Origin of the sequence: Ramlibacter pinisoli (assembly GCF_009758015.1) — a bacterium.
GTDB lineage: Bacteria > Pseudomonadota > Gammaproteobacteria > Burkholderiales > Burkholderiaceae_C > Ramlibacter > Ramlibacter pinisoli.
In genome coordinates this window covers 788,052-900,031 of sequence record NZ_WSEL01000009.1, presented here as the reverse complement: position 1 = coordinate 900,031, position 111,980 = coordinate 788,052, and the positions used below count along the sequence as shown (strand labels likewise).

Sequence of the window (111,980 nt, the reverse complement as noted above, 5' to 3'; positions counted from 1 at the left end):
TCGTTCAACGCGATTGTAGTGATGGTGGTTGACCCCCCTGGTGTCGCCCCCATGAACCCGGTGTAAAGCGGCCCCTGGCGGCCGGCGGAGTTGGTGGATGCTGTTCCTGCTGCTGGGCCTGATCCTGTCGGGCCTCAAGTACCTCGAGATGACCCAGGTCGCCACCTGGCCCTGGTACGTGGTGCTGGCCCCGTTCGGCCTGGCCGTGCTCTGGTGGTCCTGGGCCGACTGGTCCGGCTACACCAAGCGCAAGGCGGTCGAAAAGGAAGAGGCCCGCAAGAAGGCGCGCATCGAGAAGAGCCGCGACAACCTCGGCCTCACCCCCGCCAGCCGCAGGAAGCGCTGACGGCCCCGCCGGGCCGGATTCCCGGCCGGCTCAGCCCATCTGCAACTGCTTGCGTCGCAAGGGCGTGAGCGCCGGCCCCTCGATCACCGTGCCGTCGGGCCGGAACCGGCTGCCGTGGCAAGGGCAGTCCCAGCTTGTCTCCACGCTGTTCCAGCGCACCTTGCAACCCAGGTGCGTGCACACGGGCGAGACGGCGAACAGCTCGCCGTCGGGCGCGCGGTAGGCGGCGAAGCTCTCGCCCTCGGCGACGACGATGGCGCTGTCGCCGACCGCCAGGCTGGCCAGCTTCTCGTGCTGGCCGCGCGTCAGCCAGCCTTGCGCCAGGGCCTTGGCGGTCGTGGCAGTTTCCTCGGCCAGCGCGCCGGCGCCCTTGACGGGCGTGAAGCGGCCGGGCGCGCAACGCTCGGCGAAAGCGTCCTGTCGGCCCGCCAGTTCCGCCGCGATGGCCTGTGCCGCCACCGTGCCCCAGGTGAGGCCATCGGTGGAAAAGCCGGTGGCGACGAAGCAGCCGGTGTGGTCGCGCCCGATGGAGGGCAGGCCGTCGTGGCTGCGGTAGTTCTGCGCCGACCAGCGGAACACCGCCCGGCCGGGCTCAAGGTGGCTGGTGGCGATGTGCTCGACGGCCATCAGCGCGGCCTTGGCATTGTGGGTGCCGGTCTTCTGCTCCGGTCCCACCGCGATGAGGTAGCGCTGGCCCTCGTGGCTGAGCATGCGGATCGACAGGCCCTCGTCGCCCTGCCACCAGTAGATGCCCGCGCCCGGATCGGCCGCGCCGGCCTCGAACGCAACGGCGTACTCGCGGTGCACCGGCATCTCGGCCTGCACCAGGTGGAAGCCCTTGGGCGAGTGGGTCGCCAGCACGATCTCGCCGGCGCGCACGCTGCCCGACGCGGTGCTCGCCGTGCGGCTGGCCCTGTCGAGGTCGATCACGCGCGAATGCTCGTGCACGGACACGCCGGCCTGCGCCGCGCGCTGGGCGAGCGCGGCCACGTAGGCCTGCGGCTGCAACTGGGCCTGGTCGTCCAGCACCAGGGCCGGGCCGACCGGTGGCGGCAGGCCGGCCGGCAGCGTGTCCTCCATCCGCACGAGGCAGCCGGCTGCGGCGAGCGCCCGCCGCTCCTGCTCGACCCGGTCCTGCCCGGATGCCTCGCGCACGTACAGCACCAGCGGACAGCGCGTGAAGAGGACCTGCGGCAGCTGGCGCGACTGGACCTCGATGAAGTCGATGGCCGCCTTGCGCCGCGCGACCACCTCGCGTGCCACGGCCGCGTCCCAGCGCGACGCGATGTCGGCCAGGCCCTGGCTGGTGGTGACGTAGAGGTTGCCGGTGGAGTGACCGGTGGCGCCGCTGCCGATCTCGTCCGCCTCCAGCAGCACGACCTTGCGGCCTTGCCCGGCCAGCAGCAGCGCCGTGGTCACGCCGGTGATGCCCCCGCCGACCACCAGCACGTCGCACTGCACGTCGCCCTGCAGCAAGGCAAAGCCGGGGCCGCGGGCCGTGCCGCGCCAGACGGAAGTGGTGTCCATGGTCGCTCCTGGATGGAGCAACCGATCCTAGGTTTCGGGCGGAAGCCGGGCTTGTAGGAAAAAAGCGTCGGCTCGGGTGGGCCTGCTCTCTGCGGACGGGTGTCCGCGTCCGTTTCTAGTACAGGTCCAGCACCGCGCCCTTGCTGGCGCTGCTCGCGTTGAACGCGAACTTGGCCTGCACGCCGCGGGTGTAGCGCGGCGCCGGGGCTGTCCAGCCGGCCTTGCGCCTGGCGATCTCGGCCTCGGGCACGTTCAGCTCCAGCAGGAGCTTGTGCGCATCGATGGTGATGGAGTCGCCCTCGTTCACGAAGGCGATGGTGCCGCCGGCCGCCGCTTCCGGCGCCACGTGGCCGACCACCATGCCCCAGGTGCCGCCGGAGAAGCGGCCGTCGGTGATCAGGCCCACGCTCTCGCCCAGGCCGGCGCCGATCAGCGCGCCGGTGGGAGCCAGCATCTCGGGCATGCCGGGACCGCCCTTGGGGCCCAGGTAGCGCAGCACCATCACGTCGCCGGCCTTGATCTTGCCGTCCAGGATGGCCTGCAGCGCCGACTGCTCGTCGTCGAACACGCGCGCCGGCCCGGTGATCACCGGGTTCTTCAGGCCGGTGATCTTGGCCACCGCGCCCTCGGGCGACAGGTTGCCCTTCAGGATGGCCAGGTGGCCTTCCTGGTACATCGGCTTGTCGATGGGGCGGATCACGTCCTGGTCGGCGCGCGGCGCATCCGGCACGTCGGCCAGCGTCTCGGCGATGGTCTTGCCGGTGATGGTCAGGCAGTCGCCGTGCAGCAGGCCGGCCTTGAGCAGCACCTTCATCACCTGCGGGATGCCGCCGGCCTGGTGCAGGTCGACCGCGAGGTACTTGCCCGAGGGCTTGAGGTCGCAGATCACCGGCGTGCGCTTGCGGATGCGCTCGAAGTCGTCGATGGTCCACTCCACCCCGGCGGCGTGCGCGATGGCCAGGAAGTGCAGCACCGCGTTGGTGGAGCCGCCCGTGGCCATGATCACGGCCACGGCGTTCTCCAGCGCCTTTTTGGTCACGATGTCGCGCGGCTTGATGTCCTTCCTGATCGCCTCGATCAGGACCTTGGCCGATTCGCGCGCCGAGTTCTGCTTCTCGTCGTGCGGGTTGGCCATGGTGGACGAGTAGGGCAGCGACAGCCCCAGCGCCTCGAAGGCCGAGCTCATGGTGTTGGCGGTGTACATGCCGCCGCACGAGCCGGTGCCGGGAATGGCGCGCTGCTCGATCTCCTTGAGGTCCTGGTCGCTGATCTTGCCGGCGGCGTTCTGGCCCACCGCCTCGAACACGCTGACGATGTTCAGGTCCTGACCCTTCCACTTGCCCGGCAGGATGGTGCCGCCGTAGACGTAGATGGCCGGCACGTTGGCGCGCAGCATGCCCATCATGCCGCCGGGCATGTTCTTGTCGCAGCCGCCGACCACCACCACGCCGTCCATCCACTGGCCCTGCACGCAGGTCTCGATGCAGTCGGCGATGACCTCGCGGCTGACCAGGCTGTACTTCATGCCCTCGGTGCCCATGGCCATGCCGTCGCTGATGGTGGGCGTGCCGAAGATCTGCGGGTTGCCGCCGGCGTCCAGGATGCCCTGCACGGCCGCGTCGGCCAGCTTCTGCAGGCCGCTGTTGCACGGCGTGATGGTGCTGTGGCCGTTGGCCACGCCCACCATGGGCTTGCCGAAGTCGGTCTCCTTGTAGCCCATGCCGTAGTACATGGAGCGGTTGGGCGCGCGGGACTTGCCCTGCGTGATGTTGTCGCTGCGCAGGTGCAGCTGGATCTTCTGTTCGGCCATGGCGTCTTCCTCGGGTGGGTTCGCGTCGAAGGCGGGGAGGATACGCCGGTCCCGTGATTCCATCCAATCCTCTTTCCCGTCCCGATTAATATGCGCTGCATATGAGCCAGCCCCTCGTCGAGCTGCGCCTGTGGCGCCAGTTCGTGGCCGTCGCCGAGACCCTGCATTTCGGCCGAGCCGCGATGCGCCTGCACATGACGCAGCCGCCGCTCACCCAGGCGATCGCCCAGCTCGAGCGTCTGCTGGGCGTGCGCCTGTTCGAGCGCACCAAGCGCAGCGTCCAGCTGACCGAGGCCGGTGCGGCGCTGCTGCCGCAGGCGCGTGACCTGCTGGCGCGGGCCCAGGCCCTGCCGGTGCAGGCGCGCGCGGTGGCCGACGGCGAGGCCGGGCGGCTGCGCCTGGGCTTCGTGTCGACCGCCGGCTTCAGCCTGCTGCCCGGCTGGGTGCGCGGCTTTCGCGCCGAGCACCCGCGCGTGCAGCTGGAGCTGGTCGAGGCCACCGGCGACGTGCAACTGCCCGCGCTCGAGCGCGGCGACCTCGATGCCGGCTTCCTGCTGCACTCGCCCGGTTTCGCACCGGCCAGCCTGGAATACCTGCGGGTGCAGGTCGAGCCGCTGGTGCTGGCCATCCCCGAGCAGCACCCGCTCGCCACGGCGCGCGCCCTGGCGCTGCCCCGTGTGCTGGCCGAGCCGCTGGTGATGTTCCCGCGCCGCATCCTGCCCTCGCTGCACGACGCCGTGTTCGGCCTGTACCACGCGGCCGGGCGCGAGCCGCAGGTCACGCAGGAGGCGATCCAGATGCAGACCATCGTCAACCTGGTGTCGGCCGGCCTGGGCCTGGCCTGGGTGCCGCGCAGCGTGCGCGAGTTCCAGCGCCAGGGCGTGGTCTACCGCAGCGTGGGCGGCGCGCGCTCGCCGGTGCCGCTGGCCGAGACCAGCCTGGCGTGGCGCGCCCAGCCGCCGGCCGCACTGGAGCGGTTCCTGGCCTTCGCGAAGCGGCAGGCGCGGACGGCGGGCTGACCGCGCGTCAGTGCACGGCGGCCTTGCGGCCCCGCGGGGGCGGGGCCACCTGCGCCGCTGCCGGCGCCGCGTCGCGCGTCTGCAGCACCTGGCGGGAGACGACCCAGCCGTTGCGGTGGTGCTGGCGCAGGAGTTCCCGCAGCACGGCGCCGGCGCGCTGGCGCAGTGCGTCCAGCATCGCGGCGTGCTCCTGCACCGCGCGTTCCCAGCGCGCGTGCTGCTGGTTGCCGGCATAGCGGTAGCGCTGGACCCGCGCGCACTCGCTGGCGTAGATGCGCGAGAGCACCGGGTTGCCCGCGGCGTCCACCAGGCGCTGGTGGATGGTCTGGTTCAGCTGGAAGTAGGCCATGAGGTCGCCGTCGCGCCAGGCCTGCTCCATGCGTGCATGCAACTCCTCGATCGCGGCGAGCCCGGCGTCGGTGATGCGCTCGCAGGCCGGCTCGGCCGCCAGGGTCTCCAGTCCGATGATGACCTCGATGGCGGCGGCCACTTCGTCGACCGACAGCGACGTGACGACGGCGCCGCGGTTCGGCTCGATGCGCACCAGGCCCTCGGCCTCCAGGACCTTGAACGCCTCGCGCAGGGGCGTGCGCGACATGCCGTCCAGCTGGTGCGATACCAGCCGCTCGGTGATGCGCTGGCCGGGCGCCAGCGCGCCCGAGACGATCAATTCGCGCAACCGGCGGGCCGCCACCATGGTGCGCGTGCCGCGGTCTTCCGGAAGGGAGGTCATGGTCCGTGATTGTGTACTGCATGCAATGTTCGCCGACAACTGCCGAGATACGGGGAAATACGCACTTGGCTCGGCCAGATTGCATGCAATATTTGCCCACCCATGAATTTCCTGACCCACTACGCCGCCGCGCGCCGCCCCGTGGAGACCTGCGTCGTCGGCAGCGGCGGCTTCGGCCGCAGCTTCCTGGCGCAGGCGCTGCGCATCCCCCTGGTGAAGTGCCGCGTGGCGGTGGACCGCGAGGCCGGCATCGCCGCCGACGCCCTGCGGTCCATCGGCCTGTCGCGCGACCAGTTCGCCGTCTGCGAGACGCCCGAGCAGGCGGCCGCCGCCTGGCAGCGCGGCCTGCACATCGCCGCCGGCGACGTGTCGGTCGTCCTCGGCCTGCCGCTGGACCTGTTGATCGAGGCCACCGGCCACCCGGAAGCGGGCGCGCGCCATGCGCGCCTGGCGATCGAGGCCGGCCTGCACGTCGCGCTGACCTCCAAGGAGGTGGACAGCGTGGTCGGCCCCGGGCTGGCCTACCTGGCGCAGCAGAAGGGGCGGGTCGTGACGCCGGTGGACGGCGACCAGCCCTCGCTGCTGATCGGCCTGGTCACCTGGGCGCAGACGCTGGGCCTGGAAATCGTCGCGGCCGGCAAGTCCAGCGAGTACGACTTCGTCTTCGATGCGAAGGCCGAGGTCATCGAGAGCAACGGCCAGCGCATCCCCGCGCCCGGTTTCGCCGACCTGTGGACGCTGGGCCGTGGCGAGGTGCAGAGCCTGGCGCGCGCCCGTGCCGAGGCCTGCGCTGCGCTGCCGCAGCGCGCGGTGCCCGACCTGTGCGAACTGCTGGTGGTGGCCAACTCCACCGGCCTCGTCAACGACCGCAAGGACCTGCACGCGCCCATCGCCCGCATCACCGAGGTGCCGACCACCCTCGTGCCGCGCGAGGCGGGCGGCCTGCTGGCGCAGCCCGGCACGCTGGACGTGTTCCACTGCCTGCGCGCGCCGGACGAAGTGAGCCTGGCGGGCGGCGTGTTCGTGGTCGTGCGCTGCGACGACGAGGAGACCTGGCGCCTGCTCGACGGCAAGGGCCACGTCCTCAGCCGCGACAAGAAGCACGCGATGCTGTCCGTCCCGCGCCACCTGCTGGGGCTGGAGGCGGCCATCAGCGTGCTCGATGCCGTCGTGCACGGCCGCTCCAGCGGCGCGCAGCAGCCCCGGCCGGTGCTGGACCTGGTCGCCCGCGCCACCCGGACGCTGAAGGCCGGCACCCGGCTGGAGATGGGCGGCCATCACCACAACATCGCCGGGACCGTGGCCGAGCTGATCCCGGCCGCGCCGCTGGGCGACGATGCGCCGGTGCCGTTCTACCTGGCCGCCAACCGCACGCTGGTGCGCGACGTGGCCGCCGGCGAGCCGATCTGCCTGGCCGACATCGCCGTCGAGGCCGGCTCCGAACTGCTGGCGCTGCGCCGCCAGCAGGATGCCCAGTTCTTCCCGCAGGGCCGCTGACGCGCAGCCCGACGCAACCCATTCCATCCCAGGAGACACCATGCCCCAGCCCCTCGCCACCCTCGCCAAGGTCGCGGCCGCCGCGCTCGCGGCCGCCGCCGTGCTGCCCGCCATCGCCGCCGACTGGAAGCCCACGCGCCCGGTGGAATTCATCGTGACCTCCGGCCCCGGCGGCGGCACCGACCAGTTCGCGCGCGTCGTGCAGTCGGTGGTGCAGAAGCACAAGCTGATGCCGGTGCCCGTGGTGGTCAGCAACAAGAGCGGCGGCGCCGGCACCGAGGGCCTGGTCGCGGCCAAGGGCTCCAAGGGCGACCCGCACAAGCTGGTGTTCTCCACCAACCTGGCCTACCTGATGCCCATGATCACCCGGGTGGGCTACAGCATCGACGACGTGACGCCGGTGGCGATCATGGCGGCCGACGAGTTCATCCTCTGGTCCTACGCCGAAGGCCCGTACAAGACCGCGAAGGACCTGATCGCGGCCGCGAAGGCCAAGAACGGCTCGTTCAAGATGGGTGGCGCGCAGTCCAAGGACACCGACCACATCCTCACCCGCCAGGTCGAGAAGGCGACGGGCGTGAACGTCACCTACGTGCCCTTCAAGTCGGGCGGCGAGGTGGCGGTGCAGCTGGCCGGCGGCCACGTCGAGGCCAATACCAACAATCCGTCCGAGAACATCTCGCACTGGCGTGCCGGCAAGGTGCGGCCCCTGTGCGTGTTCGCCAAGCAGCGCCTGCCGATGAAGGACAAGGTGGCCGGCGACATGAGCTGGAACGACATCCCGACCTGCAAGGAGCAGGGCATCGCGGTCGACGAGTTCCGCATGCCGCGCACCGTGTGGGCCATGGGCGACATCACGCCCGAGCAGTCCGAGTACTTCCGCAAGGTGATGGCGCAGGTGCGCGAGAAGCCCGAGTTCAAGGAGTGGCTGCAGAAGGGCCTGCAGACCGACATGTTCCTCACCGGCACCGAGCTGGCGCGCTACATCGCCAACGACAAGGCCAACCACAAGGTGCAGTTCAGCCAGGACGGCTGGCTGCTGAAGGACTGAGCCCATGGCGCTCGCGCGCCGCACGGCGGAGATCGCCACCGCCGCCACGCTGGCCCTGTTCGCGGGCGCCGTCATCGCCGGCGCCCTGCAGCTGAACACCGGCTGGGCGCCCACCGGCCCGCAGCCCGGCTACGTGCCGCTGCGCCTGGGAGCCATGCTGCTGGTGGTCAGCCTCTTGCTGATGTTCCAGGCGGCCCGGCCGGCGGCCGGTGAACCCTTCGCCACCCGTGAGCAGCTGCAGCGCAGCCTCTCGCTGCTGCTGCCCACGGTCGGCATGGCGGTCGCCATGGCCTTCCTCGGCACCTACGTCGCCGGGGCCGTGTTCCTGGCCTGGATGGCCCGCCGCCATGGCGGCCTGGGCTGGCCGCGCGTTGCCGCGCTGGCCGTCGGTGCCCCGGTGATCCTGTTCCTGATCTTCGAGCTCTGGTTCGGCGTCCCCCTGGCGAAGGGCCCGCTCGAGCAGGCGTTCGGCTACTGACGCGCGCGCCATGCTCGACCAACTGACCCTCCTGGCCGGCGGCTTCCAGACCGCCTTCAGCCTCTACCACGTGTCGCTGATGGTGGCCGGCGTGCTGCTCGGCATCCTGGTCGGCGTGCTGCCCGGCCTGGGCGCGCCCAACGGCGTGACGCTGCTGCTGCCGCTGACGTTCACCATGACCCCGGTGGCCGCCATCATCCTGCTCTCGTCGATGTACTGGGGGGCGCTGTTCGGTGGCTCCACCACCTCGATCCTGTTCAACATCCCCGGCGAGCCGTCCTCGGTGGCCACCACCTTCGACGGCCACCCGATGGCCCGCAAGGGCGATGCGCCGCGGGCGCTCGCCGTCGCCTTCCTGTCGGCCGGCTTCGGTGCGCTGGCGGGCGTGCTGGTGGTGACGCTGGTGGCCAATGCCATCGCCGGCTTCGCCCTGAAGTTCAGCCCGGCGGAGTACTTCGCGGTCTACCTGCTGACGTTCTGCAGCTACGCCGGCATGAGCGGCGGCAAGCCGCTGAAGACCATTGCCGCGCTGCTGGTCGGCCTGATCCTGGCCGGCGTGGGCACCGACACGGTCTCGGGCGAGATGCGGCTGACGTTCGGCTCCGACCAGCTGGTGGGCGGTGTCTCCTTCCTGGCCGCCGTGGTCGGCCTGTTCGGCATCGGCGAGCTGCTGGTGACGGTGGAGGAGGGCCTGGCGTTCAAGGGCCTGCAGGCGCGCATGAGCTGGCGCGCCGTGTGGCAGGCCGCCCGGGAGATGCCGTCGTACGGCTGGACGCTGCTGCGTTCCACCGTCATCGGCTGCTGGATGGGCATCACGCCCGGTGGCCCCACGGCCGCCTCGTTCATGTCGTACGGCATCGCCAAGCGCTTCTCGCGCCGGCGCGAGAACTTCGGCAAGGGCGAACCCGAAGGCGTGGTCGCGCCCGAGACGGCCGACCACTCGGCCGGCGTCTCGGCGCTGCTGCCCATGCTGGCGCTGGGCGTGCCCGGCTCCGCGACGGCGGCGGTGATGATGGGCGGCCTGATGATCTGGGGCCTGCAGCCGGGGCCGATGCTCTTCATCGAGCAGACCGAGTTCGTCTGGGGCCTGATCGCGTCCATGTACATGGCCAACGTGGTGGCCATCGTGCTGGTGCTGGCCACCATCCCGATGTTCGCCGCGATCCTGCGGGCACCGTTCGCCATCATCGGCCCGCTGATCGTGGTGGTGTGCCTGATCGGCGCCTACACCATCGGCGGCAAGATGTTCGACGTCTACCTGGCCCTGGGCTTCGGCGTCCTGGGCTACGTGTTCAAGAAGCTCGACTACCCGATCGCGCCGCTGATCCTGGCCATGGTGCTGGGCGACAAGACCGAAGATGCCTTCCGCCAGTCGATGCTGCTGTCAGACGGCTCGCTCGGGATCTTCTACAGCAACGGCCTGGTCGGCTCGCTGGTCACGGTGGCCCTGGCGCTGCTGGCCTGGAGCTTCGTGGCGCCGCTGCTCAAGCGCGGCCGGCCCGCCGCCGCGTGAGGGTCGCCGTGCCTGCGCAACCCCGTCGCCTCGTGCTCGGCGTGATCGCCGACGATTTCACCGGCGCCACCGACGTCGCCAGCATGCTGGTGCGGGCGGGCATGCGGACGGTGCAGGTGATCGGCGTGCCCGACGGTCCCGTGCCCGCAGCCGATGCGGTCGTGGTGGCGCTCAAGTCGCGCACCAGTCCGGCGGCCGAGGCGGTGCGCGAGTCGCTGGCGGCCCTGCGCTGGCTGCAGGACGGCGGCGCACGCCAGTTCTACTTCAAGTACTGCTCCACGTTCGATTCCACCGCGCAGGGCAACATCGGGCCGGTGGCCGAAGCCCTGCTGGAGGCGCTGGGCAGCGATTTCGCCATCGCCTGCCCCGCCTTCCCGGAGAACGGGCGGACCGTGTTCCGCGGCCACCTGTTCGTCGGCGACGAGCTGCTATCCGACTCGGGCATGCGCCACCATCCGCTCACGCCCATGGCCGACGCCAACCTGGTGCGCGTGTTGCAGGCCCAGGCCCGCGGCCCGGTGGGGCTGGTGCGATACGACACCGTCGCCCGCGGTGAGGCGGCCACGCGCGAGCGCTTCGCGCAGCTGCGGGCCCAGGGCGTTCGGCTGGCGGTCGCCGACGCGATCGGCAACGAGGACCTGCGGACGCTGGCGGCCGCCTGCGCCGGGCTGCCGCTGCTCACCGCCGGGTCCGGCGTCGCACTTGGACTGCCGGCGGTGTACCAGGCGCAGGGCTGGATCCAGCCGGATGCCGCCGCCGCCGACCTGCCCTCGGTCGGGGGCCACGCCGCCGTCCTGTCCGGCTCCTGCTCGACGGCCACGAATGCGCAAGTCCAGCACTGGCTGGCCGCCGGCCGGCCGGCGTTGCGCATCGACGCGCTCGCCCTGGCCGAGGGACAGCCGCTGGCGGCGCAGGCACTGGACTGGGCGCAGGCGCGCCTGGCCGCGGGGCCGGTGCTCGTCTATGCGACCGCCGAGGCGGACCGCGTGCGCGCGGTGCAGGCCACGCTCGGCGCCGGGCGCGCCGGCCAGCTGGTCGAGGAGTGCCTGGCCCAGGTGGCGCGCGGGCTGGTCGACCTCGACGTGCGGCGCCTGGTGGTCGCCGGCGGCGAAACCTCGGGCGCCGTCGTGCAGGCGCTGGGTGCCCGTCAACTGCGCATCGGCGGCACGATCGATCCGGGCGTGCCCTGGACGCAGGTGGAAGGCCGGCCGCTGCTGCTGGCGTTGAAGTCCGGGAACTTCGGCACGGTGGACTTCTTCGACAAGGCACTGGCGCAGGTCGGCTGAGGAAGGCGAGGGCGGGGCGGGGCCGGCGCCCCGCGTCCTGCCCCAAGCGGGCAGGCATGCACAATCCGGGGCCATGCTGACGTATCCCAAGATCGACCCGGTCGCCATCCAGATCGGTCCGCTCGCCGTGCACTGGTACGGCCTGACCTACCTCGCCGCGTTCGGGCTCTTCATGCTGCTGGCCAATGCCCGCCTGAAGCACCAGCCCTACGCGTCCATCCAGGGCCCCGGCGCCTGGAGCCGGCGCGACATCGAGGACATGCTGTTCTACGGCGTGGTTGGCGTCATCGCCGGCGGGCGCCTCGGCTACTGCCTGTTCTACAAGCCCGGCTACTACGCCACGCACCCGCTGGAGATCCTCTTCGTCTGGCAGGGCGGCATGAGCTTCCATGGCGGCATGCTGGGCGTCATCGTCTCGCAGTGGTTCTATGCGCGTTCGCGCGGCAAGCCGTTCTGGCAGGTGATGGACTTCGTCGCGCCCTGCGTGCCGCCCGGGCTGGCTGCCGGCCGCGTCGGCAACTTCATCAACGGCGAGCTGTGGGGCAGGGCGGCCGATCCGGCGCTGCCGTGGGCGATGGTGTTCCCGCAGAGCGGCAGCATGGTCGCGCGCCATCCGTCGCAGGTCTACCAGTTCCTGCTCGAGGGCCTGCTGCTGTTCGTCCTGCTCTGGCTGTACGCCCGGCACGAGCGCAAGGAGGCGCAGGTCTCCGCCGTGTTCCTCATCGGGTACGGCGCCTTCCGGTTCATCGCCGAGTTCTTCCGCGAGCCCGACGCCCACCTGATGTGGCTGCAGCAGCAGACCGGCCTGAGCATGGGGCAGTGGCTGTGCGTGCCCATGGTCCTGGCGGGCATCGTCCTGTGGCTGTGGGCCCAGCGCCGGGGGCTGCCGGCGCGCACGCCGCATCCGGGCTGAACCGAAGCCCCTCCGGGCCCGGGTCGCCGGGCCCGGCCTGCTGGCCATCGTCGAGCAAGCCGAGCCGAACTGGCCCGATGAGCTGAGGAGCCAGCCGAGCCAGCCGAGCCAGCCGAGGCCAAGCGCGGGCTCTGCTGCAGCGCGGACCCAACGCGACAGCACCCGCGAACAATTCTTTTCCAAGACACTGTCCCTGCCGGCTCCGGTCCTCGCATAATTATGCGTAATTACAGGAAATCACGGCAACCGATCCAGCCACCCGGCATCCCGTCCACCGCAAGAGCCCATCCATGCGCCTCGTCCACAGTTCCCTGCATGCCGACGTCGCCGACCAGCTGCGACGCCGCATCTTCGACGGCGAACTGGCGCCGGGCACCTTCCTCGACGAGGTGCACCTGGCGCAGGCGCTGGGCATCTCGCGCACGCCGTTGCGCGAGGCGCTGAAGGTGCTCACCGCCGAAGGGCTGGTGCGGCACGAACCGCGGCGGGGCTGTTTCGTGGCCGAGGTGACCGAGCAGGACCTGAACGAGATCTTCCCGGTCATCGCGCTGCTGGAAGGGCGCTGCGCCTACGAGGCGGCCCTGCACGCCACCGATGCCGACCTGCAGGCGCTGGAGGTGCTGCACACCAAGCTGGCGCGGCATGCCCGCAGCAAGCGCATCAACGAGTACTACGCCACCAACTTCGCCATCCACGAAGCCATCATCGCGCTCGCCGGCAACCGCTGGCTTGCGCAGGTCATCGGTGACCTGCGCAAGATCCTCAAGCTGGCGCGCCTGCAGCAGCTGCACGCGCCGGGCCGGCTCGAGCAGAGCCTCTCGGAACACCTGGCCGTGTTCGCCGCGCTCAAGGCGCGTGACCCCGAAGGAGCAGAAGCAGCTATGCGAACCCACCTCACGCGACAGCGCGTAGCCCTCGACGACCTGGCCCGCGGCACCCGACCCAAGGTGGCGTCATGAGGGCCGGCGAGTGGATCACCCGCGGCGCGACCCTGTTGCGTCCTTCCCTGGAGCCACGAGCGATGGCCGCTGGCGCGGCGGCCGGGACGGTGTCGCCGCGTTCGACCCGCGAGCGGCTCGGCGCCACCCTGCGCCGCCACCAGGAGGCGCTGTCGCCGCGCGCCTTGCGCCGCACCCTGTCCGAGCTGCAGGCCATCGTCGACCCGCGCGCGAGCGAGGTCGAGGGCTCCCGCCGCGCCCATGATTTCGCGCAGTGGTATGCCAAGGCCGGGACAGCCGAACGGCGTGACTGCTGGCTGCTGATGAGCGAGCAGTTCTCGCCCGATCCGGACGTGCTGAAGAGCGCGCGCGAGCAGTACGAGAAGTCGCTGGGCACCGCCGAGGAGCTGCACGCCGAGGTTCACATGCGCCGCGCGTTCCAGACGCCGCGCACCCGCATGCTGCAACGCTTCGCTGGCGCGCCCGACGGCATGCGCTTCCTGGTCGACCTGCGCGCCGAACTGCTGCCGCAGCTGAAGTCCGAGCGCCGGCTGCTGCCGCTCGATGCCGACCTGGAGCACCTGTTCTCGACCTGGTTCGACGTCGCCTTCCTGGAGTTGCGGCGCATCAGCTGGGACTCGCCCGCGTCGCTGGTCGAGAAACTGATCAAGTACGAGGCGGTGCACGACATCCGCAGCTGGGCCGACGTGAAGAACCGGCTCGACAGCGACCGGCGCTGCTACGGCTTCTTCCATCCCAGCCTGGACGGCGAGCCGCTCATCTTCGTCGAGGTGGCCCTGGTCGACGAGATCAGCGCCAGCATCGAGCCGCTGCTGGACGAGAGCGCGGAGCCGGCCGACCTGCTGCGCGCCACCACCGCCATCTTCTATTCCATCAGCAACACCCAGGCCGGGTTGCGCGGCGTGAGCTTCGGCGACTCGCTGATCAAGCGGGTGGTGGAGACCCTCAAAGAGGAGTTTCCGCGGCTCAGGACGTTCGCCACGCTGTCGCCCATCCCCGGGCTGCGCCAGTGGATGGCCAAGAACGCTCCGGCCGACCTGCTCGCGGCGCTGTCCGACCCGCTGGCGCTGGGGCCCAAGTCACCGCACCGCCAGCAGTTGCTGGCGCATGCCGCGCGCTACCTGGGCCAGGAGCTGGAGAACGGCAAGCCGTGCGATCCGGTCGCGCGCTTCCACCTGGGCAACGGCGCGCGCGTGGAGCGCCTGAACTGGGCCGCCGATCCGTCGCCCAAGGGCCTGAAGCAGTCGTTCGGCCTGATGGTGAACTACCTCTATGACCTCAAGCGGCTGGACCGCCACCGCACCCTGCTTGCGCAGGGGCAAATCCCGATGTCCAGGGCCATCGAAGACCTGTACGGTTGAGTGCTTCGAGCAGGACCCGAGACACAGGAGACAAGAATGAACAGCAGCGGTTTGCAACGCCGTGACGTGCTGCGTGCGGCCGCCCTGGCCGCCGCCAGCCCGATGGCCTTCGCCCAGGGCAGCGGCTGGCCGGCCAAGCCGGTGATGATGGTGGTGCCGTTCCCGGCCGGCGGTGGCACCGATGCCTTTGCCCGTCCCCTGGCCGCGCAGTTCGCCAAGCAGACCGGGCGCCAGCTCGTGATCGACAACCGCGGCGGCGCCGGCGGCACGCTGGGCGCCAGCATCGCGTCCCGCGCCGCCCCCGACGGCTACAACATCTTCATGGGCGCAGTGCACCACACGATCGCGCCGTCGATGTACCCCAAGCTCGACTACGACCTCGAGAAGGACCTGGTGCCGCTCACGCTGGTGGCCAGCGTGCCGCAGGTGGTGGTGGTCAACCCGAAGAACGTCAACGTGCCGGACGTCAAGGCCTTCCTCGAGCTGATGCGGCGCAGCCCGGGCAAGTTCAACTACGGCTCGGCCGGCACCGGCACCTCGCACCACCTGGCCGGCGAGCTGTTCAAGCAGCAGACCCGCACCTTCATCACGCACATCCCGTACACCGGCGCCGGCCCGGCCCTGCGCGACCTCGTGAGCGGGCAGGTCGACATGATGTTCGACGGCCTGGGCTCCTCGGCCGCCCACATCAAGGGCGGCCGGATCAAGGCGCTGATGGTGTCGGGCAACAAGCGCAACCCGGCCTTCCCCGACATTCCCTCGGCCGCCGAGGTGGGGCTGCCCGACTACACCGTCACGACCTGGTATGGCCTCTGGGCACCCAAGGGCACGCCGGCCGACATCCAGGCACGCATCGTCGACGAGGTGCGCAAGGCGGTGCAGACCGAGGAACTCAAGGCCATCTGGGCCCAGCAGGGCGCCGAGTTCCCCAACCTGTCGCAGCAGCAGTTCGGCAACTTCGTCCACGCCGAGGTGACGCGCTGGGCGGCGGTGGTCCGGGCGTCGGGCGCCAAGCTCGACTGACGCGCCGGCCCGCGTCGTGGATCGCATGGCGGGCGCTGTCCGGCTGGAACACGACGGCGCCCTCGCGCGGGTGGTGCTGTCCCATCCCGGCAAGCTCAATGCGATGTCGCGCGCCATGTGGCGCGAGTTGCGCGACGTCTTCGCGCAGTTGCAAGGCGCCGGCACGGCCTGCCGCTGCATCGTGGTGCAGGGCGATGGCGAGGCGTTCTGCGCCGGCGGCGACATCGCCGAATACGACGGCTTCCGCTTCGACGAGGCATCGCTGCGGGCCTTCCACGACGATGACGTCTGGGGCGGCCTGCAGGCGGTGCTCGATTGCGACATCCCGGTGGTCGCCGCCATCCGGGGCGTGTGCATGGGCGCCGGCATCGAGATCGCCAGCTGCTGCGACCTGCGGCTGGCGGCCGCCACGGCGCAGTTCGGCGCGCCCATCGCCCGGCTGGGGTTTCCCATGGCGCCCCGGGAAGCCGAGCTGGTGGCACGCGTGGCCGGCGAGGCCACGGCCCGCCAGCTGCTGCTGGAGGCGGCGGTGCTCGACGGGCGCGAGATGAAGGCGCGCGGCTTCGTCCAGCACCTGGCCGAGGAAGGCGACTTTTTCGCCTCGCTGGAGATGCTGGTGCAGCGCGTCGTCGCGCTCGCCCCGCAGGCAGCGCGCGCCAACAAGCGCACCCTGCGTGCCCTGCGCGAGCAACACGACCCGCAGCGCCGTGCGGCCGCGCTGCAGGAGCTGGCCGGCGCGTACCGCTATGCTCCGGCCGCCGAACACCGCGAGGGCATCGCGGCGTTCCTGGAGAAGCGCCGGCCGCGGTTCTAGGACAATTTCCGCCGTCATGCCGGCACGGCCCGCCATGACGGAGCACAAGACATGAACAACCACAACCTCTTCGCGGCGCTGCGCGCCGCGTTCCCCACCGATCTCGACGCCATTGCGGTCGAGACCGACGACGAACTGTGCTACTCGTGGCGCGACCTCGACCGCGCCACGGCCATGATGGCCAACCTGCTCGCCTCGCTGGACCTGCCGGCCGGCGCGCGGGTGGCCGTGCAGGTCGAGAAGTCGGTCGAGGCCATGATGCTGTACCTGGCCACGCTGCGCGCGGGCTACGTGTTCCTGCCGCTGAACACCGCCTACCAGAGCGCCGAGATCGAGTACTTCATCGGCAACGCCGAGCCGGCGGTGGTGGTGTGCAGCCCGAAGAATTTCGGCTGGGTGAGCAAGATCGCCTTCCAGGCCGGCACCCGCAACGTGTTCACGCTGGGCGACGACCGGACCGGCTCGCTGCTCGACCGCGCCGCCGTGCACTCCGACGTGCACGAGCCGGCCGCGAAGGCCGCCGACGACCTGGCCGCCATCCTGTACACCAGCGGCACCACCGGACGCAGCAAGGGCGCCATGCTCACGCACGGCAACATGCTGTCCAACGCGCAGGTGCTGAAGGACTACTGGGGCTGGCAGCCGGGCGACGTGCTGGTCCACGCGCTGCCCATCTTCCACGTCCACGGCCTGTTCGTCGCCATCCATGGCGCCCTGCTCAACGGCAGCAAGATGCTCTGGTTTGGCAAGTTCGACCCCCGCGGCGCCATCGCCGCGATGCGGCGCGCCACCGTGTTCATGGGCGTGCCGACGCTGTACGTGCGCATGCTGGCCGAGCCCTCGCTCACCAGGGAGGCGGTCGGCTCGATGCGGTTGTTCGTCGCCGGCTCGGCGCCGTTGCTGCCCGAGACCTTCAATGCCTGGCGCGAACGCACCGGCCACACCATCCTCGAGCGTTACGGCATGAGCGAGACGGTCATGCTGACATCCAACCCGTACCGGCCCGAGCAGGGCGAGCGCCGCGCCGGCACGGTCGGGTTCCCGCTGCCCGGCGTGGGCCTGCGCATCGTGGGCGACGACGGCCGCGAGCTGCCGCAGGGCGAGATCGGCGGCATCCAGGTGCGCGGGCCGAACGTGTTCAAGGGCTACTGGCGCATGCCCGAGAAGACGCAGGAGGAGTTCACCGCCGACGGCTGGTTCAAGACCGGCGACGTCGGCCTGGTCGACGAGCGCGGCTACGCGCGCATCGTCGGACGCAGCAAGGACCTCATCATCAGCGGCGGCTACAACGTCTACCCGGCCGAGATCGAGGGCTACATCAACGAGCTCCCCGGCGTGGCCGAGAGCGCGCTGGTCGGCGTGCCGCATCCGGACTTCGGCGAAGTCGGGGTGGCGGTCGTCACGGCGCGTCCCGGCGCCACCGTGGAGCCCGACGCCGTGATCGCCACGCTCAAGTCCAGGCTCGCCAATTTCAAGATCCCCAAGCGCTGCTTCGTCGTGGATGAGTTGCCTCGCAACACCATGGGCAAGGTCCAGAAGAACCTTCTGCGCGACCAGCACAAGGGACTGTTCACCTGAAACGGAAGTGCTGGTCTAGACTGCCGCGTGCCTGTCACTGCCCGGCTGAAAACCTCCAGCATCCGAACACGCCTGATCCTGCTCGTGCTGGCGGTGTGGCTGCCCGCCGCCGCCGGGCTGGCCCTGCAGGCGCGCGCCACCTACCTGCAGCAGGAGCACCTGGCCCGCGACAACCTGCGGCTGCTGGCGGACGCGCTCAACACCGCGATCGAGACCGAGCTCGACAAGAAGGTCGTGCTGGCGCGCGCGCTCGCCACCACGCGCACGCTGCAGGCGCGCGACATCGCCGGCTTCGACGCGCAGGCCCGGCTGGCGGCCCAGGGCAGCGGCAGCAGCGTGGTGCTGGTCGACCGCACGCACCTGTACGTCTACACGGCCCTGCCCGCGCCGCAGGTGGTGCAGCGCCTGCCGGGCGCTCCCTTCGTCACCGACGGCCCCGGCGTGTTCTACGCGCCCCGGGGGGCCGTCACCGGCCTGCCGGTCATCGCCGCCTTCGCGCCCGAGACCGGCACGCGGCCGCCGCAGTTCAACGTCGGCGTGCCCTTCCGTGCCGGTGAGATGCAGGCCCTGCTGGCACGCCAGTCCTTCCCCACCGGCGGCGTGGCGAGCGTGCTCGACGAGCAGCAGCGGGTGATGGGGCGCAGCCGCGATGCCGCGCGCTGGATCGGCACCACGGCCAGCAACACCGAGCTGCGCGCGATGGCGCGCCAGCGCCGCAGCGGCTACGTGGAGTCCACCACGCTGGACGGCGTGGCGTCGCTCACGTACCTCGCGCCGCCCAACCGGTACGGGTGGACGGCGCTGGTGGCGCTGCCCGCATCGACGCTGCTGCACAGTGCCGGCCGGCTCACCGGGCAGGCGGTCGGCGTGTCGGCCGCGCTGCTGGCCATCGGCCTGCTGCTGGCAGTCGCCATGTCGCGGCGCATCAGCGCGCCGGTGCGCGAGCTGGAACGGGCGGCCGGCGAATTGCTGGCCCAGCGCGTGCCGCAGCCGCTGCGCACCGGGCTGGCCGAGGCCGACCGCGTGGGCGCCGTGTTGCACGATGCCGGCGTGCGGTCGCGCGAGGCCGGCCAGTTGCTCGAGTCGCGTGTCGCGCAAGCGGTCGCCGAGGTCCAGGAGGCGCAGGCCAAGCTGTTCGACGCCCGCAAGCACGAGGCCATCGGCCGGCTCACCGGCGGCGTGGCGCACGACTTCAACAACCTGCTGCAGACCATCTCGATGGGGCTGCAGGTGGTCCAGCGCTCGGTTGGCGAGGGCCGCCACACGCGGTCGCTGGATGCGGCGCTGGCGGCCTGCGCCAAGGCCGCCGACCAGGTGCGGCAGCTGCTCGCGTTCGGCCGCGCCCAGGCGCTGCAGCCCCGGGCGGTGTCGCTGGCCGACCTGCTGCTGCGCACCCGCGAGCTCACCGAGCGCGCGCTGGGCGAGCGCATCCGCCTGCTGGCCGACATCGACCCCGACCTGCCGCCGGTGTTCGTCGATCCGACGCAGCTGGAACTGGCCTTGCTGAACCTGGTGTTCAACGCCCGCGACGCGCTGCCGAACGGCGGCACCGTCACGGTCCGCGGCCGCCTGGAGGCCCCGGACCCGGCAGCGGGCCGCAGCCTGGTGAAAGTGGACGTGGTCGACGACGGCACCGGCATGGACGGCGAGACGCTGGCCCGCGTGTTCGAGCCCTACTTCACCACCAAGCCGGTGGGCGCCGGCAGCGGGCTCGGGCTGCCGCAGGTGCAGGCCTTCGCCCGCCAGTCGGGCGGCGACGCGCGCATCGTCAGCACGCCGGGCCAGGGCACCTGCGTGTCGATGCTGCTGCCTGCGGCCGGCGCGGACGTGCCACCCCCGGCCAGCGCCGAGGCGCAGACCATCGACCCGCAGGGGGCGTCGCTGCGCATCCTGCTGGTGGAAGACGACCTGCTGGTGGGATCGGTGGTGCCGGCGGCGCTGGTGCACGAGGGCCATGCCGTCACGCTGTGCACCTCGGCCGACGAAGCCCTGGCCGTGCTGCAGCGTGGCGAGGCCTTCGACGTGCTGTTCACCGACATCGTGATGCCCGGCCGTCTCACCGGGCTGGAACTGGTGGAGTGGACCCGGGCGCATCGCCCCGGCATGCCGGCGCTGGTGGCTTCCGGCTACAGCACGCAACGGCCGCTGCCTGGCCTGTCGGTGCTGCGCAAGCCCTACGCGATCGAGGACCTGCTGCGCGCGCTGCAGCTGGCCGTGCGCACGCACCGGCGCGAGCCGGAACGCCTCAATCCTGTGGCACCAGCCTGACGGGCGCGCTGGAGCCCAATTCGCGCAGGGCGCGCCAGGTCTCGGGCGACACCATCTGCTCGGTCTGTTCCGCCGGGTGCACCAGCCGGCATTCGTCGCGTGTCGCGTACCAGCCGGCGGCAAACAGACCGCGTGCCTCCGCGCTGAGCGTGTCGGCGGGGGACGGTTGGTCCAGGGGAGGTTGCCGGCGGGTGTCCATGGCCGAGACGCTAGCGGTGCGGCCCGGCGGCGCTGCCAGCATGGCGGCTGTCACGCTGTCGGCGCCTTCCCACAAGCGCGGCGGGCGCCCCTGGCTGGGCAGGAGCATCACCTTCTGCTGAGCCGTCAGCTCGCCCCGCCGATGCGCACCAGGACCTTGCCCAGCGCGCCGGCTTCCACCGCCTCGTGTGCCGCCGCGATGTCATCGAGCGCGAACTCGTGCCAGCGTGGCGCCTGCACGCCCTGCGCCAGCCAGGCTCCGAGGTCCGCGTAGGCCTGCGCCAGCACCGGTTCGGGCAATTCATAGACGAACACCCAGAGCAGCCGCAGGTTGCGGTTCATCATCTCGTAGAACGGCAGCGTGGGCTGCGGCACCGCCATCGAGGCATAGGTGGCGATGCTGCCGTGCGGCTGGAGCAGCTTCAGCGTGGCCAGCAGGTTGGCGCCGAAGTCGACCTCGACCACGTGGTCGACACCGAGGCCACCGGTCAACTCGAGCACGCGGGCAGCGACGTCCTCGCGCCGGTAGTCGATCACCGCCTCGGCGCCGGCCCGCAGCGCCTCCTCGTTCTTGGCGCCGCCGCTGGCCGTGGCCAGCACGCGTGCGCCACCCCAGCGCGCGAGCTGGATGGCATAGAAGCCCACCGCGCCGGCGCCGCCGGTCACCAGCACCGTGCGGCCGCGCACCGGCCCCTGGCCGAACACGGCCCGGTGCGCGGTGAGGGCCGGCACGCCCAGCGAGGCGGCCAGGCGCAGGTCGACGCCGGCCGGCACGGGCACCGCGCGGTGCTGGGGCGTCACGGCGTACTCGGCCGCGGTGCCGAAGGGCCGCTTCCAGGCGGTGCTGTGCAGCCACACGCGCTGGCCGACCCGCTTCGGATCGACCCCGGCGCCCACGCGGTCGACGATGCCGCTGCCGTCCATCTGCGGCACCACGCGCGGGAACGGCATGCGCTGGTTGTTCCAGCCGGCGCGGCGCTTGACGTCCGACGGGTTGATGCCGGCCCATTGCACCTGCACCCGCACCTCGCCCGCCGCGGGTTCGGGGGTGGGCAGCTCGCCCACGCGCAGCACCTCGCGCGCGGGACCGGTCGTGTCGTACCAGCAGGCCTTCATGGGGATGCCACCTTCGGATGAGACAGGGAACACGATGGTAGGCCGTCGCGGCCGACCCTGGCCGCGACACCGGCACCGGCCGGCCTCAGGACGCCTCGGCCCAGGGTTCGCTGCCGATGCGCTCCAGCTCGGCTCGCAGCGCCTGCACCGTGGCCACGAGGGCGGGCCCCAGCTCCGCATCGAAGCGGCGGGCTGGCGCCAGCATGGCCGGGGACGCCAGGCTGAACACCACGACCAGCCCGTCGATGGGCGAACGCATGGGCACGGCCACCGCATTCAGTTCCGGTTCCATGTCGCCGTACGAGCGTGTGAAGCCGAGCTGGCGCAGGTCGTCCCGGGCCTGGGCCAGCTTGGGCTGCACGCCGGCCCAGTCGCGGTGCAGGCGCACGGCCAGCTGGCGGGCGACCACCTCGGACTCGCTGGCGGGCGCGCCGGCCAGCCAGGCGCGCCCGGCGGCCGAGGTGACCAGCGGCAGCCGCGTGCCGATGCGGTGCTGCAGCACCACCGGCGCGTCGGCCTTCACGTACTCGAGGTAGAGCATGTCCAGGCCATCGCGCTCGCTCAGCGCGACGGGCGCGCGAAAGCGCGTGGCCAGCGCTTCCATGGCGCCGCGGGCCAGCGCCCGCACGCCGCGCGCGCCCAGGAAGTTGCGGGTGATGCCGATCAGCCTGGAGCCGAGCCGGTAATGCCCCGCACCGTCGGGCTGCAGGTAGCCGCGCTCGGCCAGGGTCGCGACGATGCGGGCCACGAGCTCGACCGGAACCCCGCTGCGCCGCGCGACGTCGGCCACGCCCAGCGCCGGAAACACCGGCGTGAAGGCTTCCAGCACGGCCAGGGTCTGCGCCGCCTCGACAAGAAAAGGGGAGGGGGCGGGGGTGGTCATGGATGGGGTGCCGGGCTGCAGCGGATCGCTGCGGTCGGGCATGCGGATCATAGGCTCCATGCACATCCGATGTGAACCCATCCATGCACCAATGCACCACGCTAGTTCAGCGCGACGCAACAGCAGATTGCAGCGACTTACGCCCCGAAACCTCGCCCTCAGCTTGCCGCAAGAGGCCACCTCCCCAGAATCGACGATCCCTCCATCGCATCCGCTTCCGCGCCGTTCCGTTTCGTTCATGGGTTCCCCGCTGTCCACGCCCGAGCAGCTCGCGCCGGGCGCCGTCCTCGATCGTTCCCCGCTGGGCGCCGTGCGTGCCGCCGCCGCCAGCGAACGCAAGGTCCTGCTGACCACGCCCGTGCCGCAGCAGACGACCGCCTGGACCAAGGCGCGCCGCGACGTGAGGCACCTGCTGCGCAGCAGCGGCTACCAGCTGCTGGAGGTGCCCGCCGGCGGCAGCGCGGCGGACTGGCTGCGGCTGCACCGCGGGCTGCGCGAGCGGCTGGCGCGCAACGGCCACATCCTCATCGAATACCCCTTCGACCAGCGCAAGCGCCTGTATGGCCTGCTGGTCCTGAGCCGGCTGCTGGGCGTGCGCCTGTACGGCCTGATCCACGACCTGGATTCGCTGCGCTTTCCCAACTCGCCGGTCGAGCGCGAGATCGCCATCCTGCGGCTGTTCGACGGCCTGGTGTCGCACAACGGCACCATGTCGCAGTGGCTGCGGGACAACGGTGTGCGGCGCCGCATGGCGGACCTCAACCTGTTCGACTACCTCACCGACGAACCGCCCGCGACCTGGCGCGAGGACGACATCGCACGGCCGCTGAAGGTGGCGTGCGCCGGCAACCTGTCGTGGGGCAAGGCGCGCTACGTCTATGACTCCCGACTGGCCGCGCTGCGGGGCGTTCAACTCGACCTGTACGGGGCGTTCTACGAGTCCGACAGGGTGCCCGACACCGGGCTGCGCTTCCGCGGCGCGTTCGACCCCGACCGGCCGGTGCTGCACGACCGCTACCACTTCGGCCTGGTCTGGGATGGCACCGCGGTCGATCAGTGCGCGGGCAGCTACGGGCAATACATGCGCTACAACAACCCGCACAAGCTGTCGCTCTACGTCGCGCTCGGCTTGCCGGTCGTGGTGTGGCGCGAGGCCGCCATCGCCGACTTCGTCGAGCGCTGCGGCATCGGCGTGACGGTGCGCGACCTGCGCGAGCTGGGCAGCATCCCGGACCGGGTGGACGCGGCCGCCTACCGCCGGATGGCGCGCAACCTCGTGCCGCTGACGGAGGCCGTGCGCCGCGGCGACTTCCTGCACGACGCGCTGGTGCGGCTGCTGCGCTGAGCGCGCAGCAACGCCTTGCGCGCCGGGTTCAGGCGGTCGCTTCCGTGGCGATCTGCCGCAGGGCCTGCGCGAACACGTCGGGCGGCTGGCCGCCCTGGATCAGGTGGCGGTCGTTGACGATCACCGAGGGCACGGCCCGGATGCCCGCCTGGGCATAGGCCTGCTCCTGCGCGCGCACCGCCGCCGCGTACTCGTCCGACGCCAGGATGGCACCGGCCCGCTCCACGTCCAGGCCGGCCGCGCGCACGGCGTCGAGCAGCGTCGCATGGTCGGCGAAGCTGCGCCCGTGCGTGAAGTACGCGCCCAGCAAGGCCTTCTTCAGCGCGAGCTGCCGGGCAGGATCCTGTTCGCCGGCCCAGTGCAGCAACCGGTGGGCATCGAAGGTGTTCCAGACCCGCTTGCGGCCCTCGGGGCTGAAGTCGAAGCCAACGTCGGCGCCGCGCTGGCGCAAGGCCTGGTAGTTGGCCGCCTGCTGGTCGGCGGTGGAGCCGTACTTCTGCGACAGGTGCTCCACCACGTCCTGGCCTTCGGGCCCCATCTGGGGGTTGAGCTCGAACGGCTGGAAGTGCAGGGTGGCCTGCACCTCGCCCTCGAGCTCCCGCAGGGCCTTCTCCAGCGAGGACAGGCCGACGGCGCACCAGGGGCAGGCGACGTCGGAGACGAAATCGATCTTCAGGGTGGCGGTCATGCGGCGATCGTAGCTGGGGCCGCCCGGCGTTGCCGGCGTGGGGCCACGCCCCCCGGGCGGCGCAGCGAGCCAGCCCGATCGGGCCACGCCGGTGGCCTGCCGGCCTACCTCGACTGTGGTCATGGCAGAGCCCCGGGACGGCACGGCCCCTGACGCGGCCGTTGCGCCCGCGCGGCGACCATGCGTTGGCGGGAGGGCGCAGCGCCTTCCGGCAGGGAGTCTCTGGGGTTGGGCCCGGCCATGCGCCGGGCCACTTTTTTGCGCCGGCCTCAGCCGATCAGCAGCAGGCCGACGACGGCCCAGAACACCAGCGAGCCAAGCGCCGCGATCCAGAACACGGGGCTGGCCATGACGCTCGAACGCTCCGGCTCGACACAGTCTTCCAGCCGTTCCATTTCGTCCTGCGCGATCCGTTGATCCCCGATGGGCATGGCAACAGGTTGCACCCGGGACCAATGCCGCCCGTGACCAACTGTCACTTCTGGTCCGCTGTGACGCAATCGGATGCAGGTCCGTGCATTTGCACACCGCAGCTCCAGCGATGCCGCAGCGCGCGCATGCCAACGCCAACTGCAAGCCGACTGAACGCGCCCTGACTTGGCGCAGTACCCCGCGGCGAAGATTGCCATGGCTTGCCCGCGCGCAGCCGGTGCGGACAATGGATGGCGTTGGCGAGTGGCTCCCCTTCAGGTGGGAAGAAGTGCTTGGCCTGAACACCGCCAATGTTCAAACCCTCGCTGCCCATGGCAGCGAGGGTCTCTTTTTGTCTGCGGCCGGGAGCGGGGTTCAGCCTGCGTGCAGCGCCCGCGAGCTGGTGCGCAGCCGGTGCAGGTCGGCGCGCGTGTACGGCTGGGACCGGCCGCTGAGCTTGAGCGACACCCAGGTCACCATCTCGTGCGTGTTCACGATGGTTTCTTCGTCGCGCGCCTGCAGCGCCACCGCGAGAACGAGGACCAGCGCCGCGCAGCCGGTGACCGGCAGCGAGGGCCAGGGGGGCTCGGCCAGCAGGGCCAGCGCGGTGCCACTGGCCACGGCGCCGACGAGGAACCCGGACAGGCATTCCGATGGCGAGTGCATGCCGAGCTTCCAGCGCGAGAGGGTGATGAGCAGCGCGAGGCCGTAGCCGGCCAGCACCGCCGCCACGCGCCAGTGCCGGTGGGCCACCGATCCGATCGAGAAGCCCAGCATGGGGTAGACCGCGGTGGCGAACATCGAGTGACCCGACAGGCCGGTGAAGTCGAGTGACGCGCTGCCGAGCCCGAAGCCGATGAAGGCGATCTTGGAGGCAGTGGTCAGCCCGACGGCGAACGCCAGCGGCACCAGCCACAGCAGGGCCGGGCGCCAGTCGCGGCGGCGCACCGCCAGCGCGGCGGCGATCAGCAGCGCGGCGGGCAGCAGCAGGCTGGCTTCGCCGAGGCGGGTGACCAGCAACCAGGGATGGAATCCAGACATCCCCGGATGCTAGCGGCTACGGCCGAGGTCACTGGCCCATCCGTGGCACGACCTGGACTTTGTGCCGCTGGACGCCGCGCAGAAGCGCCAGCTCGGCCGGCCGGCCGATGCGGTCGCGCCCCAGCACCCGGTGCAGCTGGTCGACTGCACCGACCTCGATGTCGTCGATGCCCACGATGCGGTCGCCGGGGCGCAGGCCCGCCTGGTCGGCCGGGCCCTGGGGCTCGACCTGGTCGACCAGGATGGCGCTGTCCAGGGCCAGCCCGAAGTGGCGGGCCACCCGCCGTGCCAGCGGGACCGTGTGTGCGGCCACGCCCAGCCAGGCACGCCGCACGCTGCCATGGCGCAGCAGCTCGCCCAGGACCCATTGCGCGGTGTCGGAAGGCACCGCGAAGCACAGGGCCTGCGCGCCGGCCACGATGGCCGTGTTGACGCCGATCACCCGCGCCTGCGTGTCCAGCAGCGGCCCGCCGGAGTTGCCGGGATTGAGGCTGGCATCGGTCTGGATCACGTTCTCGATCGCGCGGCCGGACGGCGCGCGCAGGCTGCGGCCGACCGCCGACACCACGCCGGCGGTGACGGTGTGGCCGAGCCCGAGCGGGTTGCCGATCGCGATGGCGACCTGGCCCACGCGCAGCGCCGTCGAATCGCCCAGCTGGAGGGGGGCCAGCCTGTGCGGTGCGCCGACGTGCACCAGCGCCAGGTCGGTGTGCGGGTCGGTGCCGACAACGCGGGCCGGCAGGATGCCGGCGTCCTCGAACTGCACCTCGACCTGGGCCGCGCCGTCGACCACGTGGCTGTTGGTCAGCAGGTAGCCGTCGGGCGTGACCAGGAAGCCCGAGCCTGCGCCGTCGCCGCGCTCGCGCGGCCGCCGCTGCGGCGCGCCCGGCACGGACGCCGGGCCGGCGCCGCCGCGCACTCGCAGCGACACCACGCCGGCCCGGGCCCGTTCGAGCACGTCGACCACCGCGCGCGAGTAGGCGTCGAGGAGGTGCAGGTCGTCCGCGGTTGCGATGGTGGGATCCATGCCATCGCAGATGGGTGCCCGCCTCCGCGCTTCAACCCGAGGAGCGGCGCCGCCGGGGTGGCGCGGGCTCGCGCAGGCGCGCGGCGAGCCGCTCCAGTTCCTGCTGCACCAGGCCGGCGAGCGCATCGACGGCCGGGCTGGCGGGGGCGTGGCGCGGCCGCACCAGCACCAGCTGGCTGCGCGTGGCCGACGCCCGCAGGCGGCGGATCACCACATGCGAGAAGGGCAGCGTCGCGGCCGAGGCCGGCACGATGGCCACGCCCAGGCCATGGCCGACCAGCGCGAGCACGCTGACGAACTGGCCGGCCTCGTGCCGCAGGTCGGGCGAGAAGCCGGCCTCGTTGCACAGCGCCGAGGTGCGGTCGAAGTAGTCGGCCTCGCGGTGGCGCGAGAAGCCGACGAAGGGCTCGCGCGCCGCCGCCTTCAGCGCGAGCGGGCCGGTGCCGGCCGCCAGCGCGTGGCCGGCCGGCACGGCCAGGCAGTACGGATCGTCGATGGCGGCCAGCCGCTCCAGTCCCGCCAGGTCCTGCCCGGGGCGCGCCAGCGCCAGGTCGATCTCGTCGTTGCGCAGGGCCTGGAACTGGCGCGAGGTGATCATCTCGCGCACCTCCAGCGGCGCCGTGACGCCGGCCGCCTGCAGTCCCCGCAGCACGCCGGGCAGCACCGAATGGGTGGTGGTGGGCACCAGCCCCAGCCGCAACGCCGGCGCCTGGCCGGACTGCCGGTCGCGTGCCCGCACCGCGGCCTGCTGGGTGCGGGCCAGGATGGCGTGGGCGTCCTCCAGGAAGGACTCGCCGGCCGGCGTCAGGCGCACGCCACGCGGCAGCCGCTCGAACAGGGTGGCGCCGATCTCGTCCTCGAGCTGGCGGATCTGCTGCGACAGGGCCGGCTGGGCGATGAAGAGCTTCTCGGCCGCGCGGCTCACGCTGCCGAGCCCGGCGACCGTCACGAAGTAGCGCAGGTGCCTCAGTTCCATGGCCGTGCCGGGATGTTTTGCCATAGGTTATACCTCTGGCTGCCAGACAAAGACCATCTTGGACATCTGGCAGCGGCCATCGCACACTGGCCCCCATGCAAGCCCTGCGCAAACTGAACGCCGCCCCCGGCCTCGACCTCGACACCGTGGCCGCGCCACCCGCACCCGGCCCCGGCGAGGTGCTGCTGCGGGTGCTGTATGCCGGCATCTGCGGGACCGACCTGCACATCGACGCCTGGGACGCCGGCTACCACTTCATCCGCGAGCGCCTGCCGGTGACCGTCGGCCACGAGTTCAGCGGCGAAGTGGCGGCGCTGGGCGCCGGCGTCGAGGGGCTGCGCACTGGCCAGCGGGTCGCCGTGCGGCCGTCCGTCACCTGCGGCCGCTGCGCCGCCTGCAGCCGCGGCGACTTCGACGCCTGCACCAGCCGCCTGGGCATCGGCGTCAGCCGTGACGGCGGCTTCGCCAGCCACGTCCGCGTGCCGGCCCGCAACTGCGTGCCGGCGCCGGCCGGGGTCGACGCCGACCTGGCCGCGATGGCCGAGCCGCTGAGCGTGAGCCACGAGTCGGTGCGGGTCGGCGGCGTGCGGACCGGCGACCGCGTGCTGGTGCTCGGTCCGGGCAACATCGGCGCCGGCATCGCCGTGTTCGCGCGCGCCGCCGGCGCCCGCCAGGTGGTGGTGGCCGGCCATGGCGATGCTGCCCGCTTCGCCGTGCTTCGGCAGATGGGGTTCCACGACCTCGTCGACCTCGCAAGCGAGACCCTGGAGCCGTTCCTGCGCGAGGGCCGCTTCGACGTGGTGATCGAGGCGGCGGGCTCGCCGGCTGCGGTGGCCACCGGGCTGGCGGCGCTGAAGGTGCACGGCGTGTTCGTGGTCACCGGCATCCACGCGGCGCCGGTGCCGGTCGACCTGACGGCGCTGGTGCGCAACCACCAGCAGCTGCGCGGCTCCTACCGGGCCCCGGAGGCGGCCTGGCCCGAGGTGCTGGCGTTCCTGGCCGCCCACGCCGACCTGTTGCGCCCCATGGTCACGCACCGGCTGCCGCTGGCGCGGGCGCAGGACGGCTTCGCCTTGGCGCGCAGCCGGCAGGCCACCAAGGTGCTGTTCGACCTGGCCGGGAGCACGCCAGCGTGAGCCGCCCCGCCTCGGCCCGCGCCTTCCTCGCGCTGTGGAACGGCATCGACGATGCGCGCCTGCAATCCGAGTACGAGGCCTGGCACACCTTCGAGCACGTGCCCGAGCGGGTCGGCCTGCCGGGCTTCATGGCGGCGCGGCGCTACCGCCAGGAGGCGCCCGGCGGCCCCCGGTACTTCACGCTGTACTGGCTGGACGCGATCGGCGCGCTCGACACGGCCGAGTACGCGGAGGTGTTCGCCGAGCCGACCGCCTGGACGGCGCGACTGCGCGGCCACCTGAACGGCTTCCTGCGGCTGCCGTGCGTGCTGCGCGGCTCGCACGGGCTGTCGAGCGCGTCTCAGCTGGTCACTCTGCACCTGCGGCTGCAGGCCGACAGCGCGGCCGGCCAGCTCGATGACCTGCTCACCGCCGGCGTGCGGCAAGGTCAGCTGGTCGCGGCCGACTGGGGCCTGTATGCGCCCACGCGCGAGATCCCGATCGCCAACCACGCGGGCGAGGAGCCGCTGCAGGCCGGGCGCGACGCCGTGGTGCTGCTGCACGGACTCGATGGCGCGGCGCTGCCGGCGCAGGCCGACCGCCTTGTGGCGGCGCTGGAGGGTGTGGCCACGCCGGTGCGGCCGCCGCAGGGCTATACCCTGCTCACCGAAGTGCGGCGCGAGGCCCTCCCGCCGTTGACCGGGCGTCGCCAGCCGCCCCGCGACGATCTGAACGAACGATTCCATCCAGGAGACACCCCATGACCTTCTTCCACCGCCCGCTGCGTGCCGCGCTCGCCGGTTGCCTGGCCGTCCTGCCGCTGCTGGCGGCCGCCCAGGCCTGGCCGTCCAAACCGATCCGCTTCGTCGTCGGCTACCCGCCTGGCAGTTCGCCCGACGTGCAGGCACGCCTGATCGCCGAGCCGCTGGCCAAGGCGCTCGGGCAACCGGTGGTGGTGGATAACAAGCCGGGCGCGGGCGGCAACATCGGCGCCGACCTGATCGCCAAGGCCCAGGACGACCACACGATCGGCATCGTCGGCAACGGTCCGCTGACGAGCGCCAAGTTCCTCTATCCGCAGCTGCCCTACGACCCGCAGAAGGACTTCACGCCGCTGGCGCTGGTGGGCGCCGCGCCGCTGGTGTGGGTGGCGCCGAAAAGCGCGGCCGGCTCCGGCTCGGCGCGCGAATTCATCCGCCAGGTGAAGACCGCGTCGCAGCCGCCGGCCTACGGATCGACCGGCCTGGGCGCCGGCACCCACCTGGGCATGGAAGTCCTGCGCGAGAAGCTCGGTTTCGAGGCCCTGCACGTGCCCTACACCGGCGGGCCGGCCATCCTCAACGCGATGTTGGGCGGCCAATTGCAGATGGCGCTGCTGCCGGCGTCGACCGCCGCGCCCATGGTGCAGTCGGGCCGCGTCGTCGCGCTGGCCAGCACCTCGGCGCGCCGCACGCCGCTGGCGCCGGACCTGCCGGCCCTGGAGGAGCTGGGCGTGCAGGGCGTGAACATCGAGGTCTGGAACGCCATCGTCGGCCCGGCCCGGCTGTCGGCGCCGGCGCGCACCCGGCTGGCGACCGAGCTGGCCCGCATCGTCGATGCGCGCGAGATGCGCCAGAAGCTGCTGGTGCAGGGCTGGAAGGTCGACGACCCGTCGCCGGGCGCACTGGCGCGGCGCATCCAGGACGACACGGCCCTCTACGGCGCCATCATCTCGCGCAAGGGCATCAAGCTGGAGTGAGGCCGCGGCGCCCGCATCAGGCCGGGCAACGCCATCCCCGTCATGGAACGGCTAGCCGGCGTCCGTGACCCGCGCGAACCGCGGGCGGCGCTGGCCGTCGATCTCGACCGCTTCGAAGAACATCGCATGCGGCCGTACCCACAGGCCGCTGGCGCCGTCCAGCGGACGGTAGACCACCAGCGGCTCCAGCGTCTCGCTGTGGCGGGCGACACCGATCACCTCGTAGTCGCGGCCCTTGTAGTGGCGGTAGCGGCCCAGCGGGGTGGCGGGCAGGGGCGGCAGGTCGTCCGGCATGGCGTGGGGTGTCTCAGGGGGTAGGGGCAGGCGGGCTGCCGGGGGTGTGGCGTCAGGGATGGCGGCCCCACGCCACCAGCGCGACGCCGATGGCCAGCAGCAGGCACAGGGGCGAGTAGACCCAGGTGTCCAGCCGCGCGAACCGGCTGCCGCGCACGCGCTTGAAGAAGCCGACATAGCGGAACTCGCCGATCGCGCGGGCGAGCAGGCCGAGCGCCAGGCCGCCCGACAGCCAGGCCAGCAGGGCCGGGGGCAGCACGGGTGGCAGCAGGCCCGCGGTGCTGGCGACCAGGGCGGCGAAGGCCAGGAGCGCGCAGCCGACCGCGAGGGTGGCGCGCGGCGACGGCGCGAACAGCGGCTTGCCGTCCACGCTGGGCACGGCGCCGCTCTCGCCGCCATGTCCGGCGAAAGCCATGCGCACATGCCATGCCGCGAGCAGGAGGAAGACGGCGCACACGACGACGGCCAGGGCGGTGGTCATGGACAGGTTGGGGTGGCGCCGGCACGGCGGCGCCGGGCTGGCGGCAGGCGACAAGAAGGCCCGGACGCGCCGGCGGGCGCCGGCGCGGTGGGCCGCCGGCTCACAGGCGGACTTTCGCCTCGCCGACGCCGTCGAACCCGACCTCCACCACGTCGCCGCGGCGGGCCTGCAGCAGCCCGCACCAGGTGCCCGTGGTGACGACGGTGCCCGCCGGGACGGTGGCGCCGGTCTTGGCCGTCGCGTGCCGCAGCCAGATCGGCAGCAGCCACTCGGGCGTGCCCAGCGAGTGGGTGCCGGTGAACAGCCGCCATTTGCAGTCGCCGATGCGCACCCGGCATTCCTGGCGCGCCCAGTCGCGGGCCTGGTAGGGCACGAACTCGCCCAGCACCAGCGCCCCGTGCGACTGGAAGTCGGCCAGCTTGAGCAGCGCCGGCGCTTCCCTGTAGCGCTCCCAGCGCGAATCGACCATCTCGATCGACACGCACATCGCGTCGACCAGGCCGTCGACGGCGCCGTGCGACAGCGCCGCCGCCTGGGCAGCGGTGACGTCGCGCGCCAGCCGCAGCGCGATCTCGGCTTCGACCAGCAGGTGGCGCAGCCCGAGCTGGCTGGCATCGGCGCCGCTGGCCAGCACGCCGGCGCGCGGCAGCGGGGCATGGGTGAGGGTGGCCTCGCGCGAGGCGCCGCCCGACTTCCAGTGGCGCGGCACGGTGCCGGCGCCGTCCAGCGCCGCCAACTGCGCGTGCTGCACGGCATAGGCGTCGTCGGCGCTGCCGATGTGGCGGGCGTACGCGGCGTCGTCGAGCGCCGGGCCTGCGCGCCGGGCGGCGAGCAGGGCTTCGGAGAGGGTGTGGAGGGCGTTTTGGCTCACGCCGGACAGGCTACCGCAACGCAAGCCGCCTGCCCACCCGAGTGATGCGTCGGCGCGACTGTTCGCGGCCTCTTGTCGCAGGTCACGCGCCGGGCAGGCGCAGCGGCCAGCCGCGCGGGTTCAGCGCCGCGGCGCCGCAGCCTGCGCGCCGAACGCCTCGGCCATCCGCTGGCCGGCCTCCATCGACTGGCGCCAGCCATACAGCATGAGCGAGGCCTGGACGTTGAACAGGGTGGAGCTGCCAAGCGAGAACATTTCCACCGGCAGGCTGGCCAGGTCGGCGGCGGCCTTCTGCTGGGCGGGAGTGGGAATGGCGCGAAGGGGAGCTGTCATGCGCGAACGCCTTTGGTACTACAAGGAGCGCGCAGTCTAGGTGCGGTGTCGCACCTTCGCCAACTCGACAATGGAACTTTTTCAGGCCTGGCGTGACTTGTCACGCACGACGTAGCGCACGAAGTCGTCGGCCTTGGCGAACTGGTCGTACAACGCGCGTGCATCGGCGTTGTCCTTGTGGGTCACCCAGTACAGGCGCGCCCAGCCCTCGGCGCGCATCGCGTTGCGCAGCCACTCGAGCAGGGCCTTGCCGACGCCGGCGCCGCGCCGGTCGGGATCGACGAACAGGTCCTCGAGGTAGCACACCGGCTGGATTTCCCAGGTGTTCTCGTGCACGACGCAGTGCGCGAAGCCGGCGACGCGGCCCTCGACCTCGGCCAGCACGCACATCACGCCCGAGTCCGGATCGAGGATGCGCTTCCAGGTGCGCTGCGTGACCTCGTCGGGCAGGTGGACCGCGTAGAACTCGCAGTACCCCCGCCAGAGCCGCCGCCAGGCGGGCTCGTCGCCAGGCAGGACGGAACGGATCACAGGGGTCGACATCGGTGCATTGTGCCCCTCGCGGACGGGAGTCCGGCTTTCGACGACCTACGCCTTCGCCTCCGAGGCCCGCAACTGGCGCGCCAGCAACGCCACCGCGTGCACCGCCTCGCGGTCGGCGCCGTCGTGGATCTGGTGGCGGCAGCTGGTGCCGTCGGCGACCACGATGGCGTCGGGCGACTGGCGCACGGCGGGCAGCAGGCTCAGTTCGGCCATCTGCATCGACACGTCGTGGTGCGAGGCCTCGTAGCCGAAGGCGCCCGCCATGCCGCAGCAGCTGCTTTCCACCAGCTGCGGCTTGGCGCCCGGGATCAGTGCCAGCAGCTGCAGCACCGGCGAGACGGCGTCGAAGGCCTTCTGGTGGCAGTGGCCGTGCACCAGGATGGGCTTGTCCACCGGACGCAGCCTGTCCTTCAGGCCGTCGAGGCGGCCGGCCGCCAGTTCGCGTGCCAGGAACTCCTCCAGCAGCAGCGCATTGGCGGCGATGGTCTCGGCCGGCTTGCCCAGCCCCAGTGACAGGTGCTCGTCGCGCAGCGTGAGCAGGCAGGACGGCTCCAGGCCGACGATGGCGATGCCCTTGTCGGCGAACGGGCCCAGCGCCTCGACCACCTCGCGCGCCTTGGCCCGGGCTTCCTCGACCTGGCCGGTGGCCAGGTAGGTGCGGCCGCAGCACAGGTGCTTGCCGTCGTCCTGCGCCTTGGCGGCCACGTGCACGGTGTAGCCGGCCGCGCGCAGGACCTGCAGCGCGGCCTGGGCGTTGGCCGACTCGAAGTAGCCGTTGAAGGTGTCGACGAACAGGACCACGGGGCGCTCGGCGGCCAGCGTTTCCTCCCGGGTCGCGGTGCCGTGCGGCCGGGCGAAGAAGTGGTCGGACTGCCACTCGGGCAGGCTGCGCCGGGCCGAGAAGCCGAGCAGCTTTTCGCCCAGGGTGGCCAGCAGCGGGATGCGGTTGCGCAGGTTGAGCAGGGGCGCGAAGCGGGCGGCGGTGCGCGCGTAGTCGGGCAGGCCGGCGATCAGGCGGTCCTTCAGGCTGCGCCCGTGCTTCGCATGCCAGTGGTGCAGGAACTCCACCTTCATCTTGGCCATGTCGACTCCGGTCGGGCAGTCGCGCTTGCAGCCCTTGCAGGAGACGCACAGATCGAGCGCGTCCTTCACCGCGGGGCTGGCGATGCCGTCCGGGCCGAGCTGGCCGGACAGCGCCAGCCGCAGCGTGTTGGCGCGCCCGCGCGTCAGGTGCTGCTCGTCGCGCGTGACGCGGTAGCTGGGGCACATGGTGCCGGCGTCGAACTTGCGGCAGTGGCCGTTGTTGTTGCACATCTCCACCGCCTTGGCGTAGCCCTGGGCGGGGTCGCCGCCGGTGCCGGGGCGGGTGGTCTTCTCGGTGGCCGGGTCGTTCTGCACGTTCCACGACTGCCAGTCGAGCGCCGGCTGCAGGGGGATGACCCTGTAGCTGGGCGGGAAGCGCATCAGCCGCGTGTCGTCCATGCGCGGCGGGTCGATCATGCGGCGGGGGCTGAGCAGCTGGCCCGGGTCGAACAGCTGCTTGATGCGGCCGAAGGCCTCGGTGATGCGGGGGCCGAACTGCCACTGGATCCACTCGCCGCGGCACAGGCCGTCGCCGTGCTCGCCGCTGTAGGCGCCGCGGTACTCGCGCACCAGGGCCGATGCTTCCTCGGCGATGGCGCGCATCTTCTGCGCGCCGTCCCGGCGCATGTCGAGGATGGGCCGCACGTGCAGGGTGCCGACCGAGGCGTGCGCGTACCAGGTGCCGCGCGAACCGTGCCGACGGAACACCCGGGTGAGTGCATCGGTGTACTCGGCCAGGTGCTCCAGCGGCACGGCGCAGTCCTCGATGAAGCTCACCGGCTTGCCGTCGCCCTTGAGGCTCATCATGATGTTGAGGCCGGCCTTGCGCACCTCCCACAGGTTCTTCTGCGCCGCGTCGTCCTCCAGGCGCACCACCGAGCCGGGCAGGCCCAGGTCGCCCATCAGCTCCACGAGCCGGTCGAGGTGCCGCATCAGCGGCCCCTTCTCGGGACCCGAGAACTCCACCAGCAGCACCGCGTCGGGCCGGCCGATGACGGCGCTGCGCACCACCGGCGCGAACGCCGGGTTCTGCAGCGACAGCTCGATCATGGTGCGGTCGACCAGTTCCACCGCGGTCAGCGTGCCTTCGCCCAGCTTCACGATGTGCTGGGCCGTGTCCATGGCCTTGTAGAAGGTCGGGAAGTTCACCACCCCCAGCACCTTGGCCTTGGGCAGCGGCGACAGCTGCAGCGTCAGGCTGCGGGTGAGGGCCAGCGTGCCCTCGCTGCCGACCAGCAGGTGCGCCAGGTTGACCGAGCCGTCGGCGGTGTAGGGCTTGGGGTTCTGGTTGCGGAAGACGTCGAGGTTGTAGCCGGCGACGCGGCGCAACACCTTGGGCCAGCGGGCGTCGATCTCGGGCGCCAGCGTGGCCGCCAGGGCCTGCACCTGCTCGCCCATGCCGCGCACCCAGCCGGTGGCCTCGTCGAAGCGGCCGAAGCGGTGCAGCGCGCCGTCGGCCGTCCAGGCCTCGATGCCGCGCACGTTGTGGACCATGTTGCCCCAGGCGATGCTGCGGCTGCCGCACGAGTTGTTGCCCGCCATGCCGCCCAGCGTGGCCTGCGCGCTGGTGGACACGTCGACCGGGTACCAGAGGCCGTGCGCCTTCAGCTGCGCGTTCAGGTGGTCCAGCACGATGCCGGGCTCGACCACGGCGGTGCGGCCCTCGGGGTCCAGCTCCAGCACGTTGCGCACGTGCTTGGTGTGGTCGATGACGAGGCCGGCGCCCACGGTCTGGCCGCACTGGCTGGTGCCGCCGCCGCGCGGGACGATAGGGACCTGCAGGTCGCGGCAGATGTCCAGCGCCAGCTTCACGTCGTCGCTGGTGCGCGGCACGAAGACGCCGATGGGCACCTGCTGGTAGATGGAGGCGTCGGTGGCGTAGCGGCCGCGGTCGGCCGGTGTGAACAGGACTTCGCCGCGGGTTTCGCGGGCCAGGCGCTCGGCCAGGCGGCCGGCGACTTCGTTGGTGGCGGCGGCGACGCGGTCGTAGGCACCGGCAGCCTCGCGGGCGACGGTCAGGGGGAGCGGGGCGTTCATGAGGTGCTTCCGGTGGGAAGTTGGTCGCGGCCGGCGTGCAGCTGCTCGAGCACCACGTCCAGCTTGTTCTTCAGGTGGATGGCCAGCACCCGCCGCATGGCGGCGGGATCGCGTGCCGCCAGGGCATCGATCATGGCCTCGTGTTCCCGGATGGCCACCTTCCACTTCTGCTCGTCCTGGTTGGAGCGGAAGCGCAGGGCCTGCAGCCGGGCGTTGATGCGTTCGTAGGTGGCGGCGAGCACCGGGTTCTTGGCGGCGGCGTTGATCGCCGAGTGGATGCGGGCATTGAGCCGGTAATAGGCCGGCAGGTCGCGCCGGGTGAAGGCGGCCAGCATCTCGAAATGCATGGCGCGGATCTCGGCCAGCTCGGCGTCGGTGATGCGCTGGGCGGCCAGTTCGCCCGACAGCGCCTCCAGCCCGCCCATCACCTCGAAGGTGTTGCGCACCGCCTGCTCGTCCAGCTCGACGGCGATGGCGCCGCGGTGCGGGACCAGCTCGACCAGGCCTTCGGCGGCCAGCATCTTGATGGCCTCGCGCAGCGGCGTGCGCGACACCTCCAGCACCTCGCACAGTTCGCGTTCGTTGAGCTTGGCGCCCGGCCGGATGCGGCCCTCCACCAGCATCTGGCGCAGGCGGCTGGCCACCTGGTCGTGCAGGCTCCCGCGCGGGATGGCGATGATGTCAGCGGTCATTCGGAGTATTTTGTATGCAAATTCCTGTCAGGTCAAACCCTGAGCCAACAGTGAAGGGGAATTGACAGATGAATTTTGTATGCAAACAATGGCGGCCATGCTGACCCTCGACTACCACCCCACCGGCCGCCACTTCCTGCAGATCCCGGGCCCTTCCCCGGTGCCCGATCGCATCCTGCGGGCCATGAGCCTGCCCACCATCGACCACCGCGGACCCGAGTTCGCCGGCCTGGGCAAGAAGGTGCTGGCGGGCATCCAGCAGGTGTTCCAGACCAAGCACCCCGTGGTGATCTATCCGGCGTCCGGTACCGGTGCCTGGGAAGCGGCGCTGTGCAACGTGCTGTCGCCCGGCGACGCGGTGCTGATGTACGAGACCGGCCACTTCGCCGCGCTGTGGATCAAGATGGCCAAGCGCCTGGGCCTCGAGGCCGAGACCATCGGCCTGCCGGGCGTGGAAGGCTGGCGCCGCGGCGTGCAGGCCGACATGATCGGCGAGCGCCTGCGCCAGGACACCCAGCACCGGATCAAGGCGGTGTGCGTGGTCCACAACGAGACGTCGACCGGCGTCACCAGCGACATCCAGGCGGTGCGCAAGGCCATCGACGCGGCCGGCCACCCGGCCCTGCTGCTGGTCGACAGCATCTCCGGCCTGGCCTCGGCCGAATACCGGCATGACGCCTGGGGCGTCGACGTCACCATCAGCGGCTCGCAGAAGGGCCTGATGCTGCCGCCGGGCATCAGCTTCAACGCGCTGTCGCCGCGTGCGCTGGAAGCGAGCAAGACCGCCCGCCTGCCCAAGGCGTTCTGGGCCTGGGACGAGATGGTCGAGATGAACAAGACCGGCTACTTCCCGTACACGCCCAACACAAACCTGCTGTACGGGCTGGCCGAGGCCTGCGACATGCTGCTCGATCCGGCACAGGGCGGCATGGAGGCCGTGTTCGCACGCCACCGGCGCTGGGCCGAGGGCGTGCGCACGGCGGTGCGGGCCTGGGGCCTGGAGATCCAGTGCGCCGATCCGTCGGTCTACTCGCCGGTGCTCACCGGCGTGGTCACGCCCGAGGGCGTGGACGCCGACAAGGTGCGCCAGCTGATCTGGGAGCGCTTCGACCTGTCGCTGGGCACCGGCCTGGGCAAGATCAAGGGCCGCATGTTCCGCATCGGCCACCTGGGCGACTGCAACGACCTCACCCTGATGGCAGCTTTGTCAGGGTGCGAAATGGGCCTGAAGCTTTCCGGTGTCAAGCTCGCCGGTTCGGGCGTCCAGGCGGCGATGGACTATTTCGCCGGGCACCCGGCGCAGGTCGCACTGCTGAAGGCCGCCTGAACCAGCACTTCTTCCCAAGACTGCAGTACCAAAGAGAGAGACCAAGCACATGATCCAACGCAGAACCTTCACGGCCGGCCTGGCGGCGACCGTCGCCGCGCCCCTGGTGCGGGCGCAGAACCTGCCCACCGGGCCGGTGCGCATCATCGTCGGCTTCGCGCCCGGCGGCGGCACCGACATCCTCGCGCGGGTCATCGGACAGAAGCTCGGCGACATGTGGAAGACCCAGGTCATCGTCGAGAACAAGGCGGGCGCCTCGGGCACCATCGCCGCCGACTACGTGGCCAAGCAGCCCGGCGACGGCAGCACGCTGCTCATGGCCCACATCAACAGCCAGGCCATCACGCCCGCGCTGGTGAAGCTGAACTACGACCCCGAGAAGGACTTCCAGCCCATCATGCTGGTGGGCGTGACGCCCAACCTGCTGATCTGCAACGAGCAGCAGCCGGCCAAGACCGTGAAGGACCTCGTGGAGCTGTGCCGCAGGCACCCCGGCCAGGTGAGCTTCGGCTCGGCCGGCAACGGCTCGGCCCAGCACCTGGCGCTGGAGATGTTCATGCTGGCCGCCAAAGTCAAGGCCATCCACGTGCCGTACAAGGGCTCGGGCCCGATGCTCACCGACCTGATCGGCGGCCAGATCCAGTACAGCTTCGACACCATGACGGCCGCCACGCCGCACGTGAAGAGCGGCAAGGCGATCCCGATCGCCCAGACCCGCCTGGCGCGCGCCAAGGCCTATCCCAACGTGCCGACGATGGCCGAGTCGGGCTTCCCGGGCTTCGAGGCCACCACCTGGTACGGCCTGGTCGGCCCGGCCAAGATGCCGGTGGCGATGGCCAAGCGCATGAACGAGGACATGAACAAGGTCATGGTCATGCCCGACGTCATCGAGAAGCTGCAGGCTTCCGGCGCCGAGGACGGCGGCGGCTCGACCGAGAAGTTCCACGACTTCACGCAGGTCGAGATCCGCAAGTGGGCCAAGATCATCAAGGACGGCGGGGTCAAGGGCGACGTCTGACGCGCCGCCGTTGAAGGCGGACCTCCGGACGCGAAGGTTTCGCGTCCATCCGAAAGCCTGGTCCGTCCGAGCGACGGGGCCCCGGATTCCTTGAACTTGGCTTTCTCCTCTTTCGCGAGACTTTCGCGCCCTTCGCGTACGGGAGTCCGCTCCCGCTTTCCAGGACATTGAAGTGACCCGACCTCTCCCCCTCCAAGGCGTCCGCGTTCTCGATATCAGCCAGGTGATGGCCGGCCCGTATGCCTGCATGCTGCTGGGCGACCTCGGGGCCGACGTCATCAAGATCGAGCCGCCCAGGACCGGTGACCAGACCCGCGGCGCCATGGGGTTCAAGATGAAGGGGCCCGACAGCCTGGGCTTCCTGAACATGAACCGCAACAAGCGCAGCGTCGTGCTCGACCTGAAGTCCGCCGCCGGCCGCTCGGTGCTGCTGCGGCTGGTGAAGGAGGCCGACATCCTGATCGAGAACTACCGGCCCGGCGCGATGAAGCGGCTGGGGCTGGGTTACGAGGTGCTCAAGGAGGTCAACCCGCGGCTGGTCTACACCAGCATCTCGGGCTTCGGCCAGACCGGCCCCTGGGCCGACCGGCCCGGCTTCGACCTGATGGCGCAGGCCATGTCGGGCGTGATGAGCGTCACCGGCTACCCGAACAGCCCCCCGGTCAAGGCCGGCGTGCCGGTGGCCGACATCGGCTGCGCGCTGTTCGCGGTCTACGGCACGCTGTCGGCGTACATCGGCGCCAAGACCACGGGGCAGGGCCAGTACGTGGACGCCGCGCTGTTCGACTCGGCGATGGCGTTCTCGGTCTGGGACATCTGCGACTACTGGGGCACCGGCAAGCCGCCCGAGCCGCTGGGCACCGCCAACAAGATGACCGCCCCTTACCAGGCGATGGCCTCCTCGGACGGCTGGTTCGTCATGGGCGCCAACAACCAGAAGCTCTGGGTGCAGCTGTGCACGCTGATGGGCCGGGAGGAACTGCTGCAGGACGAGCGCTTCTCGACCATCGCGCTGCGGCTGGCCAACCGGCAGGCGCTGCAGGAGGAGCTGGAGGCCACCTTCAAGCAGAAGCCCAAGGACTACTGGGTCGACACGCTGCTGGCCAACGGCATCCCGGCCGGCCCCATCCTGTCCTACCCCGAGGCGTTCGGCAGCGAGCACGGCAAGGCGCGCCAGATGCGCATGGAGATCGACCACCCGAAGGAGGGCAAGGTGCCCAACATCGGCTTCGCGGTGAAGCTCTCGGGCACGCCGCAGCAGGTGCGGCGGCACCCGCCGCTGCTGGGCGAGCACACGCACGAGGTGCTGGCCGAGCTGGGCATCGGCGAGGACGAGCGCGAGCACCTGATGGCATCGGGAGCCTTCGGTGCCTGAGGCGGACGGCCAGGTCCATCTGCGCATCGACGGCGCCGTCGCGTCGGTCACCTTCGACCGGCCGCAGGCGCGCAACGCGATGACGTGGGCGATGTACGAAGCGCTCACCGCGATCTGCACGCGACTGAAGGACGACCCCGCCGTGCGCGTGGTGCGCTTCCGCGGCGCCGGCGGCCAGGCCTTCGTGGCCGGCACCGACATCGCCCAGTTCCTCGATTTCAGTCGCGGCGAGGACGGCGTCGCCTACGAGAAGCGCATCGACGCCTGCGTCGGCCTGCTCGAGTCGCTGCCCATGCCCACGGTGGCCGTGCTCGAGGGCTGGGCCATCGGCGGCGGCCTGGCCATCGCCACGGCCTGCGACTTCCGCATCGCCACGCCGGGCACCAGGTTCGGCGTGCCGATCGCCCGCACGCTGGGCAACTGCCTGTCGATGGCCAACGTGGCCCGGCTGGTGGCGGCGCTCGGCCGTCCGCGCGCCGAGCGCCTGCTGCTGCTGGCCGAGCTGCTGGGCACCGACGAGGCATTGGCGGCCGGCTACCTGCTGCAGGTCGCTGCGCCGCAGGAGCTCGACGCGGCCAGCGACCAGCTGTGCGAGCGGCTCGCCGCGCTGGCGCCGGTCACCCAGCAGGTCAGCAAGCAGGCCTTCAACCGCTTGCTGCACCGCGACCTGCCGGACGCCGAGGACCTCATCCGCCGGTGCTACGGCAGCGCCGACTTCCGCGAGGGCGTGCAGGCCTTCGTGGACAAGCGCAGTCCCGCCTGGCGGGGCGCCTAAGCTTCGGCACCGTCCTACGCCTGCTGCCGCGGGCGCCTGCCTACGATGGACGCACGCTGTCCGAGGTGCGCCATGCCTGACGAACGAACCCGCCCCCCACCGCCCAATGGGCTGGACGAATCCGTCGCGGGCGAGGAAGACCCGGGAGCGTCGATCGACCTGGCCGTGCGCACGCCGGCCTCGCCCGGTGCACCGGACCAGACCACCGCCGCCGTAGCCGGGGCCCAGCCCGGCACGTCCACGCCCCCGACGGCGCCCGGCGGCGAGGTGCCCGCCGGCACGCCCGGCTCCGGCGAGGACATCTGCCGCCTGTGCGGCGGCACGGGCGTCCTCAACGGCGCGGCCTGCCCCGATTGCGAGGGCACCGGCAAGGTCGACGTCGGCATCGGCGGGGCCTGAGCGCCGGGTGCCGCCCACCCGGCTGCCGCGCAAGCAGAGGCTGCAGCTGCGCGCCCGCACCATCGAGTACGTCCTTTCCGGCAACGCCGCGCCGGCGCTGCTGCTGTTCAGCGGTGCAGGCGTCCCGCTGGACGGCTGGGGCCGGCTGTACCCGGGCCTTGAGCGCATCGCGCGCACGCTGGCATGGAACCGGCCCGGCGTCGGACGCAGCAGCGGCCCGCACGAGCCGCAGAGCGGGGCCGTGGTGGTCGAGGCCGTCCGCGCGCTGGCGGAGTCGCTCGGGGTGGGGCCGCCCTACGTGCTGGTCGGCCACTCGCTCGGTGGGCTGCACGCGCAACTGTTCGCGCGCCGCTACTCCGAGGACGTTGCCGGCGTGGTGCTGGTCGAATCGCTGCATCTCGACGACCGGGGACTGGTGCGGGGCCACGAGGGGCGACTCGCCGCGGTGCTGGGCCGCATGCTGGCGTTGCCGCCGGCCCAGGTGCGTGGCAGCCTGCGCGACGAACTGGCCGGGCTGGATGCGACGGCCGCGCAGGTGCAGGCCGCGGGCCCGTTCCCGGCGGTGCCGCTGGCGGTGATCACGGGCGGCACCGACCCGCCGCACTGGCTGGTGCCGCGGCGCGCGTTGCGCAGCAAGCGCGTGCACCAGAAGGAACTGGCGCGGCTTTCGCCGCTGGGACTGCAGGTGGTGGCGCGGCGCAGCGGGCATTTCCCGCAGTGGACGCAGCCGCAACTGGTGCTTGATGCGATCCGGTCGGTGGTGGGGCAGGCCAGGGCGGCGGCTGCCGCCTGATCACAGGAGGGTGGGTGCTTCCCGCAGGCAGGTCTGCAGCGATGTCGCGACCAGCTCGGGCTGCATCGCGACCTCGGGGATGGCCCACAGCGCGTGCCGGGCAGTGCTGCTGCCGAACGCCGCCGCCAGGGCCGCCACCACCGGGATGGCGATCGCCAGCAGCAGCCGCACGGTGCCGGGGAGTTGGAGCTGGGTGATCGGCTGGGGGCAGTACTCGTTCATGAAGGCGTTTGGTGTAGGTCCAGGCTGCGCGCGGTGTACGAAGTGTCCGACATGCCTGCCCAGCCGTGCCTGTTACCGGGTGCAGTGTTCGTGTCCAGACGTACGCGGGGCCTTGTCGAGGAGACCCGCCGTCCTAGGGAATGACCTCGCTGCCACCGGCGCCCCGCAGGCGCACGATGGCCCTCCCGCCGGCGGGCCGTGCTGGCCCGCTGGGGCCACCTGGAGGAGGGCAGCGATGACGGCGACGACGATGCGCAAGCTGGGTGAGGTGCCGGGACCGGCCGGCTGGCCGGTCGTGGGCAATGCCCTGGACATCCGGCCCGAGACGTTCCACCACCAGCTCGAAGCCTGGGCGCGGCAGTACGGGGCCGCCTTCCGGTTCCGGATCGCGTCGCGCGAGTACCTGGCGGTGAGCGACCCGCAGGTGATCGCCTCGGTGCTGCGCCGCCGGCCCGACGCCTTCCACCGCACCAACCGGCTGGAGCAGATCGCGGCCGATCTCGGCTTCGTCGGGGTGTTCACCGCCAACGGCGACACCTGGCGCCGCCAGCGTCCCATGGTGCTGGCGGGCCTGGACCCCGGCCACATCCGCGCCTTCCTGCCTGCCATGGCAGACGTCACCGAGCGGCTGCGGCGACGCTGGGAGGCCGCCGCGCGCGCCGGGCGCGAACTCGACCTGCTGGCCGAGCTGATGCGCTACACGGTCGACATCACCACCAGCCTCGCCTTCGGCAAGAACCTCAACACGCTGGAGGACGAGGGCGTGGACACGATCCAGCAGCACCTGAACGTGATCTTCCCGGTGCTGCTGCGGCGGCTGCTGGCGCCGGTGGACGTGCGCCACTGGATCCCCGACCGGGCACTGGAGGGCCACCTGCGCGCGCTGAAGGCGGCGGTGCGCGACTTCATCGCGGCGGCCCGCGCCGAACTGGCGGACCAGCCGCAGCTGCGCGAGCGGCCGCGCAACCTGATCCAGGCGCTGCTGGCCGCGCGCGACCGGCCCGGCAGCGGGGTGAACGACGAGGATGTCTCGGGCAACGTCTTCACGATGCTGCTGGCCGGCGAGGACACCACCGCGAGCACCCTGGCCTGGATGATCTGGCTGCTGTTCCGCCACCCGCGCGAGGCGGCCGTGGTGCGCGCCGAGGTCGACGCCGTGCTGGCGGGCGACAACCAGGTGCGCGCGTTCGAGCAGCTGGGCCGCCTCGATGCCATCCAGGCCTGCGCATACGAGACCATGCGGCTGAAGCCGGTGGCGCCGCTGATCATCAACGAGGCGATGGAGGAAGCGCTGGTGGGCGACGTGCTCGTGCCGCGCGGGGCCTACGTGATGTGCGTCATGCGGCCGGCTGCCATCGATGCCGCGGTGCTGGAACAGGCCGCGAGCTTCCAGCCGTCCCGGTGGACCGCCCCCGTCGGGACCACCGGCCTGCGGCAGGCTTCGATGCCGTTCGGCGCCGGTCCGCGCATGTGCCCGGGCCGCTACCTCGCCCTGGCGGAGATCCGCATGGCCGCCGCCATGCTCTTGTCCTGCTTCGAGCTGGAGGATGTGGGCGTGCCCGGCGGCGGCGAGCCGCACGAGAAGTTCACCTTCGTGATGGCGCCGGAGAACCTGCGCATGCGCCTGCGCGAGCGGGCGGGCGGGGCGGCCGGCGCCGCTTCTCAGTCCGCGGGGTAGTCGAGCCGGGGATACCAGTCGGCGCCGCGGCCGCCCGGCGTCAGGTCCAGCAGGGTCCACAGGGGCGCCAGGTCGGGCGCGCCGCGCGCATCCTGCCCGGGGTCGGCGGTGCCGGCCATCTCGCCGGCCCAGAAGTGGTGGACCTTGCCCGCGCGGCGCACCCACACGTCGAGCGCCGGCCACTCCTCACCGTCGTCGGCCAGGCCGCGGTAGTCGCGCGCGAAGTCGTCGCCGACGGTGGCGAAGAAGCGCAGGTTGCGCCAGCCGCGCTCGCGCGCGAAGGCCAGCTGCCGTTCCACCGGCGAGCGGCCGATGACGGCCAGGGACACGCGCTGTGCGAGGTCACGGGCCGGGATGTCCAGCGAGCCGAGCAGCGACGTGCACATGGGGCAGGGGCGCTCGCGCTGCGGGCCGTACATCCAGAAGTAGGTGATGAGCGTGTCGTGTGGCCCGAACAGGTCTGCCAGGCCCACGGTGCGGCCCTGTTCGTCGCGGAACCGGTAGGCCGGCGGCTCGCCGCCGAGCGGCAGCGCGCGGCGCATGGCGGCGACCCGTTCGATCTGCCGCCGCAACTCGATCTCCTCGGCCAGCAGGCGCGTGCGCGCCTCTCGGTAGGCGGGGCTGTCGTTCGGGTAGGGATGGCTGGCGCGGCGTGCCAGGTCGGGCGCGGGCTGCAGGTCGGGCATGTGAATTCCTCTGCGCGCCAGCGTAGCGACGGGTCCTGCGGCCACCAGCGCGAGTGTCGGTAATCAGATGCAACGCGCCTGCAACGCCTATCTCGAGCGTGACGACGAAGGGCTCCATCCCGCTACTCACTTCGCGGTCTTTGGCATGCATCTCGACCGGCGCGCGTGACCATTCGGTCACCTCCGGATAAACCCTGAAGGGCCGGCAACTCTTGACCGCAGTCAAGAGTTTTCGAACCACCTCGCGAGGACCATCTCGTCTGCGCACCTTGCCAGGACCCTGGCGTGTGCACGAGCAGACCAAGCACGTACAGGAGACAAGCAGATGACCAAAGCGATCACCCTGAAGAACATCATGGCCCGTGCGGGGCTGGGCGCCATCGCCGCTGCTGCGGCCCTCGTGGCCACCAGCGCGCAGGCTGCGTGGGAGCCCACCAAGCCGGTCGAATTCGTGGTGCCCGCGGGCACCGGCGGCGGCGCCGACCAGATGGCCCGCCTGATCCAGGGCGTGGTCATCAAGTACAAGCTCATGAAGGAGCCGATGATCGTCGTCAACAAGTCCGGCGGCGCAGGCGCCGAGGGCTTCCTCGACGTCAAGAACTCCAAGGGCGACCCGCACAAGATCGTGGTCACCCTCTCCAACCTGTTCACCACCCCGCTCGCAACCGGCGTGCCGTTCAACTGGCGTGACATGACGCCGGTCTCGATGATGGCGCTCGACCAGTTCGTGCTGTGGGTTAACGCCGAGTCGCCGTACAAGACCGCCAAGGAATATGTCGACGCCACCAAGGCTGCCGGCCCGAGCAAGATGAAGATGGGCGGCACCGGCTCCAAGCAGGAAGACCAGATCCTGACCGTGGGCCTCGAGAAGGCCACCGGCACCAAGTTCATCTACGTGCCGTTCAAGGGCGGCGGCGAGGTGGCCGTGCAGCTGGTGGGCAAGCACGTCGATTCCACCGTGAACAACCCGATCGAGGCCGTGGCGCAGTGGCGCGCCGGCCAGCTGCGGCCGCTGTGCGTGTTCGACGGCAAGCGCCTGTCCTACCAGGCCAAGGTCACCGACAAGCAGTCCTGGGGCGACATCCCGACCTGCAAGGAGGCTGGCGTCCCGGCCGAATACACCATGCTGCGCGGCATCTTCATGTCGCCCGGCGTGACCAAGGAGCAGACGCAGTTCTACGTCGACATGATGAAGAAGGTGCGCGAGACCCCCGAGTGGAAGGACTACATGGAGAAGGGTGCCTTCAACCAGACGTCCATGACGGGCGACGAGTTCGCCGGCTGGCTCGGCAAGGCCGAGCAGCAGCACCGCGACTTGATGAAGGACGCGGGTTTCCTCGCCAAGTGATCCCCCGGCGCCACGCCGGCGGCGTGGCGCCTTTCCCCGCAGACCAGACCAGGAGCCTCCCCCACCATGCACAGCAGCGAAACCGCGCAGGCCGAGAGCGCCGGCGCACCCACCCACATCGTCGAGGCCGTCGTCGCGGCGCTGGTGATCGGCCTGGGGCTGGTTGTCATCTTCGGCAGCCAGTCGCTCGGCTCGGGCTGGACCAGCGACGGCCCGGGTGCGGGCTACTTCCCGTTCTACATCGGCGTCATCCTGTGCGTGTCTGGCGCGGTGATCCTGTACCAGTCGCTGCTGGGCAAGGGCCGCAACACCGAGAGCTTCGTCGACGGCGAGCAGTTCAAGCGCGTGATGCAGGTGCTGGTGCCGGCGCTGGTGTACGTGCTGGTGATGCAGATCATCGGCCTGTACGTCGCCTCGGCGATCTACATCGCAGTCTTCATGATCACCCTGGGCAAGTACCCCAAGGGCCGCAGCATCGCGCTGTCGGTCGCGATCATGGTGCTGTTCTACATGCTCTTCGAAGTGTGGTTCAAGGTGCCCCTGTACAAGGGCGCGTTCAACCCGCTGCAGCTGGTCGGCCTCTGATCCCGCGCGCCGCCCCCGACAACCCCTAAAGACCAGAGCCTATCCCCATGGCCGAACTCAGCGCACTCTTCCACGGCTTCAGCGTGATCCTCACGCCCATGAACATGCTCCTCATGCTCGTGGGCATCGTGCTGGGCGTCCTCATCGGCGTGCTGCCCGGACTGGGCGGCGCCAACGGCGTGGCGATCCTGCTGCCCCTCACGTTCACGATGTCGCCCACCTCGGCGATCATCATGCTGTCCTGCATCTACTGGGGCGCGCTGTTCGGCGGCGCCATCACCTCGGTGCTGTTCAACATCCCGGGCGAACCGTGGTCGGTGGCCACCACCTTCGACGGCTACCCGCTGGCGCAGCAGGGGCGGGCAGGGGCCGCGCTCACCGCCGCGTTCACCTCGTCGTTCGTCGGCGCCTTCGTCGCCGTGGTGATGATCACCTTCCTGGCGCCGCTGGTCGCCAAGTTCGCACTGAAGTTCGGCCCGCCCGAGTTCTTCGCGGTCTACCTCCTCACCTTCTGCAGCTTCGTCGGCATGGGCAAGGGCTCGCCGGCCAAGATCCTGGCCTCGATGGCGATCGGCTTCGCGCTGGCCGCGGTGGGCATGGACACCGTCACCGGCCAGCTGCGCCTGACCTTCGGCATCCCCGACCTGATGCGCGGCTTCGACTTCCTGATCGCCGTGATCGGCCTGTTCGGCATCGGCGAGATCCTGCTGTCGATGGAGGAGGGCCTGGCGTTCTCCGGCAAGTCGGCCAAGATCAACCCCAAGGTGGTGCTCGAGACCTGGAAGGAACTGCCCCGCTACTGGGTGACGTCGCTGCGCAGCGCGCTGGTCGGCATCTGGATGGGCATCACCCCCGGCGGCGCCACCCCGGCCTCGTTCATGGCCTACGGCCTGGCCAAGAAGATGTCCAAGGACGGCGCCAAGTTCGGCACCGGCCAGGTCGAGGGCGTGGTCGCCCCGGAAACCGCTGCGCACGCCGCCGGCACCAGCGCGCTGCTGCCGATGCTGGCCCTGGGCATTCCCGGCTCGCCGACGGCTGCCGTGCTGCTGGGCGGCCTGCTGATCTGGGGCCTGCAACCCGGCCCGCTGCTCTTCGTCGAGCAGAAGGACTTCGTCTGGGGCCTGATCGCCAGCATGTACCTGGGGAACCTGGTCGGCCTGCTGGTGGTGCTCACCACGGTGCCGTTCTTCGCCGCCATCCTGCGCATCCCGTTCTCGATCGTGGCCCCGGTCATCATCGTGATCTGCGCGATCGGCGCCTACACCGTGCACAGCGCGATGCTCGACGTCTGGTTCATGCTCGGCTTCGGCGTCATCGGCTACGTGTTCAAGAAGCTCGACTACCCGCTGGCGCCGCTGGTGCTGGCCCTGGTGCTGGGCGACAAGGCCGAGGACTCGTTCCGCCAGGCGATGCTGGTGTCCCAGGGCAGCCTCGGCGTCCTGTGGTCCAACGCCCTGGTCGGCTCGATCTCCACGCTGGCCCTGGTGCTGCTCGGCTGGCCGATCATCAGCAAGCTGATCGCCAAGGTGCGCCCGCCCAAGGCGCCCCTGATCGCCGAAGAGCAACCGGTCGACTGACCCTTCACCGAGGCGCCCGCCATGCCCGTCATCGCACTGACCCAGGAAATGGGGTCGCTCGCCAAGGACGTGGCGCTGCGCCTCGCCGAGGTGGCGCAACTGCAGGTGCTGCGCCACGAAGTCCTCGAGCACGTCGCCGGTAAGCTGGACGTTCCCACCAGCCTGGTCAAGCGTCTGCGCGAGGGCAAGGCCGGCATCGTCGAGCGGTTCGCGGCCGATCCCGGCCGGGTGGCTGTCTACACGGCCCAGGAGGTCTATGCGCTGGCCTCGCGCGGCAACATCGTGCTGCGCGGCTGGGGCGCCACCTGTCTGCTGCGCCCGGTGCGCCACGCGGTGCGGGTGCGCGTCACCCGCCCGTTCGAGCAGCGCGTGCAGTGGCTGATGGACAAGCTGGACACCGACGACGCGGCCATGGCCGAGGCCGAGGTTCGGCGCAGCGATGCCGCGCACGCGGCCCGCATGCACGCCCAGTTCGGCGTCACCTGGGGTGACCCGCTGCTGTACGACGTCGTCCTCAACACCGACCGGCTGTCCATCGACAGCTGCGTCGAGCAGATCCTGCACCTGGCCGGGCGGCCGGAGTTCCAGGAAACCGAGGCTTCGCGGGAAGTGCTGGACAACCTGGCGCTCGAATCCGCGGTGCGTGCGGCGCTCAAGGAGCAGCCGACCACGCAGGCCGTCGACATCAGCATCGAGGCCGTACAGGGCCGCGTCGTGTTGCGCGGCATCGTGCTCACGGCCGCCGAGAGCGCCGAGGCGGCGCGCGTGGCCGCCACGGTGGCCGGCGTCGGCAAGGTCGACAACGAACTGCGGCTCATGTCCATCACGCGCCGCTTCGCGTCCGCCAAGACCTGACCCCAGCGGGTGTGTCGTGCCGCCCTCAGATCTTGCCGCGCTGCTTCAGCCGGCTCAGCGTCTCGGCCGACAGGTTGAGGTAGGAAGCGAGTTCCTTCTTCGGGATGCGTTCCTGCAGGTCGGGATGCCGGCGCACGAAGCGCTTGTAGCGGCCGGGCGCATCGAGCAGGTGCAGCGTGATGGTGTGCGCCATCACGTCGCTCATGAGTTGCATCACGAGGTATTCGAACGAGCGCCGGATCTCTTCGTGACGGGCGAGGAACTGCTCCCACTGCGGCATCGGCAGCACGGCCACCCGCGTCTTGGTCACGGCCACGATGCTGTAGGGCGTGCGCGAGCCGAGCTTCCAGGCGGCGTAGCTGGTCTCCATGTCCCTCTCGGCGGCGAAGCGAAGGATCATCTGGTGCCCCTCCGCGTTGCTCACCACCCGCTTGAGGATGCCGTCCAGCACGAAGTACTGGTGCATCTCGTAGACACCCTGCTCGAGGAGCACGTCGCCCTTGTTGCACTCGAGGATGGACAGGTGCGGCTCGAGCTCCGCACTCTGTTCCCCGTTGATCCCCTTGAGCACCGCGTTCTGGCGCAACTGGACGCGGATGATGTTCCTGTCGGAATGCTCGTCGATGGAAGTCATGGAGCCGGATCGCTGCCGGGGCCTGGCTTTCGCACCCTCGGGAATCGCGCTGGATCTTTCAAAAATTGACCGCGGTCAATGGAGAACGGAAACCGCGATTCCTATGATAACGCCGCGCTGCAAATGAACCTGCAGCCCAACTTTGGAGACTAAGCATGACCAGTGAAACGCAAGCTAAAGAGACGGATGGTTTCCATCTGGTCATCGATGCGTTGAAGCTCAACGACATCGACACCATCTTCGCTCTGCCCGGTATCCCCATCACCGATTTCCTGCGCATTGCGCAGGGCGAGGGCATGAAGGTCATCTCGTTCCGCCACGAGCAGCACGCCGGCAATGCCGCCGCCGCCGCCGGCTTCCTCACCCAGAAGCCCGGCATCTGCTTCACCGTGTCGGCGCCCGGCTTCCTGAACGGCCTCACCGCCCTGGCCAACGCCACCACCAACTGCTTCCCCATGATCCTCATCTCGGGCTCCAGCGAGCGCGAGATCGTCGACCTGCAGCAGGGCGACTACGAGGAGATGGACCAGCTCGCCATCGCCAAGCCGCTGTGCAAGGCGGCCTTCCGCGTGCTGCACGCCGAGGACATCGGCGTCGGCATCGCGCGCGCCATCCGCGCCGCGCTGTCGGGCCGTCCCGGCGGCGTCTACCTGGACCTGCCGGCCAAGCTGTTCGCGCAGACCATGAACGCCGATGCCGGCAAGAAGTCGCTGATCAAGGTCGTCGATCCGGCGCCCAAGCAGCTGCCCGGTGCCGACGCCGTCAAGCGCGCCGTCGACCTGCTCAAGGGCGCCAAGAAGCCGCTCGTCATCCTGGGCAAGGGCGCCGCCTACGCACAGGCCGACGCCGAGATCCGTGCCTTCGTCGAGAAGAGCGGCATCCCCTACCTGCCGATGTCCATGGCCAAGGGCCTGCTGCCGGACAACCATGCCCAGTCGGCCTCCGCCGCGCGCTCCTACGTCCTGGCCGAAGCCGACGTCGTGATGCTGGTCGGCGCGCGCCTGAACTGGCTGCTGTCGCACGGCAAGGGCAAGACCTGGGGCGGCGCCTCGTCCAAGGAAGCGGGCAAGCAGCAGTTCATCCAGATCGACATCTCGCCGACCGAGATGGACAGCAACGTGGCCATCGCCGCGCCGCTGGTGGGCGACATCGGCTCGTGCATCGGCGAGTTGAACAAGGCCATGGGGTCCGGCTGGAGCAAGCCGCCGGCCGACTGGACCGGCGCCATCGCCGACCGCAAGGACAAGAACCTCACCAAGATGGCCGAGACGCTGTCGAAGAACCCGCCGGTGATGAACTTCCACAGCGCGCTCAACGTGCTGCGCAACGCGGTCAAGGCCAACCCGGACGCGATCGTGGTGAACGAGGGCGCCAACACGCTCGACTTCGCACGCTCCATCGTCGACATGTACGAGCCGCGCAAGCGCCTCGACGTGGGCACCTGGGGCATCATGGGCATCGGCATGGGCTTCGCCGTCGCCGCCGCCGTGGTCACCGGCAAGCAGGTCATCGCCATCGAGGGCGACAGCGCCTTCGGCTTCAGTGGCATGGAAGTCGAGACCATCTGCCGCTACAACCTGCCGGTGTGTGTCGTCGTCTTCAACAACAACGGCATCTACAAGGGCACCGACAAGAACCTGAGCGGCGGCGCCGACATGGCCCCCACGCTGTTCGTGAAGGACTCCCGCTACGAGTTGATGATGCAGGCCTTCGGCGGCGTCGGCGTGCGCGCGGCCACCCCCGAGGAACTGCAGAAGGCGATCGACGAGGCCGTGGCGTCGGGCAAGCCGACCCTCATCAACGCCATCATCGACGAGACGGCCGGCACCGAGAGCGGCCGCATCACCAGCCTCAATCCCGCGGCCGCCAAGAAGGCAGCCGCCTGAGCACCTCCAACCAGAATCACCAGGAGCTAACCATGAGCACCCAGAACCTGCCCCTGAAGGGCATCAAGATCATCGATTTCACCCACGTGCAAGCCGGCCCTGCCTGCACGCAGTTGCTGGCCTGGTTCGGCGCGGACGTGATCAAGCTGGAGCGTCCCGGTGCCGGCGACGTCACCCGTAGCCAGTTGCGCGACATCCCCGATGCCGACGCGCTGTACTTCACGATGCTCAACAGCAACAAGCGCGGCCTGACGCTGGATACCAAGACGCCTGCCGGCAAGGAAGTGCTGGAGAAGCTGATCAAGGAAAGCGACGTGATGGTCGAGAACTTCGGCCCCGGCGCGCTCGATCGCATGGGCTTCAGCTGGGAGTACATCCAGCAGCTCAACCCGAAGATGATCCTGGCGTCCGTCAAGGGCTTCAGCGACGGCCACCACTACGAGGACCTGAAGGTCTACGAGAACGTGGCGCAGTGCGCCGGCGGTTCGGCTTCCACCACCGGCTGGTGGAAGGGCGAGAACTCCGAGCCGACGATCTCGGCCGCGGCGCTCGGTGACTCCAACACCGGCATGCACCTGGCCATCGGCATCCTGACCGCCTACATCGGCCGCCAGCAGACCGGCAAGGGCCAGAAGGTGGCCGTGTCCATGCAGGACGCCGTGCTGAACCTGTGCCGCGTGAAGATGCGCGACCAGCAGCGCCTGGAGCGCCTGGGCTACCTGGAGGAGTACCCCCAGTACCCGCACGAAATGGATGCCTTCAAGGACAAGGTCACCCCGCGCGGCGGCAACGCTGGCGGCGGCGGCCAGCCGGGCTGGATCCTGAAGTGCAAGGGCTGGCAGACCGACCCCAACGCCTACATCTACTTCACGGTGCAGGGCCACGCCTGGGAGCCGATCTGCGACGCCATCGGCAAGCCCGAGTGGAAGACCGATCCGGCCTACACCACGCCCAAGGCGCGCCAGCCGCACATCACCGAGATCTTCGCCACCATCGAGGACTGGCTGAAGGACAAGACCAAGTTCGAGGCCGTCGACGTGCTGCGCAAGTTCGACATTCCGTGCGCCCCGGTGCTGTCGATGAAGGAACTGCTGCGTGACGAGTCGCTGCGCAAGAGCGGCTCCATCGTCGAGGTGCAGCACCCGGTGCGCGGCAGCTACTACACGGTCGGCTCGCCGATCAAGTTCTCGGACCTCAAGCCGCAGGTCACCGCGTCCCCGCTGCTGGGGCAGCACACCGACGAGATCCTGGGCGAGCTGGGCTACAGCAAGGACCAGATCGCGACGATGCACGCGATGAAGGTGGTCTGACAGAACTCGCGGCGGGGCCCCGGCTCCGCCGCCGTTTTCGCACAGGACGACAACCATGCAAGGAACCGTGGACTACAAGCAGCTGGTCGAGGTCATCGGCGACGGAGTGGTGGTGTGCGATCCCAAGGGGGTCATCACGTACTGGAACGCTGCGGCAACGCGCATCTTCGGCTTCAGCGAGCAGGAGGCCCTGGGCCAGTCGCTGGATCTCATCATCCCGGAGCGCCAGCGCCAACGGCACTGGGACGGCTATGACAAGACCATGGCGACCGGCCTCACGCGCTATGGCAACGACGTGCTGCGGGTACCGGCCCTGCACAAGGAAGGGCGGCCGCTGTCGATCGCCTTCACCGTGGCCCTGCTGCGCGACGCGGCTGGCCAGGTGGCCGCCATCGTGGCGGCGGTGCGCGACGAAAGCGCGCGGTTCGCGGAGGACCGCAATCTCCGCAAGCGCCTCACGGAACTGGAGATGCAGGTCCGTGGAACGGGTGGGCCAGCCCAGCCGTGAGCTGGGCGTGCGCCCGATAATGGAGAGTTGACCGCGGGCTCGCGCCCGCTGCTTCCTCGCATCCGGCGTCCTGCCGGGCACCCTCTCGGAACACCATGACCAAAGCGCTTGAAGGGATTCGCATCCTCGACTTCACCCACGTCCAGTCCGGACCCACCTGCACCCAGTTGCTGGCCTGGTTCGGCGCCGACGTGATCAAGGTCGAGAGAGCCGGCGAGGGGGACGCCACGCGCGGCCAGCTGCGCGACATCCCCGACGTGGACAGCCTCTATTTCACGATGCTGAACCACAACAAGCGGTCGATCACGCTCAACACCAAGACGGCCGCCGGCCGCGAGGTGCTCGACTCGCTGATCAGGCACTGCGACGTGCTGGTCGAGAATTTCGCGCCCGGCGCGCTGGACCGCATGGGCGTGACCTGGGAGCACATCCAGAAGACCAATCCGAGGATGATCCTCGCGTCGGTCAAGGGCTTCGGGCCCGGCCCCTACGTCGACTGCAAGGTCTACGAGAACGTCGCCCAGTGCGCCGGCGGCGCGGCCTCCACCACCGGCGACCCTGATGGCCTGCCGATGGTGACGGGCGCGCAGATCGGCGACAGCGGCACCGGCCTGCACCTGGCGCTTGGCATCGTCACCGCGCTGTTCCAGCGCGAGAAGACCGGCCGCGGCCAGAAGGTGATGGCGGCCATGCAGGACGCCGTGCTCAACTTGTGCCGCGTCAAGCTGCGCGACCAGCAGCGCCTGGAGCGCACGGGCGAGCTGCGCGAGTACCCGCAGTACCCCGAGATCGAATTCGGCGAGGCCGTGCCCCGGGCCGGCAACGCGTCGGGCGGCGGCCAGCCGGGTTCCATCCTGAAGTGCAAGGGCTGGCAGAAGGATCCCAACGCCTACATCTACTTCATCACGCAGGGCGCCGTCTGGCCTGCCATCTGCAAGGTGATCGGCGAGGAGGACTGGATCACCAATCCGCACTTCGCCACGCCGCAGGCCCGCCTGCCGCACCTGAAGATGATCTTCGACCGCATCGAGGAATGGACCAAGACCAAGACCAAGTTCGAGGCCATGGACATCCTCAACGAGTTCGACATCCCCTGCGGCCCGATCCTGTCGATGAAGGAGATCGCCGAGGACGAGTCGCTGCGCGCCACGGGCACCGTGGTCGAGGTCGACCATCCGGCGCGTGGCAAGTATTTGACCGTCGGCAATCCGATCAAGCTGTCGGACAGCCAGACGGAAGTGACGCGCTCGCCCCTGCTGGGCGAGCACACCGAGGAGGTGCTGCGGCAGCTGGGCTACAGCGGCAGCGACATCGAGCGCCTGCGCACCGAGGGTGTGCTGTGACGCCCAACACACAACAATGAACCATCCCGTCATTCCCATCGCCGTCCAGGAAGTCTCCCGCCAGCGACGGCGCGAAGCCCCCAAGGGGCGCCGGGTCGAGCCGCAGGCGCTGGCCGACGTGCAGCGCCTGCTGGGCGACGCCTCGCGCCAGCCCGACCTTCTGATCGAGCACCTGCACAAGCTCCAGGACCATTTCGGCCACCTGCCGGCGGCGCATCTGGCGGCGCTCGCGCAGGAGATGAGGATGGCGCAGGCGCAGGTCTTCGAGGTCGCGAGCTTCTACCACCACTTCGACGTGGTGAAGGAGGGCCAGGACGCGCCGGCGCCGCTCACGGTGCGCGTGTGCGAGAGCCTGTCGTGCGAGATGGCAGGCGCCGGCGAACTGATGGCCAAGCTGCCCGCGCTGCTGGGGCGCGAGGTGCGTGTGCTGGCGGCGCCCTGCGTGGGCCGCTGCGAACAGGCGCCCGTGGCGGTGGTCGGACAGAACCCGGTGCCCCGCGCCAGCTGCGAGGCGGTCGTCGCCAAGGTGCAGGCCGGCGCGACGCGGCACGAGCCCGAGCCCTACACCGACCTCGCGCAATACGCGAAAGCGGGAGGCTATTCGCTCCTGAGCCGCTGCATCAACGGCGAGGTGGCCGTCGAGGACGTCATCAAGACCATGGAAGGGTCGGGGCTGCGTGGCCTCGGCGGCGCTGGCTTCCCGGCCGGACGCAAGTGGCGCATCGTGCGCAACGAGCCGGGCCCGCGCCTGATGGCGGTGAATATCGACGAGGGCGAGCCCGGCACGTTCAAGGACCGGATCTACCTCGAGCGCGACCCGCACCGCTTCCTCGAGGGCATGCTCATCGCGGCCTGGGCCGTGGGCATCGACCGCATCTACATCTACCTGCGCGACGAATACCACGGCTGCCGCGCGCTGCTCGAGGCCGAACTCGAGAAGCTCAAGGCCAACCCGCCGGTGACGCTGCCCGCCATCGAGCTGCGCCGCGGCGCCGGCGCCTACATCTGCGGCGAGGAGTCCGCGATGATCGAGTCCATCGAGGGCAAGCGCGGCATGCCGCGGCTGCGGCCGCCCTACGTGGCGCAGGTCGGGCTGTTCGGCCGTCCGACGCTGGAGCACAACTTCGAGACCCTGTACTGGGTGCGCGAGATCCTGGAGAAGGGCGGCGAGTGGTTCGCCTCGCAGGGCCGCAACGGCCGCAAGGGCCTGCGCTCGTTCTCGGTCTCGGGCCGCGTGAAGGACCCGGGCATGAAGCTGGCGCCGGCCGGCATCACCATCCAGCAGCTCATCGACGAGTATTGCGGCGGCATGCAGGACGGCCATGCCTTCTATGCCTACCTGCCGGGTGGCGCCTCGGGCGGCATCCTGCCGGCCAGCATGAACGACATCCCGCTCGACTTCGACACCCTGCAGCCGTACGGCTGCTTCATCGGGTCGGCGGCGGTGATGGTGCTGTCCGACCAGGACACCGCCACGGCCGCGGCGCGCAACCTGATGCACTTCTTCCACCACGAGTCGTGCGGCCAGTGCACGCCGTGCCGGGTGGGCACCGCCAAGGCGGAACAGCTCATCGCCACGCCGCAGTGGGACCAGCAGCTGCTCGGCGAGCTGTCGCAGGTGATGCGCGATGCGTCCATCTGCGGCCTCGGGCAGGCCGCGCCGAACCCGGTCGACTGCGTCATCAAGTATTTCCCGCACGAGCTGCGCTGAGGAGCCCGCCATGAACGCAATCACGCGAACGGAACAGGCCCGCCTCGCCGAGCCGGCCGTGACCTTCAGTCTGAATGGCCGCGACGTCGCGGCCAGCGCCGGCGAGACGCTGCTCGAGGTGTGCAAGCGCGAAGGCGTCGACGTCCCGCACCTTTGCTACAAGGAAGGCCTGGAGACCGCCGGCAACTGCCGCGCCTGCGTGGTCGAGATCGCCGGTGAACGCGTGCTGGCGCCTTCCTGCTGCCGCGCCCCGGTGGCCGGCATGAAGGTCACCACCGACAGCGACCGGGCCGTCGCCTCGCAGAAGATGGTGCTGGAGCTGCTGCTGTCCGACCTCCCCGAGACCGCCTACACCCGCGGCAACGAGGTCGACTACTGGGCCGAGAAGTCCGGCGTAGGCAAGCCGCGCTTCGAATCGCGGGCGCAGCCGGCCGCCGACCTGTCCCATCCCGCCATTGCCGTCAACCTCGACGCCTGCATCCAGTGCACGCGCTGCGTGCGCGCCTGCCGCGACGAGCAGATGAACGACGTCATCGGTCTCGCGTTCCGCGGCGACGCCGAGAAAATCGTGTTCGACATGGACGACCCGATGGGGGCGTCCACCTGCGTCACCTGCGGTGAATGCGTGCAGGCCTGCCCCACGGGCGCGCTGCAGCCGGCGCGCGGCGCCGCACAGCACGTGCCCGACAAGAAGGTCGATTCGGTCTGCCCGTATTGTGGCGTGGGCTGCCAGCTCACCTACAACGTCAAGGACAACAAGATCCTTTACGTCGAGGGCCGCGACGGCCCGGCCAACCACGGCCGCCTGTGCGTCAAGGGGCGCTACGGCTTCGACTACGCGCACCATCCGCACCGCCTGACCAAGCCCCTGATCCGGCGTGCCGGCGTGCCCAAGACCGGCGACTTCGTGATGGACCCGGACCGCGTGATGGACGTGTTCCGCGAGGCCACCTGGGAAGAGGCGCTCGAACTGGCCGGCGGCAAGCTCAAGGCCATCCGCGACACGCACGGCCGCAAGGCGCTGGCCGGCTTCGGCTCCGCCAAGGGCAGCAACGAGGAGGCCTACCTGTTCCAGAAGCTGGTGCGCACCGGCTTCGGCACCAACAACGTCGACCACTGCACCCGGCTGTGCCACGCGTCGTCGGTCGTGGCACTGCTCGAAGGCATCGGGTCCGGCGCGGTGTCCAACCCCGTCATGGACGTCACCAAGGCCGACGTCGTCATCATCATCGGCGCCAATCCCACGGTGAACCACCCGGTGGCCGCCACCTGGATGAAGAACGCGGCCCGAGCCGGCACCAAGCTCGTCATCCTCGACCCCCGCCGCTCGGAACTGGCCCGCTTCGCGCACCGCTACCTGCAGTTCAAGCCCGACACCGACGTCGCGCTGCTCAACGCGATGATGCACGTCATCGTCAGCGAGGGCCTGGTCGACCAGGCGTTCATCGCCAACCGCACCAGCGGCTACGAGGAACTGCGCAAGAACGTCGAGGGCTACAGCCCCGAGGCCATGGCGCCCATCTGCGGCATCGACGCCGACACCATCCGCGAAGTGGCGCGCCTGTACGCCACCTCCAAGGCGTCGATGATCCTGTGGGGCATGGGCGTGTCGCAGCACGTGCACGGCACCGACAATGCGCGCTGCCTCATCGCGCTGGCGCTGATGACCGGCCAGATCGGCCGCGAAGGCACCGGCCTGCATCCGCTGCGCGGCCAGAACAACGTGCAGGGCGCTTCCGACGCGGGCCTCATCCCCATGATGTACCCCGACTACCAGCATGTCAGCAGCCCCGAGGCGCGCGCTCGCTTCGAGCAGGCCTGGAAGCTGGCGCCGGGCACGCTCGACGAGAAGCCCGGCCTCACGGTGGTGGAAGTGATGGATGCCATCCACCACGGTGACATCCGCGGCATGTACGTCATGGGCGAGAACCCGGCGATGTCGGACCCCGACGCCAACCATGCGCGCGACGCCCTGGCGGCACTTGACCACCTGGTGGTGCAGGACATCTTCCTGACCGAAACGGCCTACCTGGCCGATGTCATCCTGCCGGCCAGCGCCTTCGCCGAGAAGACCGGTACCTTCACCAACACCGACCGGCTGGTGCAGCTGGGCCGCCAGGCGCTCAACCCGCCCGGCGACGCCCGCCAGGACCTGTGGATCATCCAGGAGATCGCCAAGCGGCTCGACCTGCGCTGGGACTATGGGCACGTGTCCGAGGTCTTCGACGAGATGCGCCGCACCATGCCCAGCATCGCGGGCATCACCTGGGAGCGCATGGAGCGCGACGACGCGGTCACGTACCCGTGCCCGAACGAAGGCGACCCCGGCCAGTCGGTGGTGTTCGTCGACGACTTCCCGCGCCCCACCGGCCGCGCGCGCTTCGTGCCGGCCGACGTCATCCCGGCGGCGGAGCGGCCCGACACCGAGTACCCGCTGGTGCTGATCACGGGTCGCCAGCTCGAGCACTGGCACACCGGCAGCATGACGCGCCGTGCCGCGGTGCTCGACGCCCTGGAGCCCGATCCGGTGGCGCTGGTGCACCCGCTGGACCTCGATGCCATGGGCGGACGCCCGGGCGACCTGGTCACCATCGAGTCGCGCCGCGGCAAGGTGTCGCTGTACGCCCGGGCCGACGAGAGCTCGCCGCGCGGCGCCGTGTTCGTGCCGTTCTGCTACTACGAGGCCGCGATCAACCGGCTGACGAACGCGGCGCTCGACCCGTTCGCCAAGATTCCCGAGTTCAAGTACTGCGCCATCCGTGTCACGCTGGGCGGTGAGCCGCCGGTGCAGAGCAGCTACGGCGGCGGACAGGCACTGCAGCAGGCGAAGAAGGCCGCGCTGGCCTGAGCGGGAGCGCGGGGGAGGGGGACACCCTCCCGCAGCCGGCTCGCAAGGAATGCCGGGCCAAGTGAAAAGGCCAAGACAGGCGACTGTCTTGGCCTTTCTTTCGTGCCGCTCACCGTTGCACTGTCCGTGCACCGGTGCCTGGGCCGCTTGCTAAGCCGGTTGCAGTGTCACCCGGGCCGGCCCGGTGGCCATGTTGCGCGCCAGCAGCTTGACCAGCGCGTAGACCGTGTCGATGTGCGGCGTGGGCGTGTCGGTCAGGCGGGCCAGCTCGGCGACGGAGCCGACCAGCGCATCGATCTCCGGCGCACGCCCGGCTTCGATGTCCTGCAGCATGGAGGTCTTGTGGTGGCCCACCTTCTCGGCACCCGCGATGCGCTTGTCGAGCGGCACGCGGAAGGTGATGCCGAGCTTGCCAGCCACCTCCTGCGCCTCTCGCATCATGCTGGCGGCCAGTTCGCGCGACAACGGGAACTGGCAGATGTCCACCAGCGTCGAGTGCGTGAGGCCGCTGATCGGGTTGAAGGTGAGGTTGCCCCACAGCTTGAGCCAGATCTCGGCGCGGATGTTGTCCAGGATCGGCGCCTTGAAGCCGGCCCGCACGAACAGGTGTGCAATGGTCTTCACGCGCTCGCTGCTGCGGCCGTCGAGCTCGCCGACCGGGAAGCGATCGCCTTCGATGTGGCGCACCACGCCCGGCGCGATGAGCTCCGAGGCGGGGTAGACGACGCAGCCGATCACGCGCTCGGGCGGGATCAGGGATGCCAGCGAGCCCTGGTCGTCGACGCTGCGCACGGCGCTGCCTTCGAGGCGGCAGCCGGTCTTGTGGAAATACCAGAACGGGATGCCGTTCTGCATCGTGACGACCACCGTCGAGGGCCCGAACAGGTGGCCGATGTCGGCGGCGACCGCCTGCACCTGGTGGGCCTTGGTGGCCAGGATGACGATGTCCTGCTGGCCGGCCTCGCGGTAGTCGTCGGTGGCCCTGACGTTGGTGGCCACCTGCTCGGTGCCGTCCTCCAGGATCAGGCGCATGCCGTCGCGCCGGATCGCGGCCAGGTTGGCCCCCCGTACGATGAATGTCACGTCCTCGCCGGCCAGTGCCAGCTTCACGCCCACATAGCCGCCGATGGCGCCTGCCCCGATGATGGCAATCTTCACGCTTACTCCAGATAGTTGAAAATCATTCGAACCGGTTGCTCAGCCGGCCGACGCCGGCGATCTCGACCTCGACGAGGCTGCCGGACTTCATCGAGCCCACGCCCACGGAGGTTCCGCAGAGGATGACGTCGCCGGGCAGCAGGGTCATGTCCTGGGAGATCAGGCTGACCAGCTGTGCGACGGAAAAGCGCATGTCGGAGATCGGGTACTCCTGGCGCACCTGGCCGTCGAGCAGCGTGCGCACCACCAGCTTGGCGGGATCGAGGCCTGTGGCCACGCTCGGACCGAACGGGCAGAAGGTGTCGAAGCCCTTGGCGCGCACCCACTGCGTGAACGAGGCGTCGCGCGCGAGGATGTCGGCCACCGTCACGTCGTTGGCGCAGGTGTAGCCCAGCACATGCGCCGGCGCGTCGGCCTCGGACACCTGCTTGCACGTGCGGCCGATGACGATGCCCAGCTCGCCCTCGAACACCACCTTGCCGGGGCCGCCCGGGTGCCGGATGGTCCCACCGGGGGCGAGGTAGGAGTTCGGCGTCTTGACCAGGTAGAGCGGTTCGGCCGGCACCGGCAGGTTCAGCTTGTCTCCCAGGGCCTTGAAGTTGTTCCACAGCGCGATGACCTTGCTCGGTTGCACCGGCGTGAGCAGCCGCACCTCGTCGAGGGCCACGGTGACGTCGCCGCGCCTGGGGTGGGCGAACATGTCGCCGTACCAGGGGCGCACGCGGGAGCGTTCGAGGGTGCCGAAGCCGATCTCGCCGCCGCGTTCGAAGCGAACCCAGTGCAGTTCCATGGGGCCTCCTCAGGCAGCCAGCCGGTCGGCGGTGCAGGCCGGTGCGGTCGACCGGGGCGGGCGGGTCGCGCGGGCCATGGCCATGTGGCGCGCCTTGGTGGTCTCGATCAGGTCGACCAGGAAGTCGGTGGTGTATGCGCGCAACAGGTGTGCGTACTCCGTCTCCAGCCAGGACCGCAGGCCGGAGCGGCCGAACCGCTGCACGCGGGCGTAGGTGGCGGCGTCCCAGTACCAGTTCAGGTCGAGTTCCTGGAACGCGGCGTTGTAGGCCAGGCGGTCCGATTCCGAGGCGGCGTCGGCGGCCGTGGCGGGGTGCAGGTCTTGCAGCAAGGTCGTCTCCTTCTTGTGTCGGGAACATCGCCTGGAGCGGCGTCGGGAGGTCCAATGTAGGCAGAAAGGTTGATCATTAACAGTTAAAGTATTTGATCCAAATCATTAGTGATTGTTTATCTGAGGGGGACGCTTGCGCCACGCCACTTTCCGCCAGCTCAAGGTCTTCGAGTCGGTCGCCCGCCACCTGAGCTTCTCCCGCGCCGCGGAGGAACTGCACCTCACCCAGCCCGCCGTCTCGATCCAGGTCGCCAAGCTGCAGGAGCATGCGGGGCTGCCGCTGTTCGAGCAGATGGGCAAGCGCATCCACCTCACTGCGGCCGGCGCCGAGATGCTGCGTGCCTCGCGCAACATCCTCGACCAGTTCCGCGAGGTGGAGGAGACCCTGGCGCAGTTCAAGGGCGTGTCCGGCGGCCGCCTGAACGTGGCGGTGATCAGCGCCGGCGACTACTTCCTGCCGCGCCTGCTGGTCGAATTCGCGGGCCGCCATTCAGGCGTGTCGATCAACTTCGACGTGTGCAACCGGCGCGACCTGCTGGCCAAGCTGGCCGAGAACCAGACCGACCTGGCCGTGATGGCGCGGCCGCCGGTCGACGCCGACACCCTGAACGAGCCGTTCGCGCCGCACCCGTACGTCATCGTCGCCGCGCCCGCGCACCCGCTGGCCGGCAAGCGGCGCATCCCGCTTGCGCGGGTCGTGCGCGAACCGTTCGTCACGCGCGAGAAGGGCTCCGACACCTGGACCTCGATGCAGGAGGCGTTCGGGCCCCGGCTGCAGGAGCTGAACGTCGCGATGGAGATCCGCAGCACCGAGACGATCAAGCAGGCGGTGATCGCCGGCATGGGCCTGGGCTTCCTGTCGGCGCACACCATCAGCCGCGAACTTCGCGCCGGTAGCATCGCCGTGCTGGACGTGCAGGGGCTGCCGCTGGTGGGCAACTGGTATGTCGTCCACCGCAGCGGCAAGCACCTGCCGCCAGTGGCCCAGGCCTTCAAGTCGTTCCTGCTCGCCGACGGCGAGCGGCTGGTCACCGAGGCGCTGGAGGCACCGCCGCCGCGGCGGCGGCGGTCCCGCTGACCAGGCCACGGCTGCGCGCGAACTCACCGGCACCGACCTTGGCGCCGCCCTCGGGGCGCAGCTTCAGGACTTCGATCATGCCGCCCTGGCACCACACCGTGATCGAGTCTTCGCCCACGTGCGCGATGTCGCCCGGACGGTGGCCCGCCACGTAGCGCGGCGACACGTGCATGCGGCAGTCGTACAGGCGCACCTTCTCGCCGCCCAGCACCGTCCAGGCGCCCGGTGCCGGATTGCAGGCGCGGATCAGGTCGTACACGAGCCGCACGTGCTGCGGCCAGTGGACCTCGCACTCGGGGTCGTGCATCCAGCCTTCGTAGCTGGCCTGCGACTCGTCCTGCGGCCGCTCCTCGTGGCGGCCGGCCATCACGATGTCGGCCGCTTCCAGGAGGGCCTGGACGCCCATGGGGAACAGCTTGTTGAAGTAGACCTCGCCCAGGGTCTCGTGCGGGCCGATGTCGCAGGTCTTCTGCAGCAGCACGGGCCCTTCGTCCAGACCGTCGGTGGGGCGGAAGACCGTGATGCCGGTCCTGGTGGCGCCCAGCGCGATCGGCCAGCTGATCGACGAGGGCCCCCGGTGTTGCGGCAGCAGCGACGGATGGAACTGGATCGTGCCGTGGCGCGGGATGTTGATGAAGGCCTGGGGCGCGAACTGCAGCACGTAGGCCATGATGCCGAGGTCGGCATCCAGCGACCGCATGGCCTGCTCGGCCTCCTTGCTGCGCAGGCTGGCGAACGTGAAGACCGGCAGGCCGAGGGACAGCGCATCCTGCTTCAGCGCGTCGGGCTTGGCGCCCGGCTTGTCGGGGATGCAGAACACGCCGGCGATGGTGTCGCCGCGGGCGATGAAGGCGTCGAGGACGGCCTTGCCGAAGTCCTGCTGGCCGATGAACGCGATGCGTGCGATGGTTGTTCTCCTTGCGAATCCGCCATTGTGGCAAAGCGGGAGCCCCGCCGGCCCCCGTGTCAGCCCTTGGGCAGCCGCTCCCACCAGTGGTCGCCGAACCGGCCCTGCAGGTAGGCGATGAAGGCCTGGACCTTGCGCGGAACGAGCTTGGGCGAGGGATACACCGCGTGGATCTCCTGCTCCGGCAGGCTGTGGCCCTTGAGCACCTCCACCACCGTGCCGGCCGCCAGCGAGTCGGCGGCCACGTACCAGGGCAGGGCGGCGATGCCCAGGTGGGAGCGGGCCGCCGCCAGCACCGCCGACAGGTTGTTCGAGCGCAGCGGCCCCGTGACGGGCACCGTAATGGCCTCGCCGCGCGGGGAGACCACGCGCCACTGGTCGCTGCCCTGCACGCTGCTGTAGATGAGGGCCTGGTGCGTCGACAGGTCGGCCGGCCGGCGCGGCGTGCCGTACTTGCGCAGGTAGCGCGGCGACGCCACCACCAGCCAGGGATTGGTGCCCAGGTAACGCGCGCCCAGTGACGAGTCGGCCAGCTTGCCCATGCGCACCGCGACGTCGATGCCCTGGGCCACCAGGTCGGTGTAGCGGTCCTCGAAGCTCAGGTCCACCTGGAGCTGCGGGTGCTGCCGCATGAAGTCCAGCGCCAGCGGGACCAGCACGCGACGGCCGAAGGCGACCGAACTGCCCACCCGCAACAGGCCCTGGGCCTGCGTCTGGCGCACCTGGACCAGGTCGTCGGCCTCCTGGGCCGCCCGCACGATGCCCTTGCAGTTCTCGTAGTAGAGCGCGCCGGCCTCGGTGGGGCTGACGCCGCGGGTGTTGCGGTTGAGCAGCCGCACCTTCAGCCGCGCCTCCATCGCCGCCACCTGCTTGGTGGCCGTCGGTTGCGTGGTGCCGAACTCGCGCGCCGCGCTGGAGAAACTGCCCGTCTCCACCACCCGCACGAACATCTCCATCGCCTGCAGCCTGTCCATCGCACGTCCCCCTGGGCCATTCCAGCCAGGAATAGATCTTATGGGCGCGCCGGGGATTCCTCAATCGGCCGCCGCTGCCTAGAGTCGGCTGCCACCAAAGGAGACAGCGCGATGACCAAGATGACCGCAGCCCAGGCCGCCGTGTGGGTGCTGGAGAAGGAGGGCGTGACGCAGGCGTTCGGCGTGCCGGGTGCCGCCATCAACCCGTTCTACGCCGCGATGCGCAAGCAGGGCACCATCGCCCACATCCTGGCGCGCCACGTCGAGGGTGCCTCGCACATGGCCGAGGGTTACACCCGGGCCGCGGCCGGCAACATCGGCGTGTGCATCGGCACCTCGGGCCCCGCCGGCACCGACATGATCACGGGGTTGTACTCGGCGCAGGCCGACTCCATCCCCATCCTGTGCATCACCGGCCAGGCGCCGCGGGCGCGCCTGCACAAGGAGGACTTCCAGGCGGTCGACATCGAGGCCATCGCCCGGCCGGTCACCAAATGGGCCGTGACGGTGCGCGAGCCGGCCCAGGTGCCGGGCGTGTTCCAGCAGGCGTTCCACCTCATGCGCTCCGGCCGGCCCGGGCCGGTGCTGATCGACCTGCCGATCGACGTGCAGATGGCCGAGTTCGAGTTCGACCCGGACACCTACTCGCCGCTGCCGGTCCACAAGCCGGTCTGCACCCGCGCCCAGGCCCGCAAGGCAATCTCGATGCTGCAGGAGGCGCAGCGGCCCATCATCGTGGCCGGCGGCGGCATCATCAACGCCGATGCCTGCAACCTGCTGGTCGAGTTCGCCGAGCTCACCGGCGTGCCCGTGATCCCGACCCTGATGGCCTGGGGCGCCATCCCCGACGACCATCCGCTGATGGCCGGCATGTGCGGCCTGCAGACCAGCCACCGCTACGGCAACGCCAACCTGCTGGAGAGCGACTTCGTGCTGGGCATCGGCAACCGCTGGGCCAACCGGCACACCGGCTCGGTCGAGGTCTACACCAAGGGGCGGCGCTTCGTGCACGTCGACATCGAGCCGACCCAGATCGGCCGCGTGTTCGCGCCGGAGCTGGGCATCGCGTCCGACGCCGGCGTGGCATTGCGCGAGTTCATCGCGGTCGCCCGCGAGGAGATCGCCGCCGGCCGCCTGCAGCCGCGCTCCGCATGGGCGGCCGACTGCCTGCACCGCAAGCAGACCATGCGCCGCCGCACGGACTTCGAGCAGGTGCCGATGAAGCCGCAGCGGGTGTACCAGGCCATGAACGAGGCATTTGGCGCCGAGACCTGCTACGTCAGCACCATCGGCCTGTCGCAGATCGCCGGGGCGCAGCACCTGAACGTGTTCCGGCCGCGCAACTGGATCAACTGCGGGCAGGCCGGCCCGCTGGGCTGGACGGTCTCGGCGGCGCTGGGCGTGCGGGCCGCCGACCCGTCGCGGCGCATCGTGGCGCTGTCGGGCGACTACGACTTCCAGTTCATGATCGAGGAGCTGGCCGTGGGTGCGCAGTTCAAGCTGCCCTACCTGCACATGGTGGTGAACAACTCCTACCTGGGCCTGATCCGCCAGGCGCAGCGCGGGTTCGACATGGACTACTGCGTCCAGCTGGCGTTCGACAACATCAACATGCCGCAGGACGCGCAGCCCGAGCGCGGCTATGGCATCGACCACGTCAAGGTCGTCGAGGGCCTGGGCTGCAAGGCGATCCGCGTGCACCGCCCCGACCAGCTGGGTGCCGCCATCGCGCAGGCCGAGGCCTGGATGCAGGAGTTCCAGGTGCCGGTCGTGGTGGAGGTCATCCTCGAGCGGGTGACGAACATTCCGATGGGCGTCGAGATCGACAAGATCGTCGAATTCGACGAGGCTGCGCCCGCGCCGGTTGCGGCGCCGGTGTCCGCGGCCGCGCTGGCGCGCTGAGGAGACGAGCGATGCCGCGTTTCGCCGCCAACCTCACGATGCTGTTCGATGACCTGCCGTTCCTGGACCGGTTCGCTGCCGCGCGGGCGGCCGGCTTCACGGCGGTGGAGTACCTGTTTCCCTACGACTATGCGCCGGGGGAACTGCTGGCCCGCCTGCGCCACCACGGCCTGAAGCAGGTGCTGCACAACCTGCCGGCCGGCAACTGGGCCGTCGGCGACCGCGGCATCGCCTGCGATCCGCGCCGGGTGCAGGAGTTCCGCGACGGCATCGAGCGCGCCATCCGCTACGCCCATGCGCTCGATTGCCCGCAGCTGAACTGCCTGGCCGGCAAGCTGCCCGCCGGCGTGTCGCCGCAGGAGGCCAACGCGACGCTGGTGGACAACCTGCGGCACGCCGCGCGCGAGCTCGGCCGCGCGGGCCTGCGGCTGCTGGTGGAACCGATCAACGCATACGACATCCCGGGCTTCTTCCTCACGCGCACCGACCAGGCCCTGGCCGTCATCGACCAGGTGGGTGCCGACAACCTGCTGCTGCAGTACGACGTCTACCACGCGCAGCGCAGCGAAGGCGAACTGGCGGCCACCCTGGAGCGGCACCTGCCGCGCATCGGCCACATCCAGGTGGCCGACAACCCGGGCCGCCACGAACCGGGCACCGGCGAGATCAACTATCCCTTCCTGTTCCATCGCCTCGACGAACTGGGCTGGTCCGGCTGGATCGGCTGCGAATACAAGCCCGCTGGCACCACCGTGCAGGGGCTGGGCTGGATGGAGGCCTGCCAATGACGCGCAACGGATCCAAACTCGGGTTCATCGGGCTGGGCGCGATGGGCGCTCCCATGGCGGGCCACCTGCTGGCCGCCGGCCACCCGGTGGCCGTGCACACGCGCAGCAAGATCCCCGAGGGCGTGCTGGCAGCCGGTGCGACGCCCTGCGCCGTCGCCAGTGAAGTGGCGGCGCGTTCGGACACGGTGTTCCTGATGCTCCCGGACACCCCGGACGTCGAGAAGGTCCTGTTCGGCGACCGCGGCGTGGCGGCCGGCCTGCGGCCGGGCTCCTGCGTCATCGACTGCAGTTCCATCGACCCCGTCGCCACCCGCCGGTTCGCGGCCCGCATCCGCGAACTCGGATGCGACTACCTGGATGCACCGGTGTCGGGCGGCGAGGTCGGTGCGCGCGGCGCGACGCTGAGCTTCATGGTGGGCGGCGACGCGGCCGTGCTCGAGCGCGTGCGGCCGCTGCTCTCGACCATGGGCCGCAGCATCACGCACGTGGGCGGCGTCGGCGATGGCCAGGTGTGCAAGGTCGCCAACCAGATCGTCGTGGCGTTGAACATTGCCGCGGTGGCCGAGGCACTGGTGTTCGCCGGCAAGGCGGGCGCCGATCCGGCCCGCGTGCGCGAGGCCCTGCTCGGGGGATTCGCCGCGTCGAGGGTGCTCGAGGTGCACGGGCAACGGATGCTGCAACGCACGTTCGCGCCCGGCTTCCGCATCGCCCTGCACCAGAAGGACCTGGCGCTGGCGCTCCAGGGCGCGCGCGGGCTGGGCATGGCGCTGCCGCTCACGGCCGCCACGGCCCAATTGCTGCAGACCTGCGATGCGCTGGGACTGGCCGGCGCCGACCATTCGGCCCTGGTGCAGGCGGTCGAACTGCTGGCGCGCCACGAACTCGCCGCACCGGCGGCACCGACCCGCGAGCCTGCGCGCTAACCGGCGCCGCGTCAGCGGGTGAGGAAGTAAGCCGCCACCCCGTACAGGGCCATCGCGAACACCTTCTTCAGCGGCCGGATGTCCATCCGGTGGGCCGTGCGGGCGCCCAGCGGCGCCATCACCATGCTGGCCGCCGCGATGACCAGCAACCCGGGCAGGTACAGGTAGCCGAAGGCGCCGGGCAGCAGCGGCGGCAGGTCGCGGCCGGCCCACACATATCCGAGCGTGCCGGCCAGCGCGATCGGAAAGCCCAGGGCTGCCGACGTGCCCACCGCGTCGTGGATGCGCACATTGCACCAGGTCATGAACGGCACCGAGATGAAGGCGCCGCCGGCGCCCACCAGTGCCGAGAGCACGCCGATCACCGTGCCCATGCCGAACGTGCCGGCGCGTCCGGGCAGCGTGCGGCTCGGCTTGGGCTTGCGGTCGATGAAGAACTGCGTCGCCGAAAAGCCCACGAATGCCGCGAAGAAGATGCTGAGCACCTTGCCCGGCATCGCGACGGCGATCTGTGCGCCGACCAGCGAGCCCAGGAGGATGCCGGGCGCGAGCAGGCGCACGATGGGCCACAGGACGGCGCCGCGCCGGTGGTGCGCCCGCACCGACGACAGCGAGGTGAAGCAGATCGTCGCCAGCGACGTCGCGACGGCGGTCTTCACCGTGTAGTCGGGCGGGTAGCCCTTGGCGTGCAGGATGATGGTGACGAACGGCACCATCAGCATGCCGCCCCCGATGCCCAGAAGGCCCGCCAGGAAGCCGGTGCAGGCTCCGATCAGGAGCAGTTCGGCAATGAGTTCGGGCTGCAGCAAGGGCATGTTCCGTCGGGGGTTCGTCGCGAAGCGCAGGATTGTGCGCCGCAATGAAAACGGGCTGCCCGTGGGCAGCCCGTGGAAGAGGCGTCTGCAAGTGCCACCGGACCGGCATCCTGAACCGGAGTTCAGGTGGGCGAGGTCAACCTGGCATTGGGTTCATCTGACGCGAGACGATCACGCTTGCCAGGTTTGTTCCAAGCCCGAGCTCAAAGAGCATTGGTTCAAGGAAATATAAAGCCCGACGCGCACTGCAGACGGAGGCCATTCTAGGACGCGAAAACGTGCCGTGGGGCATTGGCGGCGCAAAACATTGGTGCGATCGAGCCATTGCCCGTCGAGCTTGACAAGGCCGGTGCGGGCGGGCGGAAAAAGCAGCTCCCGCAGGCGCGGGACAGGGCCTCAGATCAGGCGGCCGTCGTCGCCGAGCGCCGCGTCCAGGCGCTCCACCAGGGCGGTCAGGCGCGGGTCGTCGGCGCCGTTCGCGGTGGTGGGCGCCGGCGCGGCCTGCGTGGCCTGGCGCAGGGCGCTGGCTTCGCGGTCGGCAATGTCGAATGCGAGGTTCAGCGCTGCCAGCACCGCGATGCGATCGCGCGCCTTCACCTTGCCGGCATCGCGAATCTTGCACATGGCGGTGTCGACCTTTTCCACCGCCTCGAGCAGCCGGCCTTCGCCGCCGACGGGGCAGCCGAGCAGGTAGCTCTGGCCCATGATCTGCACTTCGAGCTGCTTGGTCGAGGCCATGGGAAGGATGGGGGCGGTCAGGCCGCGGGGTTGATGTCGGGCAGGCGCTCGAGCAGGGCGTCGACCCGGGTGCGTGCCGCCTGCAGGCGCGACCTGAGTGAATCGCGCTCCTGCGTCAGCAGCTCGACCTGCTGCACCAGCAGCGCGTTGGTGCGCTGCAGTTCCTCGTAGCGCACGAGCAGGCGCTCGACGCGTTCGGCAATCTGGTCGACCTGAGAGGCACTTGCCATGGCTTCGGTGATTGTAGGGCTCGTGCCGGGAATGGACCTAGAATCGCCGCCGTTGGTGCTCGCGGTGTGGTTCGCATGCCGCAGTTCAACGGGAAGCAGGGAGCCCGCCGGCAGCACGCCGAACGGCCAACCTGCGCTGCCCCCGCAACGGTAAGCGAAAGGGTGCCCACCAGGGTTCCCCGCTCCATCCTCGCAAGCCACTGGCGCGTCCGCAACGGCGCTCTGGGAAGGCGATGGACGCGAACTTCGCCAGCCCGGATACCGGCCAACAGGGTGGCCGCGCCTTGCGCGGCCGGATCGTCCAACGCCGGCGGGAAGGCCGGCACCGGACAGCGACCTTCGTTCGACCATGAACCACTTCAGTCCGTGCCGGCACCCCGCCGCACTCGCCCTGGCGCTCGCCATCCCCTCTGCGGCCGCGCTGGCGCAATCCCCCTCGTTGCAGGAGACCACCGTCACCGCGACCCGCTTCGCCGAACAGCCGCGCTCGCTGCCGTATGGCGTGAGCGTGGTCACGGCCCAGGACATTGCGCGCTCCGGCGCCTCCAGCGTCAACGAGGCATTGATGCGCGTGCTGGGCATCCCCGGCCGCCAGGATTTCTTCGGCGGCGGCGACTACAGCCTCGACCTGCGCGGCTTCGGCACCACATCCGACAACAACCAGGTCATCATGCTCGATGGCGTGCGCCTGTCCGAGAACGACATCGGCGGCACCCGCATCGCCGGCATCCCGATCGACTCGGTCGAGCGCATCGAGGTGCTGCGGGGCAGCGGCGCCGTGCTGTACGGCGAGGGCGCCACCGGCGGCGTGATCGTCATCACGACCAAGGCCGGCCTGGGCCGGCAACTCCCCAATTCGGCCTCCGTCTACGGCGGCGTGGGCAGCTACGGCCTGCGCGACCTGCGTGCCAACGCCCATGTCGGCGGCGGCGGCTTCTCGGTCGACATGTCGGGGCAGAAGCGCAAGGCCGACAACCACCGCGACAACTTCGCCAGCGACCTCGACGCCGCATCGATTGGCGGCCAGTGGTCCGGCGAGAACGTGCGCATCGGCGCCCGGCTGACGCGCGACGACCTCGAGGCCGGCCTGCCGGGCGCCCTGTCCGACGCCCAGTACGCCGCCAACCCGCGCCAGACCACCAACCCGCTCGACCGCGCCAGCATCCGCAACGAGCTGGCCAGCGCGTTCGCCGAACTGCAGGCGGGCGCGTGGCAGCTGGGCCTGGACCTGGGCCGCCGCACCAAGCAGCTGCGCAGCATCAACTTCGGCCTGCCGTTCGACTTCGACACCCACGCCACCACCGGAGCGCTGCGCGCCCGCCACCAGACCACGTTCGGCGGCATCGCCAACGAACTGCGCCTGGGCGTCGACGTGGGGGACTGGACGCGCGAGCGCTTCGGCGCCGCCGCCTCCACCGGCACCCAGTCCAACGTCGGCGTCTACGTGAAGGACGACGTCACGCTGGCCGGCGGCACGCGCCTGTCGGCCGGCGTGCGCAGCGAAAAGGTGAGCAAGGCCTTCGACGACGGCTTCTCGCCCTCGACCCTGGAGGACCGGCCCGTGGCCTGGGAACTGGGCGCCAGCCAGCCGGTCGCGGAATACACCACGGTCTTCGCCCGCTTCGGCAACAGCTTCCGCTTGGCGACGGTCGACGAGTTCAGCTTCACCACGCCCGGCGTGCCGCTGCGGCCCCAGACCTCGCGCGACCTGGAACTGGGTGCCCGCTGGGAGCCGGCCGGCACCCGGCTGGAGGTCCGCCTGTACCGCCACGACCTCACCGACGAGATCGGCTTCGACCCTGCGGCGGTGGGGCCGTTCGGGCCGTTCGGCGCCAACGTCAACCTGGCACCCACGCGTCGCCAGGGTCTCGAAGTCGAGGCCATGCGCGAGCTGAGCAAGACGGTGGCGGTGCGGGTGAGCGCGGCGCTGCGCCAGTCGACCTTCCGCTCCGGCCCCTATGCGGGCAACGACGTGCCGCTGTCGCCGAACCAGACGCTGGCCCTGCGCGGCGACTGGACGCCGCTGGCGGGCCACCGGCTGACCGGTGGCGTCCAGTGGGTGGGCGAGCAGACGCCGCAGTTCGACAACGCCTGCCGCATCCCGGCCTACGCGACGGTCGACGTGCGCTATGCGGTCCAGTGGCGCAACGCCGAATTCAGCCTGGGCGTGGCCAACCTGCTCGACCAGCGCTACTACTCGCAGGCTTTCGGCTGCACGGCGGCGGGCCAGGTCACTTCCATCTATCCTGAGCCCGGGCGCGCCGCCACGGCGGCGGTGCGCGTCCAGTTCTGAGCCCTTCCATGCCCCAGCAGCCAGCCGCCACCGACCTTGCCCCACGGCGCATCGTCTGCCTCACCGAGGAGACGACGGAGTGGCTGTACCTGCTGGGCGAGGAGGCGCGCATCGTCGGCATCTCCGGCTACACCGTGCGGCCGCGGCGGGCGCGCGAGGAGAAGCCCAAGGTCAGCGCCTTCCTGTCGGCAAAGATCGATCGCATCCTCGCCCTGGAGCCGGACTGCGTGTTCGGCTTTTCCGACCTGCAGGCCGACATCGCCGCCGAACTGGTGCGCAAGGGCGTGCAGGTCACCATCTTCAACCAGCGCAGCGTCGAGGACATCTTCTCCATGCTGTACCAGGTGGCCGCGATCGTCGGCCGCCCCGAGCGCGGGCTGGAGCTGCTGGCCGGCCTGCGCGCGCGGCTGGACGCCATCGGTGCCGCGGTGCGGGCGCTGCCGCGGCGGCCGCGCGTGTATTTCGAGGAATGGGACGAGCCGCCGATCAGCTGCATCCGCTGGGTGAGCGAGCTGGTGGGCATCGCCGGCGGCGACGACTGCTTCCCCGAGCTGTCGCTGCAGCCCCTGGGCAAGCACCGCATCGTGGCCGACCCGGGCGAGATCGTGCGGCGCAACCCCGACATTGTGGTCGGTTCGTGGTGCGGCAAGAAGTTCCGGCCCGAGCGGGTGGCGGCGCGGCCCGGCTGGGAAGCGGTGTCGGCGGTGCGCGACGGGCAGCTGTTCGAGGTGAAATCGGCCGACATCCTGCAACCCGGCCCGGCCGCGCTCACCGACGGCGTGGAGCAGCTGCACCGCATCGTCGTGCAGTGGAACGAACGCCATGCCTGATCTCGCCATCGCCCGCAGCGAGCTGATCCTGGGCGGCCAGAAGAGCGGCAAGACGGCCCGCGCCGAGGCGCTGGCGGCGGCCTGGCTGGCGCAGTCGCCCACGCACGAGGCGGTGTACATCGCCACCGCGCAGGCCTGGGACGAGGAGATGCGCGAGCGCATCGCCCGCCACCGCCGCGACCGCGCCGAGCGGGTGCCGCGCATGCGCACGGTGGAGGAGCCGCTGGCCCTGGCCCACGCCATCGGCCAGAACAGCCGGCCCGACACCCTGGTGGTGGTGGACTGCCTCACGCTGTGGCTCACGGCCCTGCTCATGCCTGCCGTGGCGCTCGAGGGCGCCCCGCCCCAGCCGACCTCGGTGGCCGATGCCATCCGTGCCAGCGCCGGCCCGCTGGTGCTCATCAGCAACGAGATCGGCCTGGGCGTGGTGCCGCTCGGGCGCGACGTGCGCCGGTTCGTCGATGCCCTCGGCACCCTCAACCAGCAGGCCGCGGCCGCCTGCGAGCGGGTCACGCTGATGTCGGCCGGCCTGCCGATGACGTTGAAGGCGCCGGCATGAGGCCGCCGGCCATCGGCTTGGCGCATCGCACCGGCGGATGGTGCGTTGGCCGTCCGGCGGCGCGCTGGACGGCCTGGCTGCTGCTGGTCCTGGCCGCGGGTGCGCAGGCGCTGCCGGTGACGGATGACCGCGGTGTCACGGTCGACCTGCGCGAGGCGCCGCGCCGCATCGTCACGCTGCTCCCCTCGCTGACCGAGACGGTCTGCGCGCTCGGCGCCTGCGAGCGGCTGGTGGGCGTCGACGACTGGTCCAACTGGCCCGAGCCGGTGCGCACCTTGCCCCACGTGGGCGGGCTCGACGACGCCCAGGTCGAGCGCCTGGTGGCCCTGCGGCCCGACGTGGTGCTGGTCGGCGCCACCGCGCGGGCGGCGGCCCGCCTGGAGCGCCTGGGCATCCCGGTCGTGGGGCTGGACATCAAGACGCTGGCCGATGCGCGGCGCGTGTTCGACACGGTCGGCCGGCTGCTGCAGGTGCCGGGCGCCGAGAAGGCCTGGCAGCTCGTCGAGGCCGGCGTGGAAGCGGCGGTGCGCAGCGTGCCGGCGGCCGCGCGCGGCACCAGCGTGTACTTCGAGGTCAGTGCCGGCCCCTACGCGGCCAGCGAGAGTTCGCACATCGGCGAACTGCTCACCCGGCTGGGCGCCACCAACGTGGTGCCGGCCCGGCTGGGGTCGGTGCCCAAGCTGAACCCGGAGTTCGTCGTGCGAGCCGACCCGCAGCTGATCCTCATCGCCGATCGCGACGCGCCCTCGCTGGCCACGCGTCCGGGCTGGTCGCGCATCCGCGCCCTGCGCGACGGCCGCGTCTGTGCGCTGTCGGCCGCGCAGGGCGACGTGGTGGTGCGTCCCGGGCCGCGGCTGGCGGAGGCGGCGCAGGTGCTCGCCGACTGCCTGGCCGGGCGGCTGAAAGGGCCGCGATGACGGCGCGCGGCACCGACCCCGGCTCGCCGTCGCCGCTGTCGCTCTCCCGGGGCGAGGGCGCCCGCGGCGGCCTGACGTCCGGCGGACTGGGCCTCCTGCTGGTCGCAGCCACGTTGCTCCTGCTGGCCCTGGGCACCGCAGTCGGTTCGTTGGGCTGGGAGCCGCTCTGGAGCCAGGCCGAGGCGGCATCCACCATCGTTTGGGACATCCGCCTGCCGCGCAGCCTGGGCGCCTGGCTGGCCGGCGCGCTGCTCGGCCTGGCGGGTGCGGTGGCGCAGGGGCTGTTCCGCAACCCGCTCGCCGATCCCTACCTCATGGGCAGCGCCACCGGCGCGGCGTTCGGCGTCGCGGTGCTGCTGGTCGCCATGGGCGCCTCGCCGGGCGCCGCCTCCGGCTGGGCTGCCCAATTCGGGCTGGCCGGCGCCGGGTTCGCCGGCGCGGTGCTCGCCGTGCTGGTCACCCTGGGGCTGGCGCGCGGCGTGCAGCACACGCTGCGCCTGCTGCTGGCCGGCGTCATCGTCGGCGTGGTGTTCGGCGCGCTGGCCGCGCTGGTGATGTTCTGGGCGCCGGAGGTGATGCGGGCCATGCAGGCCTTCCTGCTCGGCACGACGGCCTTCCTCGGCTGGGACGGCACCGGGCTGCTGGCACTGGTGCTGGCCCTGGTGCTGCCGCTGGTGGTGGCGTGGAGCCCGGCGCTTGACGCGCTGGCGTTGGGCGAGGCGACGGCGCTCAGCCTCGGCATTCCCCTGCGCAGCGTGCGCGTGCTGCTGGTGGCGGGCATCGCGCTGGCGACCGGCGCCGCGGTGGCGCAGGTCGGCCTGATCGCGTTCGTCGGCCTGGTCGCGCCGCACCTGGTGCGCGCGGCCGTGCGTCCCACCCACCGCGGCCTGCTGCCGCTGGCGGCGCTGTCCGGCGGGCTGCTGCTGCTGGCGGCCGACGTGCTCTCGCGCTGGCTGCTCGCGCCGCGCGAGCTGCCGGTGGGCGTGCTCACCGCGCTGCTGGGGGGCGCCTACCTGCTGTGGCTGATGCACCGGAGGCCGCCATGAGGCCGGACATCGCGCTGGCTGCCCGCGACCTGCGCGTGGCGCTGGGCGGCCGCGACGTGCTGCACGGCATCGACGTGTCCCTGCCGGTCGCCCGCTGGACCGCCGTCGTGGGCCCGAACGGCGCCGGCAAGACCACGCTGCTCAAGGCGTTGGCCCACCTGCTGCCGGCCAGCGGCGCCATCGAGCTGCTTGGGCGGCCGCAGGCGCAATGGGGCGCGCGCGAGCGGGGGCGCGCCCTCGCCTGGCTGGGGCAGGGCGAGTCGGGGGCGGAAGACCTGCGCGCCGGCGACGTCGTGCGCCTCGGGCGCCTGCCGCACCAGGCCTGGCTGGCGGCACCCTCCGCGGCCGACGCCGCGGCGGTGGAGGGCGCCATGCGGGCCACCCAGTGCTGGGAGTGGCGCGGCCGTGCGCTGGGCGAGCTGTCGGGCGGCGAGCGGCAGCGCGTGCTGCTGGCGCGCGCGCTGGCGGTCCAGGCCCCGGTGCTGCTCATGGACGAGCCGCTGGCCAACCTCGATCCGCCGCACCAGGCCGACTGGCTGGCGCTGGTGCGCGCCCATGTCGCCGCCGGCGGCACGGTGGTCAGCGTGCTGCACGAGCTGACCCTGGCGCTGCAGGCCGACGACCTGCTGGTCGTCGCGGGGGGCCGGCTGGCGCACCACGGCGCCTGCACCGATGCGCGCACCCATGCCGCGCTGCGCGCCGTCTTCGGCGGCCGGGTGCAGGTGCACGAAGTCGGCGGCCGCTGGGTCGCGCTGCCGGGCGGGTGACGCGGATGGCGGCCAGGTGCGTCATGGTGCTGGGCACGACCAGCGGCGCGGGCAAGAGCTGGCTCGCCACGGCACTGTGCCGCTGGTATGCGCGGCGCGGCCTGAAGGTCGCGCCGTTCAAGGCGCAGAACATGAGCAACAACGCGCGCGTCGTCGCCGGCGGCGAGATCGGCAGCGCGCAGTACTTCCAGGCCCTGGCCGCGCGCGCCGAGCCGCAGGTGCGGATGAACCCGCTGCTGCTCAAGCCCGAGACCGACACGCACAGCCAGGTGGTGCTGCTCGGGCAGGTCGACGAGGCGCTCACGCGCATGGCCTGGCGCGACCGCAGCCGCCAGGTGTGGCCGCGCCTGGCCCAGGCGCTCGACGAGCTGCGGGCCGGGCATGACGTGGTCGTCATCGAGGGCGCGGGGTCGCCGGCCGAGATCAACCTGCAGTCCAGCGACGTCGTGAACATGCGCGTCGCGCAGCACGCCGGCGCGCGCTGCCTGCTGGTGACCGACATCGACCGCGGCGGTGCCTTTGCCCACCTGTACGGCACCTGGGCGCTGTTGCCGCCCCGTGAGCGGGCGCTGCTGCGCGGCTTCGTGCTCAACAAGTTCCGGGGCGACGCCGCATTGCTGGCGCCGGGCCCGCAGCAGCTGCAGCAGCTCACGGGCATCCCGACCGTCGGCGTGCTGCCGCTGTGGCGCGGGCATGGCCTGCCCGAGGAGGACGGCTGGTTCGGCGTCGATACACCCCCGGTCGGCCCCGCCGCCGGCGGCGGGCGCGAGAGCCGGACCGTGGCCGTCGTCGCCTATCCGCGCATCAGCAATCTCGACGAGTTCCAGCCGCTGGCGCGCCTGCCAGGCGTGCGGCTGCGCTGGGTGCGCGCCCCCCAGGAGCTGGCCGGCGCCGACTGGGTCGTGCTGCCCGGCTCCAAGCACACCAGCGGCGACCTGGCCTGGCTGCGCGCCCAGGGGCTGGACCGCGCCGTCGCCGCCCACGCGGGGCAGGGCGGGGCGGTGCTGGGCCTGTGCGGCGGGCTGCAGATGCTGGGCGAGGCGCTGGTCGATCCGCACGGCATCGACGGCAACGGCCCCGGCCTGGGCCTCCTACCGCTGGTCACCGCCTTCGAACGCGACAAGGTGGTCGCGCCGGCGCGGGAAACCTTCGGCGAGGTCACCGGCCCCTGGGCCGGCCTGTCGGGGGTGGCCGTGCGCGGCTACGAGATCCACCACGGCCACACGGCGCCGCACCCGGCCATGGCGCCGGGCCGGGCGGTGCTGCCGCGCGGCCTGGGCTGGCAGAACGCCGCCGGCAACGTGCTGGGCGTCTACCTGCACGGGTTGTTCGAGGACGCCGGCGTGCAGCAGGCCCTGTTCGGCGCCCGGACGCCCGGGCTCGACACCGTGTTCGACGGCCTGGCCGATTTCCTGGAGCGGCATGTCGCCGCCTCCGTGCTCGAGGACCTGATCCGATGATGGTTGCCGACCTCCACGATCCCGCGCTGGCCGCCCGGCTGCAGCACCTGATCGACCACAAGACCAAGCCGCTGGGCGCGCTGGGCCGCATCGAGGCGCTTGCGCTGCAGATCGGGCTGGTGCTGGGATCGGAGGCGCCGCGGCTGGAGCAGCCGCAGCTGGTGGTGTTCGCGGCCGACCACGGCCTGGCCGCGCGCGGCGTGTCGGCCTACCCGGACGACGTCACCTGGCAGATGGTGGAGAACTTCCTGGCCGGCGGCGCCGCCGTCAGCGTGCTGGCCCGCCAGCACGGGCTGGCGCTGACGGTGGTCGACTGCGGGGTGCGCCACGACTTCGCGCCCCGTCCCGGCTTGTTGCAGCGCAAGGTGGCGCCCGGCACCGCCGACGCGCTGGCCGGCCCCGCCATGACGCGGGCCCAGTGCGCGCAGGCGCTGCAGGTCGGCCGCGACGTGGTGCGCTCGTTCCCGGGCAACGCCTTGCTGCTGGGCGAGATGGGCATCGGCAACACATCGGCGGCGGCCCTGCTGCTGGCCCGCCTCACGGGCAGCGCGCTGGCCGACTGCGTCGGGGCCGGCACCGGCCTGGATGCCGCCGGCATCGAGCGCAAGCGCGCCATCCTGGCGCAGGTGCTGGAGCGGCACGCGGCGGCCCGCGAGCCGCTGGATGCGCTGGCGGCGTTCGGCGGCTTCGAGATCGCCGCCATGGCCGGCGCCGTGCTGGAGGCCGCCAGCCAGCGGCGGGTGGTCGTCGTCGACGGGTTCATCACCGGCGCCGCGGTGCTGGTGGCGCGCGCGCTGGCGCCGCAGGTGCTGCAGCGGTGCGTGTTCACGCACCGCTCCGGCGAGCGCGGCCACGAGCTGATGCTGCGCCACCTGGGTCCGGACGCCGGCACGCCGGCCCGCCCGCTGCTCGATCTGGACCTGCGTCTGGGCGAGGGCTCGGGGGCGGCCCTGGCCTGGCCGCTGCTGGTGTCGGCCTGCGCGCTGCTGCGCGAGATGGCCAGCTTCGAGGCCGCCGGGGTGTCGCAGGCCGGGTGATCCCGGTTGCCACCCGGGCTGGGCGCCGCTTATCCTGTGTTTGTCACCAAACACTGGGAGCGCGCCATGTACAAGAAAATCCTGTTGGCCTACGACGGCAGCGACGCCGGCCAGAAGGCGCTGCTCGATTGCCAGGACCTGGCCCAGTGGAGCCAGTCCGAGCTCTGCATGATCGCGGTCATGCCCTCGGCCATGAGCTTCGTCGGCCTGGAGGGCGGCGTCTACGACGTCGAACTCGAGGAGCGTGAACGCGCCAAGTACCAGTCCATCCTGCAGGACGGCCTGCGGCGCCTCGAGCAGGCCGGCTACGTCGCCCGCGGCGAGGTGGTCACCGGCGAGGCGGTCGACGAGATCAGCAAGTTCGCCCGCAAGATCGGCGCCGACCTCATCGTGGTCGGCCACAAGCACCTCGACAGCTGGGCCGCCCGCTGGTGGCGCGGTTCCATCTCCGGCGCCCTGATCGAACAGGCGCCTTGCAGCGTCCTCTGCGTCATCACTTCATGATCCCTCGTTCCCTGTTCCGGGCGGCCGCGTCACTGCTGCCGCTGCTTCTGGCTGCCTGCGCCACCGTCACCCCCAGCCCCGAGAGGCCCCGCCTGGTCGTCCTGTTCGTGGTCGACGGGCTGCCGCAGCGCCAGGTCACCGGCTACCGTCCCCAGCTGGCGCCCGACGGGCTGGCCCGCTTCCTCGACCGCGGCGCCTGGTACGCCAACGCCAACTACACCCACGCCTTCACCGTCACGGCGGCCGGCCATGCCACGCTGCTCACCGGCGCCACGCCCAGCCGCACCGGCATCGTGGGCAACGAATGGCGCGACCCGGCCACCGGCGTCGAGGTCTACAACACCGGTGACACCGCCTATCGCTACATCGGCAATGCCACCCAGCGGCTGGACGGCACCAGCCCGCGCAACCTGAAGGCCGACACCGTCGGCGACGTGCTGCGCCGCGCCGACCCGCGCGCCAAGGTGATCGGCATCTCGGGCAAGGACCGCGGCGCCATCCTGCCGGCCGGCCACCTGGGCACCGCCTACATGTACATGGCGCAGAGCGGCCAGTTCGCCTCCAGCACCTACTACATGGAACGCCATCCGGCCTGGGTCGATGCCTTCAACGCCGCCCGGCCGGCCGACCGCTGGTTCAAGGAGCAGTGGCGGCCGCTGCTGCCCGAGGCCGCCTATGCCGGTTCGCTGCCCGACGACTCGCCCTGGTACGGCCCGCGCGGCGGCCGCCTGCCGATGACCATGGGCGCGGCCGCCGACAGCGCGCCCAACGCCGCCTACTACGGCTCCCTGCTGCGCAGCCCGTTCGCCGACCAGCTGGCGCTGGAGTTCGCCCGCGCCGCCATCCGCGGCGAGCAACTGGGCCAGGACGAGGTGCCCGACATCCTGGTGGTCAGCCTGTCCGGCCACGACTACGTCAACCACGCCTACAGCGCCGAGTCGCGCCTGTCGCACGACCACCTGCTGCAACTGGACCGGCTGCTGCAGGGGTTCTTCCAGGACCTGGACACGCTGGTCGGCCGCGACCGCTACCTGGCGGTGCTGAGCGCCGACCACGGCTTCACGCCGTTGCCGGAGTACACGAAGTCGCAGGGCCGCGATGCCGGCCGGGTGAACCTGCGCGAGATGTCCGCCCGGGTCAACGCGGAGCTGGAACGCAGCTTCGGCGCGACGCCCCTGGTGCAGGTCAGCCCGTCGTCCTCGCTGGTGGTCGACCGCCGGCTCGCGGCCCAGCGCGGCCTCGACCTGGACCGGGTGGCCGAGGTCGCGCGCGAGGCGCTGCTGCGCGAGCCGACCATCGCCGCGGCCTACACCCGCCGCGAACTCGAGCGCGGCAGCCTGCCCGACGCGCCGTACTTCGCCGCCGCGCGCCGCACCTGGCATCCCGACGTCTCGGGCGATGTCCAGTACGTGTTGAAGCAGGGCTGGATCGCCACCAGCAACGCGGCCACCCACGGCTCGCCCTATCCGGACGACACCCACGTGCCCCTCCTGCTGTGGGGACCGCACTGGGTGCGCGCCGGCCGGGTCGACACGCCGGTGGCCCCGGTCGACCTGGCGCCGACGCTGGCGCGCGTGCTCGGCCTGCCGCCGCCCCCGTCCAGCGAGGGCAAGCCGCTGCCCTGACCGTCGCCGCCGGCGCTTTGCGGCCCAGCGACAGATCTTTGCGTGCCAGCAACATGGCGCGCGGCTGGGCGACACCTGCGGCTGGCAAGCTCGTCCCCGTGCCGATACCAGAGGAAGGACGGGACGCCCGGCGCCTACAGTGCACCGGGGGCGGCGCCGATGGCGCAATACTGCGGAAGAGTTACTCTCGACCGCAGCCGCCGGTCGTGCGTTGGGCACGGCCGTCCCAGGACAAGGACCGATGCCCGATCACGTGACTCCCCCGCCGACGCCCGTTTCCGCCCCCGATGCCGGGCAGCCGCCGCCGCGCCGCTACGGCCGCCGCGGCCTGCTGGCCGGCTCCCTCGCCACGGTGCTGGTCGTGGCGGCGCTCGGCGCCGGGGCCTGGTACCTCACCCGCAGCGACGCGCCGGCCCCGGGCCAGGCCGCGTCGGGGGCGGGCGGTGCGCCCGGCGGCGGTGCCCCGGGCGGCGCTCCCGGTGGTCCGGGCGGGCCGGGTGCCAGCCGCGGCGGGCCGCCCACCACCGTGGGGGTGGCGGTGGCCGAACGCGGCGACCTGAACGTGACGCTGGAGGCCCTGGGCACCGTCGTGCCGGCCGCCACGGTCCGCGTGCGGCCGCAGGTGTCGGGCCCGCTGCAGCAGGTGCTCTACAAGGAAGGCCAGATGGTGCGCAAGGGCGACCTGCTGGCCACCATCGACCCGCGGCCGTTCGAGATGGCCGTGCAGCAGGCCTCCGGCCAGCGCCTGCGCGACGAGGCCCAGCTCGAGGCCGCGCGCGTCACGCTGCAGCGCTTCCAGACCCTGCTGCAGCTGGACTCCATCGCCCGCCAGGAGGTCGACACCCAGGCCGCGCTGGTCAAGCAGCTCGAGGCCACCGTCGTGGTCGACAAGGCCAACGAGGGCACGGCGCGCCTGAACCTGGCCTACACCCGCATCGCGGCGCCGGTGTCCGGGCGCGTCGGCCTGCGCACCGTCGACGTGGGCAACATGGTCAGCACCAGCGACACCAACGGCGTCGCGGTGATCACCCAGCTGTCGCCGATCGACGTGCAGTTCTCGGTGCCGCAGGACCAGGTCAACGCCGTCCTGGACGGCGCCGGCTCGGCGATGGCGGTGCGCGCGCTCGACCGCACCCGCACCCAGCTGCTGGACACCGGCACCTTCGGCTCGCTCGACAACCTGGTCGATGCGCAGACCGGCACGGTCAAGGCCAAGGCCCGCTTCGCCAATGCCGACGGCCGGCTGTTCCCCAGCCAGTTCGTGAACGTGCAACTGCAGCTGCGCACGCTCAAGGGCGCCACGCTGGTGCCGGTGAGCGCGGTGCGTGCCGGCCCCAACGGCGACCAGGTGTTCGTGCTCAACCCCGACCGCACGGTGTCGCTGCGGCTGGTGCAGCGCGGCCAGTCGACGGTCGACAAGATCCAGATCGTCAAGGGCCTGGAGCCGGGCGAGCGCGTCATCACCGAAGGCGCCGACCGGCTGCGCGACGGCTCGCGCGTGACCCTGCCCGGCGAGGCCGGGGCCGGCCGCCCGCGCGGCGGCGCCTCGGGCGCGCGTCCGGGCGGCGGCGGCGCCCCGCAGGACGCGCCGGCCGCCGCCGCGCCGCAGGCCGGGGCGTCCTCGCCCGCCGTGGCCAGCGGCGACGGCAGCCGGCGCAGCGGCAGCGACGCGCCGGGCGCCAACCCGTCGCCGTCCGCCTCGCCCCCGACGGCGGCGACGCCCGCGGCCACGCCGCTCCCGGCCGGTCCCACCCCGGCGCAGCGCCAGCGCATGCTGGAGTCGGCCCAGAACGATCCCGAGCAGCTGGAGCGCCGCAAGCGCTTCCTGGAGGCGCTCGACCGCGGCGATCCGCAGGCGCTGGAGCGCTGGCAGCAGATGCAGCAGCGCGCCCGCCAGGGCGGCGGCGGGGCGCAGTGACGGCCGGCCCGGAGCGTTCGACCCGATGAGCCCCTCCCGTCCGTTCATCCTGCGGCCGGTCGCGACCTCGCTGCTGATGCTGGCGATCGTGCTGGCCGGCCTGGTGGGCCTGCGCTTCCTGCCACTGTCGGCGCTGCCGCAGGTCGACTACCCGACCATCCAGGTCCAGACCCTCTACCCGGGCGCCAGCCCGGAGGTGATGGCGCAGACCGTCACCGCGCCGCTGGAGCGCCAGTTCGGCCAGATGCCGGGCCTGTCGCGCATGAGTTCGACGAGCGCCGCCGGGGTGTCCATCGTCACCCTGCAGTTCGGCCTGGGGCTGGCGCTCGACGTCGCCGAGCAGCAGGTGCAGGCGGCCATCAACGCCGGCTCCTCGCTGCTGCCGGCCGACCTGCCGGCGCCGCCGGTGTACGCCAAGGTCAACCCGGCCGACGCGCCGGTGCTCACCCTGGCCATCACGTCCGACACCCTGCCGCTGACCGAGGTGCAGGGCATCGTCAACACCCGGCTGGCCCTGAAGATCAGCCAGGTGGGCGGGGTCGGCCTGGTCACGCTGGCCGGCGGCCAGCGGCCGGCGGTGCGCATCCAGGTCGACACGCGCGCGCTGGCCGCCCAGGGGCTGGGCCTGGACAGCGTGCGCACCGCCATCACGGCCGCCAACGCCAACGCCGCCAAGGGCAGCATCGACGGGCCCACGCGCTCGTGGAGCATCAACGCCAACGACCAGCTGGTGCGGGCGGAGGACTACGCCCAGCTGGTGGTGGCCTACCGCAACAACGCGCCGGTGCGCCTGGGCGAGGTGGCCCAGGTGGTCTCCAGCGCCGAGAACGTGCGCCTGGGCGCCTGGGCCGGCAGCACCGCCGGCGGCGCGCAGCTCACGCCCGCCATCGTGCTGGACGTGCAGCGCCAGCCGGGCGCCAACGTCATCGCCACCGTCGACGCCATCAAGCAGCGCCTGCCCGAGCTCACCTCCGGCCTGCCGGCCGGGCTGCAGGTGCAGGTGCTGTCCGACCGCACCAGCGGCATCCGCGCCTCGGTGCACCACGTGCAGCTGGAGCTGGTGCTGGCCGTGCTGCTGGTCGTGCTGGTGATCTTCGCCTTCCTGCACAGCGCCCGCGCCACGCTCATCGCCAGCGTGGCGGTGCCGGTGTCGCTGATCGGGACCTGCGGGGCCATGTACCTGCTGGGCTACAGCCTGAACAACCTGTCGCTGATGGCGCTGACCATCGCCACCGGCTTCGTGGTCGACGACGCCATCGTGATGATCGAGAACATCGCGCGCCACATCGAGGACGGCGTGCCGCCCATGGAGGCGGCGCTGCGCGGGGCCGGCGAGATCGGCTTCACCATCATCTCGCTGACGGTCTCGCTGGTGGCGGTGCTCATCCCGCTGCTGTTCATGGGCGACGTCGTGGGGCGCCTGTTCCGCGAGTTCGCCGTCACGCTGGCGGTCACCATCCTCATCTCGGCCGTGGTGTCGCTGACGCTGGTGCCCATGATGTCGGCGCGCTGGCTGCGGGCCCACCCGGGTGGCGAGGCCGCGGGCACCGGCTGGGGCGCCCGGCTCACGCGCAGCTTCGACCGCCTGATCCACCAGTACGACCGGGCGCTGGTCTGGGTGCTGGCGCGCCAGGGCGCCACGCTGGTGGTTGCGGTGCTGACGCTGGTGGTCACCGTGCTGCTCTACCTGGCCATTCCCAAGGGTCTGTTCCCGACCCAGAACACCGGCCAGCTGCAGGTGCGGGTGGAAGCCGCCCAATCGGTGTCGTTCGCCACCATGGCGCAGCTGCAGCAGGAGGTGGCGCGCCGGGTGCTGCAGGACCCGGCCGTCGAGACGCTCAGCAGCCTGGTGGGGGTTGATGCCGCCAACAACACCATGCTGCACACCGGCCGCCTGCTGGTGAACCTCAAGAGCGCCCGCGGCAGCCTGGAGCCGGTGATGGAGCGCATCCGCCGCGCCGGCGAGCAGGTGCCCGGCGTCACGATGCGGGTGCAGCCGGTGCAGGACCTGACCATCGACGCCGAGTCGGGCCCCACCCAGTACCGCTTGTCGCTCGAGGGCGCGGACACCGCCACGGTCAACGACTGGGCCCAGCGCCTGGCCGAGAAGCTGCGCACCGTGCCGCAACTGCGCAACGTGGTGTCGGATGCGGGCGCAACCGGCTCGTCGCTGCTGGTCGACATCGACCGCGACACGGCCGCGCGCCTGAGCATCACCGCATCGGCCATCGACGACGCGCTGTACAGCGCATTCGGCCAGCGCATCGTCTCGACCATCTTCACCGAGACCAACCAGTACCGCGTCATCCTGGAGGCGCGGCCGGAGGCGCAGGTGACGCCGCAGGCGCTGGGCCAGGTGCTGCTGCGCAGCGGCTCGGGCGACGCGGTGCCGCTGTCGGCCATCGCCCGGCTGGTGGAGACCCGTTCGCCGCTGCAGATCACGCACGTGGCGCAGTACCCCGCCACGACCGTGGGCTTCGACCCGGCGCCGGGCGTGGCGCTGGGGCGTGCCGTCGATGCGGTGCGCACCGCCGCCCGCGACGTCGGGCTGCCCGGCAGCGTGACGCTGAGCTTCCTGGGCGCCTCGGGTGCATACGAGGCCTCGCTCACCAACCAGCTGTGGCTGATCCTGGCGGCTGTGGTCTGCGTCTACATCGTGCTGGGCGTGCTCTACGAGAGCTACGTGCACCCGGTGACGATCCTGTCGACGCTGCCGTCGGCTGGCGTCGGCGCGCTGCTGATGCTGATGGTCACCGGCAACGACCTGGGCGTGATCGGCATCATCGGCATCATCCTGCTGATCGGCATCGTCAAGAAGAACGCGATCATGATGATCGACTTCGCCCTCGATGCTCAGCGCCAGGAGGGCAAGTCGCCGCGCGAGGCGATCCACCAGGCCGCGCTGCTGCGCTTCCGGCCGATCCTGATGACGACGCTGGCGGCGCTGTTCGCGGCGGTGCCCCTGATGCTCGGGTGGGGCGAGGGCGCCGAACTGCGCCGGCCGCTCGGCCTGTCCATCTTCGGCGGCCTGGTGGTCAGCCAGCTGCTCACGCTGTTCACCACGCCGGTCATCTATCTCGGCTTCGAGCGGCTGGGACAGCGCTGGCGCGGCCGGCCGCAGACGCAGCTGCCGGTGCCGGGGCAGTCCCAGGCCTACGGGCCCGCGGGGGGCGAATGAACCTGTCCGGTCCCTTCGTCCGCCGCCCGGTCGCCACGGTCCTGCTGACGATCTGGATCGCGCTGGCGGGCATCGCGGCCTTCTTCGTGCTGCCGGTGGCGCCGCTGCCGCAGGTGGATTTCCCGGTCATCTCTGTCAGCGCCGGCATTCCCGGCGCCAGCCCCGAGAACATGGCCAGCAGCGTGGCCACGCCGCTGGAGCGCCGGCTGGGCGCGATCGCCGGCGTCAACGAGATGACGTCCAGCAGCGGCACCGGCTCGACGCGCATCAGCCTGCAGTTCGACCTCAACCGCAACATCGACGCCGCCGCGCGCGAGGTGCAGGCCGCCATCGCGGCCACCCGGGTCGACCTGCCGGCCACCCTGCGCAGCAACCCGACCTACCGCAAGGCCAACCCGTCGGCGGCGCCGGTCATCATCCTGGCGCTCACCTCGCCCACGCGCAGCCCGGGCCAGATCTACGACGAGGTGTCCAACCTCGTGCAGCAGAAGATCGCCCAGGTGCAGGGCGTGGGCGACGTCGAGATCGGCGGCGGCTCGCAGCCGGCGGTGCGCATCGACCTGTCGCCCTACGCGCTCAACCAGTGGGGCATCGCCACCGAGGACGTGCGGGCGGCGGTGCAGGCCAGCAGCGCGAACCGGCCCAAGGGCCAGATCGAGCTGGACGGCAAGCGGCTTCAGGTCTACACCCGCAACAGCGCCGGCGGCGGCCGCTCGGCGGCCGACTACAAGGGCCTGGTGGTGGCCTGGCGCAACGGCGCGGCGGTGCGCCTGCAGGACATCGGCGAGGTGACCGACAGCGTCGAGAACATCAACACCGTCGGCCTGTTCAACGGCCAGCCGGCCGTCATCGTGCTGGTCACGCTGCAGCCAGGCGCCAACGTCATCACCACGGTCGACGGCGTGCGGGCCCTGCTGCCCGAGCTGCAGGAGCAGCTGCCGCAGGACGTGCATGTCTCGGTGGCCTCCGACCGCACCACCTCGATCCGTGCCGCGCTGCACGAGGTGGAGCTCACGCTGGCCATCGCGGTGCTGCTGGTGGTGCTGGTGGTCAGCGCCTTCCTGCGCAGCGCGCGCGCCACCGTCATCCCGGCCATTGCCACCGTGGTCTCGCTGCTGGGCACGTTCGCGGTGATGTACCTGCTGGGGTTCTCGCTCAACAACCTGTCGCTGATGGCGCTGACGGTGGCCACCGGCTTCGTGGTCGACGACGCCATCGTGGTGCTGGAGAACACGGCACGCCACATGGAGCAGGGCATGGACCGGTTCTCCGCCGCGCTGCTGGGCGCGCGCGAGGTCGGCTTCACGGTGCTGTCGATCAGCCTGTCGCTGGTGGCGGTGTTCATCCCGCTGCTGTTCATGGGCGGCCAGGTCGGCCGGCTGTTCCGCGAGTTCGCGGTCACGCTCTCGGCCGCGGTGCTGATCTCGCTGGTGATCTCGCTGACCACCACGCCGATGCTGTGCGCCTGGCTGCTGCGGCCCGGCACCGGGCCCCGCCGTCTCGGCTGGTTCGGCCGCCTGTCCGAAGGCGCCTTCCAGTGGGTGCACCGCACCTACGCGCTCAGCCTCGACTGGGCGCTGCAGGCGCGCTGGCTGGTGCTGCTGCTGCTGGTGGCGGTGGTCGGCATCAACGCCTGGCTGTTCGTCAAGATCCCCAAGGGCTTCTTCCCGCAGCAGGACACGCCGCAGATCCAGGGCGGCCTGCGCGCCGACCAGAGCATCTCGTTCCAGGCCATGCAGGAGAAGCTGCGCGCCCTGGTGGACATCATCCGTGCCGATCCGGCCGTGGCCACCGTGGTCGGCTTCACCGGCGGCAGCCGCGCCGGCGGCGGCTTCATCTCGGTGACCCTCAAGCCGGCCTCGCAGCGCGCCAAGGGCGACCGCGGCCAGGCCGTCATCGCGCGGCTGCGGCCGCAGCTGGCGCGGGTGGCGGGCGTGACCCTGTTCCTCAGCCCGGCGCAGGACCTGCGCATGGGCGCGCGCTCGTCCAACTCCAGCTACCAGTACACGCTCAAGAGCGACAACGTGAGCGACCTCAAGCGCTGGGCGCTGCGGCTGGCCGAGGCCATGAAGCGGCAGGACGCGCTGGTGGACGTGGACACCGACCAGCAGGACAACGGCGTCGAGAGCTACGTCGAGGTCGATCGCGACACGGCCGCCCGGCTGGGCGTGAGCGCGCGCGACATCGACAACGCCCTGTACAACAACTTCGGCCAGCGCCAGGTGTCCACCATCTACGGGGAGCTGAACCAGTACAAGGTGATCCTGGGCGTGGCGCCGCGCTTCGCCCGCAGCCCCGAGTCGCTGCGCGACGTCTACGTGCCGGCCAGGAACACGGCGGCCGCCGCTGCGGTGCCCGGCGCCACCACGGCGACCTCGACGGCGACGTCGACGACATCGACCACCTCGACGACCACCACGGCCAGGGCGACCATCAACCCCGGCCTGCGCGACCAGGCCAGCGGCCAGCCGCTCGCGACCGCTGGTCAGGTGATGGTGCCGCTGTCGGCCCTGGCGCGCTTTTCCGAACGGCCCACCGCGGCTTCGGTCAGCCACCAGGACGCCGAGCTGGCCACCACCATCTCCTACAACCTGGTCGAGGGCCGGACACTGGCCGACGGCCAGGCTGCGGTGCGCGCCGCCGAGGCCGAGATCGCGATGCCCAGCAATGTGCGCGGCAGCTTCCAGGGCACGGCGCGGGCGGCCCAGGAGTCGCAGGGCCAGCAGCCGCTGCTGATCCTGGCGGCCATCGTCGTCATCTACATCGTGCTGGGCATCCTGTACGAGAGCCTGGTGCACCCGATCACGGTGCTGTCGACGCTGCCGTCGGCCGGGGTGGGCGCCGCCCTGGCGCTGCTGCTGTTCAAGCTGGAGCTGTCCATCATGGCGCTGATCGGGATCTTCCTGCTGATCGGCATCGTCAAGAAGAACGCCATCCTGATCATCGATTTCGCGCTCGACGCCGAACGCTCGCGCGGGCTGTCGCCGGTGGCGGCGGTGCGCGAAGCCTGCCTGCTGCGCTTCCGTCCGATCCTGATGACCACCCTGGCCGCCATCCTGGGCGCGCTGCCGCTGGCCATCGGCTTCGGTGAGGGCGCCGAACTGCGCCGCCCGCTGGGCATCGCCATCATCGGCGGCCTGATCGCCAGCCAGGTCATCACGCTGATCACCACCCCGGTGGTGTACCTGCTGCTGGACAAGCTGCGCCGCCGCAGCCCGCACGAACGGCTGCTGTCGCGCCACCACGAACAACCGTCACCCGCATGAAGCGCCGACCTTTCCCCCGTCCCCGCCGTTCCGTGATGGCCGGCCCGTCCCGCTGGGCACTGAAATTGTCCGCGCTGGCCATGGCCGCCACCCTCACGGCGTGCGCCGTCGGGCCGCGCTACGAGGCGGCGCCGGCGGTCGAGATGCCGATGGCCTTCAAGGAAGGGCAGGGCGCCTGGGTGCTGGCGGCGCCGGCCGACACGCTGGACCGCGGCCCCTGGTGGACGCTGTTCCGCGACCCCGTGCTCGACGACCTGGCGGCGCGCGTCGACGTGTCCAACCAGAACGTCGCTGCCGCCGTCGCCGCCTATGCGCAAGCCCGGGCGCTGGTCGCCCAGCAGCGCGCCGGCCTGTTCCCCACCGTCGACCTCACCGCCAGCGGCACGCGCAGCGGCGTCCGCGCCAACGCCACGAACACCAGCACCGCCGTCGCCAGCAGCGGCAGCATCACGCGCAACAACTTCCAGTTCGACATCGGCGCCAGCTGGGAGCCCGACGTCTGGGGCCGGCTGTCGCGCGCCGTCACCGGCGCCGAGGCCGGTGCCCAGGCCAGCCAGGCCGACCTGGCCTCGGCGCGGCTGGCGGCCCAGGGCGAGCTGGCCGTCAACTACTTCAACCTGCGCAGCCTCGACGTCGCGCGCGACCTGCTGGCGCGCACCGTGGCCGGCTTCGAGCGCACGCTGACCATCACCAGCAACCGCTACAGCGCCGGGGTGGTCGCCCGCACCGACGTCCTGCAGGCGCAGACCCAGCTGGCGAGCGCGCGCGCCGACCTGCTCGGCATCGACCAGCAGCGCGCGCAGCTCGAACACGCCATCGCAGTGCTGGTGGGCCGCGCCCCGGCGTCGTTCGGCCTGCCCGCGCAACCGTCCTGGGAAGTGGCGGTGCCCGACCTGCCGCAGGCGCTGCCGTCCACGCTGCTGCAGCGGCGCCCCGACATCGCCGCCGCGGAGAGACGGGTGGCCCAGGCCAACGAGCAGATCGGCATCGCGCAGGCGGCCTACTACCCGAGCCTGCGCCTGAGCGGGTCGGTGGGGGCGGGCGCCTCCGCCATCGGCGACCTGTTCAGCGCCTCGTCGCTGGTGTGGGCGCTGGGGCTGTCGGCGACGCAGTCGATCTTCAACGCCGGTCTCACGCGCGCGCAGGTCGAGAGCGCGCGGGCGGTCTTCGAGCAGCAGGCGGCGCGCTACCGGCAGACGGTGCTCACCGCGTTCCAGAACGTCGAGGACCAGCTGGTCGCCACGCGCATCCTGGGCGAGCAGGTCGTGCTGCGGCAGGAGGCCACCCGCGACGCCGACCTGGTGGAGCAGCAGGTGCTCAACCGCTACCAGGCCGGCCAGGTCGCCTTCACCGAAGTCATCACCGCCCAGCAGACGGCGCTGAACGCGCGCCGCGCCCTGGTGCAGCTGCAGGCCAGCCGGCAGGTGGCGGCGGTGTCCCTGGTGCAGGCCGTGGGCGGCGGCTGGCAGGGGCTGGAGCAGGTGCCGGCGACGACGGCTGCCCGCTGAGGTCGCGGCGGCGCCCTGCGTCATTCATGCCATGCCGGGCATCCGATTCAGGCTCCGTGATCCATCACGGGTCCGACAGGCCGACGTTTCGTCGCCTCCCGGAGATGGATGGCGGGTCAAGCCCGCCATGACGGGCTGCTAGCGCCCTAGCACCAGCTGCCCGCACTTCAGCCCGACCCACGTCAGCGCCAGCGAGCCCGCCAGGTGCAGCGCGGCCAGTGCGAAGGCCTGCCCGAACCGTTCCTGCAGCAGCAGGGCGACGGTCTCCATCGAAAAGGTGGAGAAGGTGGTCAGGGCGCCCAGGAAGCCGGTGACCAGGGCCAGGCGCCAGAGCGGGTCGATCTGCGGCTGGGCCTGGAAGATGGCGACCAGCAGGCCGATGAGCCAGCCGCCGGCGAGATTGGCGACCAGCGTGCCGGCCGGCAGCCAGTGCGTCCCGGCGTTCAGCCAGAGCGACAGTTGCCAGCGCGCGACCGCGCCCAGCGACGCCCCGAGGCACAGCAGCGCGACGGCCAGCATCAGGCCTGGTGCTTGCCCAGCAGCGACAGCATGCCGGCCTCCAGGCCTTCCATGCGCACGGCCAGGTTGGGCGCGGCTTCCTTGGCGACCTTCATGTAGCGCTCGAAGGTGGTGACCAGCGCACCCCGGTCGGGGTGGTGCAGCAGGGCACTGGCCAGCGCCGCCTGCAGCACCTGCACCTGGGCCACCAGCGCGAACTGGTTGTCCTTCAGCGCCTCGATGTTCTGCCCCTGTTGGGCGACGAGTTCCTGCAGTTCGTTGAGTTCCATGCGGGCAATGTAGCGGATGCGGACATCCTCACCCCAAGCGGGTCCGCTCCCGCGCCCGCCCTTTTCTCACGGAGCCGGCGTCTTCGGCTCGTAGTCGCACCACGCGCGTACCGCGCAACGCCAGCATTGCGGCAGCCGGGCCACGCAGACGTAGCGGCCGTGCAGGATCAGCCAGTGGTGGGCATCCGGCAGGTAGGCCGGTGGCACGCGCTCCAGCAGCTTGTGCTCCACCTGCAGCGGGTCCTTCCCGGGGGCCAGGCCGGTGCGGTTGCTCACGCGGAAGATGTGGGTGTCGACCGCCATGGTCGGTTCGCCGAACGCCACGTTCAGCACCACGTTGGCGGTCTTGCGGCCCACGCCGGGCAGCGCCTCCAGCGCCTCTCGGGTGCGCGGCACCTGGCCGCCGTGCTGCTCGACCAGGATGCGGCAGGTGGCCAGCAGGTTCTTCGCCTTGGTGCGGTACAGGCCGATGGTGCGGATGGAGTCCTCCAGCCTCTCCAGCCCGAGGTCCAGGATGGCCTGCGGCGTGCCGGCCACCGGGAACAGGCGGCGCGTGGCCTTGTTGACGCCGGCATCGGTGGCCTGCGCCGACAGCAGCACGGCTGCCAGCAGCTCGAACACGCTGCTGTATTCCAGTTCGGTCTCGGGGCTGGGGTTGGCCGCCTGCAGGGTGGCGAAGAAGGGTTCGACGTCGGCGTCTCGCATGGCCGGGCAGTGTAGTGAAGCCCGCCCGCCTCGCCTTCATCGGGCATCATGGGCGCCCCCCAGGAGACGACCGATGGATGCCATTCCCGCCCCCGACGAGCACCAGGAACTGCGCGACGGCATGCGCGCCCTGTGCGGCACCTTCGATGCCGACTACTGGCAGCAGGTCGATACCGAGCGCGGCTACCCCGAGGCCTTCGTGCAGGCGCTGACCGACGCCGGCTGGCTGGCCGCGCTGATCCCGCAGGAGTACGGCGGCTCCGGCCTGGGGCTGGCCGAGGCCTCGGTGATCATGGAGGAGATCAACCTGTCGGGCGGCAACGCCGGCTCCTGCCACGGCCAGATGTACAACATGGGCACCTTGCTGCGGCACGGCTCGGGGGAGCAGAAGCGCCGCTGGCTGCCCGACATCGCCAGCGGCCGGCTGCGGCTGCAGTCGATGGCGGTCACCGAGCCGACCACCGGCACCGACACCACCCAGCTCAAGACCACGGCCGTGCGCAAGGGCGACCGTTACCTGGTCAACGGCCAGAAGGTCTGGATCTCGCGCATCCAGCACTCGGAGCTGATGATCCTGCTGGCGCGCACCACGCCGCTGGCCGAGGTGACGAAGAAGTCCGAGGGCATGAGCGTGTTCCTGGTCGACCTGCGCAAGGCCATCGGCCATGGCATGACCGTGCGGCCGATCCCGAACATGGTGAACCACGAGACCAACGAGGTGTTTTTCGACAACCTCGAGGTCCCGGCCGAGAACCTGATCGGCCAGGAGGGCCGGGGTTTCCGCTACATCCTGGACGGCCTGAACGCCGAGCGCACGCTCATCGCCGCCGAGTGCATCGGCGACGCCTGGTGGTTCATCGACAAGGCGCGCCGCTACGCCAGCGAACGGGTGGTGTTCAACCGCCCGATCGGCCAGAACCAGGGCGTGCAGTTCCCCATCGCCGAGAGCTACGTCGAGGCCCAGGCCGCCAACCTGATGCGCTTTCGGGCCTGTGCGCTCTACGACGCCGGCCTGCCCTGCGGCGGCGAGGCCAACATGGCCAAGTACCTGGCCGCCAAGGCGTCCTGGGAGGCCGCCAACGCCTGCCTGCAGACGCACGGCGGCTTCGGCTTCGCCCACGAGTACGACGTCGAGCGCAAGTTTCGCGAGACCCGCCTGTACCAGGTGGCGCCGATCTCCACCAACCTCGTGCTGTCGTACGTCGCCGAGCACCTGCTGGGATTGCCTCGCAGCTTCTAGCGGTGCGGTGCGGGGAAAGTGCGGAGGGCCAAACGTCCTGCGCCGGGTTACCGTCGCTCCTGCAAGCACACACAACAGGAGACAAGATGACCCGGTTCTTCCGCCCCCTCGTGGCCGCCGCGCTGGCGGCCGTGTCGTTCGGCGCTGCCGCGCAGGCGGCGTTCCCCGACCGCCCGATCGCCATGCTGGTGCCGTTCGCGGCCGGCGGCCCCACCGATGTGGTGGCCCGCATGATCGCCATCCCCATGAGCAAGTCGCTCGGCCAGACGGTCACGGTGGAGAACGCGGTCGGCGCCGGCGGCACCATCGCCGCCACCAAGACCGCGCGCGCGGCGCCCAACGGCTACACCGTGTTCCTGCACCACATGGGCATGTCCACCGCGCCGGCCCTGTACAAGAAGCTGCAGTTCGACCCGCTGAAGGACTTCGAGTACATCGGCCAGGTGGTCGACGTGCCGATGACGCTGCTGGCGCGCAAGGACTTTCCGGCCGCCAACTTCCAGGAACTGCAGGCCTACCTGAAGGCCAACGGCAACAAGGTCTCGCTCGCCAACGCCGGCCTGGGCGCGGTGTCGCACCTGTGCGGCCTGCTGTTCATGAGCCAGGTGGGCGTGGAACTCACCACGGTGCCGTTTTCGGGCACCGGCCCGGCCATGAACGCGCTGCTGGGCGGCCAGGTCGACCTGCTGTGCGACCAGACCACGCAGACCGTGCCGCTCATCAAGGACGGCCGCCTCAAGGTGTACGGCGTCACCACGCCCAAGCGGCTGGACGCGCTGCCCAACGTCCCCACGCTGGACGAGCAGGGCCTCAAGGGCTTCGACGTCAAGGTGTGGCACGGGCTGTACGCGCCCAAGGGCACGCCGCAGCCGGTCATCGACAAGCTCAATGCCGCCCTGCGGTTCGCCATGCAGGATCCCGACGTCAAGCGTCGCCTGGGCGAGTTGAGCTCGGACATCGTGCGGATGGAGAAGATCACGCCGGCCGGCCTGCGCACCCACCTGGAGGCGGAGATCGCCAAGTGGACGCCGGTGATCCGCAAGGCGGGGGTCTACGCCGACTGACCCGCAGTCCATCGGCGGTTCGAGGGCCAGCCCGGTCCGCGACCAGGAGATGGATGCCGGGTCAAGCCCGGCCTGGCGTGACGAAAGGCGAGCCCCGGCATGAAGAGACGCACGACGACGGTCCCCGCCCCGCACGCCGATCGCGACTCGCCATAATCCCCGCCTCACGGACGAGGAAGGGATGCAGCGGTACTGGGACATCGCCGACGCCTTGCGGCAGGACATCGCCGGCGGCCGCTATGCGGTCGGCGACAAGCTGCCGACCGAGGAGCAGCTGGTCGAAGCGTTCGGCGCCAGCCGCCACACCGTGCGCGAGGCGCTGCGGCTGCTCACCGAGGACGGCCTGATCTCGCGCCGGCCACGCGCCGGCTCCCTGGTCATCGGCCAGTCGCCGCTGGCGCACTTCACGCAGCGCGTGGCGTCCATCCAGGAGCTGATCAACTACCCGGCGACCACCGAGCGCCGCCCCATCACCAGCGGCTACGTGCAGGCCGACCACGAGCTGGCGGTGCTGCTGCGCTGCGCGGTGGGCAGCTCCTGGTTCTGCATCGAGACCCTGCGCTTCGCCGCCGGCTCGCCGCTGCCCCTGTGCCACACGCACGTCTACGTGCGACCCGAGTACGCCGGGATCATGAAGCACCGCAAGCACGGTGCGCTGCCGTTCGCCGACCAGATCGCCGACCTGTACGGTGTGACGGCCGAGAGCACCGACTTCGAGATCTCGGCCAGCCTGGTCGAGGAGGGCTCGGCGACGGTGCTGCAGGTGCCGGCCGGTTCCGCGGCGCTGACGACCGTGCGGCGCTACGCCGGCGCCGACGGGCAGGTGTTCGAGGTTTCCATCGCCGTGCACCCGGCGCAGCGCTACACGTTCAACTTCCACCTGAAGCGCGAGAAGGCCGCCCTGCCCAAGCGCACCCCGTAGAAACCCGGGGCTTAATTGTTCGAACAAATGTTATGGTGCGGGCTCGCGCCAGGACCGGCCGCGCCCGTTCCGAGGGGCGGCCGGGGTTGCACGGCTGCTGAGGCAGGCTCATTGTTCGAATCAAATCACCAGGAGACGACTTCCCGATGGCCCGTATTGCCTATCCCGACGACAGCGATCCCGAAGTTGCCGCGCTGCGCAAGCAGATCGTGGCCGAGCGCGGCAAGCTGCACAACCTGTACCGGATGCTGCTGAACAGCCCGCCGGTGGCGCAGGGCTGGCTCAACTTCCTCACCGCCATCCGCCAGCAGTGCCAGCTCGAGGCCCGCATCCGCGAGCTCGCCATCCTGCGCATCGCGGTCATCAACAAGGCCGACTACGAGTTCGTGAGCCACGTGCCGTTCGCGGTCAAGGCCGGCCTGTCGCAGCAGCAGATCGATGCCATCGCGCAGTGGGAAGGCTCCCAGCTGTTCGCCGAGCGCGAGCGGGCCGTGCTGCGCTACACCGATTCGATGACGCGCGACGTGCACGTGCCGGACGACGTCTTCGCGCAGGTCAAGCCGCACTTCGACGCGCGCGGCATGACCGAGCTCACCGCGACCATCGCCGCCTACAACCTGGTCTCGCGCTTCCTCGAAGCGCTGGAGATCGACCCCGAACCCCACTGAGCCGGAGGCGCCCATGCGAACCCGCACATTCCTGCATCTGCTGGTGCTGGCCCTGGCCGTCGGCGCCGGCGGTGCCCGGGCGCAGGCCGGCTACCCGGCCGGCCCGGTGCGCATCATCGTGCCGCAGACCGCCGGCGGCCCATCCGACGTGCTGGGCCGGCTGTTCGCGCAGAAGCTGACCGAGTCGCTGGGCAAGCCGGTGATCGTGGAGAACAAGCCTGGCGCCGGCGGCAACATCGGCACCGAGTACGTGGTCCATTCCAAGCCGGACGGCCTGAACCTGCTGGTCAACATCTCCGGCATCCTGGCCATCAACCAGGCGCTGTACAAGCAGCTGCCGTTCGACGCCAGCCGCGACCTCGACGGCGTCGCGCGCGTGGTCAGCTCGCAGCTGGTGCTGGTGGCGCACCCGTCGTTCGCGCCGAACAACATCAAGGAACTGGTGGCGGCCGCGAAGGCGCAGCCCTCGGGCTCGATCTCCTACGGCTCGGCGGGCACCGGTTCGCCGCAGCACGTGGGCGGCGAGCTGCTCAATGCCAAGGCCGGCATCAAGCTGAACCACGTGCCGTACAAGGGCGCCGTGCCGGCGCTGCAGGACCTGGTGGGCGGCCAGATCCCGCTGGCCATCGTGGGCCTGCCTGCGGTGCTGCAGAACATGAAGGCGGGCAAGCTCAAGGCCATCGCGGTCTTCGGCGCCACGCGCTCGTCGATCGCGCCCGAGGTGCCGACCTTCGTCGAGTCGGGCTTCCCGGAGATCGAGATGGAACTGGCGTACGGCATCTTCGCTGCCAAGGGCACGCCCCGGCCCGTCGTCGACCGCCTGAACCAGGACCTCGGGGCCATCCTGAAGATGCCCGACGTGCGCGAGAAGCTGCTCACCGCCGGCTTCGAGGTGGGCCACAGCTCGGCCGCCGACCTCGATGCCTACCTGCGCAGCGAGATCCAGAAGTGGCGGCCGATCGTGCGCGATTCCGGCGCCACCGCCGATTGAGATTCCAACCCCCCGAACCGAACCATGTCCCTGTACGAACCCTCCACCGCAAAGATCAGTCCCACGCTCAAGGCGATGCGGCGCGTCATCACCGGCGTCGACGCCCAGGGCCGCTCCGTCATCACCCACGAAGGGCAGGCGCCGGGCCAGCACGAGAACGACCAGTGGCCCGGCCGCGGCTACACCGACTTCTGGGTCTGGCGCAAGACGCCGCAGCCGCTGCACGGCCGCGAAGACACCGGGCTGTGGCCGGATGAATTTCCGGGGCCGGCGCCGGGCGGCCACTTGCGCGTGGTGCACTGGCTGTCGAAGGAGGGCCGGCCGGGCACGGTTCCCGTCGTGCCGCCGCACGCGCCCAAGCGCGTGGGCGTGGGCGGCCGCTCCTGGGACCGCGGCGGCGGCAACAACACCTGCATCTCCGACATGCACAAGACCGAATCGGTCGACTTCGGCATCGTGCTGGAAGGCGAGCGCATCCTGGTCTGCGACGACCGCGAGACCACCATCCGGCCGGGCGACATCGTGGTGCAGGTCGGCGCCTGGCACCTGTGGAACAGCGAGGCCAAGGGCTGCCACATGGCCTTCGACATGGTGTCGGCGGCCTTCTCCGGCACGCCCGACGGCAACCATGGCCTGCAGGAGAAGGACGTGCAGGTGCTGCGCGTGCCCGAGGGCAAGGCGCTGCCGGCCGGCGTGAAGCCGCAGCGCCGCATCGTCACCATCGACCGCGAGCCCGGCCGCTCGGTGATCGTCAGCGACGGCGCTTCGCCCGACGTGCGCGTCGACCCGGCGCGGCCCGGCTTCGCCCTGCACCGGCTGTGGGTGATCGAGACCCATCCCGCGCCCATCGTCCCCGAGAGCCTGCAACTGCCGCACGTGCTGGTGCCGCCGCCGAGGGGCACGGTGCTCAACGTGCTGACGCTGCCGCCCGATGCGGCCTGGCGCGGCAAGGCCGGCGTCGAGCAGGCACAGGCGTTCTACGCCTCGGTGGGGGCGCAGGCCATCGCCACCTGCGGCAGCATCGAAGGCCATCCGTATTCGCAGAATTCGGACACGGTGGAGTTCCTGGTGGTGACCGAGGGCGAGGTGACGCTGGTGCTGGACACCGGCGAGACCACGCTCAAGGCGGGCGAGATCGGCGTCGTGCGCGGCGGCAACCGGGCGCTGGCCAACCGCACCGGCCGGCCGGCCGTGGTCGCGATTGCCACCCACGACGCGGTCGCCGGCAGCTGAAGCGTTCGTCCGGCGGGGCGGCACGGCGTGCCGTCCCGTTGCAGTCTGTAAGGTCGTGCAGCGTGCAGGGAACTCCCTGAGGCGACGGCCCATGTCGGGTGCCGTAATCGTGGTCCCACAACGATCGGGCACTGACATGAACACCAAGCACTTCGTCCTGGCGGCGTCAGCCGCCTCCCTGCTCGTCGCCTGCGCCAGCGGGACCGGCTTCGGCTCCGGCTCCGGCATGGGCAGCAGCACGGGTCCGATGGGGTTCTTCGCCACCAGCGTCGGCAGCGGCAAGGGCGCAGACCTCGGCGGCATCGCCGGCGCGGATGCGCATTGCCAGCGGCTGGCCACGGCCGCCGGGGCCGGCAGCCGGACCTGGCGTGCCTACCTGAGCACCCCGAACGTCGCGCAGACACCGACCACGCAACCGGTGGCCGCGGTCCACGCCCGCGACCGCATCGGCGCAGGCCCCTGGTACAACGCCAAGGGCGTGCTCGTGGCGCGCAACGTCGACCAACTGCACGCGAGCGGCAACAACGTCAACAAGGAGACCGTGCTCGACGAACGCGGCAACCCGATCAAGGGCCGCAGCGACACGCCCAACGAGCACGACATGCTGACCGGGTCGCGCGCCGACGGCACGGCGTTCGCGCCGCAGACCGACACCACGTGCAAGGCCTGGACCTCGAGCAGCGACGGCTCGGCCATCGTGGGCCACCACGACCTGAGCGGGCCCACCAACGACAACTGGGCCAAGTCCTGGAACTTCTCCCACCAGTCGGCCGGCTGCAGCCAGGAAGCCCTGGTGCGCACCGGCGGCGCGGGCAAGTTCTACTGCTTCGCGGCGAACTGAGCGGGGCAGGGCGCCGGCGGCTGGCGCCCCGGTGAGGACACGGCCGGCGCAACGAAAGGCAGGAGGGCCTCCTGGGCAGGGGCGGCCCGGCCGTTGCTGCAGGCCGGGACCCGTCCATCCGCACGAAGCGCAGGCCGGACGGGTCCGGTGACGCCTTCCGAGGCTTGAGTCGCGGGAGGTCGTCAGACATAATACAACCGTGCTTTCCAGCCCACCCCGCCGCCCGCGCTCCCTCACCGCCGACCTGGTCCAGGCGCTCGGGGACCGCATCCGCGACGGCAGCCTGCAGGCCGGCACCAAGCTGCCGCCCGAGGGCGCCATCATGGAGGAGTTCGGCGTCAGCCGGACCGTGGTGCGCGAGGCCATCTCCCGCCTGCAGGCGGCCGCCATGGTCGAGACGCGCCATGGCATCGGCACCTTCGTGCTGGGGCATGGCGACGGCAGCGCCTTCCGCATCGCACCGGCCCAGCTGGCCACCCTCAACGACGTCATCGGCGTGCTCGAACTGCGCATGGCGGTCGAGACCGAGAGCGCCGCGCTGGCCGCGGTGCGCCGCACGCCCACCAACCTGGCCGCCCTGCGCTCGGCCCTCGACGCCTTCGCCGGCGCGGTGGCAGAAGGGCGCGACGCCGTCGGCCCCGACTACCAGTTCCACCTGGAGATCGCCCGCTCCACCCAGAACGCCCACTACGCGGGGCTGATGGCGACGCTGGGCGGCTCCATGATCCCGCGCGCCCGGCTCGAGAAGGCCGAGCCCCTGACGGAGGAGCGCGCCGACTACCTGCGGCGCGTGAACGTCGAGCACGAGAGCATCCTGGCGGCCATCGAGCGCCAGGACCCCGAGGCCGCCCGCGCGGCCATGCGCACCCACCTTGCCAACAGCAAGGAGCGGCGCCAGCGCGCCGCGGCCGGCAACACCCGCTGACACACGGACAGTGACAACCCACTTGCCTGCCGCACCGTTCTAGTTGTACGATGTCTTACCTCAATGAGAGAGAGCTCCATGTCGCCCAATGAATTGAAGCAAGCGCTGTCCAGCGGCCTGCTGTCCTTCCCCCTCACCGACTTCGACGCCGACCTGCGTTTCGAGCCGCGCGGCTACACCTCGCGCCTCGAGTGGCTGATGCCGTACGGCGCCACGGTGCTGTTCGCGGCCGGCGGCACCGGCGAGTTCTTCTCGCTCGAACCGACCGAATTCGCCCAGGTGATCAAGGTTGCCTCGGACACCTGCCGCGGCCGCGTGCCCATCGTGGCCGGCGCCGGTGGCGGCACCCGCCTGGCGATCACCTACGCACAGGAAGCCGAGCGCGATGGCGCCCAGGGGGTGCTGCTGCTGCCGCACTACCTGACCGAAGCGACGCAGGAAGGCCTGCTCTCCCACGTCGAGGCGGTCTGCAAGAGCGTGAAGATCGGCGTCATCGTCTACAACCGCGGCGCCTGCAAGCTCAATGCCGATTCGCTGGCCCGCCTGGCCGAGCGCTGCCCCAACCTGATCGGCTTCAAGGACGGCCTGGGCGACATCGAGCGCATCGTGTCGATCCGCCAGAAGCTGGGCGACCGCTTCGTCTACGTGGGCGGCATGCCCACCCACGAGGTCTACGCGCAGGCCTACAAGGCGCTGGGCGTGCCGGTGTACTCGTCGGCCGTCTTCAACTTCGTGCCGCGCACGGCCATCGAGTTCTACAACGCCTACGCGAGCGGCGACAACGCCACCGTCAGCCGCCTGATCAAGGACTTCTTCCTGCCGTACCTCGAAATCCGCAACAAGGGCGAGGGCTATGCGGTCAGCATCGTCAAGGCCGGTGCCACCATCGTCGGCAAGACGGCCGGCCCGGTGCGTCCGCCGCTGTCGGACCTCAAGGCCGCCGAGGTCGAGCAGCTCGCTGCCCTGATCCGCACCCTCGGCCCGCAGTAAGGGGTAGGGTGGCGTCCTGCCCCGCGTTGTTCCAGAAGTACCGGAGACATCCATGAGAAAGATCCTGCTCGGCGCCGCCCTGGCGCTGTCGGCGGTCACCAGCGCCTTCGCAGCCTGGCCGGCCGACAAGCCCGTCACGCTGGTGGTGCCGTTCCCCCCGGGCGGCTCCACCGACGCCATCGCCCGCGTGCTGGCCCAGAAGCTGCCTGAGAAGCTGGGCGGCACCTGGATCATCGACAACAAGCCGGGCGCCACCGGCACCATCGGTGCGGCGTTCGTCAAGCGCGCGCCCGCCGACGGCTACACGCTGTTCGTGTCCTCGCTCGGCCCGTTCGTCATCGCGCCGCACCTGATCAAGGGCGTGCAGTACGACGCCCTGAAGGACTTCGAGCCCGTCACCATCGCGGTGCAGGCGCCCAACGTGCTGGTCGTGCCCACCTCGTCGCCCTCGCGCACCGTGGCCGAACTGCTGGCCAACCTGAAGAAGACCCCGGGCAAGGTGAGCTTCGCGTCGTCGGGCAACGGCTCGTCGGACCACCTGTCGGCCGAGCTGTTCTGGCAGCAGTCGGGCACCGAGGGCCTGCACGTCCCGTACAAGGGTGGCGGCCCGGCCATCAACGACCTGCTGGGCGGCCAGGTGGATGCGGCCTTCGTCAACATCAACAGCATCATCCAGCACATCAAGGGCGGCAAGGTGCGCGCGCTGGGCATCTCCTCCGAGCGCCGCTCGCCGCTGCTGCCGGACGTGCCGACGCTGCAGGAGCAGGGTGTCCGGGGCGCCGAAGTGCAGTCGTGGCAGGCGGTCGCGGCGCCCAAGGGGCTGCCGGCCGACATCAAGACCAAGCTGCGTGACGCCATCGCCGCGTCCCTCAACGAGCCGGACGTCAAGGACAAGCTGCTGGCGCAGGGCTTCGAGGTGGTGGTCAACACCCCCGAGCAGTTCGCCAAGCAGCAGGCCACGGAGTACGGCCGCTGGAAGACGCTGATCGAGCAGCGCAAGATCACGGCCGACTGAAAGGACGCACGGTGCCCCAGGACACCCGCCCACGCCTGATCCGCATGCACGCCGCGGACAACGTCGCCATCGTGGCCAACGATGGCGGCCTGGACCCCGGGACCGAGATTCCCGACGGCCCCACGCTGCGCGACCGCGTGCCGCAGGGCCACAAGGTCTCGCTGGCCGACATCCCGGCCGGCGGCCCGATCCGCCGCTACGACGTGGTGATCGGCCACGCGATGGCCGCCATCCCGGCCGGCAGCTGGGTGCACGAGCGCCTGCTGAAGATGCCGGGGGCGCGCGGCCTCGACGACCTGCCGATGGCCACCGCGCGCCGGGCGGCCCAGGAGCCGATCGAGGGCTACACGTTCGAGGGCTACCGCAACGCCGACGGCACGGTGGGCACGCGCAACATCCTGGCGATCACGCAGACCGTGCAGTGCGTCGCCGGCGTCACCGAGTTCGCTGTCGACCGCATCAAGAAGGAACTGCTGCCGCGCTATCCCAACGTCGACGACGTGGTGGGGCTGGAGCACGGCTACGGCTGCGGCGTGGCGATCGACGCGCCCGACGCCAAGATCCCGATCCGCACCCTGCGCAACATCAGCCTCAACCCGAACTTCGGCGGCGAGGTGATGGTGGTCAGCCTGGGGTGCGAGAAGCTGCAGCCCGAGCGCCTGCTGCCTCCCGGCACCATCCCCGTGGTCGACCAGCGCGCCGACCAGGCGCAGGCCGGCCTGGACGTGGTCTGCCTGCAGGACAACGCGCACGTCGGCTTCATGTCGATGGTCGACTCCATCCTGCGCCAGGCCGAGGTGCACCTGAAGCGCCTGGACGCGCGCCGCCGCGAGACCGTGCCGGCCAGCGAGCTGGTGGTGGGCGTGCAGTGCGGCGGCAGCGATGCCTTCTCGGGTGTCACCGCCAACCCCGCGGTGGGGTTCTGCACCGACCTGCTGGTGCGCGCCGGCGCCACCGTGATGTTTTCCGAGACCACCGAGGTGCGCGACGGTGTCGCGCAGCTCACTGCGCGCGCCGCCACGCCCGAAGTGGCGCAGGCGATCGTGCGCGAGATGGCCTGGTACGACGCCTACCTGCAGCGCGGCAGCGTCGACCGCAGCGCCAACACCACCCCCGGCAACAAAGCCGGCGGGCTGTCGAACATCGTCGAGAAGGCGATGGGCTCGATCATCAAGTCGGGCACGTCCACCATCTCCGGCGTGCTCGCCCCGGGCGAGAAGCTGCCGCACAAGGGCCTGTTCTACGCCGCCACGCCGGCCAGCGACTTCATCTGCGGCACGCTGCAGCTGGCCGCCGGCATGAACCTGCACGTGTTCACCACCGGCCGCGGGACCCCCTATGGCCTGGCCGAAGTGCCGGTGATCAAGGTGGCCACCCGCACCGACCTGGCGACCCGCTGGCACGACCTGATGGACATCAACGCCGGCCGCATCGCCGACGGCGACGCCACCGTCGAGGACGTGGGCTGGGAGATGTTCCGCCTGATGCTCGACGTGGCCAGCGGCCGCAAGAAGACGTGGGCCGAGCAGTGGAAGCTGCGCAACCAGCTCGTGCTGTTCAACCCCGCACCCGTGACCTGACCCCCTTGCCCTCCATGTCCTCTCCCACCGTCAAGCAGATGCGCGTCGTGCCGGTCGCCGGCCGCGACGGCATGCTGCTCAACCTCTCGGGCGCGCATGCGCCGTTCTTCACCCGCAACATCGTCATCGTCACCGACAGCGCCGGCCACACTGGCCTGGGCGAGGTGCCGGGCGGCGAGAAGATCCGCCAGACGCTGGAGGACGCGCGGGCCCTGGTCGAAGGCCAGGGCATCGGCAACCTGCAGGCCATCCTCAACGCCATGCGCACGCGGTTCGCCGACCGCGACGCCGGCGGCCGCGGCCAGCAGACCTTCGACCTGCGCACCACCATCCACGCCGTGACGGCGGTGGAATCGGCGCTGCTCGACTTGCAGGGCCAGCACCTGGGCGTGCCGGTGGCGGCGCTGCTGGGCGAAGGCCAGCAGCGTGATGCCGTGCAGATGCTCGGCTACCTGTTCTACGTGGGCGACCGCAGGAAGACCAACCTGCCGTACGCCAGCGAGCCCGACGCGCAGGACGACTGGCTGCGCCTGCGGCACGAGGAGGCGATGACGCCCGAGGCCGTGGTCCGGCTGGCCGAGGCGGCGCACAAGCGCTACGGCTTCCAGGACTTCAAGCTCAAGGGCGGCGTGCTCAGCGGCGACGCCGAAGTGGAGGCCGTGACGGCGCTGCACGAGCGCTTCCCGCAGGCCCGCGTCACGCTGGACCCCAACGGCGGCTGGCTGCTGAAGGACGCGATCCGCCTGGGCCGCAGGATGCAGGGCGTCGTCGCCTATGCCGAGGACCCGTGCGGTGCCGAGGAGGGCTTCTCCGGGCGCGAGGTCATGGCCGAGTTCCGCCGCGCCACCGGCCTGCCCACCGCCACCAACATGGTGGCGACCGACTGGCGCCAGATGGCGCACTCGCTCGCCCTGCAGTCGGTCGACATCCCGCTGGCCGACCCGCACTTCTGGACCATGGCCGGCTCGGTGCGCGTAGCGCAGACCTGCCGTGACTGGGGCCTGACCTGGGGTTCGCACTCCAACAACCATTTCGACGTCTCGCTGGCGATGTTCACCCACGTCGGCGCCGCCGCGCCGGGCAAGGTGACAGCGATCGACACCCACTGGATCTGGCAGGACGGCCAGCGCCTGACGAAGGAGCCGCTGCGCATCGAGGGCGGCTACGTCCAGGTGCCGAAGAAGCCGGGCCTGGGCATCGAGCTCGACATGGCCGAGGTGGAGAAGGCGAACGCGCTGTACCAGCAACACGGCCTGGGCGCGCGCGACGACGCGATCGCGATGCAGTTCCTGGTGCCGAACTGGAAGTTCGACCCGAAGCGGCCCTGCATGGTGCGCTGAACGGAACCCCGTCATTGCGGGCTTGACCCGCAATCCATCGCCGGAAGGTGGATGGGCCTGGCGCGCGAACAGTGGATCGGTCGCGGCGGTATGACGGACAGGAGATGGATGCCGGGTCGAGCCCGGCATGACGAAACACCGGGCACTCGCCCCGACACACGAAGGAGAACCGAATGTTCAAGAACCTCATCGGCGGCGAATGGGTGCAGGGCGCCCGCACCAGCCGCAACATCAACCCCTCGGACACCCGCGACGTGGTCGGCGAGTACGCGCAGGCCGACGCCGAGCAGGCGCGCACCGCCATCGCGGCAGCCGTGAAGGCGCAGAAGGCCTGGGGCCTGTCGACGCCGCAGCAGCGCTTCGACATCCTCGACGCCGCCGGCACCGAGATCCTGGCGCGCCGCGCCGAACTGGGCGACCTGCTCGCGCGCGAGGAGGGCAAGGTGCTGCCCGAGGCGGTGGGCGAGGTGGTGCGGGCCGGCAACATCTTCAAGTTCTTCGCCGGCGAGGCGCTGCGCACCAACGGCGACCTGGTGCCCTCGGTGCGGCCCGGCATCGGCGTGGAGGTCACGCGCGAGCCGGTCGGCGTGGTCGGCCTGATCACGCCCTGGAACTTCCCGATCGCGATCCCGGCCTGGAAGCTGGCCCCCGCGCTGGCCTACGGCAACGCCGTGGTGCTCAAGCCGGCCGACCTGGTGCCGGGCAGCGCCTGGGCCCTGGCCGAGATCCTGCAGAAGGCGGGCCTGCCGGCCGGCGTGCTGAACCTGGTGATGGGCCGCGGCTCCGAGGTGGGCCAGGTCCTGCTGGAGGACAAGCGGGTCGACGCGATCAGCTTCACCGGCTCGGTGGCCACCGGCCGCCGCATCGCCAGCGCCTGCGTGGCGCGCATGGCCAAGTTCCAGCTCGAGATGGGTGGCAAGAACCCGATGGTCGTCCTGGACGATGCCGACCTGGACGTCGCCGTCGCGGCGGCCGTCAACAGCGGCTTCTTCTCCACCGGCCAGCGCTGCACCGCCTCGTCGCGGCTGATCGTCACCGAGGGCATCCACGACCGCTTCGTCATGGCCATGGCCGAGCGCATGAAGTCGCTCAAGGTCGACGACGCCCGCAAGGCCGGCACCGACATCGGCCCGGTGGTCGACGAGAAGCAGCTCGCGCAGGACCTCGACTACATCGGCATCGGCAAGGGCGAGGGCGCCCGGCTGGTGGCAGGCGGCGAGGCGGTGGCCAAGAACGCCGACGGCGCTCCCGGCTGGTACATGAAGCCGGCGCTGTTCACCGAGACCACGGCGTCGATGCGCATCAACCGCGAGGAGATCTTCGGCCCGGTGGTCAGCGTGCTGCGGGTCAAGGACTACGACGAGGCGCTGGCCATGGCCAACGACACCGAGTTCGGCCTGTCGGCGGGCATCGCCACCACCTCGCTCAAGCACGCCACGCACTTCAAGCGCCACTCGCAGGCCGGCATGGTGATGGTCAACCTGCCGACCGCCGGCGTCGACTACCACGTGCCGTTCGGCGGCCGCAAGGGATCGAGCTACGGGCCGCGCGAGCAGGGTCGCTACGCGGCGGAGTTCTACACGACGGTGAAGACGGCCTACACCCAGGCTTGAGCGTCGCGGGGGTGTAGCGAACCGAAGGTCCCCGGGGCCGGCCGGCCCCCCGTGCGGCCGGCCGCCGCGAGATCCGAGGAGACAACAAGATGAAGATCGCGCAACCCTCGCGCCGCACGCTGCTGCGCAGCGTCGCCGCCACCGGCATGGGGCTGGTGGGCGGCGGCGTCCTGGCCCAGGCGTTTCCGTTCACGCCCAACCAGCGCTACCCCGACCCGGCGGTGCAGATCCTGGACCCCGGCTTCGCGAAGTACCGCATCTACAGCAGCACGGTGGAGCAGGTGGCCACCGGCATGCGCTGGGCCGAGGGGCCGGTGTACTTTCCCGGTGCACCGGGCGAGCCGGGCTACGTGCTGGTGAGCGACATCCCGAACAACCGCATCATGAAGTTCGACGAGAAGACGGGCGCCTTCACCGTCTTCCGCGCGAACGCCAACTACGCCAACGGCAACACGCGCGACCGGCAGGGCCGGCTGGTGACCTGCGAGCACTCGGTCACCCGGCGCATCACCCGCACCGAGAGGGATGGCCGGATCACCGTGCTGGCCGACGGCTTCGAGGGCAAGCGGCTGAACGCGCCCAACGACATCGTGGTGAAGTCCGACGACAGCATCTGGTTTACCGACCCGGTCTTCGGCATCAACGGCGAGTGGGAGGGCGCGCGCGCGAAGCCCGAGCAGGCGACCACCAACGTCTACCGGATCGCGCCCGACGGGAAGATCAGCGCCGTCGTCACCGACCTGCTCAACCCGAACGGGCTGGCCTTCTCGCCCGACGAGAAGAAGCTCTACGTGGTCGAGTGGCGCGGCACGCCCAACCGCAGCATCTGGAGCTGGGACGTGGGTGCCGACGGCGTCTCGCTGTCGAACAAGACCAAGGTAGTCGACGCCGCCGACCAGGGCGCGCTGGACGGCTTCCGGGTCGACCGCGACGGCAACCTGTGGTGCGGCTGGGGCAGCAACGGCGCACTGGCCGCGGAGCCCAGCGACCTGGGCGGCCGCAAGGTGTTCCAGCTGCGCGGCAAGTCCGAGGACCTCGACGGCGTGATGGTGTTCAACCCGCAGGGCAAGCCGCTGGCGCACATCCGCCTGCCCGAGCGCTGCGCCAACCTCGCCTTCGGCGGCCCGAAGAACAACCGGCTGTACATGGCCAGCTGCCACTCGCTCTACGCGCTGTACGTGGAGAGCCACGGCGCCACCTGAGCGGGCGGCCGCGCGGGATCAGGCCGCGAGCCGGGCCTTGAACTCGCGCGCCACGGCCGCGATGGCGGCGGCGTTGCCACCCTCGCGCCGGCGCACCAGTGCCACCTGGCGGGCGTCGGCGCGTGGCACCTCCACCACCCGCAGGCGGGCGTCGGCCTGCCAGCGGGCTTCCTGCAGCAGCGGCACCAGGGCGATGCCCAGGCCCGAGCGCACCAGTTCCACGATGCCCTCGAGCGCGTTGAGCTCGAGGAATTCCTGCGGCCGCACGCGCAGCTTGCGCAGCAGGCGTTCGACCTGCTGGCCGGTCTGCTCGGAGCGGTCGAAGCGGATGAAGGGCTGCTTCTGCAGCAAGGTGCGCGGCGGCGCCGGCGCCAGCGTGGCCGGCACCAGCAGCACCATGGCTTCCTCGTACAGCGGTGTCCAGGCCAGCGCCGGCTGGTTGGCAGTGCTGTCGCGCACGGCGACCGCGGCGTCGAGCTCGCCGGCGGCCACCCGCTGCACCAGGTCGGCCGACTTGGCCGCGCTGACGTGCAGTTCGAGCGCCGCGTGGCGCGCCTTGAGTGCCAGGGTCGATTCGATCAGCGGCCGCAGCGCCGACACGATGGCGCCCAGGTGCACGGTGCCGGCCATCGGTTCGGGGGCCGGCGCGCTCAGCAGCAGCTGGTCGTAGAGCTGCACCAGCTGGTGCACCCGCGGCAGCAGCGCCCGGCCGCCCTCGCTCAGCCCGACGGCCTTGCCCTGGCGTTCGAACAGGGGCCGGCGCAGCTCGGCTTCGAGGGACCGCATCTGCTGGCCGACGGCGGCCTGGGTGAGCGCCACCCGGGGCGCGGCGGCGGCGAACGAGCCCTCGGCGGCGACGGCCAGGAAGGTGCGCAGGAGGCGGATGCTGCTCATCCCGCCATCCTAAAGAAAAGCTTTCGCATCGGTAAAGACGAATTGGCTTTTGCTTGGGTGTGCGGGTCTCGATAATCGACCCCCATGACCTCCCGTCGCCACCTCCTGCTGGCCGCCGCCGCCGCGGCCTCCCTGCCGGCCTGGGCCCAGCCCGGCTATCCCGCCAAGCCGATCCGCCTGGTCGTGCCGTTCCCGGCCGGCGGCGCCACCGACATCTTCGCCCGCGCCGTGTCGCAGAAGCTGGGCGAGCGCCTCGGCCAGGCGGTGGTGGTGGACAACAAGCCCGGCGCCGGCGGCTCGATCGGCTCCGACATCGCGGCCAAGGCGCCGCCCGATGGCTACACGCTGCTGCTGGCCACCAGCAGCACGCACAGCATCGGGCCCAGCTTCGCGGCCCGGCTGCCGTACGACGCGGTGGCCGATTTCACGCCCATCGCGCACGTGGGCAACGCGCCCAACATCATGGTGGTGCCCACCTCGGCGCCGGCCAAGACCGTCAAGGAATGGGTGGAGTACGCCCGCAAGAATCCGGGCAAGCTCAACTACGCCAGCAGCGGCAACGGCACCATCGTCCACCTGAGCGCCGAGTACTTCAAGGCCCAGACCGGCACCTTCCTGGTCCACATCCCGTACCGCGGCACGGCCCTGGCCATGCCCGACCTGGTGAGCGGCAAGGTCGACGTGCTGTTCGACTCGGTGGCCAGCGCGCTGCCGCACATCAAGGACGGCCGCGTGAAGGCGCTGGGCATCAGCAGCCTGAAGCGCTCGCCGCTGTTCCCCGAACTGCCCACCATCGCCGAGGCGGTGCCCGGCTACGAGACCATGACCTGGTTCGGCCTGTACGGCCCCAAGGCCCTGCCGGCCGACCTGGTCTCGCGCCTGAACACCGCCTTGAACCAGGCACTGCAGGATGCCGACGTGAAGGACCGCCTGGCCCGCCTGGGCATCGAGCCCGTGGGCGGCACGCCCCAGCAGTTCACCACGATGGTCGCGGCCGACCGCGCCAAGTGGAAGAAGCTCATCGTCGAGAGGAAGCTGACGGCCGATTGAGCCGGATCCCGGATCGCGCCGCAGCGCCTGCCACTTCACGGACTCCACCATGCATTTCGACTTCCACAACCCCTATCCGACCACCCGCATCCCCGTCTTCGCGCGCAACGTCGTCTCGACTTCGCACCCGCTGGCCGCGCAGGCCGGCCTGCGCATCCTGTGGAAGGGCGGCAACGCGGTCGATGCCGCCATCGCCGCGGCCGCCGTCATGACCGTGTGCGAGCCGGTCAGCAACGGCCTGGGCAGCGACGCCTTCGCCATCCTGTGGGACGGCAAGGAACTGCACGGCCTCAATGCCTCGGGCCGGGCCCCCGCCAGCTGGACGCCCGACTACTTCCGCCGCAAGCACGGCGACGGCGCCACCACCCCGCCCAAGCGCGGCTTCGACTCGGTCACCGTGCCCGGCGCGGTGGCGTCGTGGATGGCGCTGTCCGAGCGCTTTGGCAAGCTGCCCTTCGCCGACCTGCTCGAGCCGGCCATCGACATCGCCGAGCGCGGCTACCTGCTGCCGGTGGTGGTGCAGCAGAAATGGGAGGCCGCCGTGCCCGAGCTCGGCCAGCAGCCGGGCTTCGCGCAGGCGTTCCTGCCGCGCGGCCGGGCGCCGCGGGTGGGCGAGCTGTTCCAGTTCCAGGCCGCCGCCAAGGGCCTGCGCCGCATCGCCGAGACCAAGGGCGCGGCCTTCTACGGCGGCGAGATCGCGCAGGCCGTGGAGCGCTTCGCGCGCGACAACGGCGGCTCGATCACGGCGGCGGACTTCGCCGCCTTCAAGCCCGAGTGGGTCACGCCCATTTCCAAGAACTACCGCGGCCACACGCTGCACGAGATCCCGCCCAACGGGCAAGGCATCGCGGCGCTGATCGCGCTGGGCATCCTCGACCAGTTCGACCTGGCCAGCCTGCCGGTCGACGGCCCCGAGTCGCAGCACCTGCAGATCGAGGCCATGAAGCTGGCGTTCGCCGACGTCTACGAGCACTGCGCGGAGCTCGAGAGCATGCAGGTCACGCCGGCCCAGCTGCTGGACGACGGCTACCTGGCCAGCCGCGCCAGGCTGATCGACCGCAAGAAGGCCCAGGACTTCCGCGCCGGCAACCCGGTCAAGGGCGGCACCATCTACCTCACCGCCGCCGACGAGAACGGCATGATGGTCAGCTTCATCCAGAGCAACTACATGGGCTTCGGCTCCGGTTGCGTCGAGCCCACGTTCGGCATCAGCCTGCAGAACCGCGGCCACGGCTTCTCGCTGCGCCCCGGCCCCAACGTCGTGGCTCCGGGCAAGCGGCCGTTCCACACCATCATCCCGGCTTTCCTCACCCAGGACGGCCAGCCGGTGATGTCGTTCGGCGTGATGGGCGGCAACATGCAGCCGCAGGGCCACCTTCAGACGGTGGTGCGCATGCTCGACTACAAGCAGGGCCCGCAGGCGGCCTGCGACGCGCCGCGCTGGCGCTTCAA

Annotated in this window: 102 protein-coding genes, 1 other RNA gene and 1 riboswitch (1 of these 104 only partly in view); of the genes, 69 read left to right on the top strand and 34 right to left on the bottom strand. The window is 71.0% G+C overall.

What is annotated here, in order from left to right; all coding sequences use genetic code 11:
• Nucleotides 1-97: 97 nt before the first annotated feature.
• Complete coding sequence (locus GON04_RS18700) at nt 98-346, top strand: TIGR04438 family Trp-rich protein (protein WP_157399529.1); 249 nt, start codon at nt 98-100, stop codon at nt 344-346.
• A 30-nt stretch (nt 347-376) separates the two neighbouring features.
• On the opposite strand, the gene GON04_RS18695 is transcribed toward GON04_RS18700, so the two are convergent.
• Together GON04_RS18695 and ilvD are read right to left on the bottom strand one after the other, a co-directional pair.
• Nucleotides 377-1,873 (bottom strand): FAD-dependent oxidoreductase, encoded by a 1,497-nt coding sequence (locus GON04_RS18695; protein ID WP_157399528.1) that lies wholly within the window; start codon nt 1,871-1,873, stop codon nt 377-379.
• A gap of 115 nt (nt 1,874-1,988) precedes the next feature.
• Complete coding sequence (gene ilvD / locus GON04_RS18690; RefSeq protein ID WP_157399527.1) at nt 1,989-3,683, bottom strand: dihydroxy-acid dehydratase; 1,695 nt, start codon at nt 3,681-3,683, stop codon at nt 1,989-1,991.
• Between the two features lie 101 nt (nt 3,684-3,784).
• Between ilvD and GON04_RS18685 the strand changes: the two genes are divergently transcribed.
• The gene (locus GON04_RS18685) at nt 3,785-4,702 is read left to right on the top strand and encodes a LysR family transcriptional regulator (RefSeq protein WP_157399526.1); all 918 of its coding nucleotides are present in this window, start codon (nt 3,785-3,787) and stop codon (nt 4,700-4,702) included.
• Between the two features lie 7 nt (nt 4,703-4,709).
• Here the strand turns inward: GON04_RS18685 and GON04_RS18680 are convergent, their stop codons facing one another.
• Complete coding sequence (locus GON04_RS18680) at nt 4,710-5,435, bottom strand: GntR family transcriptional regulator (RefSeq protein WP_157399525.1); 726 nt, start codon at nt 5,433-5,435, stop codon at nt 4,710-4,712.
• A 102-nt stretch (nt 5,436-5,537) separates the two neighbouring features.
• Between GON04_RS18680 and GON04_RS18675 the strand changes: the two genes are divergently transcribed.
• The 12 genes from GON04_RS18675 (at nt 5,538) to GON04_RS27200 (ending at nt 20,176) form a co-directional block, all read left to right on the top strand.
• Nucleotides 5,538-6,932 (top strand): NAD(P)H-dependent oxidoreductase, encoded by a 1,395-nt coding sequence (locus GON04_RS18675; RefSeq protein WP_157399524.1) that lies wholly within the window; start codon nt 5,538-5,540, stop codon nt 6,930-6,932.
• Nucleotides 6,933-6,972: 40 nt separating this feature from the next.
• Nucleotides 6,973-7,983 (top strand): tripartite tricarboxylate transporter substrate binding protein, encoded by a 1,011-nt coding sequence (locus GON04_RS18670; protein WP_157399523.1) that lies wholly within the window; start codon nt 6,973-6,975, stop codon nt 7,981-7,983.
• A 4-nt stretch (nt 7,984-7,987) separates the two neighbouring features.
• The gene (locus tag GON04_RS18665) at nt 7,988-8,461 is read left to right on the top strand and encodes a tripartite tricarboxylate transporter TctB family protein (protein ID WP_157399522.1); all 474 of its coding nucleotides are present in this window, start codon (nt 7,988-7,990) and stop codon (nt 8,459-8,461) included.
• Nucleotides 8,462-8,471: 10 nt separating this feature from the next.
• Nucleotides 8,472-9,974 carry a tripartite tricarboxylate transporter permease gene (locus tag GON04_RS18660; protein WP_157399521.1) on the top strand — a complete coding sequence of 501 codons (1,503 nt, stop codon included), beginning with the start codon at nt 8,472-8,474 and terminating at the stop codon, nt 9,972-9,974.
• Nucleotides 9,975-10,057: 83 nt separating this feature from the next.
• On the top strand, nt 10,058-11,260 hold the full coding sequence (gene otnK / locus GON04_RS18655; protein ID WP_232533217.1) for a 3-oxo-tetronate kinase: 1,203 nt from the start codon (nt 10,058-10,060) through the stop codon (nt 11,258-11,260).
• A 73-nt stretch (nt 11,261-11,333) separates the two neighbouring features.
• Nucleotides 11,334-12,173, top strand: coding sequence for a prolipoprotein diacylglyceryl transferase (gene lgt, locus GON04_RS18650; protein WP_157399520.1), 840 nt, complete (start codon nt 11,334-11,336; stop codon nt 12,171-12,173).
• 290 nt (nt 12,174-12,463) lie between these two features.
• On the top strand, nt 12,464-13,132 hold the full coding sequence (locus GON04_RS18645; protein ID WP_157399519.1) for a GntR family transcriptional regulator: 669 nt from the start codon (nt 12,464-12,466) through the stop codon (nt 13,130-13,132).
• Between the two features lie 62 nt (nt 13,133-13,194).
• The gene (locus tag GON04_RS18640) at nt 13,195-14,493 is read left to right on the top strand and encodes a malonyl-CoA decarboxylase (RefSeq protein WP_157399518.1); all 1,299 of its coding nucleotides are present in this window, start codon (nt 13,195-13,197) and stop codon (nt 14,491-14,493) included.
• A 36-nt stretch (nt 14,494-14,529) separates the two neighbouring features.
• On the top strand, nt 14,530-15,516 hold the full coding sequence (locus tag GON04_RS18635; protein ID WP_157399517.1) for a Bug family tripartite tricarboxylate transporter substrate binding protein: 987 nt from the start codon (nt 14,530-14,532) through the stop codon (nt 15,514-15,516).
• A 25-nt stretch (nt 15,517-15,541) separates the two neighbouring features.
• Nucleotides 15,542-16,330 (top strand): enoyl-CoA hydratase/isomerase family protein, encoded by a 789-nt coding sequence (locus GON04_RS18630; RefSeq protein ID WP_157399516.1) that lies wholly within the window; start codon nt 15,542-15,544, stop codon nt 16,328-16,330.
• Nucleotides 16,331-16,381: 51 nt separating this feature from the next.
• Entirely contained in the window at nt 16,382-17,908 is a 1,527-nt protein-coding gene (locus GON04_RS18625; RefSeq protein WP_157399515.1) for a malonate--CoA ligase, read from the top strand.
• A 27-nt stretch (nt 17,909-17,935) separates the two neighbouring features.
• A complete protein-coding gene (locus GON04_RS27200) occupies nt 17,936-20,176 on the top strand; it encodes an ATP-binding protein (protein WP_157399514.1) in 2,241 nt (746 codons plus the stop codon).
• Here GON04_RS27200 and GON04_RS18615 read toward each other — a convergent pair.
• The 3 genes from GON04_RS18615 to GON04_RS18605 form a co-directional block, all read right to left on the bottom strand.
• Nucleotides 20,154-20,483 carry a hypothetical protein gene (locus tag GON04_RS18615; RefSeq protein ID WP_157399513.1) on the bottom strand — a complete coding sequence of 110 codons (330 nt, stop codon included), beginning with the start codon at nt 20,481-20,483 and terminating at the stop codon, nt 20,154-20,156. The two genes, GON04_RS27200 and GON04_RS18615, sit on opposite strands and share 23 nt — an antisense overlap.
• A gap of 17 nt (nt 20,484-20,500) precedes the next feature.
• Nucleotides 20,501-21,490 (bottom strand): NADPH:quinone reductase, encoded by a 990-nt coding sequence (locus GON04_RS18610; RefSeq protein ID WP_157399512.1) that lies wholly within the window; start codon nt 21,488-21,490, stop codon nt 20,501-20,503.
• Nucleotides 21,491-21,575: 85 nt separating this feature from the next.
• Entirely contained in the window at nt 21,576-22,415 is an 840-nt protein-coding gene (locus GON04_RS18605) for an IclR family transcriptional regulator (RefSeq protein ID WP_181653656.1), read from the bottom strand.
• Nucleotides 22,416-22,611: 196 nt separating this feature from the next.
• On the opposite strand from GON04_RS18605, the gene GON04_RS18600 reads away from it, so the two are divergent.
• The gene (locus GON04_RS18600) at nt 22,612-23,718 is read left to right on the top strand and encodes a glycosyltransferase (RefSeq protein WP_157399510.1); all 1,107 of its coding nucleotides are present in this window, start codon (nt 22,612-22,614) and stop codon (nt 23,716-23,718) included.
• A gap of 28 nt (nt 23,719-23,746) precedes the next feature.
• Here the strand turns inward: GON04_RS18600 and GON04_RS18595 are convergent, their stop codons facing one another.
• The 5 genes from GON04_RS18595 to GON04_RS18575 form a co-directional block, all read right to left on the bottom strand.
• A complete protein-coding gene (locus GON04_RS18595; RefSeq protein WP_157399509.1) occupies nt 23,747-24,406 on the bottom strand; it encodes a DsbA family oxidoreductase in 660 nt (219 codons plus the stop codon).
• Between the two features lie 269 nt (nt 24,407-24,675).
• Entirely contained in the window at nt 24,676-24,837 is a 162-nt protein-coding gene (locus GON04_RS18590; protein WP_157399508.1) for a hypothetical protein, read from the bottom strand.
• Nucleotides 24,838-25,192: 355 nt separating this feature from the next.
• Nucleotides 25,193-25,858 (bottom strand): phosphatase PAP2 family protein, encoded by a 666-nt coding sequence (locus GON04_RS18585; RefSeq protein WP_157399507.1) that lies wholly within the window; start codon nt 25,856-25,858, stop codon nt 25,193-25,195.
• A 28-nt stretch (nt 25,859-25,886) separates the two neighbouring features.
• Nucleotides 25,887-26,885 carry a S1C family serine protease gene (locus tag GON04_RS18580; RefSeq protein WP_157399506.1) on the bottom strand — a complete coding sequence of 333 codons (999 nt, stop codon included), beginning with the start codon at nt 26,883-26,885 and terminating at the stop codon, nt 25,887-25,889.
• Nucleotides 26,886-26,916: 31 nt separating this feature from the next.
• On the bottom strand, nt 26,917-27,885 hold the full coding sequence (locus GON04_RS18575) for a LysR family transcriptional regulator (protein ID WP_232533151.1): 969 nt from the start codon (nt 27,883-27,885) through the stop codon (nt 26,917-26,919).
• A gap of 71 nt (nt 27,886-27,956) precedes the next feature.
• Between GON04_RS18575 and GON04_RS18570 the strand changes: the two genes are divergently transcribed.
• Genes GON04_RS18570 through GON04_RS18560 form a run of 3 tightly spaced genes read left to right on the top strand, consistent with a single transcriptional unit; the run spans nt 27,957 to nt 30,714 of the window.
• Entirely contained in the window at nt 27,957-28,997 is a 1,041-nt protein-coding gene (locus GON04_RS18570) for a zinc-dependent alcohol dehydrogenase (RefSeq protein ID WP_157399505.1), read from the top strand.
• Complete coding sequence (locus tag GON04_RS18565) at nt 28,994-29,740, top strand: DUF4286 family protein (RefSeq protein WP_157399504.1); 747 nt, start codon at nt 28,994-28,996, stop codon at nt 29,738-29,740. Before GON04_RS18570 ends, GON04_RS18565 begins: the two co-directional genes overlap by 4 nt.
• Nucleotides 29,737-30,714, top strand: coding sequence for a Bug family tripartite tricarboxylate transporter substrate binding protein (locus tag GON04_RS18560; RefSeq protein ID WP_157399503.1), 978 nt, complete (start codon nt 29,737-29,739; stop codon nt 30,712-30,714). Before GON04_RS18565 ends, GON04_RS18560 begins: the two co-directional genes overlap by 4 nt.
• 51 nt (nt 30,715-30,765) lie before the next feature.
• Here the strand turns inward: GON04_RS18560 and GON04_RS18555 are convergent, their stop codons facing one another.
• The 7 genes from GON04_RS18555 to GON04_RS18525 all read right to left on the bottom strand — a co-directional run bounded on the left by GON04_RS18555 (nt 30,766) and on the right by GON04_RS18525 (nt 37,048).
• The gene (locus tag GON04_RS18555; protein ID WP_157399502.1) at nt 30,766-31,008 is read right to left on the bottom strand and encodes a DUF1653 domain-containing protein; all 243 of its coding nucleotides are present in this window, start codon (nt 31,006-31,008) and stop codon (nt 30,766-30,768) included.
• 52 nt (nt 31,009-31,060) lie between these two features.
• Complete coding sequence (locus GON04_RS18550) at nt 31,061-31,489, bottom strand: DUF3995 domain-containing protein (protein ID WP_157399501.1); 429 nt, start codon at nt 31,487-31,489, stop codon at nt 31,061-31,063.
• 100 nt (nt 31,490-31,589) lie between these two features.
• Complete coding sequence (locus GON04_RS18545) at nt 31,590-32,360, bottom strand: fumarylacetoacetate hydrolase family protein (RefSeq protein ID WP_181653655.1); 771 nt, start codon at nt 32,358-32,360, stop codon at nt 31,590-31,592.
• Nucleotides 32,361-32,480: 120 nt separating this feature from the next.
• Nucleotides 32,481-32,693 (bottom strand): hypothetical protein, encoded by a 213-nt coding sequence (locus tag GON04_RS18540; RefSeq protein WP_157399500.1) that lies wholly within the window; start codon nt 32,691-32,693, stop codon nt 32,481-32,483.
• Nucleotides 32,694-32,774: 81 nt separating this feature from the next.
• The gene (locus GON04_RS18535) at nt 32,775-33,236 is read right to left on the bottom strand and encodes a GNAT family N-acetyltransferase (protein ID WP_157399499.1); all 462 of its coding nucleotides are present in this window, start codon (nt 33,234-33,236) and stop codon (nt 32,775-32,777) included.
• Between the two features lie 45 nt (nt 33,237-33,281).
• Nucleotides 33,282-36,356: an FAD-binding and (Fe-S)-binding domain-containing protein gene (locus GON04_RS18530; protein ID WP_157399498.1), complete on the bottom strand. Its 3,075-nt coding sequence runs from the start codon at nt 36,354-36,356 to the stop codon at nt 33,282-33,284.
• Nucleotides 36,353-37,048, bottom strand: coding sequence for a GntR family transcriptional regulator (locus GON04_RS18525; protein ID WP_157399497.1), 696 nt, complete (start codon nt 37,046-37,048; stop codon nt 36,353-36,355). The genes GON04_RS18530 and GON04_RS18525 overlap by 4 nt, the downstream gene beginning before the upstream one ends.
• A 97-nt stretch (nt 37,049-37,145) precedes the next feature.
• Here GON04_RS18525 and GON04_RS18520 point away from each other — a divergent pair, with 97 nt between their 5' ends.
• From GON04_RS18520 to GON04_RS18495, 6 genes are all read left to right on the top strand, one after another.
• The gene (locus GON04_RS18520; RefSeq protein WP_157399496.1) at nt 37,146-38,375 is read left to right on the top strand and encodes a pyridoxal-phosphate-dependent aminotransferase family protein; all 1,230 of its coding nucleotides are present in this window, start codon (nt 37,146-37,148) and stop codon (nt 38,373-38,375) included.
• Between the two features lie 52 nt (nt 38,376-38,427).
• Entirely contained in the window at nt 38,428-39,393 is a 966-nt protein-coding gene (locus tag GON04_RS18515) for a tripartite tricarboxylate transporter substrate-binding protein (protein ID WP_181653773.1), read from the top strand.
• Between the two features lie 172 nt (nt 39,394-39,565).
• Nucleotides 39,566-40,768, top strand: coding sequence for a CaiB/BaiF CoA transferase family protein (locus tag GON04_RS18510; RefSeq protein ID WP_338051007.1), 1,203 nt, complete (start codon nt 39,566-39,568; stop codon nt 40,766-40,768).
• The gene (locus tag GON04_RS18505; protein WP_181653654.1) at nt 40,761-41,543 is read left to right on the top strand and encodes an enoyl-CoA hydratase; all 783 of its coding nucleotides are present in this window, start codon (nt 40,761-40,763) and stop codon (nt 41,541-41,543) included. Before GON04_RS18510 ends, GON04_RS18505 begins: the two co-directional genes overlap by 8 nt.
• A 72-nt stretch (nt 41,544-41,615) precedes the next feature.
• The gene (locus GON04_RS18500; protein WP_157399494.1) at nt 41,616-41,942 is read left to right on the top strand and encodes a hypothetical protein; all 327 of its coding nucleotides are present in this window, start codon (nt 41,616-41,618) and stop codon (nt 41,940-41,942) included.
• A gap of 7 nt (nt 41,943-41,949) precedes the next feature.
• A complete protein-coding gene (locus tag GON04_RS18495) occupies nt 41,950-42,735 on the top strand; it encodes an alpha/beta fold hydrolase (protein ID WP_157399493.1) in 786 nt (261 codons plus the stop codon).
• Here the strand turns inward: GON04_RS18495 and GON04_RS18490 are convergent, their stop codons facing one another.
• The gene (locus tag GON04_RS18490) at nt 42,736-42,957 is read right to left on the bottom strand and encodes a hypothetical protein (protein WP_157399492.1); all 222 of its coding nucleotides are present in this window, start codon (nt 42,955-42,957) and stop codon (nt 42,736-42,738) included.
• Nucleotides 42,958-43,192: 235 nt separating this feature from the next.
• Here GON04_RS18490 and GON04_RS18485 point away from each other — a divergent pair, with 235 nt between their 5' ends.
• Complete coding sequence (locus GON04_RS18485) at nt 43,193-44,635, top strand: cytochrome P450 (protein WP_157399491.1); 1,443 nt, start codon at nt 43,193-43,195, stop codon at nt 44,633-44,635.
• On the opposite strand, the gene GON04_RS18480 is transcribed toward GON04_RS18485, so the two are convergent.
• A complete protein-coding gene (locus tag GON04_RS18480) occupies nt 44,620-45,321 on the bottom strand; it encodes a DUF899 family protein (protein WP_157399490.1) in 702 nt (233 codons plus the stop codon). The two genes, GON04_RS18485 and GON04_RS18480, sit on opposite strands and share 16 nt — an antisense overlap.
• Before the next feature lie 325 nt (nt 45,322-45,646).
• On the opposite strand from GON04_RS18480, the gene GON04_RS18475 reads away from it, so the two are divergent.
• The 4 genes from GON04_RS18475 to GON04_RS18460 all read left to right on the top strand — a co-directional run bounded on the left by GON04_RS18475 (nt 45,647) and on the right by GON04_RS18460 (nt 49,686).
• Nucleotides 45,647-46,669, top strand: coding sequence for a Bug family tripartite tricarboxylate transporter substrate binding protein (locus GON04_RS18475; RefSeq protein WP_157399489.1), 1,023 nt, complete (start codon nt 45,647-45,649; stop codon nt 46,667-46,669).
• Nucleotides 46,670-46,735: 66 nt separating this feature from the next.
• Nucleotides 46,736-47,254, top strand: coding sequence for a tripartite tricarboxylate transporter TctB family protein (locus tag GON04_RS18470; RefSeq protein ID WP_157399488.1), 519 nt, complete (start codon nt 46,736-46,738; stop codon nt 47,252-47,254).
• 47 nt (nt 47,255-47,301) lie between these two features.
• Entirely contained in the window at nt 47,302-48,831 is a 1,530-nt protein-coding gene (locus GON04_RS18465) for a tripartite tricarboxylate transporter permease (RefSeq protein WP_157399487.1), read from the top strand.
• A gap of 21 nt (nt 48,832-48,852) precedes the next feature.
• The gene (locus tag GON04_RS18460) at nt 48,853-49,686 is read left to right on the top strand and encodes a cytidylate kinase family protein (RefSeq protein ID WP_157399486.1); all 834 of its coding nucleotides are present in this window, start codon (nt 48,853-48,855) and stop codon (nt 49,684-49,686) included.
• Nucleotides 49,687-49,711: 25 nt separating this feature from the next.
• Here the strand turns inward: GON04_RS18460 and GON04_RS18455 are convergent, their stop codons facing one another.
• Nucleotides 49,712-50,320, bottom strand: coding sequence for a Crp/Fnr family transcriptional regulator (locus GON04_RS18455; RefSeq protein WP_157399485.1), 609 nt, complete (start codon nt 50,318-50,320; stop codon nt 49,712-49,714).
• 155 nt (nt 50,321-50,475) lie between these two features.
• On the opposite strand from GON04_RS18455, the gene oxc reads away from it, so the two are divergent.
• From oxc to fdhF, 6 genes are all read left to right on the top strand, one after another.
• A complete protein-coding gene (gene oxc, locus GON04_RS18450; protein ID WP_157399484.1) occupies nt 50,476-52,206 on the top strand; it encodes an oxalyl-CoA decarboxylase in 1,731 nt (576 codons plus the stop codon).
• A 32-nt stretch (nt 52,207-52,238) separates the two neighbouring features.
• Nucleotides 52,239-53,516, top strand: a complete 1,278-nt coding sequence (gene frc / locus GON04_RS18445; protein ID WP_157399483.1) for a formyl-CoA transferase — start codon at nt 52,239-52,241, stop codon at nt 53,514-53,516.
• 55 nt (nt 53,517-53,571) lie between these two features.
• Entirely contained in the window at nt 53,572-54,024 is a 453-nt protein-coding gene (locus tag GON04_RS18440) for a PAS domain-containing protein (RefSeq protein ID WP_157399482.1), read from the top strand.
• 95 nt (nt 54,025-54,119) lie between these two features.
• Nucleotides 54,120-55,367: a formyl-CoA transferase gene (gene frc / locus GON04_RS18435; RefSeq protein ID WP_157399481.1), complete on the top strand. Its 1,248-nt coding sequence runs from the start codon at nt 54,120-54,122 to the stop codon at nt 55,365-55,367.
• 16 nt (nt 55,368-55,383) lie between these two features.
• Nucleotides 55,384-57,078: an NADH-ubiquinone oxidoreductase-F iron-sulfur binding region domain-containing protein gene (locus GON04_RS18430; protein ID WP_157399480.1), complete on the top strand. Its 1,695-nt coding sequence runs from the start codon at nt 55,384-55,386 to the stop codon at nt 57,076-57,078.
• Nucleotides 57,079-57,088: 10 nt separating this feature from the next.
• On the top strand, nt 57,089-59,926 hold the full coding sequence (gene fdhF / locus GON04_RS18425; RefSeq protein WP_157399479.1) for a formate dehydrogenase subunit alpha: 2,838 nt from the start codon (nt 57,089-57,091) through the stop codon (nt 59,924-59,926).
• Nucleotides 59,927-60,076: 150 nt separating this feature from the next.
• On the opposite strand, the gene GON04_RS18420 is transcribed toward fdhF, so the two are convergent.
• The 3 genes from GON04_RS18420 to GON04_RS18410 are packed head-to-tail and all read right to left on the bottom strand — an operon-like array spanning nt 60,077 to nt 62,204.
• A complete protein-coding gene (locus tag GON04_RS18420) occupies nt 60,077-61,084 on the bottom strand; it encodes a 2-dehydropantoate 2-reductase (RefSeq protein WP_181653653.1) in 1,008 nt (335 codons plus the stop codon).
• 22 nt (nt 61,085-61,106) lie between these two features.
• Complete coding sequence (locus tag GON04_RS18415) at nt 61,107-61,874, bottom strand: fumarylacetoacetate hydrolase family protein (RefSeq protein ID WP_157399478.1); 768 nt, start codon at nt 61,872-61,874, stop codon at nt 61,107-61,109.
• 9 nt (nt 61,875-61,883) lie between these two features.
• Entirely contained in the window at nt 61,884-62,204 is a 321-nt protein-coding gene (locus tag GON04_RS18410; protein ID WP_157399477.1) for an HAD family hydrolase, read from the bottom strand.
• Nucleotides 62,205-62,337: 133 nt separating this feature from the next.
• Between GON04_RS18410 and GON04_RS18405 the strand changes: the two genes are divergently transcribed.
• Complete coding sequence (locus GON04_RS18405; protein ID WP_157399476.1) at nt 62,338-63,282, top strand: LysR family transcriptional regulator; 945 nt, start codon at nt 62,338-62,340, stop codon at nt 63,280-63,282.
• Here the strand turns inward: GON04_RS18405 and GON04_RS18400 are convergent.
• A complete protein-coding gene (locus GON04_RS18400; RefSeq protein ID WP_338051006.1) occupies nt 63,233-64,273 on the bottom strand; it encodes a methionyl-tRNA formyltransferase in 1,041 nt (346 codons plus the stop codon). The genes GON04_RS18405 and GON04_RS18400 overlap by 50 nt on opposite strands.
• A complete protein-coding gene (locus GON04_RS18395) occupies nt 64,249-65,163 on the bottom strand; it encodes a LysR family transcriptional regulator (RefSeq protein WP_157399475.1) in 915 nt (304 codons plus the stop codon). The genes GON04_RS18400 and GON04_RS18395 overlap by 25 nt, the downstream gene beginning before the upstream one ends.
• A 111-nt stretch (nt 65,164-65,274) precedes the next feature.
• On the opposite strand from GON04_RS18395, the gene gcl reads away from it, so the two are divergent.
• From gcl to GON04_RS18380, 3 genes are read left to right on the top strand one after another with little or no spacing between them, the layout of a single operon-like run.
• Complete coding sequence (gene gcl, locus GON04_RS18390; protein ID WP_157399474.1) at nt 65,275-67,065, top strand: glyoxylate carboligase; 1,791 nt, start codon at nt 65,275-65,277, stop codon at nt 67,063-67,065.
• 11 nt (nt 67,066-67,076) lie between these two features.
• Nucleotides 67,077-67,853: a hydroxypyruvate isomerase gene (hyi, locus tag GON04_RS18385; protein WP_157399473.1), complete on the top strand. Its 777-nt coding sequence runs from the start codon at nt 67,077-67,079 to the stop codon at nt 67,851-67,853.
• Entirely contained in the window at nt 67,850-68,776 is a 927-nt protein-coding gene (locus tag GON04_RS18380) for a 2-hydroxy-3-oxopropionate reductase (protein ID WP_157399472.1), read from the top strand. Before hyi ends, GON04_RS18380 begins: the two co-directional genes overlap by 4 nt.
• An 11-nt stretch (nt 68,777-68,787) precedes the next feature.
• Here the strand turns inward: GON04_RS18380 and GON04_RS18375 are convergent, their stop codons facing one another.
• The 4 genes from GON04_RS18375 to GON04_RS18365 all read right to left on the bottom strand — a co-directional run bounded on the left by GON04_RS18375 (nt 68,788) and on the right by GON04_RS18365 (nt 70,559).
• The gene (locus GON04_RS18375; RefSeq protein ID WP_157399471.1) at nt 68,788-69,591 is read right to left on the bottom strand and encodes a sulfite exporter TauE/SafE family protein; all 804 of its coding nucleotides are present in this window, start codon (nt 69,589-69,591) and stop codon (nt 68,788-68,790) included.
• A 78-nt stretch (nt 69,592-69,669) separates the two neighbouring features.
• A non-coding RNA gene (ssrS, locus tag GON04_RS27315) (6S RNA) lies at nt 69,670-69,848 on the bottom strand.
• Between the two features lie 139 nt (nt 69,849-69,987).
• A complete protein-coding gene (locus GON04_RS18370) occupies nt 69,988-70,329 on the bottom strand; it encodes a cell division protein ZapA (protein ID WP_157399470.1) in 342 nt (113 codons plus the stop codon).
• Between the two features lie 17 nt (nt 70,330-70,346).
• On the bottom strand, nt 70,347-70,559 hold the full coding sequence (locus tag GON04_RS18365; protein ID WP_157399469.1) for a DUF904 domain-containing protein: 213 nt from the start codon (nt 70,557-70,559) through the stop codon (nt 70,347-70,349).
• Nucleotides 70,560-70,595: 36 nt separating this feature from the next.
• A riboswitch (cobalamin riboswitch) is annotated at nt 70,596-70,843 on the top strand.
• A gap of 65 nt (nt 70,844-70,908) precedes the next feature.
• Between GON04_RS18365 and GON04_RS18360 the strand changes: the two genes are divergently transcribed.
• The 14 genes from GON04_RS18360 (at nt 70,909) to GON04_RS18295 (ending at nt 91,467) form a co-directional block, all read left to right on the top strand.
• Nucleotides 70,909-72,852 carry a TonB-dependent receptor gene (locus tag GON04_RS18360; protein ID WP_157399468.1) on the top strand — a complete coding sequence of 648 codons (1,944 nt, stop codon included), beginning with the start codon at nt 70,909-70,911 and terminating at the stop codon, nt 72,850-72,852.
• Between the two features lie 8 nt (nt 72,853-72,860).
• Nucleotides 72,861-73,682 (top strand): cobalamin-binding protein, encoded by an 822-nt coding sequence (locus GON04_RS18355; protein ID WP_157399467.1) that lies wholly within the window; start codon nt 72,861-72,863, stop codon nt 73,680-73,682.
• Nucleotides 73,675-74,241 (top strand): bifunctional adenosylcobinamide kinase/adenosylcobinamide-phosphate guanylyltransferase, encoded by a 567-nt coding sequence (locus GON04_RS18350; protein WP_157399466.1) that lies wholly within the window; start codon nt 73,675-73,677, stop codon nt 74,239-74,241. The genes GON04_RS18355 and GON04_RS18350 overlap by 8 nt, the downstream gene beginning before the upstream one ends.
• Nucleotides 74,238-75,158, top strand: coding sequence for an ABC transporter substrate-binding protein (locus tag GON04_RS18345; RefSeq protein WP_157399465.1), 921 nt, complete (start codon nt 74,238-74,240; stop codon nt 75,156-75,158). The genes GON04_RS18350 and GON04_RS18345 overlap by 4 nt, the downstream gene beginning before the upstream one ends.
• A complete protein-coding gene (locus GON04_RS18340) occupies nt 75,155-76,204 on the top strand; it encodes a FecCD family ABC transporter permease (protein ID WP_157399464.1) in 1,050 nt (349 codons plus the stop codon). Before GON04_RS18345 ends, GON04_RS18340 begins: the two co-directional genes overlap by 4 nt.
• Nucleotides 76,201-76,971: an ABC transporter ATP-binding protein gene (locus GON04_RS18335; protein ID WP_157399463.1), complete on the top strand. Its 771-nt coding sequence runs from the start codon at nt 76,201-76,203 to the stop codon at nt 76,969-76,971. Before GON04_RS18340 ends, GON04_RS18335 begins: the two co-directional genes overlap by 4 nt.
• A 5-nt stretch (nt 76,972-76,976) precedes the next feature.
• Complete coding sequence (locus GON04_RS18330; protein ID WP_157399462.1) at nt 76,977-78,431, top strand: cobyric acid synthase; 1,455 nt, start codon at nt 76,977-76,979, stop codon at nt 78,429-78,431.
• Nucleotides 78,428-79,468: a nicotinate-nucleotide--dimethylbenzimidazole phosphoribosyltransferase gene (gene cobT / locus GON04_RS18325; protein ID WP_157399461.1), complete on the top strand. Its 1,041-nt coding sequence runs from the start codon at nt 78,428-78,430 to the stop codon at nt 79,466-79,468. Before GON04_RS18330 ends, cobT begins: the two co-directional genes overlap by 4 nt.
• A 66-nt stretch (nt 79,469-79,534) precedes the next feature.
• Nucleotides 79,535-79,972: a universal stress protein gene (locus GON04_RS18320; RefSeq protein WP_157399460.1), complete on the top strand. Its 438-nt coding sequence runs from the start codon at nt 79,535-79,537 to the stop codon at nt 79,970-79,972.
• Entirely contained in the window at nt 79,969-81,597 is a 1,629-nt protein-coding gene (locus GON04_RS18315; protein ID WP_157399459.1) for an alkaline phosphatase family protein, read from the top strand. Before GON04_RS18320 ends, GON04_RS18315 begins: the two co-directional genes overlap by 4 nt.
• 241 nt (nt 81,598-81,838) lie before the next feature.
• Nucleotides 81,839-83,515, top strand: coding sequence for an efflux RND transporter periplasmic adaptor subunit (locus GON04_RS18310; protein WP_157399458.1), 1,677 nt, complete (start codon nt 81,839-81,841; stop codon nt 83,513-83,515).
• A 25-nt stretch (nt 83,516-83,540) separates the two neighbouring features.
• Nucleotides 83,541-86,693 (top strand): efflux RND transporter permease subunit, encoded by a 3,153-nt coding sequence (locus GON04_RS18305; protein WP_157399457.1) that lies wholly within the window; start codon nt 83,541-83,543, stop codon nt 86,691-86,693.
• A complete protein-coding gene (locus tag GON04_RS18300) occupies nt 86,690-89,959 on the top strand; it encodes an efflux RND transporter permease subunit (RefSeq protein ID WP_157399456.1) in 3,270 nt (1,089 codons plus the stop codon). The genes GON04_RS18305 and GON04_RS18300 overlap by 4 nt, the downstream gene beginning before the upstream one ends.
• Nucleotides 89,960-90,039: 80 nt before the next feature.
• Nucleotides 90,040-91,467 (top strand): efflux transporter outer membrane subunit, encoded by a 1,428-nt coding sequence (locus GON04_RS18295; RefSeq protein WP_232533150.1) that lies wholly within the window; start codon nt 90,040-90,042, stop codon nt 91,465-91,467.
• Nucleotides 91,468-91,605: 138 nt separating this feature from the next.
• On the opposite strand, the gene crcB is transcribed toward GON04_RS18295, so the two are convergent.
• From crcB to nth, 3 genes are all read right to left on the bottom strand, one after another.
• Nucleotides 91,606-91,986 (bottom strand): fluoride efflux transporter CrcB, encoded by a 381-nt coding sequence (crcB, locus tag GON04_RS18290; protein ID WP_157399454.1) that lies wholly within the window; start codon nt 91,984-91,986, stop codon nt 91,606-91,608.
• Nucleotides 91,986-92,255 carry a hypothetical protein gene (locus tag GON04_RS18285; RefSeq protein WP_157399453.1) on the bottom strand — a complete coding sequence of 90 codons (270 nt, stop codon included), beginning with the start codon at nt 92,253-92,255 and terminating at the stop codon, nt 91,986-91,988. The genes crcB and GON04_RS18285 overlap by 1 nt, the downstream gene beginning before the upstream one ends.
• A 66-nt stretch (nt 92,256-92,321) precedes the next feature.
• Entirely contained in the window at nt 92,322-92,960 is a 639-nt protein-coding gene (gene nth, locus GON04_RS18280) for an endonuclease III (protein WP_157399452.1), read from the bottom strand.
• Between the two features lie 73 nt (nt 92,961-93,033).
• Between nth and GON04_RS18275 the strand changes: the two genes are divergently transcribed.
• The 14 genes from GON04_RS18275 (at nt 93,034) to GON04_RS18210 (ending at nt 108,584) form a co-directional block, all read left to right on the top strand.
• On the top strand, nt 93,034-94,200 hold the full coding sequence (locus tag GON04_RS18275; protein ID WP_157399451.1) for an acyl-CoA dehydrogenase family protein: 1,167 nt from the start codon (nt 93,034-93,036) through the stop codon (nt 94,198-94,200).
• Between the two features lie 86 nt (nt 94,201-94,286).
• Nucleotides 94,287-95,264 (top strand): tripartite tricarboxylate transporter substrate-binding protein, encoded by a 978-nt coding sequence (locus GON04_RS18270; RefSeq protein WP_157399450.1) that lies wholly within the window; start codon nt 94,287-94,289, stop codon nt 95,262-95,264.
• Nucleotides 95,265-95,445: 181 nt separating this feature from the next.
• Nucleotides 95,446-96,186, top strand: a complete 741-nt coding sequence (locus tag GON04_RS18265; protein WP_157399449.1) for a GntR family transcriptional regulator — start codon at nt 95,446-95,448, stop codon at nt 96,184-96,186.
• Nucleotides 96,187-96,332: 146 nt separating this feature from the next.
• Nucleotides 96,333-96,854: a carboxymuconolactone decarboxylase family protein gene (locus GON04_RS18260; protein WP_157399448.1), complete on the top strand. Its 522-nt coding sequence runs from the start codon at nt 96,333-96,335 to the stop codon at nt 96,852-96,854.
• A gap of 13 nt (nt 96,855-96,867) precedes the next feature.
• Nucleotides 96,868-97,845 carry a Bug family tripartite tricarboxylate transporter substrate binding protein gene (locus GON04_RS18255; RefSeq protein WP_157399447.1) on the top strand — a complete coding sequence of 326 codons (978 nt, stop codon included), beginning with the start codon at nt 96,868-96,870 and terminating at the stop codon, nt 97,843-97,845.
• A gap of 24 nt (nt 97,846-97,869) precedes the next feature.
• On the top strand, nt 97,870-99,078 hold the full coding sequence (locus GON04_RS18250; RefSeq protein ID WP_157399446.1) for a cupin domain-containing protein: 1,209 nt from the start codon (nt 97,870-97,872) through the stop codon (nt 99,076-99,078).
• Between the two features lie 136 nt (nt 99,079-99,214).
• A complete protein-coding gene (locus GON04_RS18245) occupies nt 99,215-99,919 on the top strand; it encodes a hypothetical protein (protein ID WP_157399445.1) in 705 nt (234 codons plus the stop codon).
• Nucleotides 99,920-100,118: 199 nt separating this feature from the next.
• Nucleotides 100,119-100,844, top strand: a complete 726-nt coding sequence (locus tag GON04_RS18240; RefSeq protein WP_181653652.1) for an FCD domain-containing protein — start codon at nt 100,119-100,121, stop codon at nt 100,842-100,844.
• A 78-nt stretch (nt 100,845-100,922) separates the two neighbouring features.
• The gene (kdgD, locus tag GON04_RS18235; protein ID WP_157399444.1) at nt 100,923-101,834 is read left to right on the top strand and encodes a 5-dehydro-4-deoxyglucarate dehydratase; all 912 of its coding nucleotides are present in this window, start codon (nt 100,923-100,925) and stop codon (nt 101,832-101,834) included.
• A 52-nt stretch (nt 101,835-101,886) separates the two neighbouring features.
• Nucleotides 101,887-102,849: a Bug family tripartite tricarboxylate transporter substrate binding protein gene (locus tag GON04_RS18230; protein ID WP_157399443.1), complete on the top strand. Its 963-nt coding sequence runs from the start codon at nt 101,887-101,889 to the stop codon at nt 102,847-102,849.
• A 44-nt stretch (nt 102,850-102,893) separates the two neighbouring features.
• Nucleotides 102,894-104,429 carry a galactarate dehydratase gene (gene garD, locus GON04_RS18225; RefSeq protein WP_157400761.1) on the top strand — a complete coding sequence of 512 codons (1,536 nt, stop codon included), beginning with the start codon at nt 102,894-102,896 and terminating at the stop codon, nt 104,427-104,429.
• Between the two features lie 14 nt (nt 104,430-104,443).
• Nucleotides 104,444-105,769: a glucarate dehydratase gene (gene gudD / locus GON04_RS18220; protein ID WP_370530011.1), complete on the top strand. Its 1,326-nt coding sequence runs from the start codon at nt 104,444-104,446 to the stop codon at nt 105,767-105,769.
• Nucleotides 105,770-105,942: 173 nt separating this feature from the next.
• A complete protein-coding gene (locus GON04_RS18215; protein ID WP_157399442.1) occupies nt 105,943-107,382 on the top strand; it encodes an aldehyde dehydrogenase family protein in 1,440 nt (479 codons plus the stop codon).
• An 89-nt stretch (nt 107,383-107,471) separates the two neighbouring features.
• Entirely contained in the window at nt 107,472-108,584 is a 1,113-nt protein-coding gene (locus tag GON04_RS18210) for an SMP-30/gluconolactonase/LRE family protein (protein ID WP_157399441.1), read from the top strand.
• An 18-nt stretch (nt 108,585-108,602) separates the two neighbouring features.
• Here the strand turns inward: GON04_RS18210 and GON04_RS18205 are convergent, their stop codons facing one another.
• A complete protein-coding gene (locus GON04_RS18205; protein WP_157399440.1) occupies nt 108,603-109,478 on the bottom strand; it encodes a LysR substrate-binding domain-containing protein in 876 nt (291 codons plus the stop codon).
• Nucleotides 109,479-109,562: 84 nt separating this feature from the next.
• Here GON04_RS18205 and GON04_RS18200 point away from each other — a divergent pair, with 84 nt between their 5' ends.
• Both GON04_RS18200 and GON04_RS18195 read left to right on the top strand, forming a co-directional pair.
• Entirely contained in the window at nt 109,563-110,528 is a 966-nt protein-coding gene (locus GON04_RS18200) for a tripartite tricarboxylate transporter substrate binding protein (RefSeq protein WP_157399439.1), read from the top strand.
• Nucleotides 110,529-110,577: 49 nt separating this feature from the next.
• Nucleotides 110,578-111,980 carry the 5' portion of a gamma-glutamyltransferase family protein gene (locus GON04_RS18195; RefSeq protein WP_157399438.1) on the top strand. Its footprint extends 208 nt past the window's final position, so the window shows 1,403 of its 1,611 coding nt (coding positions 1-1,403); the start codon lies at nt 110,578-110,580; its stop codon lies off the right edge, out of view.

What these genes read in the sequence shown, in the direction of transcription:
- GON04_RS18700 (WP_157399529.1), top strand. Translation starts at nt 98, where the DNA reads ATGCTGTTCCTGCTGCTGGGCCTGATCCTGTCGGGCCTCAAGTACCTC.
- GON04_RS18695 (WP_157399528.1), bottom strand. Translation starts at nt 1,873, where the DNA reads ATGGACACCACTTCCGTCTGGCGCGGCACGGCCCGCGGCCCCGGCTTT.
- ilvD (WP_157399527.1), bottom strand. Translation starts at nt 3,683, where the DNA reads ATGGCCGAACAGAAGATCCAGCTGCACCTGCGCAGCGACAACATCACG.
- GON04_RS18685 (WP_157399526.1), top strand. Translation starts at nt 3,785, where the DNA reads ATGAGCCAGCCCCTCGTCGAGCTGCGCCTGTGGCGCCAGTTCGTGGCC.
- GON04_RS18680 (WP_157399525.1), bottom strand. Translation starts at nt 5,435, where the DNA reads ATGACCTCCCTTCCGGAAGACCGCGGCACGCGCACCATGGTGGCGGCC.
- GON04_RS18675 (WP_157399524.1), top strand. Translation starts at nt 5,538, where the DNA reads ATGAATTTCCTGACCCACTACGCCGCCGCGCGCCGCCCCGTGGAGACC.
- GON04_RS18670 (WP_157399523.1), top strand. Translation starts at nt 6,973, where the DNA reads ATGCCCCAGCCCCTCGCCACCCTCGCCAAGGTCGCGGCCGCCGCGCTC.
- GON04_RS18665 (WP_157399522.1), top strand. Translation starts at nt 7,988, where the DNA reads ATGGCGCTCGCGCGCCGCACGGCGGAGATCGCCACCGCCGCCACGCTG.
- GON04_RS18660 (WP_157399521.1), top strand. Translation starts at nt 8,472, where the DNA reads ATGCTCGACCAACTGACCCTCCTGGCCGGCGGCTTCCAGACCGCCTTC.
- otnK (WP_232533217.1), top strand. Translation starts at nt 10,058, where the DNA reads ATGCTGGTGCGGGCGGGCATGCGGACGGTGCAGGTGATCGGCGTGCCC.
- lgt (WP_157399520.1), top strand. Translation starts at nt 11,334, where the DNA reads ATGCTGACGTATCCCAAGATCGACCCGGTCGCCATCCAGATCGGTCCG.
- GON04_RS18645 (WP_157399519.1), top strand. Translation starts at nt 12,464, where the DNA reads ATGCGCCTCGTCCACAGTTCCCTGCATGCCGACGTCGCCGACCAGCTG.
- GON04_RS18640 (WP_157399518.1), top strand. Translation starts at nt 13,195, where the DNA reads ATGGCCGCTGGCGCGGCGGCCGGGACGGTGTCGCCGCGTTCGACCCGC.
- GON04_RS18635 (WP_157399517.1), top strand. Translation starts at nt 14,530, where the DNA reads ATGAACAGCAGCGGTTTGCAACGCCGTGACGTGCTGCGTGCGGCCGCC.
- GON04_RS18630 (WP_157399516.1), top strand. Translation starts at nt 15,542, where the DNA reads ATGGCGGGCGCTGTCCGGCTGGAACACGACGGCGCCCTCGCGCGGGTG.
- GON04_RS18625 (WP_157399515.1), top strand. Translation starts at nt 16,382, where the DNA reads ATGAACAACCACAACCTCTTCGCGGCGCTGCGCGCCGCGTTCCCCACC.
- GON04_RS18615 (WP_157399513.1), bottom strand. Translation starts at nt 20,483, where the DNA reads ATGCTCCTGCCCAGCCAGGGGCGCCCGCCGCGCTTGTGGGAAGGCGCC.
- GON04_RS18610 (WP_157399512.1), bottom strand. Translation starts at nt 21,490, where the DNA reads ATGAAGGCCTGCTGGTACGACACGACCGGTCCCGCGCGCGAGGTGCTG.
- GON04_RS18605 (WP_181653656.1), bottom strand. Translation starts at nt 22,415, where the DNA reads ATGCCCGACCGCAGCGATCCGCTGCAGCCCGGCACCCCATCCATGACC.
- GON04_RS18600 (WP_157399510.1), top strand. Translation starts at nt 22,612, where the DNA reads ATGGGTTCCCCGCTGTCCACGCCCGAGCAGCTCGCGCCGGGCGCCGTC.
- GON04_RS18595 (WP_157399509.1), bottom strand. Translation starts at nt 24,406, where the DNA reads ATGACCGCCACCCTGAAGATCGATTTCGTCTCCGACGTCGCCTGCCCC.
- GON04_RS18590 (WP_157399508.1), bottom strand. Translation starts at nt 24,837, where the DNA reads ATGCCCATCGGGGATCAACGGATCGCGCAGGACGAAATGGAACGGCTG.
- GON04_RS18585 (WP_157399507.1), bottom strand. Translation starts at nt 25,858, where the DNA reads ATGTCTGGATTCCATCCCTGGTTGCTGGTCACCCGCCTCGGCGAAGCC.
- GON04_RS18580 (WP_157399506.1), bottom strand. Translation starts at nt 26,885, where the DNA reads ATGGATCCCACCATCGCAACCGCGGACGACCTGCACCTCCTCGACGCC.
- GON04_RS18575 (WP_232533151.1), bottom strand. Translation starts at nt 27,885, where the DNA reads ATGGCAAAACATCCCGGCACGGCCATGGAACTGAGGCACCTGCGCTAC.
- GON04_RS18570 (WP_157399505.1), top strand. Translation starts at nt 27,957, where the DNA reads ATGCAAGCCCTGCGCAAACTGAACGCCGCCCCCGGCCTCGACCTCGAC.
- GON04_RS18560 (WP_157399503.1), top strand. Translation starts at nt 29,737, where the DNA reads ATGACCTTCTTCCACCGCCCGCTGCGTGCCGCGCTCGCCGGTTGCCTG.
- GON04_RS18555 (WP_157399502.1), bottom strand. Translation starts at nt 31,008, where the DNA reads ATGCCGGACGACCTGCCGCCCCTGCCCGCCACCCCGCTGGGCCGCTAC.
- GON04_RS18550 (WP_157399501.1), bottom strand. Translation starts at nt 31,489, where the DNA reads ATGACCACCGCCCTGGCCGTCGTCGTGTGCGCCGTCTTCCTCCTGCTC.
- GON04_RS18540 (WP_157399500.1), bottom strand. Translation starts at nt 32,693, where the DNA reads ATGACAGCTCCCCTTCGCGCCATTCCCACTCCCGCCCAGCAGAAGGCC.
- GON04_RS18535 (WP_157399499.1), bottom strand. Translation starts at nt 33,236, where the DNA reads ATGTCGACCCCTGTGATCCGTTCCGTCCTGCCTGGCGACGAGCCCGCC.
- GON04_RS18530 (WP_157399498.1), bottom strand. Translation starts at nt 36,356, where the DNA reads ATGAACGCCCCGCTCCCCCTGACCGTCGCCCGCGAGGCTGCCGGTGCC.
- GON04_RS18525 (WP_157399497.1), bottom strand. Translation starts at nt 37,048, where the DNA reads ATGACCGCTGACATCATCGCCATCCCGCGCGGGAGCCTGCACGACCAG.
- GON04_RS18520 (WP_157399496.1), top strand. Translation starts at nt 37,146, where the DNA reads ATGCTGACCCTCGACTACCACCCCACCGGCCGCCACTTCCTGCAGATC.
- GON04_RS18500 (WP_157399494.1), top strand. Translation starts at nt 41,616, where the DNA reads ATGCCTGACGAACGAACCCGCCCCCCACCGCCCAATGGGCTGGACGAA.
- GON04_RS18490 (WP_157399492.1), bottom strand. Translation starts at nt 42,957, where the DNA reads ATGAACGAGTACTGCCCCCAGCCGATCACCCAGCTCCAACTCCCCGGC.
- GON04_RS18485 (WP_157399491.1), top strand. Translation starts at nt 43,193, where the DNA reads ATGACGGCGACGACGATGCGCAAGCTGGGTGAGGTGCCGGGACCGGCC.
- GON04_RS18480 (WP_157399490.1), bottom strand. Translation starts at nt 45,321, where the DNA reads ATGCCCGACCTGCAGCCCGCGCCCGACCTGGCACGCCGCGCCAGCCAT.
- GON04_RS18475 (WP_157399489.1), top strand. Translation starts at nt 45,647, where the DNA reads ATGACCAAAGCGATCACCCTGAAGAACATCATGGCCCGTGCGGGGCTG.
- GON04_RS18470 (WP_157399488.1), top strand. Translation starts at nt 46,736, where the DNA reads ATGCACAGCAGCGAAACCGCGCAGGCCGAGAGCGCCGGCGCACCCACC.
- GON04_RS18465 (WP_157399487.1), top strand. Translation starts at nt 47,302, where the DNA reads ATGGCCGAACTCAGCGCACTCTTCCACGGCTTCAGCGTGATCCTCACG.
- GON04_RS18460 (WP_157399486.1), top strand. Translation starts at nt 48,853, where the DNA reads ATGCCCGTCATCGCACTGACCCAGGAAATGGGGTCGCTCGCCAAGGAC.
- GON04_RS18455 (WP_157399485.1), bottom strand. Translation starts at nt 50,320, where the DNA reads ATGACTTCCATCGACGAGCATTCCGACAGGAACATCATCCGCGTCCAG.
- oxc (WP_157399484.1), top strand. Translation starts at nt 50,476, where the DNA reads ATGACCAGTGAAACGCAAGCTAAAGAGACGGATGGTTTCCATCTGGTC.
- frc (WP_157399483.1), top strand. Translation starts at nt 52,239, where the DNA reads ATGAGCACCCAGAACCTGCCCCTGAAGGGCATCAAGATCATCGATTTC.
- GON04_RS18440 (WP_157399482.1), top strand. Translation starts at nt 53,572, where the DNA reads ATGCAAGGAACCGTGGACTACAAGCAGCTGGTCGAGGTCATCGGCGAC.
- frc (WP_157399481.1), top strand. Translation starts at nt 54,120, where the DNA reads ATGACCAAAGCGCTTGAAGGGATTCGCATCCTCGACTTCACCCACGTC.
- GON04_RS18430 (WP_157399480.1), top strand. Translation starts at nt 55,384, where the DNA reads ATGAACCATCCCGTCATTCCCATCGCCGTCCAGGAAGTCTCCCGCCAG.
- fdhF (WP_157399479.1), top strand. Translation starts at nt 57,089, where the DNA reads ATGAACGCAATCACGCGAACGGAACAGGCCCGCCTCGCCGAGCCGGCC.
- GON04_RS18415 (WP_157399478.1), bottom strand. Translation starts at nt 61,874, where the DNA reads ATGGAACTGCACTGGGTTCGCTTCGAACGCGGCGGCGAGATCGGCTTC.
- GON04_RS18395 (WP_157399475.1), bottom strand. Translation starts at nt 65,163, where the DNA reads ATGGACAGGCTGCAGGCGATGGAGATGTTCGTGCGGGTGGTGGAGACG.
- gcl (WP_157399474.1), top strand. Translation starts at nt 65,275, where the DNA reads ATGACCAAGATGACCGCAGCCCAGGCCGCCGTGTGGGTGCTGGAGAAG.
- hyi (WP_157399473.1), top strand. Translation starts at nt 67,077, where the DNA reads ATGCCGCGTTTCGCCGCCAACCTCACGATGCTGTTCGATGACCTGCCG.
- GON04_RS18380 (WP_157399472.1), top strand. Translation starts at nt 67,850, where the DNA reads ATGACGCGCAACGGATCCAAACTCGGGTTCATCGGGCTGGGCGCGATG.
- GON04_RS18375 (WP_157399471.1), bottom strand. Translation starts at nt 69,591, where the DNA reads ATGCCCTTGCTGCAGCCCGAACTCATTGCCGAACTGCTCCTGATCGGA.
- GON04_RS18370 (WP_157399470.1), bottom strand. Translation starts at nt 70,329, where the DNA reads ATGGCCTCGACCAAGCAGCTCGAAGTGCAGATCATGGGCCAGAGCTAC.
- GON04_RS18365 (WP_157399469.1), bottom strand. Translation starts at nt 70,559, where the DNA reads ATGGCAAGTGCCTCTCAGGTCGACCAGATTGCCGAACGCGTCGAGCGC.
- GON04_RS18360 (WP_157399468.1), top strand. Translation starts at nt 70,909, where the DNA reads ATGAACCACTTCAGTCCGTGCCGGCACCCCGCCGCACTCGCCCTGGCG.
- GON04_RS18355 (WP_157399467.1), top strand. Translation starts at nt 72,861, where the DNA reads ATGCCCCAGCAGCCAGCCGCCACCGACCTTGCCCCACGGCGCATCGTC.
- GON04_RS18350 (WP_157399466.1), top strand. Translation starts at nt 73,675, where the DNA reads ATGCCTGATCTCGCCATCGCCCGCAGCGAGCTGATCCTGGGCGGCCAG.
- GON04_RS18345 (WP_157399465.1), top strand. Translation starts at nt 74,238, where the DNA reads ATGAGGCCGCCGGCCATCGGCTTGGCGCATCGCACCGGCGGATGGTGC.
- GON04_RS18340 (WP_157399464.1), top strand. Translation starts at nt 75,155, where the DNA reads ATGACGGCGCGCGGCACCGACCCCGGCTCGCCGTCGCCGCTGTCGCTC.
- GON04_RS18335 (WP_157399463.1), top strand. Translation starts at nt 76,201, where the DNA reads ATGAGGCCGGACATCGCGCTGGCTGCCCGCGACCTGCGCGTGGCGCTG.
- GON04_RS18330 (WP_157399462.1), top strand. Translation starts at nt 76,977, where the DNA reads ATGGCGGCCAGGTGCGTCATGGTGCTGGGCACGACCAGCGGCGCGGGC.
- cobT (WP_157399461.1), top strand. Translation starts at nt 78,428, where the DNA reads ATGATGGTTGCCGACCTCCACGATCCCGCGCTGGCCGCCCGGCTGCAG.
- GON04_RS18320 (WP_157399460.1), top strand. Translation starts at nt 79,535, where the DNA reads ATGTACAAGAAAATCCTGTTGGCCTACGACGGCAGCGACGCCGGCCAG.
- GON04_RS18315 (WP_157399459.1), top strand. Translation starts at nt 79,969, where the DNA reads ATGATCCCTCGTTCCCTGTTCCGGGCGGCCGCGTCACTGCTGCCGCTG.
- GON04_RS18310 (WP_157399458.1), top strand. Translation starts at nt 81,839, where the DNA reads ATGCCCGATCACGTGACTCCCCCGCCGACGCCCGTTTCCGCCCCCGAT.
- GON04_RS18305 (WP_157399457.1), top strand. Translation starts at nt 83,541, where the DNA reads ATGAGCCCCTCCCGTCCGTTCATCCTGCGGCCGGTCGCGACCTCGCTG.
- GON04_RS18300 (WP_157399456.1), top strand. Translation starts at nt 86,690, where the DNA reads ATGAACCTGTCCGGTCCCTTCGTCCGCCGCCCGGTCGCCACGGTCCTG.
- GON04_RS18295 (WP_232533150.1), top strand. Translation starts at nt 90,040, where the DNA reads ATGGCCGCCACCCTCACGGCGTGCGCCGTCGGGCCGCGCTACGAGGCG.
- crcB (WP_157399454.1), bottom strand. Translation starts at nt 91,986, where the DNA reads ATGCTGGCCGTCGCGCTGCTGTGCCTCGGGGCGTCGCTGGGCGCGGTC.
- GON04_RS18285 (WP_157399453.1), bottom strand. Translation starts at nt 92,255, where the DNA reads ATGGAACTCAACGAACTGCAGGAACTCGTCGCCCAACAGGGGCAGAAC.
- nth (WP_157399452.1), bottom strand. Translation starts at nt 92,960, where the DNA reads ATGCGAGACGCCGACGTCGAACCCTTCTTCGCCACCCTGCAGGCGGCC.
- GON04_RS18275 (WP_157399451.1), top strand. Translation starts at nt 93,034, where the DNA reads ATGGATGCCATTCCCGCCCCCGACGAGCACCAGGAACTGCGCGACGGC.
- GON04_RS18270 (WP_157399450.1), top strand. Translation starts at nt 94,287, where the DNA reads ATGACCCGGTTCTTCCGCCCCCTCGTGGCCGCCGCGCTGGCGGCCGTG.
- GON04_RS18265 (WP_157399449.1), top strand. Translation starts at nt 95,446, where the DNA reads ATGCAGCGGTACTGGGACATCGCCGACGCCTTGCGGCAGGACATCGCC.
- GON04_RS18260 (WP_157399448.1), top strand. Translation starts at nt 96,333, where the DNA reads ATGGCCCGTATTGCCTATCCCGACGACAGCGATCCCGAAGTTGCCGCG.
- GON04_RS18255 (WP_157399447.1), top strand. Translation starts at nt 96,868, where the DNA reads ATGCGAACCCGCACATTCCTGCATCTGCTGGTGCTGGCCCTGGCCGTC.
- GON04_RS18250 (WP_157399446.1), top strand. Translation starts at nt 97,870, where the DNA reads ATGTCCCTGTACGAACCCTCCACCGCAAAGATCAGTCCCACGCTCAAG.
- GON04_RS18245 (WP_157399445.1), top strand. Translation starts at nt 99,215, where the DNA reads ATGAACACCAAGCACTTCGTCCTGGCGGCGTCAGCCGCCTCCCTGCTC.
- kdgD (WP_157399444.1), top strand. Translation starts at nt 100,923, where the DNA reads ATGTCGCCCAATGAATTGAAGCAAGCGCTGTCCAGCGGCCTGCTGTCC.
- GON04_RS18230 (WP_157399443.1), top strand. Translation starts at nt 101,887, where the DNA reads ATGAGAAAGATCCTGCTCGGCGCCGCCCTGGCGCTGTCGGCGGTCACC.
- garD (WP_157400761.1), top strand. Translation starts at nt 102,894, where the DNA reads ATGCACGCCGCGGACAACGTCGCCATCGTGGCCAACGATGGCGGCCTG.
- gudD (WP_370530011.1), top strand. Translation starts at nt 104,444, where the DNA reads ATGTCCTCTCCCACCGTCAAGCAGATGCGCGTCGTGCCGGTCGCCGGC.
- GON04_RS18215 (WP_157399442.1), top strand. Translation starts at nt 105,943, where the DNA reads ATGTTCAAGAACCTCATCGGCGGCGAATGGGTGCAGGGCGCCCGCACC.
- GON04_RS18210 (WP_157399441.1), top strand. Translation starts at nt 107,472, where the DNA reads ATGAAGATCGCGCAACCCTCGCGCCGCACGCTGCTGCGCAGCGTCGCC.
- GON04_RS18205 (WP_157399440.1), bottom strand. Translation starts at nt 109,478, where the DNA reads ATGAGCAGCATCCGCCTCCTGCGCACCTTCCTGGCCGTCGCCGCCGAG.
- GON04_RS18200 (WP_157399439.1), top strand. Translation starts at nt 109,563, where the DNA reads ATGACCTCCCGTCGCCACCTCCTGCTGGCCGCCGCCGCCGCGGCCTCC.